The organism is Rouxiella sp. Mn2063, assembly GCF_049319665.1.
GTDB lineage: Bacteria > Pseudomonadota > Gammaproteobacteria > Enterobacterales > Enterobacteriaceae > JBMOUD01.
Window position 1 is genome coordinate 115,343 of sequence record NZ_JBMOUD010000002.1, and the last position, 115,343, is coordinate 230,685.

General features: G+C 50.0%; 97 protein-coding genes, 1 tRNA gene and 3 pseudogenes (2 of these 101 running past the window's edge). 55 read left to right on the forward strand and 46 right to left on the reverse strand.

Annotated elements, in window-relative coordinates:
- The 3 genes from ACL9RG_RS03915 to glyS all read left to right on the forward strand — a co-directional run.
- On the forward strand, positions 1–15 hold the 3' portion of the coding sequence (locus tag ACL9RG_RS03915) for a LuxR C-terminal-related transcriptional regulator (protein WP_422791284.1). 624 nt of this gene lie to the left of the window's left edge; 15 of the gene's 639 nt are visible here — the last part of the coding sequence; its start codon lies beyond the left edge, outside the window; its stop codon occupies positions 13–15.
- A gap of 367 nt (positions 16–382) precedes the next feature.
- Positions 383–1,297, forward strand: a complete 915-nt coding sequence (glyQ, locus tag ACL9RG_RS03920) for a glycine--tRNA ligase subunit alpha (RefSeq protein ID WP_422791285.1) — start codon at positions 383–385, stop codon at positions 1,295–1,297.
- Positions 1,298–1,307: 10 nt separating this feature from the next.
- Positions 1,308–3,377 (forward strand): glycine--tRNA ligase subunit beta, encoded by a 2,070-nt coding sequence (gene glyS, locus ACL9RG_RS03925; RefSeq protein ID WP_422791286.1) that lies wholly within the window; start codon positions 1,308–1,310, stop codon positions 3,375–3,377.
- A 100-nt stretch (positions 3,378–3,477) separates the two neighbouring features.
- Here the strand turns inward: glyS and ACL9RG_RS03930 are convergent, their stop codons facing one another.
- Complete coding sequence (locus tag ACL9RG_RS03930) at positions 3,478–4,377, reverse strand: Kdo hydroxylase family protein (protein ID WP_422791287.1); 900 nt, start codon at positions 4,375–4,377, stop codon at positions 3,478–3,480.
- A 452-nt stretch (positions 4,378–4,829) separates the two neighbouring features.
- Here ACL9RG_RS03930 and ACL9RG_RS03935 point away from each other — a divergent pair, with 452 nt between their 5' ends.
- The 3 genes from ACL9RG_RS03935 (at position 4,830) to ACL9RG_RS03945 (ending at position 6,943) form a co-directional block, all read left to right on the forward strand.
- Positions 4,830–5,543 carry a DUF3053 domain-containing protein gene (locus ACL9RG_RS03935; RefSeq protein ID WP_422791288.1) on the forward strand — a complete coding sequence of 238 codons (714 nt, stop codon included), beginning with the start codon at positions 4,830–4,832 and terminating at the stop codon, positions 5,541–5,543.
- Between the two features lie 287 nt (positions 5,544–5,830).
- Positions 5,831–6,055, forward strand: a complete 225-nt coding sequence (locus ACL9RG_RS03940) for a YdcH family protein (RefSeq protein WP_422791289.1) — start codon at positions 5,831–5,833, stop codon at positions 6,053–6,055.
- Positions 6,056–6,148: 93 nt separating this feature from the next.
- Entirely contained in the window at positions 6,149–6,943 is a 795-nt protein-coding gene (locus ACL9RG_RS03945) for a DsbA family protein (RefSeq protein ID WP_422791290.1), read from the forward strand.
- Between the two features lie 126 nt (positions 6,944–7,069).
- Here ACL9RG_RS03945 and ACL9RG_RS03950 read toward each other — a convergent pair whose 3' ends face one another.
- Positions 7,070–8,563: a UbiD family decarboxylase gene (locus ACL9RG_RS03950; RefSeq protein WP_422791291.1), complete on the reverse strand. Its 1,494-nt coding sequence runs from the start codon at positions 8,561–8,563 to the stop codon at positions 7,070–7,072.
- 339 nt (positions 8,564–8,902) lie between these two features.
- On the opposite strand from ACL9RG_RS03950, the gene ACL9RG_RS03955 reads away from it, so the two are divergent.
- The 4 genes from ACL9RG_RS03955 to ACL9RG_RS03970 all read left to right on the forward strand — a co-directional run bounded on the left by ACL9RG_RS03955 (position 8,903) and on the right by ACL9RG_RS03970 (position 13,096).
- Positions 8,903–9,091 (forward strand): hypothetical protein, encoded by a 189-nt coding sequence (locus tag ACL9RG_RS03955; protein WP_422791292.1) that lies wholly within the window; start codon positions 8,903–8,905, stop codon positions 9,089–9,091.
- Between the two features lie 41 nt (positions 9,092–9,132).
- Positions 9,133–11,055: a PTS mannitol transporter subunit IICBA gene (locus ACL9RG_RS03960; RefSeq protein WP_422791293.1), complete on the forward strand. Its 1,923-nt coding sequence runs from the start codon at positions 9,133–9,135 to the stop codon at positions 11,053–11,055.
- Between the two features lie 193 nt (positions 11,056–11,248).
- Positions 11,249–12,397 carry a mannitol-1-phosphate 5-dehydrogenase gene (locus ACL9RG_RS03965; RefSeq protein ID WP_422791294.1) on the forward strand — a complete coding sequence of 383 codons (1,149 nt, stop codon included), beginning with the start codon at positions 11,249–11,251 and terminating at the stop codon, positions 12,395–12,397.
- A gap of 144 nt (positions 12,398–12,541) precedes the next feature.
- Positions 12,542–13,096, forward strand: coding sequence for an MltR family transcriptional regulator (locus ACL9RG_RS03970; RefSeq protein WP_422791295.1), 555 nt, complete (start codon positions 12,542–12,544; stop codon positions 13,094–13,096).
- Here ACL9RG_RS03970 and ACL9RG_RS03975 read toward each other — a convergent pair.
- Positions 13,080–13,691 carry a LysE family translocator gene (locus ACL9RG_RS03975; RefSeq protein WP_422791296.1) on the reverse strand — a complete coding sequence of 204 codons (612 nt, stop codon included), beginning with the start codon at positions 13,689–13,691 and terminating at the stop codon, positions 13,080–13,082. The genes ACL9RG_RS03970 and ACL9RG_RS03975 overlap by 17 nt on opposite strands.
- A 146-nt stretch (positions 13,692–13,837) precedes the next feature.
- Between ACL9RG_RS03975 and ACL9RG_RS03980 the strand changes: the two genes are divergently transcribed.
- Positions 13,838–15,346, forward strand: coding sequence for a PLP-dependent aminotransferase family protein (locus ACL9RG_RS03980; protein WP_422791297.1), 1,509 nt, complete (start codon positions 13,838–13,840; stop codon positions 15,344–15,346).
- 101 nt (positions 15,347–15,447) lie between these two features.
- A complete protein-coding gene (locus tag ACL9RG_RS03985; protein ID WP_422791298.1) occupies positions 15,448–15,810 on the forward strand; it encodes a YibL family ribosome-associated protein in 363 nt (120 codons plus the stop codon).
- 104 nt (positions 15,811–15,914) lie between these two features.
- Here the strand turns inward: ACL9RG_RS03985 and ACL9RG_RS03990 are convergent, their stop codons facing one another.
- From ACL9RG_RS03990 to fdhD, 3 genes and pseudogenes are all read right to left on the reverse strand, one after another.
- Positions 15,915–17,870, reverse strand: coding sequence for a methyl-accepting chemotaxis protein (locus ACL9RG_RS03990; protein ID WP_422791299.1), 1,956 nt, complete (start codon positions 17,868–17,870; stop codon positions 15,915–15,917).
- A 244-nt stretch (positions 17,871–18,114) separates the two neighbouring features.
- Positions 18,115–18,738 (reverse strand): superoxide dismutase [Mn], encoded by a 624-nt coding sequence (gene sodA, locus ACL9RG_RS03995; protein WP_422791300.1) that lies wholly within the window; start codon positions 18,736–18,738, stop codon positions 18,115–18,117.
- Positions 18,739–19,091: 353 nt separating this feature from the next.
- A pseudogene (gene fdhD / locus ACL9RG_RS04000) lies at positions 19,092–19,856 on the reverse strand (formate dehydrogenase accessory sulfurtransferase FdhD); the annotation flags it as partial.
- Positions 19,857–20,163: 307 nt separating this feature from the next.
- Between fdhD and fdnG the strand changes: the two are divergent.
- The 5 genes from fdnG (at position 20,164) to ACL9RG_RS04025 (ending at position 27,507) form a co-directional block, all read left to right on the forward strand.
- Positions 20,164–23,211 (forward strand): formate dehydrogenase-N subunit alpha, encoded by a 3,048-nt coding sequence (gene fdnG / locus ACL9RG_RS04005; protein WP_422791301.1) that lies wholly within the window; start codon positions 20,164–20,166, stop codon positions 23,209–23,211.
- A 12-nt stretch (positions 23,212–23,223) separates the two neighbouring features.
- Positions 23,224–24,111: a formate dehydrogenase subunit beta gene (gene fdxH / locus ACL9RG_RS04010; protein ID WP_422791302.1), complete on the forward strand. Its 888-nt coding sequence runs from the start codon at positions 23,224–23,226 to the stop codon at positions 24,109–24,111.
- Positions 24,108–24,755, forward strand: a complete 648-nt coding sequence (gene fdoI / locus ACL9RG_RS04015; protein ID WP_422791303.1) for a formate dehydrogenase cytochrome b556 subunit — start codon at positions 24,108–24,110, stop codon at positions 24,753–24,755. Before fdxH ends, fdoI begins: the two co-directional genes overlap by 4 nt.
- Positions 24,752–25,732, forward strand: a complete 981-nt coding sequence (gene fdhE, locus ACL9RG_RS04020; protein ID WP_422791304.1) for a formate dehydrogenase accessory protein FdhE — start codon at positions 24,752–24,754, stop codon at positions 25,730–25,732. Before fdoI ends, fdhE begins: the two co-directional genes overlap by 4 nt.
- A 236-nt stretch (positions 25,733–25,968) precedes the next feature.
- Entirely contained in the window at positions 25,969–27,507 is a 1,539-nt protein-coding gene (locus ACL9RG_RS04025) for an aldehyde dehydrogenase family protein (protein ID WP_422791305.1), read from the forward strand.
- A 51-nt stretch (positions 27,508–27,558) separates the two neighbouring features.
- Here the strand turns inward: ACL9RG_RS04025 and ACL9RG_RS04030 are convergent, their stop codons facing one another.
- A complete protein-coding gene (locus ACL9RG_RS04030) occupies positions 27,559–28,797 on the reverse strand; it encodes an MFS transporter (RefSeq protein ID WP_422791306.1) in 1,239 nt (412 codons plus the stop codon).
- A gap of 245 nt (positions 28,798–29,042) precedes the next feature.
- Here ACL9RG_RS04030 and ACL9RG_RS04035 point away from each other — a divergent pair, with 245 nt between their 5' ends.
- A complete protein-coding gene (locus ACL9RG_RS04035) occupies positions 29,043–30,038 on the forward strand; it encodes an acyltransferase (RefSeq protein ID WP_422791307.1) in 996 nt (331 codons plus the stop codon).
- On the opposite strand, the gene ACL9RG_RS04040 is transcribed toward ACL9RG_RS04035, so the two are convergent.
- The 4 genes from ACL9RG_RS04040 to ACL9RG_RS04055 all read right to left on the reverse strand — a co-directional run bounded on the left by ACL9RG_RS04040 (position 30,035) and on the right by ACL9RG_RS04055 (position 33,462).
- Positions 30,035–30,961, reverse strand: coding sequence for a GlxA family transcriptional regulator (locus ACL9RG_RS04040; RefSeq protein ID WP_422791308.1), 927 nt, complete (start codon positions 30,959–30,961; stop codon positions 30,035–30,037). The two genes, ACL9RG_RS04035 and ACL9RG_RS04040, sit on opposite strands and share 4 nt — an antisense overlap.
- Positions 30,962–31,035: 74 nt before the next feature.
- On the reverse strand, positions 31,036–31,605 hold the full coding sequence (locus tag ACL9RG_RS04045; protein WP_422791309.1) for an isochorismatase family protein: 570 nt from the start codon (positions 31,603–31,605) through the stop codon (positions 31,036–31,038).
- Positions 31,606–31,750: 145 nt separating this feature from the next.
- Positions 31,751–32,782 (reverse strand): L-idonate 5-dehydrogenase, encoded by a 1,032-nt coding sequence (gene idnD / locus ACL9RG_RS04050; protein ID WP_422791310.1) that lies wholly within the window; start codon positions 32,780–32,782, stop codon positions 31,751–31,753.
- Positions 32,783–32,916: 134 nt separating this feature from the next.
- A complete protein-coding gene (locus ACL9RG_RS04055) occupies positions 32,917–33,462 on the reverse strand; it encodes a hypothetical protein (RefSeq protein ID WP_422791311.1) in 546 nt (181 codons plus the stop codon).
- A 380-nt stretch (positions 33,463–33,842) separates the two neighbouring features.
- On the opposite strand from ACL9RG_RS04055, the gene yfcF reads away from it, so the two are divergent.
- The gene (gene yfcF, locus ACL9RG_RS04060; RefSeq protein ID WP_422791312.1) at positions 33,843–34,478 is read left to right on the forward strand and encodes a glutathione transferase; all 636 of its coding nucleotides are present in this window, start codon (positions 33,843–33,845) and stop codon (positions 34,476–34,478) included.
- A 54-nt stretch (positions 34,479–34,532) separates the two neighbouring features.
- On the opposite strand, the gene ACL9RG_RS04065 is transcribed toward yfcF, so the two are convergent.
- Positions 34,533–34,979: a GNAT family N-acetyltransferase gene (locus ACL9RG_RS04065; protein WP_422791314.1), complete on the reverse strand. Its 447-nt coding sequence runs from the start codon at positions 34,977–34,979 to the stop codon at positions 34,533–34,535.
- Between the two features lie 16 nt (positions 34,980–34,995).
- On the reverse strand, positions 34,996–35,628 hold the full coding sequence (locus tag ACL9RG_RS04070; protein ID WP_422791316.1) for a LysE family translocator: 633 nt from the start codon (positions 35,626–35,628) through the stop codon (positions 34,996–34,998).
- A 314-nt stretch (positions 35,629–35,942) separates the two neighbouring features.
- Between ACL9RG_RS04070 and ACL9RG_RS04075 the strand changes: the two genes are divergently transcribed.
- The gene (locus ACL9RG_RS04075; RefSeq protein WP_422791317.1) at positions 35,943–36,191 is read left to right on the forward strand and encodes a GlsB/YeaQ/YmgE family stress response membrane protein; all 249 of its coding nucleotides are present in this window, start codon (positions 35,943–35,945) and stop codon (positions 36,189–36,191) included.
- Positions 36,192–36,286: 95 nt separating this feature from the next.
- Here the strand turns inward: ACL9RG_RS04075 and ACL9RG_RS04080 are convergent, their stop codons facing one another.
- The 4 genes from ACL9RG_RS04080 to ACL9RG_RS04095 form a co-directional block, all read right to left on the reverse strand.
- Positions 36,287–36,706 carry a helix-turn-helix domain-containing protein gene (locus ACL9RG_RS04080; protein ID WP_422791318.1) on the reverse strand — a complete coding sequence of 140 codons (420 nt, stop codon included), beginning with the start codon at positions 36,704–36,706 and terminating at the stop codon, positions 36,287–36,289.
- Positions 36,706–37,014: a type II toxin-antitoxin system HigB family toxin gene (locus ACL9RG_RS04085; RefSeq protein WP_422791319.1), complete on the reverse strand. Its 309-nt coding sequence runs from the start codon at positions 37,012–37,014 to the stop codon at positions 36,706–36,708. The genes ACL9RG_RS04080 and ACL9RG_RS04085 overlap by 1 nt, the downstream gene beginning before the upstream one ends.
- Positions 37,015–37,156: 142 nt before the next feature.
- On the reverse strand, positions 37,157–38,626 hold the full coding sequence (locus ACL9RG_RS04090) for an ATP-binding protein (RefSeq protein WP_422791581.1): 1,470 nt from the start codon (positions 38,624–38,626) through the stop codon (positions 37,157–37,159).
- Positions 38,627–38,635: 9 nt separating this feature from the next.
- Positions 38,636–39,352: a response regulator transcription factor gene (locus tag ACL9RG_RS04095; protein WP_422791320.1), complete on the reverse strand. Its 717-nt coding sequence runs from the start codon at positions 39,350–39,352 to the stop codon at positions 38,636–38,638.
- A 159-nt stretch (positions 39,353–39,511) separates the two neighbouring features.
- Here ACL9RG_RS04095 and ACL9RG_RS04100 point away from each other — a divergent pair, with 159 nt between their 5' ends.
- The 6 genes from ACL9RG_RS04100 to ACL9RG_RS04125 all read left to right on the forward strand — a co-directional run bounded on the left by ACL9RG_RS04100 (position 39,512) and on the right by ACL9RG_RS04125 (position 43,064).
- A complete protein-coding gene (locus ACL9RG_RS04100) occupies positions 39,512–40,159 on the forward strand; it encodes a cytochrome b/b6 domain-containing protein (RefSeq protein ID WP_422791321.1) in 648 nt (215 codons plus the stop codon).
- Positions 40,160–40,168: 9 nt separating this feature from the next.
- Positions 40,169–40,972 (forward strand): molybdopterin-dependent oxidoreductase, encoded by an 804-nt coding sequence (locus ACL9RG_RS04105; RefSeq protein ID WP_422791322.1) that lies wholly within the window; start codon positions 40,169–40,171, stop codon positions 40,970–40,972.
- A 205-nt stretch (positions 40,973–41,177) separates the two neighbouring features.
- Positions 41,178–41,462, forward strand: a complete 285-nt coding sequence (locus ACL9RG_RS04110; RefSeq protein ID WP_422791323.1) for a pentapeptide MXKDX repeat protein — start codon at positions 41,178–41,180, stop codon at positions 41,460–41,462.
- Between the two features lie 113 nt (positions 41,463–41,575).
- Positions 41,576–42,112, forward strand: a complete 537-nt coding sequence (locus ACL9RG_RS04115) for a Crp/Fnr family transcriptional regulator (protein WP_422791324.1) — start codon at positions 41,576–41,578, stop codon at positions 42,110–42,112.
- A 57-nt stretch (positions 42,113–42,169) separates the two neighbouring features.
- Entirely contained in the window at positions 42,170–42,670 is a 501-nt protein-coding gene (locus ACL9RG_RS04120; protein WP_422791325.1) for a YgjV family protein, read from the forward strand.
- Position 42,671: 1 nt separating this feature from the next.
- Positions 42,672–43,064: a RidA family protein gene (locus ACL9RG_RS04125; RefSeq protein ID WP_422791326.1), complete on the forward strand. Its 393-nt coding sequence runs from the start codon at positions 42,672–42,674 to the stop codon at positions 43,062–43,064.
- Positions 43,065–43,135: 71 nt separating this feature from the next.
- On the opposite strand, the gene ACL9RG_RS04130 is transcribed toward ACL9RG_RS04125, so the two are convergent.
- The 11 genes and pseudogenes from ACL9RG_RS04130 to atzF all read right to left on the reverse strand — a co-directional run bounded on the left by ACL9RG_RS04130 (position 43,136) and on the right by atzF (position 56,483).
- Positions 43,136–43,867, reverse strand: coding sequence for a DJ-1/PfpI family protein (locus tag ACL9RG_RS04130; RefSeq protein WP_422791582.1), 732 nt, complete (start codon positions 43,865–43,867; stop codon positions 43,136–43,138).
- Positions 43,868–43,887: 20 nt separating this feature from the next.
- A pseudogene (locus ACL9RG_RS04135) lies at positions 43,888–44,085 on the reverse strand (type II toxin-antitoxin system RelE/ParE family toxin); the annotation flags it as partial.
- Between the two features lie 125 nt (positions 44,086–44,210).
- Positions 44,211–44,363: pseudogene (locus tag ACL9RG_RS04140) on the reverse strand (type II toxin-antitoxin system RelE/ParE family toxin); the annotation flags it as partial.
- A gap of 270 nt (positions 44,364–44,633) precedes the next feature.
- Entirely contained in the window at positions 44,634–45,332 is a 699-nt protein-coding gene (gene urtE, locus ACL9RG_RS04145) for an urea ABC transporter ATP-binding subunit UrtE (protein ID WP_422791327.1), read from the reverse strand.
- A 22-nt stretch (positions 45,333–45,354) separates the two neighbouring features.
- Complete coding sequence (gene urtD, locus ACL9RG_RS04150) at positions 45,355–46,161, reverse strand: urea ABC transporter ATP-binding protein UrtD (RefSeq protein ID WP_422791328.1); 807 nt, start codon at positions 46,159–46,161, stop codon at positions 45,355–45,357.
- Positions 46,158–47,234 (reverse strand): urea ABC transporter permease subunit UrtC, encoded by a 1,077-nt coding sequence (gene urtC / locus ACL9RG_RS04155; RefSeq protein WP_422791329.1) that lies wholly within the window; start codon positions 47,232–47,234, stop codon positions 46,158–46,160. The genes urtD and urtC overlap by 4 nt, the downstream gene beginning before the upstream one ends.
- On the reverse strand, positions 47,234–48,832 hold the full coding sequence (gene urtB, locus ACL9RG_RS04160; protein WP_422791330.1) for an urea ABC transporter permease subunit UrtB: 1,599 nt from the start codon (positions 48,830–48,832) through the stop codon (positions 47,234–47,236). The genes urtC and urtB overlap by 1 nt, the downstream gene beginning before the upstream one ends.
- 106 nt (positions 48,833–48,938) lie before the next feature.
- On the reverse strand, positions 48,939–50,207 hold the full coding sequence (urtA, locus tag ACL9RG_RS04165; protein ID WP_422791331.1) for an urea ABC transporter substrate-binding protein: 1,269 nt from the start codon (positions 50,205–50,207) through the stop codon (positions 48,939–48,941).
- A 69-nt stretch (positions 50,208–50,276) separates the two neighbouring features.
- Positions 50,277–50,993: a GntR family transcriptional regulator gene (locus tag ACL9RG_RS04170; protein WP_422791332.1), complete on the reverse strand. Its 717-nt coding sequence runs from the start codon at positions 50,991–50,993 to the stop codon at positions 50,277–50,279.
- A 12-nt stretch (positions 50,994–51,005) separates the two neighbouring features.
- The gene (uca, locus tag ACL9RG_RS04175; protein WP_422791333.1) at positions 51,006–54,635 is read right to left on the reverse strand and encodes an urea carboxylase; all 3,630 of its coding nucleotides are present in this window, start codon (positions 54,633–54,635) and stop codon (positions 51,006–51,008) included.
- A gap of 9 nt (positions 54,636–54,644) precedes the next feature.
- Complete coding sequence (atzF, locus tag ACL9RG_RS04180; protein ID WP_422791334.1) at positions 54,645–56,483, reverse strand: allophanate hydrolase; 1,839 nt, start codon at positions 56,481–56,483, stop codon at positions 54,645–54,647.
- 320 nt (positions 56,484–56,803) lie between these two features.
- On the opposite strand from atzF, the gene ACL9RG_RS04185 reads away from it, so the two are divergent.
- The 15 genes from ACL9RG_RS04185 to ACL9RG_RS04255 all read left to right on the forward strand — a co-directional run bounded on the left by ACL9RG_RS04185 (position 56,804) and on the right by ACL9RG_RS04255 (position 77,344).
- Positions 56,804–57,892: an ABC transporter substrate-binding protein gene (locus ACL9RG_RS04185; RefSeq protein WP_422791583.1), complete on the forward strand. Its 1,089-nt coding sequence runs from the start codon at positions 56,804–56,806 to the stop codon at positions 57,890–57,892.
- Between the two features lie 82 nt (positions 57,893–57,974).
- Positions 57,975–59,744, forward strand: a complete 1,770-nt coding sequence (locus tag ACL9RG_RS04190) for an ABC transporter permease (protein ID WP_422791335.1) — start codon at positions 57,975–57,977, stop codon at positions 59,742–59,744.
- A complete protein-coding gene (locus ACL9RG_RS04195) occupies positions 59,737–60,807 on the forward strand; it encodes an ABC transporter ATP-binding protein (protein WP_422791336.1) in 1,071 nt (356 codons plus the stop codon). The genes ACL9RG_RS04190 and ACL9RG_RS04195 overlap by 8 nt, the downstream gene beginning before the upstream one ends.
- Positions 60,808–60,929: 122 nt before the next feature.
- Positions 60,930–61,394 (forward strand): MarR family winged helix-turn-helix transcriptional regulator, encoded by a 465-nt coding sequence (locus tag ACL9RG_RS04200; RefSeq protein WP_422791337.1) that lies wholly within the window; start codon positions 60,930–60,932, stop codon positions 61,392–61,394.
- Positions 61,395–61,533: 139 nt separating this feature from the next.
- Positions 61,534–61,959: an organic hydroperoxide resistance protein gene (locus ACL9RG_RS04205; RefSeq protein ID WP_422791338.1), complete on the forward strand. Its 426-nt coding sequence runs from the start codon at positions 61,534–61,536 to the stop codon at positions 61,957–61,959.
- A gap of 230 nt (positions 61,960–62,189) precedes the next feature.
- Positions 62,190–62,266, forward strand: a tRNA-Pro gene (locus tag ACL9RG_RS04210).
- 739 nt (positions 62,267–63,005) lie between these two features.
- On the forward strand, positions 63,006–64,613 hold the full coding sequence (gene dppA, locus ACL9RG_RS04215; RefSeq protein WP_422791339.1) for a dipeptide ABC transporter periplasmic-binding protein DppA: 1,608 nt from the start codon (positions 63,006–63,008) through the stop codon (positions 64,611–64,613).
- A gap of 153 nt (positions 64,614–64,766) precedes the next feature.
- Positions 64,767–65,786: a dipeptide ABC transporter permease DppB gene (gene dppB / locus ACL9RG_RS04220; protein WP_422791340.1), complete on the forward strand. Its 1,020-nt coding sequence runs from the start codon at positions 64,767–64,769 to the stop codon at positions 65,784–65,786.
- Positions 65,787–65,797: 11 nt separating this feature from the next.
- The gene (gene dppC, locus ACL9RG_RS04225) at positions 65,798–66,712 is read left to right on the forward strand and encodes a dipeptide ABC transporter permease DppC (RefSeq protein WP_422791341.1); all 915 of its coding nucleotides are present in this window, start codon (positions 65,798–65,800) and stop codon (positions 66,710–66,712) included.
- Positions 66,713–66,722: 10 nt separating this feature from the next.
- The gene (gene dppD, locus ACL9RG_RS04230) at positions 66,723–67,745 is read left to right on the forward strand and encodes a dipeptide ABC transporter ATP-binding protein (RefSeq protein WP_422791342.1); all 1,023 of its coding nucleotides are present in this window, start codon (positions 66,723–66,725) and stop codon (positions 67,743–67,745) included.
- Positions 67,735–68,745 carry a dipeptide ABC transporter ATP-binding subunit DppF gene (gene dppF, locus ACL9RG_RS04235; protein WP_422791343.1) on the forward strand — a complete coding sequence of 337 codons (1,011 nt, stop codon included), beginning with the start codon at positions 67,735–67,737 and terminating at the stop codon, positions 68,743–68,745. Before dppD ends, dppF begins: the two co-directional genes overlap by 11 nt.
- A gap of 295 nt (positions 68,746–69,040) precedes the next feature.
- Entirely contained in the window at positions 69,041–71,020 is a 1,980-nt protein-coding gene (gene hmsP / locus ACL9RG_RS04240) for a biofilm formation regulator HmsP (protein ID WP_422791584.1), read from the forward strand.
- A gap of 212 nt (positions 71,021–71,232) precedes the next feature.
- Positions 71,233–72,528 (forward strand): dicarboxylate/amino acid:cation symporter, encoded by a 1,296-nt coding sequence (locus ACL9RG_RS04245; RefSeq protein WP_422791344.1) that lies wholly within the window; start codon positions 71,233–71,235, stop codon positions 72,526–72,528.
- A 429-nt stretch (positions 72,529–72,957) separates the two neighbouring features.
- Positions 72,958–74,469 carry a M16 family metallopeptidase gene (locus tag ACL9RG_RS04250; protein ID WP_422791345.1) on the forward strand — a complete coding sequence of 504 codons (1,512 nt, stop codon included), beginning with the start codon at positions 72,958–72,960 and terminating at the stop codon, positions 74,467–74,469.
- Positions 74,470–75,277: 808 nt separating this feature from the next.
- Positions 75,278–77,344 carry an AsmA family protein gene (locus ACL9RG_RS04255; RefSeq protein WP_422791346.1) on the forward strand — a complete coding sequence of 689 codons (2,067 nt, stop codon included), beginning with the start codon at positions 75,278–75,280 and terminating at the stop codon, positions 77,342–77,344.
- Positions 77,345–77,406: 62 nt separating this feature from the next.
- On the opposite strand, the gene ACL9RG_RS04260 is transcribed toward ACL9RG_RS04255, so the two are convergent.
- The 5 genes from ACL9RG_RS04260 to ACL9RG_RS04280 all read right to left on the reverse strand — a co-directional run bounded on the left by ACL9RG_RS04260 (position 77,407) and on the right by ACL9RG_RS04280 (position 83,089).
- A complete protein-coding gene (locus ACL9RG_RS04260; RefSeq protein WP_422791347.1) occupies positions 77,407–78,177 on the reverse strand; it encodes a CDP-diacylglycerol diphosphatase in 771 nt (256 codons plus the stop codon).
- A 94-nt stretch (positions 78,178–78,271) separates the two neighbouring features.
- On the reverse strand, positions 78,272–79,597 hold the full coding sequence (locus ACL9RG_RS04265; protein WP_422791348.1) for an MFS transporter: 1,326 nt from the start codon (positions 79,595–79,597) through the stop codon (positions 78,272–78,274).
- Positions 79,598–80,010: 413 nt separating this feature from the next.
- Complete coding sequence (locus ACL9RG_RS04270) at positions 80,011–80,799, reverse strand: 3-hydroxybutyrate dehydrogenase (protein WP_422791349.1); 789 nt, start codon at positions 80,797–80,799, stop codon at positions 80,011–80,013.
- 157 nt (positions 80,800–80,956) lie between these two features.
- Positions 80,957–81,979, reverse strand: coding sequence for an inner membrane protein YhjD (gene yhjD, locus ACL9RG_RS04275; RefSeq protein ID WP_422791350.1), 1,023 nt, complete (start codon positions 81,977–81,979; stop codon positions 80,957–80,959).
- Between the two features lie 210 nt (positions 81,980–82,189).
- The gene (locus ACL9RG_RS04280; RefSeq protein ID WP_422791351.1) at positions 82,190–83,089 is read right to left on the reverse strand and encodes a LysR family transcriptional regulator; all 900 of its coding nucleotides are present in this window, start codon (positions 83,087–83,089) and stop codon (positions 82,190–82,192) included.
- A gap of 115 nt (positions 83,090–83,204) precedes the next feature.
- Here ACL9RG_RS04280 and ACL9RG_RS04285 point away from each other — a divergent pair, with 115 nt between their 5' ends.
- Positions 83,205–83,963, forward strand: coding sequence for an SDR family NAD(P)-dependent oxidoreductase (locus tag ACL9RG_RS04285; RefSeq protein ID WP_422791352.1), 759 nt, complete (start codon positions 83,205–83,207; stop codon positions 83,961–83,963).
- Positions 83,964–84,506: 543 nt separating this feature from the next.
- Positions 84,507–86,150, forward strand: a complete 1,644-nt coding sequence (locus ACL9RG_RS04290) for a malate:quinone oxidoreductase (RefSeq protein ID WP_422791353.1) — start codon at positions 84,507–84,509, stop codon at positions 86,148–86,150.
- A 137-nt stretch (positions 86,151–86,287) separates the two neighbouring features.
- Here the strand turns inward: ACL9RG_RS04290 and ACL9RG_RS04295 are convergent, their stop codons facing one another.
- Together ACL9RG_RS04295 and ACL9RG_RS04300 are read right to left on the reverse strand one after the other, a co-directional pair.
- Entirely contained in the window at positions 86,288–86,647 is a 360-nt protein-coding gene (locus ACL9RG_RS04295; RefSeq protein WP_422791585.1) for a helix-turn-helix domain-containing protein, read from the reverse strand.
- Positions 86,647–86,958 carry a type II toxin-antitoxin system HigB family toxin gene (locus ACL9RG_RS04300; protein WP_422791355.1) on the reverse strand — a complete coding sequence of 104 codons (312 nt, stop codon included), beginning with the start codon at positions 86,956–86,958 and terminating at the stop codon, positions 86,647–86,649. Before ACL9RG_RS04300 ends, ACL9RG_RS04295 begins: the two co-directional genes overlap by 1 nt.
- A 439-nt stretch (positions 86,959–87,397) precedes the next feature.
- Here ACL9RG_RS04300 and dcp point away from each other — a divergent pair, with 439 nt between their 5' ends.
- Complete coding sequence (dcp, locus tag ACL9RG_RS04305) at positions 87,398–89,458, forward strand: peptidyl-dipeptidase Dcp (RefSeq protein ID WP_422791586.1); 2,061 nt, start codon at positions 87,398–87,400, stop codon at positions 89,456–89,458.
- Between the two features lie 120 nt (positions 89,459–89,578).
- Here the strand turns inward: dcp and ACL9RG_RS04310 are convergent, their stop codons facing one another.
- Positions 89,579–90,247 carry a TetR/AcrR family transcriptional regulator gene (locus tag ACL9RG_RS04310; RefSeq protein WP_422791357.1) on the reverse strand — a complete coding sequence of 223 codons (669 nt, stop codon included), beginning with the start codon at positions 90,245–90,247 and terminating at the stop codon, positions 89,579–89,581.
- Between the two features lie 84 nt (positions 90,248–90,331).
- On the opposite strand from ACL9RG_RS04310, the gene ACL9RG_RS04315 reads away from it, so the two are divergent.
- Complete coding sequence (locus ACL9RG_RS04315) at positions 90,332–91,846, forward strand: MDR family MFS transporter (protein WP_422791358.1); 1,515 nt, start codon at positions 90,332–90,334, stop codon at positions 91,844–91,846.
- A 145-nt stretch (positions 91,847–91,991) separates the two neighbouring features.
- Entirely contained in the window at positions 91,992–93,824 is a 1,833-nt protein-coding gene (locus ACL9RG_RS04320; RefSeq protein WP_422791359.1) for an ABC transporter ATP-binding protein, read from the forward strand.
- Between the two features lie 117 nt (positions 93,825–93,941).
- Here the strand turns inward: ACL9RG_RS04320 and ACL9RG_RS04325 are convergent, their stop codons facing one another.
- The 3 genes from ACL9RG_RS04325 to ACL9RG_RS04335 all read right to left on the reverse strand — a co-directional run bounded on the left by ACL9RG_RS04325 (position 93,942) and on the right by ACL9RG_RS04335 (position 103,511).
- Complete coding sequence (locus tag ACL9RG_RS04325) at positions 93,942–94,898, reverse strand: hypothetical protein (RefSeq protein ID WP_422791360.1); 957 nt, start codon at positions 94,896–94,898, stop codon at positions 93,942–93,944.
- A gap of 62 nt (positions 94,899–94,960) precedes the next feature.
- Positions 94,961–101,950, reverse strand: a complete 6,990-nt coding sequence (locus ACL9RG_RS04330) for a YadA-like family protein (RefSeq protein WP_422791361.1) — start codon at positions 101,948–101,950, stop codon at positions 94,961–94,963.
- Positions 101,951–102,383: 433 nt separating this feature from the next.
- Entirely contained in the window at positions 102,384–103,511 is a 1,128-nt protein-coding gene (locus ACL9RG_RS04335; protein WP_422791362.1) for a GNAT family N-acetyltransferase, read from the reverse strand.
- Positions 103,512–103,701: 190 nt separating this feature from the next.
- On the opposite strand from ACL9RG_RS04335, the gene msrA reads away from it, so the two are divergent.
- The gene (msrA, locus tag ACL9RG_RS04340; RefSeq protein WP_422791363.1) at positions 103,702–104,244 is read left to right on the forward strand and encodes a peptide-methionine (S)-S-oxide reductase MsrA; all 543 of its coding nucleotides are present in this window, start codon (positions 103,702–103,704) and stop codon (positions 104,242–104,244) included.
- 49 nt (positions 104,245–104,293) lie between these two features.
- On the opposite strand, the gene ACL9RG_RS04345 is transcribed toward msrA, so the two are convergent.
- Positions 104,294–104,833 (reverse strand): hypothetical protein, encoded by a 540-nt coding sequence (locus ACL9RG_RS04345; protein WP_422791364.1) that lies wholly within the window; start codon positions 104,831–104,833, stop codon positions 104,294–104,296.
- A 180-nt stretch (positions 104,834–105,013) separates the two neighbouring features.
- Here ACL9RG_RS04345 and ACL9RG_RS04350 point away from each other — a divergent pair, with 180 nt between their 5' ends.
- Complete coding sequence (locus ACL9RG_RS04350; protein ID WP_422791365.1) at positions 105,014–105,631, forward strand: TetR family transcriptional regulator C-terminal domain-containing protein; 618 nt, start codon at positions 105,014–105,016, stop codon at positions 105,629–105,631.
- A gap of 40 nt (positions 105,632–105,671) precedes the next feature.
- Here the strand turns inward: ACL9RG_RS04350 and ACL9RG_RS04355 are convergent, their stop codons facing one another.
- The 3 genes from ACL9RG_RS04355 to ACL9RG_RS04365 all read right to left on the reverse strand — a co-directional run bounded on the left by ACL9RG_RS04355 (position 105,672) and on the right by ACL9RG_RS04365 (position 107,714).
- Complete coding sequence (locus ACL9RG_RS04355) at positions 105,672–106,565, reverse strand: LysR family transcriptional regulator (protein WP_422791587.1); 894 nt, start codon at positions 106,563–106,565, stop codon at positions 105,672–105,674.
- 161 nt (positions 106,566–106,726) lie between these two features.
- Positions 106,727–107,383 (reverse strand): O-methyltransferase, encoded by a 657-nt coding sequence (locus ACL9RG_RS04360; RefSeq protein WP_422791366.1) that lies wholly within the window; start codon positions 107,381–107,383, stop codon positions 106,727–106,729.
- A 58-nt stretch (positions 107,384–107,441) separates the two neighbouring features.
- Positions 107,442–107,714, reverse strand: a complete 273-nt coding sequence (locus tag ACL9RG_RS04365; protein WP_422791367.1) for a DUF1127 domain-containing protein — start codon at positions 107,712–107,714, stop codon at positions 107,442–107,444.
- Positions 107,715–107,882: 168 nt separating this feature from the next.
- Between ACL9RG_RS04365 and ACL9RG_RS04370 the strand changes: the two genes are divergently transcribed.
- The 5 genes from ACL9RG_RS04370 to ACL9RG_RS04390 all read left to right on the forward strand — a co-directional run bounded on the left by ACL9RG_RS04370 (position 107,883) and on the right by ACL9RG_RS04390 (position 112,972).
- Positions 107,883–109,301, forward strand: coding sequence for a PLP-dependent aminotransferase family protein (locus ACL9RG_RS04370; protein ID WP_422791368.1), 1,419 nt, complete (start codon positions 107,883–107,885; stop codon positions 109,299–109,301).
- 236 nt (positions 109,302–109,537) lie between these two features.
- Positions 109,538–110,218, forward strand: coding sequence for a heavy metal response regulator transcription factor (locus ACL9RG_RS04375; RefSeq protein WP_422791588.1), 681 nt, complete (start codon positions 109,538–109,540; stop codon positions 110,216–110,218).
- On the forward strand, positions 110,215–111,609 hold the full coding sequence (locus ACL9RG_RS04380) for a heavy metal sensor histidine kinase (RefSeq protein ID WP_422791369.1): 1,395 nt from the start codon (positions 110,215–110,217) through the stop codon (positions 111,607–111,609). Before ACL9RG_RS04375 ends, ACL9RG_RS04380 begins: the two co-directional genes overlap by 4 nt.
- A gap of 132 nt (positions 111,610–111,741) precedes the next feature.
- Positions 111,742–112,101, forward strand: coding sequence for a MarR family winged helix-turn-helix transcriptional regulator (locus tag ACL9RG_RS04385; RefSeq protein ID WP_422791370.1), 360 nt, complete (start codon positions 111,742–111,744; stop codon positions 112,099–112,101).
- A 79-nt stretch (positions 112,102–112,180) separates the two neighbouring features.
- Complete coding sequence (locus ACL9RG_RS04390; RefSeq protein ID WP_422791371.1) at positions 112,181–112,972, forward strand: SDR family NAD(P)-dependent oxidoreductase; 792 nt, start codon at positions 112,181–112,183, stop codon at positions 112,970–112,972.
- A 200-nt stretch (positions 112,973–113,172) separates the two neighbouring features.
- Here ACL9RG_RS04390 and ACL9RG_RS04395 read toward each other — a convergent pair whose 3' ends face one another.
- The gene (locus tag ACL9RG_RS04395; RefSeq protein ID WP_422791372.1) at positions 113,173–113,577 is read right to left on the reverse strand and encodes a winged helix-turn-helix transcriptional regulator; all 405 of its coding nucleotides are present in this window, start codon (positions 113,575–113,577) and stop codon (positions 113,173–113,175) included.
- A gap of 54 nt (positions 113,578–113,631) precedes the next feature.
- Here ACL9RG_RS04395 and ACL9RG_RS04400 point away from each other — a divergent pair, with 54 nt between their 5' ends.
- Together ACL9RG_RS04400 and ACL9RG_RS04405 are read left to right on the forward strand one after the other, a co-directional pair.
- Positions 113,632–113,958, forward strand: a complete 327-nt coding sequence (locus ACL9RG_RS04400) for a nuclear transport factor 2 family protein (protein ID WP_422791373.1) — start codon at positions 113,632–113,634, stop codon at positions 113,956–113,958.
- Positions 113,955–114,737, forward strand: coding sequence for an SDR family oxidoreductase (locus ACL9RG_RS04405; RefSeq protein WP_422791374.1), 783 nt, complete (start codon positions 113,955–113,957; stop codon positions 114,735–114,737). Before ACL9RG_RS04400 ends, ACL9RG_RS04405 begins: the two co-directional genes overlap by 4 nt.
- Positions 114,738–114,794: 57 nt before the next feature.
- On the opposite strand, the gene ACL9RG_RS04410 is transcribed toward ACL9RG_RS04405, so the two are convergent.
- Positions 114,795–114,956, reverse strand: a complete 162-nt coding sequence (locus ACL9RG_RS04410) for a hypothetical protein (RefSeq protein WP_422791375.1) — start codon at positions 114,954–114,956, stop codon at positions 114,795–114,797.
- 125 nt (positions 114,957–115,081) lie between these two features.
- Positions 115,082–115,343: the 3' portion of a VOC family protein gene (locus tag ACL9RG_RS04415; RefSeq protein ID WP_422791376.1), read on the reverse strand. The gene runs 125 nt beyond the window's last position; the window shows 262 of its 387 coding nt (coding positions 126–387); its start codon lies off the right edge, out of view; its stop codon occupies positions 115,082–115,084.

Below are 115,343 nucleotides of genomic sequence, written 5' to 3' on the forward strand. Positions count from 1 at the left end.
CATAGGATGAATTAAAGCGCGGTAATCTGTTTATTTAATTTTTCACAACGTCTTTAAATATATTTAAATTTCAGTAAGATTAAATTTATTTATTTTTATTTCATCAGTAAAAGCTGGTTTTTTAGAGAATTAATTCAATAAAAAACGTGAAAAATCCGTTTATCCCTTTATCTTTTGTTCATCTCTTTTTCATAAAATGCTTTCGCAGCCATGGCTCATCTTGCGGTGAGCGAGTTGCGCGGTTCGTATCCTTAGTGAGCGATAAATCAACAATTATCGGTTTAAGGGGCAGATGTTACCGGATTCTGGCTGTATATCTTACGGTCAACGGGTATACTGGCGCATCCCTTTTAAACCTACTTGTCTCGCGTGCGAAAACAACATGCAAAAGTTTGATACCAAGACCTTCCAAGGCTTGATCCTGACGCTTCAGGATTACTGGTCGCAGCAAGGCTGCACTATTATACAACCACTCGATATGGAAGTTGGCGCGGGAACATCCCACCCGATGACCAGTATGCGCGCTTTAGGGCCAGAGCCAATTGCTGCGGCTTATGTTCAGCCTTCACGCCGCCCTACCGATGGACGTTACGGCGAGAACCCGAACCGCCTGCAACACTATTACCAATTTCAAGTCATCATTAAGCCTTCTCCAGATAACATTCAGGAGCTTTATCTTGGCTCGCTGAAAGAACTGGGCCTGGACCCAACAATTCACGATATCCGCTTCGTTGAAGATAACTGGGAAAACCCAACGCTGGGTGCCTGGGGACTAGGTTGGGAAGTGTGGCTAAACGGCATGGAAGTGACGCAGTTCACTTACTTCCAGCAAGTTGGCGGCCTGGAGTGCAAACCTGTTACCGGTGAAATCACTTACGGCCTCGAGCGTTTGGCTATGTACATTCAGGGCGTAGACAGCGTTTATGACCTGGTATGGAGCGACGGCCCGTTAGGAAAAACCACTTACGGCGACGTGTTCCACCAAAATGAAGTGGAGCAATCCACTTATAACTTCGAATACGCTGATGTGGACTTCCTGTTCACCTGTTTTGAACAGCACGAGAAAGAAGCGCAAATGCTTCTGGCATTGGAAAAACCTCTGCCGCTGCCTGCTTACGAACGTATTTTGAAAGCCGCGCACTGCTTTAACTTGCTCGATGCGCGTAAAGCTATCTCTGTGACCGAGCGTCAGCGCTATATTCTGCGCATCCGTACCCTGACTAAAGCGGTTGCCGAGGCTTATTATGCCTCCCGCGAAGCGTTAGGTTTCCCGATGTGCAAAAAGAACGAGAAGTGAGAAAACAGCCATGACTGAAAAAACTTTTCTGGTAGAAATCGGTACCGAAGAGCTGCCACCGAAAGCTCTGCGTAATCTGGCCGAATCCTTTGCGGCTAACCTGACCGCAGAACTCGATGCCGCGAATCTCGCGCACGGTGATGTAAAGTGGTTTGCTTCTCCGCGCCGTTTAGCGTTGAAAGTCGCTAACCTCAGCGCTTCCCAACCTGACCGTGAAGTAGAAAAACGCGGCCCGGCAATCGCTCAGGCGTATGACGCCGAAGGCAAACCGACTAAAGCGGCTGAAGGCTGGGCACGCGGCTGTGGGATCACCGTTGATCAAGCCGATCGTCTGACTAGCGACAAAGGTGAGTGGTTGGTGTATCGCGCCAACGTGAAAGGCGAAAGCGTGCAATCGCTGCTGCCAGCCATGATTGCCACATCACTGGCTAAATTGCCGATTCCTAAACTGATGCGTTGGGGTGACTCCGACGTGCAGTTCGTGCGTCCGGTACATACCGTGACCATGCTGCTGGGTGATGAACTGATCCCCGGTACTATTTTGGGCATTGAATCTGCGCGTACTCTGCGCGGTCACCGCTTTATGGGTGAGCCAGAGTTCACTATTGATACCGCTGACCAGTATCCGCAAATTTTGCTTGAGCGTGGTAAAGTCATCGCTGATTACGAGCAACGTAAAGCGACCATCAAGCGCGACGCTGAACAGGCTGCGAAAGAGATTGGCGGTATCGCTGATTTGAGCGAAAGCCTGTTGGAAGAAGTGGCGTCATTGGTGGAATGGCCAGTGGTGCTGACCGCTAAATTCGAAGAGAAATTCCTGGCGGTGCCGGCCGAAGCGCTGGTTTACACCATGAAGGGCGATCAGAAGTATTTCCCTGTGTACGACGCCGCGGGCAAACTGCTGCCTAACTTCATCTTTGTTACCAACATTGAATCGAAAGATCCGCAGCAAATCATTTCCGGCAACGAGAAAGTTGTGCGTCCGCGTTTAGCTGATGCTGAGTTCTTCTTTAATACCGACTTGAAAAAGCGTCTGGAAGATAACCTGCCGCGTCTGGAAACCGTATTGTTCCAGAAAGAGCTGGGTACGCTGCGTGACAAAACCAACCGTATTCAAGAACTGGCCGGTTGGATTGCGGGGAAAATTGGTGCCAACGTTGAGAACGCCAAGCGTGCTGGTTTACTGTCTAAGTGCGACCTGATGACCAACATGGTGTTTGAATTCACCGACACGCAAGGCGTGATGGGAATGCACTATGCGCGTCATGATGGCGAAGCTGAAGAAGTGGCCGTTGCGCTCAATGAGCAATATCAACCGCGTTTCGCCGGTGATGTACTGCCAGAATCTTTAGTGGCTTGTGCGCTGGCGATTGCTGACAAGATGGATACGCTGGCCGGTATTTTCGGGATCGGACAACATCCGAAAGGCGATAAAGACCCGTTTGCGCTACGTCGTGCGGCTTTGGGTGTTCTGCGTATTATCGTAGAGAAAAACCTGCCGCTGGATCTGCAAACGCTGACTGAAGAAGCGGTGCGCCTGTACGGTGATAAGCTGAGCAACGCTAACGTTGTTGATGATGTTGTCGACTTCATGCTGGGCCGTTTCCGTGCCTGGTACCAGGAAGAAGGCCACAGCGTCGATACCATCCAAGCGGTGTTGGCGCGTCGCCCAACCAAACCGGCTGACTTCGATGCGCGTGTGAAAGCGGTGAGCTACTTCCGTACACTGGATGAAGCAGCGACCCTGGCGGCAGCTAACAAGCGTGTGTCTAATATTCTGGCCAAATCTAGCGAAACGCTGTACGACCAGGTAAGTGCTTCTGTGCTAAAAGAGCCTGCTGAGTTGAAACTGGCAACGCACCTGATTGTGCTGCGCGATAAGCTGCAACCGCTGTTTGCGGCCGGTGAATACAAAGAAGCGCTGGTTGAGCTGGCGGCTCTGCGTGAAACCGTCGATGCTTTCTTTGATCAAGTGATGGTCATGGCAGAAGATGAGGCGGTACGTATTAACCGTCTGACGCTGCTGAGTAAACTGCGTGAGCTGTTCTTGCAGGTTGCGGATATCTCCGTACTGCAATAATCATCACAGTTGGCGCGATAAAAAGCGCCAAAATAAAAATACCGGTTTAGGGGTAACCCAAACCGGTATTTTTTTGCCGTAACATCAACGCGATCAGACGTTAAATCAGACGCTGAGAGGTTAAGCTTTCCAGTGTTTTCAACGGCGACGTGGCTGGGTTTTTCATTTTATCGACTTCCAGCAGGAAGGTTTGCTCCAACATAAACTGCCCGGACATGGCCGCATGCGGGGTTTGATCTGAGAAACAGACCCAAGTACTGCCAGGTGGAAATGCCAGCGTCAGTTGGCGACCATTTTGTTGATAATCAGCGTCAGATTTCATCTTATCGTGCATTTGCAGCATCAGATGATCGTAGTGACTACGGCGGCTCTTAGTGATGCCGACTTTATTCTGTATCCAACTGCTAAAAGGCGAGTAAGCGCCAAGTTTCGGCAAGAAACGCTGTGCCAGCTCTGGGAAAGGTTCACCAACGCGCCAAATGCGGTCTTCGTTCTGCGGATTAATATTATTAAAAATGCGCAGAATACGTTGGCCATAATTCGGGCGAGAAGGGAAGGCATCAACGTGGAGGCGGCTATCGTCTTTACGCCATGAACTGTTATTGCGCCACGCGGTGACAGGATGCAAACGCAGGCTATTCGTCGGCGTATGCAGCACATCTTTGTATTCTGGCAGGACGTTGGCGATTAACGACTTACATGCATGGTAATAATTATCCAGCAGCGCCTGTACCTGCGGCTTCTTATCAGCTTGTGCAACGCCATTTAACGCCTTTTGATCGGCCTTATAGCTGATGTTTTTTCTTTTCGGATCAACTAAAGCAGGGTCGAGCAACGCCATCTGTTGCGGGTCAAGAACGAAGGATAGTTGCGGGAAAAATAACACTTTACCTTGTTCCAAGGCCTCAACAGCAGATGTCGTTTCCGAGGGCGGTTGATCCCACTGACGCTGTGAAAGAGTCATTACTGCCTGTTGGTGCGTTAGGTTATTGTCGCTCATCTTGTCCTTGCCAGCTGTCAGCGGAGATCGAATGAAAAATAGGCAGGTTTGGTTACGCTCAAAACCACCAAATTGTTACTAATGGCAAATGATATTACGACATGTTCGCATTTAACATGGCAGATCTTGCTATTTTTATGTGCATGCTTAAAAGATCGGCATGATAGGCCACCTTCTTAGCGCCTGTTTTATCAACTTCTTCCCTGCCGATCGCCCCTCTTTGTAGTATCGGATCGTCAGAGGATGGTCTATTCTATGCAACGTTAGGACAACATACACCCGTCATACTTCAAGCTGCAGGGGTGTTGGCTGCCTTTGCTCGTCCCAGTCACTTAGTTATCTAAGCTCATGGGGACTCTCTCAGTTGCCGCCTACCTGCATCTCGACGTTTATTGGGTATAATCAGCATGGAATCGGCTGGTAAAAGAATTTTGAATCAGGAGTCAGTACAAATGGCTGTAGGGATCAGGAGCAAGGTATTGGTACGCTGGCTAGCGCCTATCATGGCATTGCTCGTCATTTTCCAATTGACGGGATGTGGTGATAAAGAGCCGCAGCAGCGTAAAGCCTTTATCGATTATCTGCAAAATACTGTGATGCGCAGCGGGCAAAACCTGCCGTCGCTTAGTGAAGATCAGAAACAAAAATTTGGCCCTTATGTGAATGATTACACCATCATTCTTAATTTCTCTCGTCAGTTGAAAATGTCTGTTACCAATGGTTTGGTGCCGGCAGTCAATGAGATTGGGCAGATTCGTGTGCCGCAGGACTACATGCAACAGCGTAATGCATTGCAGCAGGCGAGTGGCACGCTAAGTATGTTGCAGCAGCAGATTCAGAGCGCTAAAACGCAAGCTGACACAGCACAGGCGGCATTGAAACAACCGGACGATCTGAAAGCGGTTTACAGCAAAGTTTACGCTCAAGATGTGACCGATCCTGCTAATGCTGTTCTGCCAGCGATCCCTGCTTTTGCTAGCTTTATGCAGGATTTGATTGCTGTCGGCGATTTCCTGAATCAGCAAGGCAATCAGGTGAATTTTGCTAATGGCGGGGTGCAGTTCCCGACTCAGCAGCAGGCGACGCAGTACAATACGATGATGACCGGCTTATTAGGCAAGCAGCAGGCATTACTGACCGCGCAAAAGATTGCGGGCGGGAATTAGTCGCTTCTAGCCGATAGTCGTTTCTAACGATAGTCACGTCGAATCTATCAGCCACGTTGTTCAACACAACGTGGCTTTTTTGTTTTAAATTTTCGTCTGGCGCTACGCAAGATAAGCCACTGTTACTGAGCTCCATCAGTTAAAGATGTGAAAAGATGCTGAGGAATCGTACTTTTATTGAGCAATGTCATGTGAAGAATGGAGATATGAACTACAGTGCGAAGAGGAGCCCTGCTCCGTAGTGGTGTAACAAGGCCACGGTGATTTAACTAAAAAGGAGATAAATTATGTTCCCAGAGTATCGCGAATTAATCTCACATCTTAAGTCTAGCCACCCTCGCTTCCAGTCACTATTTGATAAGCATAACCAACTCGATCACCAGATTGCTCGCTTAGAAGGGCCGACGGGTAATGGTTATAACGATAATGTCGTTCAGCTAAAAAAAGAGAAGCTGCACATCAAAGACTGTCTATACAAAATTTTACTTGAAGAAAGCCCAAAACAGTCGTGAGATAATCGCTTGATTTGTCAGAGCGGAATACCCAAGCAGCTCGCTGAGATTCTACTGATATTAAGAATGCCTTTAACCCACTAAGGAAATTGAATGAAGCGTCACATGTTGACATTACTGGCCTCACTGGTGATTGCACCAGGTATCGCGGCAGCAGCAGATAGCGCGACGGCTGATTTCACGCCAGCTCAGCAGGCTGCTATCGGTAAGATTGCTAGCGATTACCTGGTTGCTCATCCAGAAATTCTGGTACAGGTTAGCCAGAAGTTGCAGGCCCAGCAGCAAGATCAGCAAGCAAAAGATACTCTGACAGCGGTTATTTCTAACGCGCAAGCGTTGGTTAACGACAAAGATACCCCGACATATGGCCCGAAAGACGCCAAAGTAGCTTTTGTCGAGTTCTTTGACTACCAATGCATGTATTGCAGCCGCATGGCGCCATTAGTTGAGCAAACAATTAAAGCCAACCCAAAAGTTCGGTTTGTCTTTAAAGAGTGGCCAATCTTTGGCGATCGCTGGCCGGCTTCTATCAGCGCGGCAGAAACGGCAATCTCTATTTGGCAGAAGAAAGGCGCGCAGGCGTATTTGGACTTCCATAACGCGCTATACGCTACAGGACATGACGAAGGTAAGCTGACCGACGCAGATATCTCTGGTGCGGTTGAAGCGGTCCACGCGTCATTGCCAACGGCTGAACAGCGCAAAGCAACTCATGTTGCCTTGGCTAACAACGATGAGCTGGCGCGTACGCTGGGCTTTGGCGGCACACCTGGTTTTGTGGTGATGCCGGTTTCTGGTGCGACGGCGGATAACACCACCGTATTGCCAGGCGCGGTTTCCGCAGAAGAGTTACAAGCGGCAATTAGCAAGGCACAGGGCGCGAATTAATCCCCCAGCGATGGTTGTTTGACTAAACAATGCTTGTCTGAAAATGGCCTGCCTAAAGGCGACCTTCCGATAACGGAGGTCGCCTTTTTCATTGTTGATTAGCAACAGTGCTAAAGCGGGCGGGTGTTACGGCGTAAAGCCGGGAATAAAGCGGGTGACATCCACCTCTTTAAACTGCGACCGCTGGAACTGGGCTTTGAGTTTAAAAGGCACGGTGCAGTCAAAAATGGTTTTGCAGGAAATCCCAACATCTTGCAGCTGTGGATTAAATGCCGGGCTTTGTGAAGGGTCAAGCGGGTGGCAACGCACACCGGGAATGAATACCGTACTGATATCGCCCTGATAACGGGTTTGCATCGCCCATAGCACATCGTCGGTATCAAAAAGATCGACATCTTCATCGACCAAAATTACATGCTTGAGCTCGCCAAAGGCGGCAAAAGCCAACAGCGCAGCCTGGCGTTGTCGGCCTTCATCCGAGAGTAGCGATTTTTTAAACTGCATTACCGCCAAGTATTTGCCACCGCCGGAGGGATGCGCGTAGACATTTAGCAAGCGCCCGGGCATTGCTCGTTCCACCATATCGAGGATACTGGCTTCAGTAGGTATCCCAGCCATATTGACGTGCTCTTCGCTTGGCCCAATCACGGTTTGCAAAATCGGCTGCTTCCGGTGGGTAATGGCCTTCACCTTGATAACCGGTACCGCTTGTTTTGCCTCGCCGGTATAACCGGGAAATTCGGGCATGGCTTTGCCGGTATTGGTATTTTGATCTTCGCGGACGCGATAATTAGCGATGAGCTCGCCTTCAATCACAATTTCTGCGTTGGCTATCGCCCGCGCGTTGACGCAGACACAGTTCACCAACTCAACCGGTTGATTGCGTAAGCTACCGGCTACCGCCAGTTCATCAAAACCAAGTGGTGTGGTCGGAGGCTCAAAGCAGGCCCCGATTTCAATGGCTGGATCAACCCCGATGCTGATTGAAATCGGCAGAGCATGGCCCGCCGCTTCCGCCTTCATGCGAAACGCGTCCAAGTGGCGTCCTGGTACGAAATACATCGAAATTTCATCGGCGCTTTGCACACACAGGCGATGGATAGTCACATCCGATGCCCCCGTTTCTGGGTCAGAGGCGTAACACATGCCCATGGTGAAATAAGGGCCGGCATCTTCTTCGGTATTGGTGGGAGCGGGTAGCAGCTTACGGATATCGAAGCCGGGAGTGCTGGCGAGATGTACCACTTGTTGGCAACTGGCCTGCTCTGCGGGGATCACAACTGGAGAGATGGGATTATTGACTGAGTCTTTCAGTAAAAAACCTAACTTATCCGCTGCAACACCAAGCAAACGAGCCACGCGCTGACGGGAAGCCAGCAGACCGATTAATACCCGCACATTGGGAAATCCTTTTACGGTATTAAATAACATCGCAGGACCAAGCTTGGTTGGGCGCATCACCGTACCTCTGGCTCCGACATGGCGATAAACACCTGATATTTCTGCATCGGGATCGGCTTCGACATCCGTGCTAATCAATTCGTCAGGATAAGCGGCCAGCAGCGCCAAGGCGGAACGCAAATCGTATACCTCGCCTTGCTTCAATGTGGACTTGATCATGTTTCATCCTTAATGTCGGCGAAATTTAGAACAACTCACCTATTCTTAGACTGAATCAGGCCACTGCTTTTAACTTTTAGCGCTGCCGTTTTTTCTTCTGTTGGCTTCCCCAATGGCTATGCAGAATGTTCTGGTTGTTTTTTTGAGCGTTTTTTTAGGCTTTTACTGAAAATATTTTGTGATCAAAATCACATTTTCATAACAAACAAGAGGGTTGAAAGTGTGATTTTTATCACGTTTTTTTGGCAATGATGTTCAAATTTCATACATAAGACGCCGTTTATCAGGCATTTTTGTGACGTGAATCACCAAAATACGGGGGGAGGCAGGGGGAAAGTCGTGATCTTTATCACGACACAGAGTGGTGCTACGCGTGGTCATAATGGCGTGGTAGAGTCCGCATCGCAGACAGTGGTTATACCCGTCATACTTGAAGTTGCCTCTGCGCTAGCTTGCCGCCTTGATGCAACGCCAATTATTTTGGGCATAGATAGTTATTTCTCACTGTCACCCAATTACAACGTATAACGCGCTCTTATTGTTAGCGCGTACCAATAGGGGTGTGCTCTATGTTTTCACCAGACGTTAAGATCAAAGTTCAAAGCTTTGGTCGTTTCCTCAGCAATATGGTTATGCCCAACATCGGCGCATTTATCGCCTGGGGTATTATCACCGCACTGTTCATTCCGACCGGCTGGATCCCTAACGCGACGTTAGCCAAGCTCGTCGCGCCGATGATCACCTATCTGCTGCCATTGTTGATCGGTTTTACCGGTGGACGTTTGGTTGGTGGCGATCGTGGTGGCGTGGTCGGTGCTATCACCACCATGGGCGTTATCGCTGGCGCAGATATGCCGATGTTCCTCGGTTCAATGATTGCCGGTCCATTGGGCGGCTGGTGTATCAAACGCTTTGACCGTTGGGTTGACGGTAAAATCAAAAGCGGCTTTGAGATGCTGGTTAACAACTTCTCTGCCGGTATCATCGGTATGCTGCTGGCCGTGTTGGCGTTTATGGCTATCGGTCCGCTGGTCGAGTCACTGTCAAAAGTGCTGGAAGCGGGTGTGCAAATCATGGTTAGCCATGACCTGCTGCCACTGACCTCAATCTTTGTTGAACCTGCAAAAATTCTGTTCCTGAACAATGCTATCAACCACGGTATCTTCTCACCGCTGGGCATTCAGCAGGCAACGCAAGCGGGCAAATCAATCTTCTTCCTGATCGAAGCTAACCCAGGCCCAGGTTTGGGCGTGCTGGTCGCTTACATGATCTTCGGTCGCGGTAGTGCCAAGCAATCTGCAGGCGGCGCGGCAATCATCCACTTCCTGGGTGGTATTCACGAAATTTACTTCCCGTATGTACTGATGAACCCACGTCTGCTGCTGGCAGTTATCCTGGGTGGTATGACTGGCGTGTTCACGCTGACTGTACTGCACGGTGGTTTGGTTTCTCCTGCATCACCGGGTTCAATCATTGCTGTGTTAGCAATGACGCCAAAAGGCGCTTACTTTGCTAATATCGCGGCGGTTATCGCAGCCTTTGTTGTTTCCTTCGTCGTTTCTTGTGTGCTGCTGAAAAGCACTAAAGCGAAAGACGGTGACGACCTGGAAGATGCAGCGCGTCGCGTACAAGAGATGAAAGCCGAGTCTAAAGGCGGCAAACCAGCTGCTGCTGGCGTTGCGGGCGACCTGTCTACCGTGCGTAAAATCATCGTGGCTTGTGATGCTGGTATGGGTTCTAGCGCCATGGGTGCCGGTGTACTGCGTAAGAAAGTACAAGATGCTGGCCTGAGCAATATCTCTGTCACCAACATGGCGATTAACAACCTGCCGGATGACGTGGATTTGGTTATTACTCACCGTGACCTGACTGAACGTGCGATGCGCCAGGTGCCTCATGCTCAGCACATCTCACTGACTAACTTCCTCGATAGCGGCCTGTATAACGACCTGACTGCGCGTTTGGTTGATGTGAATAAAGCGGCTGCGCCTAAAGCGCCAGTCGCTGCCGTTCAAGCCGTAGCAAACGAGAGCGTCGCGCCAGAAGTTGAAAGCGATAACCTGTTCCAGATGAGCAAAGACAACATCTTGCTCGGCCTGCAGGCTGCTGACAAAACTGCCGCTATCCGTTTTGCGGGTGAGCAGTTGGTTAAAGGCGGTTATGTTGAACCAGAATATGTAGCGGCGATGCTAGAGCGTGAGCAACTGACTTCAACCTATCTGGGTGAGTCAATTGCGGTGCCACACGGAACCATCGCGGCGAAAGATCGCGTATTGAAAACCGGTATCGTGTTCTGCCAATATCCGGCGGGTATTCAGTGGGGCGATGATGAAGATGACGTTGCTCGTCTGGTTATCGGTATCGCCGCGCGCAATAACGAACACATTAGCGTGATTACTAAGTTAACCAACGCGTTGGATGAAGATGGTGTCATTGACCGCCTGGCAACGGCGACCAATGTTGAAGACGTGTTGAAAATTATCCGCGGCTAAATCCTCATTTAGTGTCCGGAAATATCACAAAGCAGGTCTTTTAAAGACCTGCTTTGTACTTTAAAGACTTGTTTTGTGTTTTAGAGGCTTAGGTTTTGCTTTAAAACACAATTTTATCGTTTTAAGACCGGTTACATAGTTTGAAGCTGAGCAGCTTTTCCTGATTCTTATCAGTCTATATTTGGGAGTTATCATGAAAGCATTACATTTTGGTGCCGGAAATATCGGCCGTGGTTTTATCGGTAAACTTTTAGCCGATGCACATATTGAACTGGTTTTCGCTGACGTTAACCAAGCCGTTCTTGATGCACTCAACAGCCGTAAAAGCTACAACGTTAACGTGGTTGGCGAGCAAGCAAGCGTAGAGCCAGTCACCAACGTCAGTGCGGTTAACAGCACCGGTCAGGATGCGATTAACCTGATTGCCGAAGTTGACCTGATGACTACCGCAGTTGGCCCAACGGTTTTAGAAAAAATCGCGCCAAACGTGGCAAAAGGTCTGGTGCTGCGTCACCAACAGGGCAATACCAAGCCGTTGAACATCATTGCCTGTGAAAACATGGTGCGTGGTACTAGCCAGTTCAAACAGCACGTTTTCAATGCACTGCCAGAAGAAGAAAAAGCCTGGGTTGAAGCCAACGTTGGTTTTGTTGACTCAGCGGTTGACCGCATTGTGCCGCCAGCGGCCGCAGGTAGCACCGATATTCTGGAAGTGACGGTGGAAACCTTCAGCGAGTGGATCGTTGATAAAACTCAGTTTAAAGGGCCGTTGCCGCAAATCGCGGGTATGGAACCGACTGATAACCTGATGGCGTTTGTTGAGCGTAAGCTGTTCACTCTGAACACCGGGCACGCGATCACCGCTTACCTCGGTCAGCAAGGCGGCCACGCGACTATTCGTGATGCTATTCTCGATGAGAAAGTACGTTTAGTGGTGCGCGGCGCGATGAACGAAAGCGGCGATGTGCTGATTAAACGTTACGGTTTTGATGCCAGTAAACACGCGGCTTACATCGAAAAAATCCTGTCACGCTTTGAAAACCCGTACTTGCACGATGACGTTGAGCGTGTAGGCCGTCAGCCACTGCGCAAACTTGGCGCAGGCGACCGTTTGGTTAAGCCTTTGTTGGGTACATTGGAATATAATCTGCCATACGCCAATCTGGTGATCGGTATTGCCGCAGCAATGCGTTATCGCAGCGAGCAAGACCCGCAGGCGCAAGAGTGGGTTGCTCTGCTCGAAGAGTTGGGACCAAAAGCTGCACTGGCTCAGGTCTCTGGCCTGCCTGTTGATGGCGATGTTGTCGCCGAAGCCGTCAGCGTATACGAGAAAATGCACTAATTATCTTGCGTCTGGATATTGAGTGTCATTAATCAGCAGCCTCGATAATCGGGGCTGTTGACCGTCTTACCAGCGCTTACGGTAAGTATTTTTAAGCACAGTTTTGTAGATGTTGTTGAGCGACTCAACGCGTGAATAGTTAAGATGGAAAAAGCACAGGCTTTTGAAAACCGAGTACTGGAAAAACTGAATACAGGTAAAACTGTACGCAGCTTCCTGATGTTTGCCGTCGAGTTGCTGGCGGAAGCATTAGATATGCTGGTCGTTCAGGTCTTTCGTAAAGATGATTATGCGGTGAAGTACGCGGTTGAACCCCTGCTAAGCGGCACAGGCCCGTTGGGCGACTTATCGGTCCGCCTTAAACTGGTTTACGCGCTCGGTGTGATTAGTCGCGACGAGTATGAAGATGCTGAGTTGTTGATGGCACTGTGCGATGCGCTAAATGACGAAAGCCACGAATACCGTTTTACGGATGATGAAATTGTTGGGCCTTTTGGCGAACTGCACTGTGTTGATGTACTGCCGCCGACGCCAACGTTCTTGCGTGCTGATGAAGCGGATGAATCGCTGATTGCCATGCAGCGCCAGCGTTACCAGCAAATTGTCCGCTCCACCATGGTGTTATCCATTACAGGGTTGATTGCGCATATCAGCAACCAACAACCTTCACGTCTTTCTCCGGTTAAACCAGCGCTTTAATGCCCTCATCGACTATTAGCCACAATGCGGTGAGTGCCATCAAGCCGCCCATCACGTAATTAAATGCTCGACGTTTGCCCTCATTTTGTAATGCCAGACGCAATCTGTCGCCGAGCACCACCCACACCAGCACGCAAGGAATGTTGACCAGCGCAAAGCCGATGCACAGCCCTAGCGTTTGCTGCACCGTAAATCCGCTTGGTGGCGTAAAGAGAATCGCCACGTTCATAGCCATGACCCATACTTTAGGATTGACCGCTTGGAACAGCACCCCTTGAGTCCAGCCCATCGCCCGCTGCTGCGATTGACGCTCACCGGGTTTGCCTGAGCGAACTATTTTCCACGACAGCCAAAACAGATAACCACATCCCACAATGGCCAGCGGCAGGCGGATTACCCCCACCCAATTGAGCAGCACCGCTAATAACGAGGTGGTGAGTGCGCATAACGCGGTACCGCCAATCACAATCCCGGTCATCACGGGTAAGGTGCGACGCCAGCCAACATTAACGCCAGATGCGGCCAGCAACAGGTTGTTTGGCCCCGGAGTAATCGACATTACGGCGACATAACTGACAAAAGCGCTATCCAGCATTTTATTTACCCTTGTGTTTATTCTTATTGGCGAGTTGTTAGGATAAAGGAGTTATTAGAGATGGTGACAGAGGCAGAAAATGACTATTGTAATGGATACAGTTTGCTTAATTGGCAACTGTACCCATTCAATTAACGAGAACTGATATGATGGCCGACATAATCTCTGCTGCATTGAGCGATACCGCGCAAGAAACGCGTTATCAGCAACTGGCTGACCATTTAGCCGAGGCGATTCAACGCGGCACTTTGTTACCCGGAACGCGTTTACCTTCAGTACGACGCAGCGCGCAAGACCATCATGTCAGCATCAATACCGTGGTGGCGGCTTACCGTTGTTTGGAGGATCGCGGATTGATTGAGGCGCGTCCTCAGTCTGGATTTTATGTTTGCAGTGCCTTGCCAGTATTGGCGCGCGGCGTGGACGAATACTCGCTGGCGGCAGAGCCTGCCGATGAAGTGCTGGATTTAATCGATTTGGTGTTTGCCGCACAACTTGACCCAAGTTACACCAACATCTCGCTGGCCTGCCCGCAAGCCAGTGATTTTTACCCCGAGGCGAAGCTGGGACGCATCATGGCTTCACTATTACGCCGCCAGCCTCATCTTATTGGGCAATATGCTCTGCCGCCCGGTAGTTTGCGTTTGCGCCAGCAAATCGCGCGGCGTTCGATGTCTCTGGGTATGTTGCTCGAGCCGACGGATATCACGTTGACCCACGGTTGCATGGAAGCATTGCAATTAGCGCTGCGGGTCACGACTAAGCCGGGTGATAGCGTAGGACTGGAAACGCCGACCTATTTTTATCTGTTGCCGCTGCTGGCAAGCCTGGGGCTCAAAGCGGTCGAAATACCGACTGACCCGCAAACTGGGCTTTCTTTGGATGCATTGGAACTGATGTTGAACGAAAAGCGGCTGAATGCGGTGATTGCTATGCCAACGGCGCAGAATCCGATGGGCTTCACCATGCCGTTAGAGGCGAAAAAACGGCTGGCTCGGTTGGTGAACGATCATCAAGTGCCGTTAATCGAAGATGGTCTGTATGCCGAAATTCAATTTGATACGGTGTTGTCACCAGCGGTGAAATCTTTCGATCGCGGTGGCTGGGTACTGTTCTGCACCAGCTTTACCAAAACGTTAGCACCAGATTTTCGTATTGGCTGGATTGCTGGTGGGCGTTATGCCGAGAAACTGCGCAAATTAAAGGCGGTTTCTTCGATGTCTGAATCCACGCTGTTATCGGAAACGCTGGCCTCGTTTCTTGAGTCCGGCGGTTATGATCACCACCTGCGTGCGTTAAGAAGGCGCTATGCCAGCTTGGTTGATGAAGCGAAAGCGCTATTGATGAAGCATTTTCCGTTGGGAACCCGCGCAACGCAGCCGACGGGCGGTTTTGTTTTCTGGGTAGATTTTCCAAGCGGTGTCGATACGGTGTTGCTCTTCGAGCAGCTATTAGAGGATAAAATCTGTATGACGCCGGGCACGCTCTATTCACCGAGCGGGCGTTATCGTAATGCGTTGCGGCTCTCCTGCTGCTACCCCTTCAACGATCGTTACAAGGCGGCATTGGCGCGTATTGGCCAACGCGCCTGTGAAATGAGCGGCTTGCCCGCCGGAGCATTACCACAAGGATTAGAGGCGTCTGCTGCCCAATGAAGCAGTTCCTGATACACTAGATGTTAGTTTCCTTTTAAGCGATGACGTTCCAGCCTGGCTGTAAACGTTGGATGCGCCATGACACGTACGGATTACAGACGATGAAAGAGATTGAAAAAGCCGAGATAAAGCGCCTTAGCGACATGCTGGATGCGTTAAATCATAAAGATGCCGCTATTATCCAACAGGGTAATGCCGAGTTGATTTCCAATCATGAAGAAGAAAAAGAAAAGCTGACCAAGGAAATCGCTCGTCTGAAAGATGTGCGCGTCAGCAAATTAAGCAGTGAAGCGCAGAAACTGGCACAACTGCCTTTCAGCCGTGAAATCACTAAGAAAGAGCAGGCTGATATGGGCTCGCTGAAGAAAGCGGTACGCGGCATTGTGGTGGTTCACCCGATGACCGCGCTGGGTCGTGAAATGGGCCTGAAAGTCGTGACCGGTTACGCTAAAAAAGCCTTCTGATTCAATTAGCTCTTGGTAATAAAAAATAACGCTCCCATTGGGAGCGTTATTTATTTGTCGCTTATGCTGCGGCTATTTCAGGTTGCTGCCGCGAGTGAGAGCAACTAGAAGGTTTCCCAGTTGTTATCACTTTTCGCCGTTACCTGTTGTGAACGCGGGGTAAAGGTTGACGTTTTCACGCTTGGCGGCATCAATTGACCCGATTTATTGCTGGTCTCATTGGCGGAAAGACGGAACGCTTCGACAGCTTGTGTCAAAATCGTTGCCTGATCTTCTAGCGAATCAGCGGCAGCAGCTGATTGCTCAACCAACGCGGCGTTTTGCTGTGTGGTGCTATCCATCTCGACAATCGCCTGAGAAATCTGAGTGATCCCACGGCTTTGTTCATCGGAAGCTGAAGCAATCTCGCCCATAATATCACGCACGTTGGTCACCGATTTCACGATGTCTTGCATGGTATTACCGGTATTCTCTACCAATTTAGCGCCACTCTTCACGCGATCGACTGATTCAGCAATCAGACCTTCAATTTCTTTCGCGGCTTGCGCACTGCGCTGCGCCAGACTGCGTACTTCGCTGGCAACGACCGAGAAGCCACGTCCTTGCTCACCGGCTCGTGCCGCTTCAACCGCCGCATTCAGCGCCAGGATATTGGTCTGGAAAGCGATACCGTTAATTACAGACGTGATTTCAGCAATGCGTTTCGAACTATTAGAAATCTGCTCCATTGTCGCGACGACATCGTTCACCTGCTTGCCACCAACTTGCGCCGTTTGCGAAGCTTCAGAAGCCAGTTTGCTCGCGTGATGGGCGTTATCGGCATTCTGTTTCACCGTTGAGCTGAGCTGTTCCATGCTGGCGGCAGTCTCTTCAACGGCAGCAGCCTGTTGCTCAGTACGTGAGGACAAGTCAGTGTTACCGGCGGAGATTTCAGCGGCAGCGTGGGAAACCTGGCTGACACCCAAACGGATTTCGCCGATCATATTACGCAGATTGTCACTCATATTGGCGACAGCATTCATTAACTGCCCCAGCTCATCGGTACGCGGTGTGGTCTGGATACCGGTCAGATCACCTTTAGCGATGCGCTCTGCGCTGACCAACGTGGTATTCAGTGGGCGAGTAATCTGACGGCTAATCCACCAGGAAATCAGTACGCCAAGCAGCAATACCACCACCGTTGCGATAGCCAGAACCAGCTGACCGCGTTTTACACCTTGGCTCATACCGCTAAGTTGCTGGCTGGCAATATCAATGACGACTTTGCTGGTTACTGCGGCTTTAGAAGAGAGTGACTCGGACGCTTTTTTCTCATCGTCGTAAGCATTCAGATAGCCGACAACGCGGTCTTTATAGGTGGTTAGTGCTGAGATCAGCGGCGCGAGTACAGCTTGTTGCTCAGGCAAGAGTAGCGCATTCAGGTTTTTGGCTTCATCCTGCGTTTCTTGAACGGCTTTTAATAGACTGTCTTCAGAGGCCCGGTCTTTGCTAAGCAAGAGCCCTCTTACGCTATAACGAATATTAATGGTCTTATTGATGACTTCTGCCAACAAGAGGCGAACAGCGGGATCGGCATTATTAACCTTCAGCTGTTGTTGCAGGTTTTCAATCGCCACTTGTGAGTCGCCCAAATTCCAGCTGGCGCGGACGGCATCTTTGGTGGCAACTTTTTCTTTAAATTCTTCGACTGCCTGGTTGTAGCTCGCAACATATTGCGGAATTTTATCAATATTACTGAGCTGATCGCCCCAGTCTACCTGGCTCTTTGAGTTTTCAGCGATAGTCTGCAACTCATTCATTTTTTCTTGGTTCTTCTGCAGGTACTCTGGGTTATAGCTCTGTTGGTAAAGCACGCGGTTTACTCGGGCTTCTTCAAGAGCAACCGACATTTTGTTGGTAATTCTGACTCGGTCTGCTCTCTGGCTGACATCTTTGAATTCCAATAGGCTGGTGATAGCAATAGCGACGAGCATCACTAAAACAAAACCAAATCCTAGCCCCAGCTTTTTACCCACTCTGAGGTTATCGATCCGCTGAGATAGTGTGGTTCCATTACTCATACTTTTTCTCCTTGGGTTATGGATATGGACGCGGGCGTGGGGGGAAATGACAAGCGAGATCTTGACCAGCCAGATATCGGTAAGAAAGGGGGAAAACTTTAGAGATGGGGGAGAATTTATTTGATTTTTGAGAAGAAAATGATGTTTTTAAGACTAGAAACAAGATGATAGAGAAATAAAAAAACCGGCACAGCATGCTGTGCCGGTTGAATAATCAACCCCCGAAACAGGGGTTAATAGATCATTACTTAGCGTCTGCCAGGCGTTTTGCTGCTTCGTCCCAGTTCACAACGTCCCAGAATGCTTTGATGTAGTCAGGGCGTTTGTTCTGGTATTTCAGGTAGTAAGCGTGTTCCCAAACGTCCAGAGCCACCAGCGGGTGACCAGAAACGCCAGACACAGCTTCACCCATCAGCGGGCTATCTTGGTTAGCAGTAGATACAACAGCCAGTTTGCCGTCAGCTTTCAGAACCAGCCAAGCCCAGCCAGAACCGAAACGGGTAGCTGCTGCTTTTTCAAAGGTTTCTTTGAAAGCGTCAACGCTGCCGAAATCGCGCTCGATAGCCGCTTTCAGTTCGCCCTGCAGGGTGGTGCCGGTTTTCAGGCCTTTCCAGAACAGGCTGTGGTTAGCGTGGCCGCCAGCGTTATTACGCAGAGCAACTTTCTTATCAGCCGGTACTTTGTCCAGATTAGCGATCAGTTCTTCAACAGACAGCTTAGCCAGCTCAGGCAGGCTTTCCAACGCAGCATTGGCGTTGTTTACATAAGCTTGGTGGTGTTTGCTGTGATGGATTTCCATCGTTTGCTTATCGAAATGTGGTTCGAGGGCATCGTAAGCGTAAGGCAGGGATGGCAGTGAATAACTCATGTTCATCATCTCCAGTTTAGTAAAGCGGTACAAACTAATGTGAGCACCGCGTAATCAATCGGATCATTATAGTTAATTAAATGATATTGAAAATGTTTATCTATGCTCCACACTTGGTGTGGGTATTGTACGATCCAGTCTATAAGCGGCTTAGCGCAAGACATGCTAACTATGTCTTAAAAAGTTCTATGTCTTAAAAAGTTCTATGTCTTAAAAAGTTCTATACGGTAAAAAGTTCTATGCTCTAAAAGCTCTCAACCACAGTAAAGCGTCTTAAGCGACAGTAAAAGGTTTTACGCCAAGAGTCGGAGGATTCCTGCAATTTATCACCGACGTCAAACTGCGGCGGGCACTCAGCCTCGTAGTCGCTGTGGATGCGTATAAACCGTGGCACGTCCCGGCTTGCTGAATCCCACTAAGGTTAAATTACAACGTTCGGCCACTTCTACCGCCAGCGTTGTTGCCGCTGAGACAGCAAACAGAATTTCTACGCCACACATTGCCGCCTTCTGCACCATTTCATAACTTGCGCGACTGGAGACTAACGCTGCACCGGCTCGCCAATGCGGCTGTTTGCTACGTACACCGAGCAGCTTATCTAGTGCAACGTGACGGCCAACGTCTTCACAGCCGTCTAAAAACTCCCCTTGTGGGCTCAACCAAGCGGCAGCATGAGTACAACCGGTAACCTGGCCGACGGCTTGTATGGTTTTAAGCTGATTAAGCGCGTTGTCCAGATTGGCTAAATTAAAAGTTTGCGTAAAGGGCAAAGGTGTAAGAGGGCGAAACAAATCATCGAGTTGTTCGATGCCACAGACGCCACATCCCGTTCGTCCCGCCATCGCCCGGCGGCGCTCTTTCAAACCAGCAAAGCGGCGGTTCGATAGCTCTATATTGACTTCAATACCATGACAGTTGGATGTCACGTCCATACCGTAAATTTCTTGTGCCGACTCGATAATCCCTTCCGAGAGTGAAAAGCCCAAGGCGAAAGCCTCGAGATCTTTTGGGGAGGCCATCATCACGACATGCGAAATCCCATTGTAGACCAAGGCTACCGGCACTTCTTCAGCGAGCCAATCCTCTTCAGGTTGGCTTAAGTGTCCACGCTGCATCACTGGTTTACGCTGCGCTCCGATGATCTGAATCACTTTTTTGTCATCTTTTTTGCCAAATTCGTTTACTTGATGGACATCCATTCGCAATAACCTTATAAACATTCCGGCTATATTAGCCATACTAATTGTCTGGTAATTGGCACTTATTTTACCGCTTCCTCGTCTGATGGGGAAAGCATCAATTTGATTGCCACATGTCATTAATTGGTCGTCATAGCTTTGTTGTTTGATAACCATGGTTTTGTTGTTTGATAACCATAGCTTTGCTTAGGGCAACACATTAATAAGTGATGGGAAGGAGTCTTTCATGCAGGTCAGCAGAAGGCAGCTATTTAAAGTCTGCGCAGGTGGCTTGGCGGGCACAACCGCGGCCTTATTAGGATTTGCGCCAACATTGGCACTAGCGGAAACCCGCCAATATAAATTACTTCGTTCGCGAGAAATCCGTAATAACTGTACCTATTGCTCAGTTGGCTGCGGGATGCTGCTCTACAGCCAAGGGGATGGCGCCAAAAACGTCACTGAGAATATTTTTCATGTTGAAGGCGATGCGGATCACCCAGTTAGCCGTGGTTCTCTGTGCCCTAAAGGCGCGGGCGTACTGGATTATATTCACAGTAAAGGTCGCCTGACCCATCCAGAATACCGTGCGCCAGGCTCCGATAAATGGCAGAAAATTAGCTGGGATGAGGCAATCTCCCGTATTGCTCGTCTGATGAAAGATGACCGTGATGCCAACTTTATTGAAAAAAACCAAAACAACGTCACGGTAAACCGCTGGCTGACCACCGGCATGCTGTGTTCATCAGCGGCCAGTAATGAAACAGGTCTATTGGATCAGAAATTTACGCGTGCGCTGGGCATGTTGGCTATCGACTGCCAGGCGCGTCTATGTCACGGCCCAACTGTAGCTGCCTTAGCGCCAACCTTCGGGCGTGGTGCGATGACCAACCACTGGGTTGATATTAAAAATGCCAACGTCATCTTAATTATGGGGGGCAATGCGGCAGAAGCGCATCCAGTGGGCTTTAAATGGGTGATTGAAGCCAAAACCCGTAACAATGCCAAAGTCATTGTTGTCGACCCACGCTTTAACCGTAGCGCCGCGGTCGCCGATATTTATGCGCCGATCCGCGCCGGTTCCGATACTGTTTTCCTGCTGGGCATGATCAACTATCTGATCACTCATGACAAAATCCAGCACGACTATGTCCGCGAATATACTAACGCCAGCCTGCTGGTGCGCGATGATTTCACCTTCAACGATGGCCTGTTCAGCGGCTACGACGCCGCTAAAAAAACCTATAACAAAGAGAGCTGGCACTATCAGCTTGATGAAAAAGGTTTCGCCAAACGCGATACGACGTTACAGCACCCGCGCTGTGTATGGAACTTACTGAAACAGCACGTTTCCCGCTATACGCCGGAAATGGTCGAGCGGCTGTGCGGCACCTCAAAAGAAGATTTCCTGCTAATAAGCGCTACCCTGGCTGACACCTCGGTGCCGGACAGAACCTCGACAATTTTGTATGCGCTGGGCTGGACCCATCACACCGGTGGCGCGCAAATGATCCGCTGTGCGGCGATGATTCAACTGTTGCTCGGAAACATCGGTATGCCGGGTGGCGGCGTTAACGCCCTGCGCGGTCACTCGAATATTCAGGGATATACCGACCTTGGCCTGTTGTCGCTGAACTTACCGGGCTATATCGGTTTACCTTCGGAGAAACAAACCAATCTGACCGATTATCTGCAACAAATTACCCCGGCTCCGCTGGTAGAAGGTCAGGTGAACTTCTGGAAAAACACGCCGAATTTCTTTGTCAGCATGATGAAAAGTTTCTGGGGCGAGCATGCACAAGCCAGCAACGACTGGGGCTTCGATTGGTTGCCGAAATGGGATAAAAGCTACGATCTGCTGCAACAAGTTGAGTTAATGGTGGCAGGCAAGCTAAACGGCTATATCGTGCAAGGCTTCAACCCATTGGCGGCTTTTCCAGATAAAAACAAAGCCTCACGCGCCTTTTCTAACCTGAAGTACATGGTGGTTATCGACCCGTTGGTCACCGAGTCTTCCAACTTTTGGCAGAATCATGGTGAGATGAATGACGTTAACACCTCGGAGATTCAAACCGAAGTCTTCCGCCTGCCGTCATCCTGTTTTGCCGAAGAAAATGGCTCAATCGTTAACTCTGGCCGCTGGCTGCAATGGCATTTCCAGGCTGCGGAGCCGCCGGGGGAAGCTTTGCATGACGGTAAAATTATCGCCCGTTTATTTATGAAACTTCGCGAGCTTTACCGCCAGGAAGGCGGGGCGAATCCTTTACCGGTGCTGAATATGGCGTGGGATTATCATGACCCACTCGATCCGCTACCAGAGGAGATCGCCCGGGAAGCTAACGGCAAAGCCTTGGCAGATATCCATGATGAGCAAGGCAACCTGCTGGCGAAAAAAGGCCAGCAACTCTCGACCTTCGCCCATCTTAAAAATGACGGTTCGACCGCCAGCTTCTGCTGGATTTACGCCGGAAGCTGGACCGAAGCGGGCAACCAGATGGCGCGCCGTGATAACGCCGATCCCTCCGGCCTTGGTTGCACCTCCGGCTGGGCCTGGTCGTGGCCGCTTAATCGCCGCATCTTATATAACCGCGCTTCGGTTGATCCGCAGGGCAAACCCTGGGATGCAAAACGCGAAATCATTCGCTGGGATGGCGAAAAGTGGGCGGGTTTTGACGTTGCTGATTATAGTCAGGCAGCGCCCGGCACTGGCGTTGGTCCGTTTATCATGCAGCAGGAAGGCGTTGGCCGCCTGTTTGCGATAGATAAAATGGCCGAAGGCCCTTTCCCCGAGCATTACGAACCGATTGAATCGCCGATTGGTACTAACCCGTTGCATCCGAATGTGGTGCATAACCCGGTGGCGCGTATTTTTGCCCGCGACTTACCCAATATGGGGACAGCACAAGAGTTCCCGCATGTTGCCACTACCTATGCGATCACCGAACTATTCCGCCACTGGACGAAACATGCGTTGCTTAATGCCATTGCGCAGCCAGAGCAATTTGTCGAGATCGGCGAAGCGCTGGCCGCCGCAAAAAATATCGCACAGGGCGACAGCGTCAGAGTCTCCTCCAAACGTGGATTTATTCTGGCGAAAGCGGTGGTCACTAAACGTATTCGTTCGCTGACTATTGACGGCAAACGGGTGGAAACCATCGGTATTCCTTGTCACTGGGGCTTTGAGGGCGCAACGCGTAAAGGCTTCTTAGCCAATACATTGACGCCATCGGTCGGTGATGCAAACTCACAAACGCCAGAGTTCAAAGCGTTTTTGGTTAACGTGGAAAAGGTGTAACGGAGACGAATTATGGCAATGCAATCTCAGGACATACTTCGTAAGTCCGCCACTAACGGATTCACGCCCGCGCCACGCGCTCGGGATCATCAGCAGGAAGTCGCCAAGCTCATTGATGTTACTACCTGCATCGGCTGTAAAGGCTGCCAGGTCGCCTGCTCCGAATGGAATGACCTGCGTGATGAAGTCGGATATAACACTGGCGTTTACGACAACCCGATGGATCTAAGCGCTAAGTCTTGGACGGTAATGCGTTTTTCGGAAGTTGAAGAAAACGGCAAGCTGGAATGGCTGATCCGCAAAGACGGCTGCATGCACTGCGCTGACCCGGGCTGCTTAAAAGCCTGCCCATCGGAAGGTGCCATCCTTCAATACGCCAACGGCATTGTCGATTTCCAGTCGGAACACTGCATCGGCTGTGGTTACTGTATTGCCGGTTGCCCATTCAACGTGCCGCGGATTAATAAACAGGATAATCGTGCCTACAAATGCACACTCTGTGTCGATCGCGTTAGCGTTGGACAGGAGCCGGCCTGCGTCAAAACCTGCCCGACGGGGGCGATTCATTTTGGCTCGAAACAGGCGATGAAAGATTTAGCGGCTGAACGCGTAAGCGAGTTGCAAAGCCGAGGTTTTGAGCAAGCCGGATTATATGACCCGCAAGGCGTTGGCGGCACGCACGTGATGTACGTGCTGCACCACGCGGATAAACCTGCGTTGTACCACGGTTTACCCGCTGATCCCGCCATCAGCGCCGGGGTGACGTTCTGGAAGGGCGTGTGGAAACCGTTGGCGGCCGTTGGCTTTGCGGCCAGTTTTGCCGCCATGCTGTTCCACTATGTGGGCGTCGGGCCAAATCGGGTAGAAGAAGAGGAACATGATGAGGAGAAGCAGCCATGAAAAAGGACAAGCGTATTCAGCGCTATAGCGCGCCAGAACGGCTTAACCACTGGGTGGTGGCATTCTGCTTTGTGACGGTGGCGATTAGCGGACTGGGATTCTTTTTCCCCTCTTTCAACTGGCTGATGAATATTTTCGGTACGCCGCAGATGGCGCGCATTCTGCACCCGTTTTTCGGCGTGGTGATGTTTGTCTCCTTTATCGGCATGTTCTTACGCTATTGGCATCACAATTTGCTGAATAAAGACGATATGTTGTGGGCGAAAAATATTCATAAAATCGCCATGAATCATGAAGTTGGTGATACAGGTCGTTATAACTTCGGCCAAAAATTTGTCTTCTGGGCGGCGATCGTCAGCCTGCTGCTGTTGCTGGCTAGCGGCGTCGTTATCTGGCGCCCGTGGTTTGCCGACTACTTCTCTATTCCATTGATTCGTTTAGCTTTGGTCGTCCACTCGGTCTCGGCAGTGGCACTGATTTTGGTGATTATGGTGCATGTCTATGCCGCACTGTGGGTGAAAGGCACGATAACAGCCATGGTTGAGGGGTGGGTCACCACCGCCTGGGCGAAAAAACACCATCCGCGCTGGTATCGTGCAGTACGTGATGAGCAGTTGAAAAAAGAACAAAGGAAAGCCGGATGAGTATTCAGATTGTTCCGCAAGAAGCCTTAGCCGACGGCAAGAAATCGGCGAGCCACATTGCGCCGCTACTGTTCGCTAACCTGAAAACACTCTATCAACATCGTGCTGCACGTTTGCGTAAGCTGGCAGAAGACAGTCCTTTGGATGGCTATTTAAATTTTGCTGCCTCGCTATGTGACGCACAGCAACGAGTAGTAGACGCGCAGCCGCTGAGTGTGGATCTTAGTGCGGAGTTGGCAGATGCCGCGGGTAACCCTCCGCTCGATTGTCGCTTGATGCCGCGTAGTACTTATTGGTTAAGCCTGCTTGATGCATTGATCGCCGAATTGAAACCGACGGCATCACCCACAGTAGCTTTGGTACTAGAACGCCTCGCACATGCGCCGAATTTACAACGAGAAATGATGGCGACCCGGCTGCTTAATCAGAATTTTAAACAAGTTCCTGCCGATCAAGCCCCGTTTATTTGGGCGGCGCTGTCGATGTATTGGGCGCAGATGGCAGCACAATTACGCGGCGTGGGGCGTGCCGATTACGGCAATAACCGCCAGTTTTGTCCGGTTTGCGGCAGCGTCCCGGTCGCAGGCGTGATAACGCTAGGGACTATTAACGGTCTGCGTTATTTGCACTGCAATTTGTGTGAGAGTCAGTGGCACGTGGTACGCGCCAAATGTAGCAATTGTGAGTCCATGGATAACCTGCACTATTGGTCATTACATGAAGAGTTGGCCGCCGATGAGGAACAAAGCAGTGAGCAGGCGTTAGCCAGTGAACAAGGCCTGGTCGGTAGACAAACTGTTGTCAAAGCTGAAACCTGTGATGATTGTGGCGGCTATCTGAAAATGATCTACCAAGATAAAGATCCGCAGGCAGAGTGCGTGGCCGACGATTTGGCGACGCTCTTGCTTGACGATCGGGTGGAAGACAAGGGTTTTTCCCGCAGCAGTATCAACCCGTTTTTGTTCCCTTCTTCTTGATGTTGAAATCTGGCAGCCCGTGGATAAATATCGCGTGGCTGCCAGCCATTTGTCTCTTTCTCCCTCCCTATATTTAGTTAGCTCGTCCCTAAAGTCGAAAAGCTGTGAAGCTGCTCGAAGAGTTGGCTTAACATTCCGCTGTTTGTTTTTTCATCACGTATTCTTTAAGCAATGAGGTTTTTACCTCGATGCTGCCTAATGGCTGCGTCATCTATCAGCAGTTAAGGAGAGAATTTATGGCCTATGACAAGCTGTCCCCCGCCGTTAAACCAGAAGAATATGGTTTCCCACTTAAACTGAAAAAACGTTATGACAACTTTATTGGCGGCGAGTGGGTAGCGCCGGTCAATCATGCTTATTACACCAATTTAACGCCAGTGACGGGCGAAGCGCTCTGTGAAGTCGCCAGTTCCAGCACCGCCGATATCGACCTCGCGTTGGATGCCGCTCATAAAGCCAAAGGCGAATGGGGCAAAATGTCGGTACAGCAGCGCGCTAATCTGCTTAATAAAGTCGCTGACCGCATGGAGCAAAACCTTGAGCTATTAGCGAATGCCGAAACCTGGGATAACGGTAAACCTATCCGCGAAACCAGCGGTGCAGACGTGCCGCTGGCGATTGACCATTTTCGCTATTTCGCTTCTTGTGCGCGTGCGCAGGAAGGGGGGATTAGCCAAATTGATAATGAAACCGTTGCCTATCATTTCCACGAGCCGCTTGGCGTAGTGGCACAGATAATCCCTTGGAATTTCCCGTTGCTGATGGCGTGTTGGAAAATGGCACCGGCCTTGGCAGCAGGCAACTGCATTGTACTCAAACCCGCTAAATTGACGCCGCTGTCGATACTGCTGTTGATGGAGCTGACGCAAGATATTCTGCCGCCGGGTGTCATTAACGTAGTAAACGGGGCTGGCAGTGAAATTGGTGAATATCTCGCCACCTCAAAACGTATCGCTAAAGTAGCCTTTACCGGGTCGACCGAGGTCGGTCAGCGTATTGCTGGCTATGCGGCGCAGAATCTTATTCCGGCAACGTTAGAACTCGGTGGCAAATCGCCGAATATTTTCTTCGCCGATGTGATGGATAAGGATGATGACTTCCTGGATAAAGCACTGGAAGGCTTCGCGTTGTTTGCTTTCAACAAAGGTGAAGTGTGTACCTGTCCAAGTCGGGCGTTGGTACAGGAATCTATTTTTGAGCGCTTTATGGAGCGGGCGGTTAAACGCGTTGAATCTATTCGCGCCGGTAATCCGTTGGATGCCGATACGCAAATGGGACCGCAAGTTTCTGCCGGCCAGCTGAAAACGATTATGGATTACATCGAGATAGGCAAGAAGGAAGGGGCTAAGGTATTAACCGGCGGTGAACGGAAACGTCTGGAAGGCGGGCTGAACGAAGGCTATTACCTGCAACCGACTATCTTGCAAGGTAAGAACAATATGCGCGTGTTCCAGGAGGAAATCTTTGGGCCAGTATTAGCCGTGACGACTTTCAAAGATATGGATGAGGCGCTGGCTATCGCTAATGATACGTCTTATGGCTTGGGTGCAGGCGTATGGAGCCGAAACGGGAATATTGCTTACCATATGGGGCGCAATATCCAAGCGGGTCGCGTGTGGACAAACTGCTATCACGCTTATCCTGCTCATGCCGCATTCGGTGGTTATAAACAATCGGGAATAGGGCGAGAGACTCACAAGATGATGCTTGATCACTATCAACAGACGAAATGCTTGTTGGTGAGTTATTCAGAGAAACCGATAGGTTTGTTCTAAATGAGTTGGCCCCAATAATCGCAGGAAGATTATTGGGGCTTGTGCCATGACTTATACGGCGTCAGCCACCGGAGTCACGCTGTTACGGCGTCGAATAAATACCACAACCAGTGTTAGCCAAAGCAGTCCGCTAATCAGATTGAACAGGCTAAATGTCCCGCTGCCTCCAGCCACATAGGCCACTTTTGCCAATTCAATACCCAGGGTAAAGACAATCATACTGATCATCCCCATTGCGGCGGATACGGTGCCTTTACTCATATCGCTGGAGAACAGCGTCAGGCGATACAGTCCGGCATTGGCGATGCCAATGCCGAAGGCATATAAGCTCAGCCCGGCGGTCATCCATAAATAAGTGTGCGCTGAGAGCAACGTGGCAATCGCAGCGATGAACAGCCCTATTACCATAGGCACGGCACCTAGTTTTATCAACTGTTCAACGCTGCGTTTGCCGGTCAGGCGCGCCAGTACCAGATTGCCGATAATCAACGCGCCAAATACCGGCACCTGTAGCAAACCATAGTCAAAATTGCTCAGTCCTTCACCACTAATCAGGATAACCGGTGATTGGGCGATCCACGCCAGTAAAGGCAGGCTGGCAAAACCAATCGCTAGTGCACCGCTGAGGAATTGGCGGTTTCTCAACACTTCTTTGTAATCACTGAGCAGGCTTTTCACCGACAGCGTTTCACCTAAGCGGGAAGAGGTTTCCGGCATCGCTTTCCACAATCCCCAGAACGAGATAGCGGCCAGTGCGGCAAAAATCACAAACATTACCTGCCATGGGGCAACATGAATCAGCGCTGCGCCCGCAAGTGGTCCAAGCAAAGGTGCAATCAACGCCACGTTAGCCATCAACGCGGTGATTTTGATACACACGGCTTCTTCAAACGATTCCTGAATCGTGGCGTAACCTACCGCACCGATAAAGCACAGGCTGATCCCCTGTAGGAAACGCATCACCATAAATTGCTCAATATTCTGAACAAACACGATGGCCAGACAAGTCAGAATAAAGAAGCCAACGCCCGCTAACATCACTGGTCGGCGTCCGCGACGGTCTGACAACGGGCCTAATAGCCATTGTAGAAACATGCCGCCTGCAAGATAGGCGGTCATTGACGTTGGCACCCACTCTTCGCTCGCGTTAAAACTGGCGACAACGGCCAACATACCGGGTTGGATCATGTCATTGCCAATATAAGTGGCAAATTCAAAGAGTACTAAACACAGAGGGAACAGCAGCGCCTGCCGACCTAATAAGGCCGCAGTTTTAGTTGTTGTATGCATAATCGTTTCACAAAGAAATGCCAATTAGTTGATAATTAGCAAAAAATAGGGGACTTACCGGGCGGGTAACGCAAGCGGAGTCACTAATAATGAGTATTCTGCCTATAATTTGAACGCGTGGCAATCTTCTTTACTGCGTTCAGCACAATCTGATAATAGAGTTTTTGGCTTGTTAGTCAATACAATGCCGCCTACAGTGTTTATCAGGCCCAAAAATACGAGAATAAAGACAGGAAAGTAGGGAAATGGGTCAAAAAATTTATTGGCTAGATAACCTGCGTGGTATGGCTTGCATCATGGTGGTGATGATCCATGCGAGTACTTCTTATGTTATCGATTATTCAGCGATAGCGACGGCTAGCTGGAATATAGCGAACGTCCTCAATGCCGCATCACGCGTGAGCGTACCGCTATTTTTTATGATTTCTGGCGCACTGTTCTTTGGTGAAAAAAACGCCCAACCTCGCCACTTTTTGCGTATCGGCCTGTGCTTTATTTTTTATAGCCTGTTATCGTTGATCTATATAGCGAGTTTGACAAAGATCGGCTTTTGGCCGTCCTTTAAGCATATGCTGCAAAAGCCGGTGTTTTACCATCTTTGGTTTTTCTATGCGATTGGTATTATTTATCTCCTTTCTCCACTCATTCAGGTTAAAGCGACCTCCGGGCGCTATCTGCTGATGCTGTGTATTGTGGTGGGCGTATTGGCGAACCCGCAGCTCCCGAAGCTCAACTGGCAAGGCGTGCCATTGTTGCCTTTGAACCTCTATATCAGCGGCGATACCTTCTATTATGTGCTTTATGCTTTGTTAGGCCGGGCAATTAGTACGCTCAAAACCGAACGACCGGCGGTGAGCTGGGCAACGGCGCTGTTATTTATTATCGCGACGCTGGGCGTCGCTATCGGCACGCGCGTGCAATCGCACATTAATCAAAATTTTGCGGCGACCTTTTATGCGTACTGTAGCCCGTTAGTCTTTATTGCCGCTCTAGCCCTATTTGTCTGGGCAAAAAATTGTCTCGCCTCGCGAACCTTACCTGGACTGTCGGCGATTTCCCGCCATTCGCTAGCGATTTATGGTTTTCATGCGTTCATTATCATCGGCCTGCGCAGTTTGCATCTGCCTCTCCCCGGCGGCCCGCTGGTTAGCATCGCCTTGTTCTTTATTTGTGGTTTATTTGGCGGCCTGCTGCTGGCTATCTTGCTCAGCAAAATCGATCGACGGCATTGGGTTAGCTAGGACGACTGCGCTTGTTTGCGCTGTTGAGCGCGTCGCAGCTGGCGACCTGAAGTGAATCCTGCGGTGAGTGCGGCTTTCTCGATACCAAACCCTTGCTGTAAGCGCTGCTCTGCCACCGCCAGACGTAATTGCTCGTGATAGTCACGAATGCTAATCCCCAAGTGTTGGCGGAATAGCCTTGCCAGATGTCGTCCGCTGATATGTGCTTTGGCCGCGAGGGCATCGATTTGCCAGACAGACTCTGGCTCGGCAGAGAGTAAATTCTGTGCCCGGTGTAAGGCTGGATGAAGGTGATTACGGTATTGCAACCAAGGTGATAGCTGCGGATCGTCTCCCGCTCGACGAAAATATACCACCATCTCGCGTGCGACCTTAATGGCGGCTTGCGTACCTTGATAGCGAGCGATCAGATGCAGGGCCAGGTCAATACCGGCACTGATGCCTGCGCTGGTTAATACATGGCGGTCTTCAACAAAAATGCGGTTATCTTTCACCAAGGCTAAAGGCACCTGCTCACGCAATCTGGTAATGAGGTCGTGATGCGTGGTGCATTGGTAGCCATCGAGTAACCCTGCACAACCGGCCAGCACACTACCTGAACAGATGCAGACCAACGTGAGCTGCCCGGTGTCGATTAGCGTTTTTTGCTGATGGAGCCAGTCGCGAATACGCAAGGCGGCAGGGGTAAAAAATGCCGCTGCCGAGTTATTCACTCCCGGTATAACAATAATACTGCCAGTAGGCAGGCTGTCTGGGAGTGGTTGAATGTGGCTCACCATCAACCCGGTGGAGAGCTCGACTTCTGGCAACGGCCCAACATAGTGCAGCTTGAAGTCACCGGCAATCCGCATAGCTTCTGCCGGGCCGGTGAGATCAAGAGACATCACGCCAGGTAAGACGAGAAAATAGACGTTATGCTGCATGTTATCTGCTTTCCTTAGACCAATGTCGTCTGGCTGCCAGCATTCTTCAGCGCTTGGCTAAAATGAATATCGATTCAAGCCGCTGCTGTTTCTTTGGCCAATTTATCCAGTTCAGCCAATGCGCCGTCTACATCAGCGATCCGCGCAAAACGATCGGCCAGTACCAATTCGGTTCGCTGGATAATCTCTGCGGCACTAAAGACACGGCCATTCGCGTGCGTCATCGGGAAGGTCAACGTCGCTTCGCTAACGAAGGTTACCCGATACCCCAGATCGGAGGCTACACGAGCGGTAGTTTCACAGCACTGCTCGGTGCGCATTCCACTAATAATTAAATGTGTGATGGATTGTTCTCGCAACCACGCGTCTAGTCCAGATTCAGTTAATGAATTATGGACGTGTTTATAAAACGTGGCCTGCGGCTGGTGGCTCAGAAACGCCATCGGCACAACAAAGCCGGAATCCAGAGCAAATGGCCCTTGGCTAACATGGAAGATATCCACCAAGGGTATGTTGCGTATGGCGCAGCCATCAATTAATCGACTAAGGGAATGCTGAAAATCCGGTAAGACTTCCGGTTGCCAGAAGTCCTTTTGTTCGAATGAACGTTGTACATCAATAATTAACAGGGCGCTATGTGTCATTTTCAGACCTCAATGATTTACGGTAAAACCATGTTGCGCCTGAAACGAAGAACGAAGAAGGTCAAAAACGGACATCATTATGACAGGGGAGGACGAAGAGAGGCTATGTAGCGTGCTACATAGCCTGGTTGTTATGAACCGTCGTTTAAAACACTAACTGCACCTTGGAGGCCTTACTTTTATCCAAGGCGAAATCCAGCGCGGTGGTAAATTGGTCTTGTGGATATTCGGCGGAGAGCAGCGGCATTGGGTCGATGACTTTATTTGCCAACCATTCAACGGCGGTGGCAAATTCTTCGGTAAAGCGGAAGCTGCCCACCCAGCTTATCTCTTTGGCAATAAGCATCATCATCGGGAAATCAGGCACCGCGCCACCCATACCGACTTGCACCAACGTACCGCGTGCTCGGGTCACTTCCAGACAGCGGCGAATTGAGGTGTGATGGCCGGAGGCATCAAAAGAGACGTCAAAATATCCCTTTTGCTCCTGATATGATGAAAAATCGCCGTTGGCGGCATCAATGGTTGTGTCGGCTCCCATACTTTTCGCCAGCGACAGACAGCGCTCACTTAAATCGGCGCAGACAATTTCCGCCGCCCCTTTGGCTTTAGCTGCTGCAACAATCAGGCTGCCAATGGGGCCCACGCCCGAGACAAACACCTTTTTGCCGTTGATGTCTCCGGCCTGATTGACCGCGTGAATTGCTACTGCCAGCGGCTCGGCAAACACCATTAATTGATCGCTCACCTGATTGTCATAAGCAATACATTGGTCGCTATCAACAATTTTATAGCCGGTAAATGCGCCGTTAATGTGCGGGAAGTACATCGCACTGCCGAAGAATTTCATGGTGGTGCACTGATTTTCATCACCAGAAAGGCAGTATTTGCAGGTTTTGCACGGCTTGCTAGGGTTCAGGGCGACTTTTTGGCCCGGCTTGAGCCGAGGAGTGTCGGATTGCTCGACCACCCCAACCACTTCGTGACCCAGAATCATTGCCTCGCGGACTTTAAAATCACCCACCTGGCCATGTTCGTAATAGTGCAGATCAGAGCCGCAGATACCCCCGCGGGTGATTTTTACCAAGGTGCCTTGTCCTTGATAATCGATTTGCTGGTTGATGACCGCCACATCTTTTTTCCCGGTAACTACGCAGGATTTTGTCTCGATTTTCATTGTATTGACTCGTCGCTTAACGGAGATTATTGCGCTAGTTAAGCGAGTTTTTATCTCGACAAATGTGATGGCGGTCACTTTAAACGCTGTTACTAAATGCTGTTACCTAGAACATGAAGTGACGCGGCTTTACATCACTTAGCATCGGCCTTCGCTGGGGTGATGTAACACTTGCTGTTGACCTGACTGTCTTTGTTTATTTCGTTCATATTATAACCTTTTTCCGTCAGGCTGATGACGCTGTAAGGCACCGGTTCTTGTTGTTGCGTTAACGATTGTTCATAGCTATTAATAAGACGCGATTTCATCTCGGCTTGTGCAGGATTATCCATGCCAGACACTTCGACATAGGATTGTTTAAATTCGTTATGGATGGATTCTTTTTCAAATTTGCTTTCAACCAGCGATTTTATATTCACCGTGACATCATTGCCTAACAGGTAAATGATCACCGTTTTATATAGCAGGGCATCCTTACTTTTTTGCACCACAAAGCCATTTTCGATGACTTTTATACCCACATTGCTGCCATAAAAAATATCGCTCAGGCACAAGGTACGATCGCCAGTACGTAATTGATTAAACCGAGATTTAATTTGCGCTGTGGTAGAAGCCAAGGCCTGGATCGGCACGGCTAAAGTCGCCATTATTGCGATGGCTAACGTCAATTTTTTCATCATTTTCTTCCTGAACATGAACAACCCAACCAATCTATCAATATCGTCGTTTGGGGGGAGGAAACGGCTAAACGTGGCGAGAATAAATAATATGTATTATCAAAACGCCTATATTTAACACTGGTTATATACCCAATAGACTTCGAGATGCAGGTAGGCGGCAATTGAGGGAATTCCCAAGAGCTTAGATAACTAAGTGACTGGGGGACCGAGAGCAGCCAACAACCCTGCAACTTGAAGTATGACGGGTATAAGTCATAAAGCACACAAAAAGTGCCTCCGGCAGAATAACTTAAGGTAAATTTTCATTTATTCTCGTATGACTTACTCTACTTTCTACGTTATGTTTTTTCTCCGCTATTTTTATCTTTCCAGGAGCCACAATGAGCCATTCATCGCTGGTGCTTTATTCCGATGCTCAGTATTACAGTCCTTATGTTATGTCTGTTTTTGTCGCGTTAACGGAGAAAGGTATTCCTTTTGAGATAAAAACGGTCGATCTGGGGCAGGATGAGAATCTACAGGCAAACTATTCCGCTATTTCTTTAACTCGTCGGGTGCCAACGTTAATGAACGGCAGCTTCCTGCTGTCGGAATCATCCGCCATCACCGAATATATTGAAGAGTTATTCCCTGCGCCGATCTTCTCATCGCTGTATCCAACGAATCTGGAAAAACGTGCCAAAGCGAGAGAAGTTCAGGCTTGGTTGCGCAGTGATTTGATGCCTATTCGCGCTCAGCGTTCAACAGAAGTGGTCTTTGGCGGTAAAAAATGCCCGCCGTTCAATGCTGAGGGTCAGGTAGCCGCAGATAAACTGATCAATGCAGCCTTAACTCTGTTAGAAGATCGCAGCCATTTATTCGGTGAGTGGAGTATTGCGGATGCAGATTTAGCATTGATGCTTAATCGTCTACGCTTGAATGGTGATGTGTTGCCGGAAAAACTGGTCGCCTATGCGAATGCACAATGGCAACGAGAGTCGGTTAAAGCCTGGATAGCGCTGTCGGATACAAAATAGCCCCAAGGCATTGATGAAAAGGCGCGGCGTCATATTCGCCGCGCGTAGGCACGATTATGCGAGTTTCTTGGTCAGATAAAAGCGGCTGTGAGTCGCTGGTGCATCGGAGGGTGCACGAATATCTTCAATGTAATCATCCAACGACATCTGACAAGTGAAGCCTTGACGCTCATAGAAAGGCCGTGCCTGGAAACTAAAAGTATCCACCAGCGCATAGTGGCATCCGCGGGCAATCGCTTCTTGTTCGGCTTGCTGAATCAAATGGGTGCCAACATCCTGCCCACGCAGAGATTCATCTACCCATAAATATTTAATATTCAGCCAATTACCGACGGTTTCAGCCACAATGCCGGCTTGTTTTTTACCCGATTCATCTTCGATAAAAAGACAAAGATCTTTAAATGAATAAGCATCGATGAAGTTTTTGTTGTAACCACGCAAACCATCGCGAATTGCTTCGATATCATCTTCCGTTGGTGTTGCAGTCAAACGGGTTTTCATTACATTACTCCCTGTATTAACGTTTAGTGGTGGCCAGGCGAACGGCAAAAGCGACAAAGACCAAACCCGTGAGGCGGTCCAAAGTACGAACAACCTGCGGGCGACGCAGCCAGCGAGAAAGTGGACGAGTAGCAATAATCAGTGTGCTTAGCCAGGCAATACCCACGATGACGTGGATAAACGCCAGCCCAAAGGTATAAGCCGCGACCGGATAGCCCGTCGCAACAAATTGCGGCAGCAACGAGACATAAAATACTCCAACCTTTGGATTGAGCACGTTACCGAGCAATCCTTTCATAAACCAGCCACCCAGAATTGGTGATTTTTTTGCTGGCTCGCTGCTCTGTGCTGTCATTTGATCGCGTGGTTTGAGCAACATATTTATGCCCAGCCAACACAGATATGCTGCGCCTGCCCATTTTAGCAGGGTAAAGGCCATTTCAGAGGCCATGAGTACTGCGCCAAGGCCCAGTGCCACAACAGCCCCCCACACTAAACATCCAACATTAATACCTAATGCGGCAAGAAAGGCTTTTTTGCTGCCTTCATTAGCGGCGGTTCTTAGTACTAAAGCGGTGTCTAATCCGGGCGTCAGGGTCAGTAAGGTTACGGCGAAAGTGAAGGAAACGAGGGATTCAGTCAGCGTCATTACAATATCCTGGTCGTTGAAAGAATCATGATATTGATGCAAACGGCGACAGGCAACCCCTCACACTTATAATAATATCTATGCCTACCACACTTACCGCTGCATCTATTTCGGCTTCTCCGAATCAATAGTGCTCAGCTTTCATGCTGATTTCTGGCGGCTTTATGCATCCCTGCTACACTTTTATCAGTAGTGGATGGTCACAAAGCAGTGCTTTGGCCCGAAAACATAGCGCTTAATGGTGTTATGTCCTTGTTTGGCCGCGTTGGTTGAACAAATTTTATGGTAACGGAAATCTATTTGGAGGAGTCAACATGGGCATTTTATCCTGGATTATCTTTGGTCTGATTGCAGGGATTCTGGCTAAGTGGATCATGCCAGGCAAAGATGGCGGCGGCTTTATTCTGACCGTGGTGCTGGGTATTGTGGGTGCCGTTGTTGGTGGCTATATCAGTACATTCTTTGGTTTTGGCCGCGTAGACGGATTCAACTTTGGTAGCTTTATCGTCGCGGTAATTGGTGCGCTGGTGGTGCTGTTTATTTATCGTAAGATTCGTTCTTAGCCAAGCATGTGAGTTCAGTTATTTTCCCAAAAGCCCCTTGCTAATCAGCGTGGGGCTTCCTCATCATTTCCCTGCATCTTGACGCCAATTGAGTATTATTTTTCGTCAACAAACATGGATACTGGAATATTGAATCGTTTTGCGAGCGCTCGCATGTGCTCAATGGTGAGATTCCGGTCACCTTTTAAGATACGACTGACCAAAGAACGTTGGCCTATCTCGTTTGCAAAATCGCTTTGATTTAAACCATGTTGATCCATGAGTAAACGTAACATAGATAACCCCGGAGGCGTTGCCGCAAGCATGGCATTAAACTGCGCAAATTCTGGTGCGGTATTCTCATAGCGATCAATCTTAGCCAGCAATATATCGAGTAGCGGGTTTTTAGGATCGAATTCGACAAGATATTCAGCTAACTCCACAGCTTCTTTGTAATCTACCTGTGAAGCACTACCTCCCAGGAAGGGAACAATATTGACGAGCTCTTGTGAGACTTTAATGGCTTCGGCAATCATTAAGTATTCTCCCGATATTTTTTGATGAGCTTATCGTATTCAGCGTGGGTTGAAATTTCTTTGATAAACAACTTTCCATTCTCAAAGTCAGCGTAAAACATCACCCTGAGATTATTCCCACCTAGGTCGATGACCCACCACTTATCTTTGTATTTCATCCTATCTAAGCTAGGAAAAATGGCTTTCATGTCACCTGGATTTGTAAAGCTTCCTTGTTTGAAAGCTCTATAAGTATCGAGTAGAGCCTTGGCATCGTTGGGAAACTTCCTTGCTGCTTCATCAAATGGTCCTTTTGATACAACGTGCATATTCCTCTCCCTATTACGGCTAGTAAGCAGTATAGCGCACCCTCCACATGTTTCCAAATTGGAAACTTGTGGAGGGTGTTATGGATCATTGCTTGGTTTCACTAGGCTAGAGCTATGCTCTTCCAACCAGATCCGTATGAGTTTACATCGGGATCGCAAACCGGAAACACGCGCCGCTGCGTGCTTGTTCAATCAGTTGAATGTCACTGCCGTGTAATTGCAAAATACGCCGGACAATCATCAAACCTAAGCCGCCAGCGCGGTGCTTATTGCTGCTCAGGATTGACGGTCGCTCAAATAAATTCACCTTCAATTCCGGCGCAATCCCCGGTCCGCTATCGTTGACTATCACCATCACCTGCTGATTTTCTTGCCATAAACGTACTTCGACAGTGCCGCCATCTGGCGTATGGCGTAGCGCATTGTCGAGCAAATTGGTCAGTACTCGTTCAATCATGCCTAAGTCGGCATTCACCAACGGAATGCCGGGGGCAATATCGGCGGTAAGTTTTTGCAGGCGAGCCTCGGCGGCCAGCTCAAATTTTTGGAAGACATCTTGCACCAGCTCGCACAGTGAAAAAGGTTCCTTCTGTGGTTTTACTACGCCATATTCCAAGCGGGCTAACTCGAATAACTCCTGAGCTAAACGCCCGACTTTGCTGCTTTGAGTCAAGGCGATATTCAAATAACGTTGCTGATCTTCGGCGCTGAGATGATCAGCTTTCATCGACAGCGTTTCCAGATAGCCGTGCAACGAGGTCAGCGGAGTGCGCAAATCGTGGGAAATATTGGCAACAAACTCGCGGCGTTGCTGATCTTGCGTCATCAGGCTTTGCCATTGCTGGTCAATACGCTTAGCTAAGCCAACGAATGCTAACTGTAGCTGCGCGACTTCATCGCGTGGCTGGCCAGCGGGCATCTGGCTTTTCGCCAAGGTTTGGATAGCTTCCATGCCGCCATTATCTAGCGTCGCGATTTGAGCTTTGAGTTTACGTACCGGGCGTGTGACCCAACGGAAAGCAAATGCCCCGGCTAATAACCCAAATAGCAGAACCATGCCCATGGAACGCAGGGCATTATAAATCGTCGCCTGTTCTTGCGCTTTGCGGGCCAGCGCGTTGTAGTTATCGCCAAGCAGGACGATATACACGTAGCCTTTGACTACGCCATTTTCCATGAGCGGTGCGGCGCTAAATACCTGACGGGAATCCGGTGCAGCCCTCGGATTATCGCCATATACCGGCATATGAGCGCCGTTGAGTAAATCGGCGATCGGTTTTAAATCGACCTGCTGGCGTAATAGTTTTCCGGCGGGGGCGGCATTCCCGACAATATTGCCGTCCTTGTCGAGCAAATAAACCTCAACGCTGGGGTTAACTGCCATCAACTGGTTAAACAAATTATGCACCGCGTTGGGATCTAGACCATTTTCGCTGAGCAGCGGATTATTTGTCGCGATTTGCTCGGCCAAATTAGCCGACAATCGTTGGATCACCGCCTGGTCATTCTGTTTGCTCGCCTCTACTTGCATATAGCCTGAAAGCAGATTGCAGGTTATCAGCAGTAAAACAAAGACCAGTGTCAGGCGTTGTGAAAGCGTCAGTTTTTTCATCATTTACCCCTACGCGTCTTCCCCTGACGACATAAATTTATAACCCATTCCCCAAACGGTCAGAATGCGTTCCGGCTCGGCCGGATTGCTCTCTATTTTGATGCGCAGCCGGTTGATATGCGTATTGACGGTATGTTCATAGCCTTCGTGCTGATAGCCCCAAACCTGATTGAGTAAGGTCAGCCTTGAAAACACTTTGCCGGGGTTTTTAGCGAAGAAATACAATAAATCAAATTCGCGCGGCGTTAACTCTACCGGCTGTTGATTAAGCATGACTTCACGGGCAATCGGGTCGATAGCCAGGCCGGAAAAACGCAAACTACCCGCATCCATCTTCATATTGCGACTCATCGCCTCTTGGCGACGGAACAAGGCTTTGACCCGGGCGACTAATTCCAACATCGAGAAAGGCTTCGCCAGATAGTCATCGGCACCCAATTCCAATCCGAGTACGCGATGCACTTCGCTGGAACGGGCACTAATAATAATGATCGGTGTGTAGCGCGTCATGTTGCGCGCGCGCCGACAAATCTCCAGCCCATCAATACCTGGCAGCATCAAATCGAGGATCAATGCATCCCAACCGCCTTTTTCTAACTGCGCAACGCCTAAATTGCCGTCGCTAGCATGAGTTATTTCAAAGCCTTCATCGCGCAGATGTAGGCTCAGCAGTTCGGCGATATTGCTATCGTCTTCGACGATCAAAATCTTCTTTGGTTTATCCATCAGCTTTCTGACATTGCCTCGTAGGGAAGGGCGTTGCTTGCAGTTTACACAAGCACCTGAACCAGAGTTATCACATTTTATTTAACTTTACGTGAGGTCTTGGGGAACAAATCTGCTCAATACTGGCTCCATCGACAGGGCGAGATTCGGGACATCATCATGACGCTACACACAGAGTTTTCAGCGCCAATTGAGCAGCAGCCGCAACCAAGTAAAAGCAAACCAGAGGTGGTGCACCCGCTATGGTTGCGATTGACTCACTGGCTGAATGCACTGGCGGTACTGATTATGGTGACCAGCGGCTGGCAGATTTATAACGCATCACCGCTGTTTGATTTTGAATTCTCCCGCAGCCTGACATTAGGTGGCTGGCTGGGTGGTGGCATCCAGTGGCACTTCGCCGGCATGTGGTTATTTGGCTTCAACGGCGCGTTTTATCTGCTGATGAATATAGTCAGTGGTCGGATAAAAAGAAAATTCTGGCCGCTCACACCAAGAGGCATCTTGCGAGATTTAGGCGCTGCCTTGCGTGGCAAGTTAACCCACGCCGATCCCCGCCATTACAACATGGTGCAACGTGCGGCTTACGTCTTTGTCATGTTCGACGGCATCGTGCTGGTGTTGTCCGGGCTGGTGGTATGGAAATCGGTGCAATTTTCGCTACTGCGTGAGTTGTTAGGGGGTTACGACACCGCTCGCTATGTGCACTTTTTAGCGATGGCCTCATTAGTAGGATTTGTGGCTCTGCATCTGGTTATGGTCGCGCTGGTTCCTAAAACTTTGCTGTCTATGCTGCGTGGACGCTAAGGGATTCACATGAAGAACGTGATTAAAAACAAAATTAGCCAGATTTTCAGCACAGCGGACAGCGAGGCAATCGTACAAGAGGCACAAAAGCAAATTGTGCGTCACCTGGATGAGCCATCACGTCGTCGATTTTTACGGCAAGGTTTGACCTTGGGCGGTGTGGCGATGCTTAGCGGTTGCGATATCAGCGATAACGAAAGCGTAGATAAAGCACTAATGAAGGTCTCCAGTTTTAACGACCGCATGCAGGGCTGGTTATTTGGTTCTACCCGATTGGCACCGGTCTATGCCGAATCGATGATTACCCGACCTTTCCCGTTTAACGCGTTTTACGCCGAAGACGAAGCGCCGGTGGTAGATGGCAGCAGCTATCGTCTACAGATCGCCGGGTTGGCATTGGATAAACGCGATTGGTCATTGGCGACACTGCATAAGATGGCGCAAACCAGCCAGGTAACCCGCCATATTTGCGTGGAAGGCTGGAGCGCAATCGGCAAATGGGGCGGCGTACCTTTTGGTGATTTTCTGCGGCTGATTGGTGCGGATTTGACGGCTGAATATGTCAGTTTCAAATGTGCTGACAACTATTACACCAGTATTGATATGGCGTCAGCGCTGCATCCGCAAACGCTGCTGGCGCTGACGTACGACGGACAGATATTGCCGAGAAAATACGGCTTCCCGATGAAGCTACGGATACCGACCAAGCTTGGTTATAAAAACCCGAAACATATCGAAGTAATTGAAATTACTAATAAGTTCACCGGTGGCTATTGGGAGGATCAAGGTTACAACTGGTTTGGCGGTAGTTAACCGGCTGAGCAATAAGTGATTTTGAATTGATTCGTTTGCATTCGGGGCGTTTGCAAACGGGTTGCAACTATATCAGTTGTAACAGCAATACCGGTTGTAACAACAATACCGGTTGCAGCAACAAGGCCGATTGGCCTGTGAAATCGTGATTTACCGTACAGCGTTGTACTTTAATTTTATACCCTACTTTACTTAAGGAATTACCATGAAAAAGCTGATGGCAGTAATGATGTTCTCCACCATGATGATGGGTTTTGCTGGCGCAACTCAAGCGGCAGATTCGATGAGCAAAGACGGAATGAGCATGGGCAAGATGTCTCATGACTGTATGAAAAAAGACAGCATGGGCAAAGATCACATGGGTAAAGACTGTATGTCTAAAGACGGCATGAAAAAAGATACCATGTCCAAAGACTCAATGAGCAAAGATGGTATGAGCAAAGACAGCATGTCGAAAGATGCGATGAAAAAGAGCGCAATGAGCCAGTAAGTCGGTTTTCTCCTGTGTCGGAATAAAACCCTCGTCACCTCCTCCTCTATGGGAGGAGGTTGCATTCGAATTTATGCTAGACTGCCAGCCCTTGGTTGACCTGTATAAACTCAATGAGCTCCACGTTAACGCCAAATGCTTATCTTCATTCACTGCTCGCCCAGCGCCGACCGCGGATACTGGCCGCAAATGAATGCCTTCTACAGCAGGGTGACACCCAGCGCACGCTGTTCTATCTTGCACAAGGCATTATTCGGGCGGTAAATATTTCTCCTACCGGTACTGAGCGCGTTAAAGAATTCTATTTCCCAGGTGAATGCTGCTTTTTGTATCTCAGTTGGCTCAGTGGTCATCCCGCAGGTTATCGTCTGGAAACCGTGACGGACTGCGTCTGTTATGACATCCCACTTGCTTATTTAGATACGCCTGAAGGTGGAGTGTTGGCAGGGCAATTGCTGCGCCAACAGCTGATTTATAAAGAGAAGAAAGAAGAAATGTTGCTGCTCAATAATCCAGAACAGCGCTATCACTACGTTCTCACTCATTTCCCTGAATGGTCGTCACATCTCACCCTGCGCGATCTTGCCAGTTATATTGGCATCACACCGGTCAGCCTTTCACGTATCCGTGCCCGAATTAACAAAGGTTAATGCACGCTATTCTGCGCTAGGGCAGTCTCTTCGCACCTTTTATGGAGCGAAATACTGATGAGCCCCTTTGTCCTTTCTCAATGCATTGCCAGCCTCTCCTTTGCGTTAGATCTGACGGCATTTCATTTTCGCCAACGTAATACTTCCTTGCGCCTTTTGGCGCTATCTACCGGGCTATTAGCGCTGCATTTTCTGTTGTTGGAACAATCGACAGCCGCTGGATTGATGTTGCTTGCTGCGGTGCGTTTTCTGACGGCAACCTGGAGTACTCGTCGCGAGTGGTGCGGGTTGTTCTGCGCACTGGCCGTGATATTTAGCCTCGTGACCTGGCAGATGCCACGCGATGTCTTCCCATTAGCCGGTAGCCTGTTACTGACGCTGGCGGCATTTCAACCTCATCAAACAACGTTAAGGCTATTCACCGCTCTGGGCAGTTTATGCTGGCTAATCAACAATATTCTGGCGGGTTCCCCGGTTGCGGTGCTGATGGAGCTGGCTTTTATGGCCAGCACACTGATTTCTTATTTTCGGTTGTACAAAATCACGGATAAAATTTGATATGAAAAAAGTCGCAATTGTCCCTAAATCTATGGAAAACATCGTTGAACGTGCAGGATATCTGCCCGCTATTCGCGTGGACAACCTATTAGTGATGTCAGGCCAGGTTGGAAGAGACGCGCAGTTAGCAATTCCAGCCGACCCGGAACAGCAGTTCAGGCTGTGCTGGGACAACTTAGCTTTGGTGCTGGCTGAAGCAGGTTGTACCTTCGAAGATGTGATCGATATGACGACTTATCATGTGAACATGTCAACGCATATGCCGGTGTTTCGGCAGGTCAAAAACGAGCGCTTTCCGTTAGCAACCTGCTGCTGGACCTGTATTGGCGTAAGCGAACTGGCGCACCCGGGATTGCTGGTCGAGATAAAATGTACGGCATTGATTGCATCATAAAGGGCTAATAGCACCAAGCAGCGGGCATTCCACAGAACCTGCTGCATTTGCTCAGTCACTATATGACTTCATTATTCCTTGGGGTTTTGCTGCAAATTTATCGCTGCTCGTTGCGTTGCTTGCCGTCTTTTTTCAATAAAAGAGGAGAGCTGTTTTCTCGTTGCGGTGACGAGTTCGGGTGATGCGCTACGTGGCGAGCCTGATGAAAATGGCGGTTCAGGATCATATTCCATATGCAATTGGATGCTTTTCGCCGCTTCTTCGCCGTAAATATCTGTCACTACATTCAGCGCAAAATCAATACCCGATGTCACGCCAGCTCCGGTGATCCTGTTGCCATCGCGGACGACGCGTTCAGCTACCGGTTCCGCGCCAAGTAACGTTAGTTGTTCTAACGATCCCCAGTGTGTTGTTGCTTTATAGCCTTGCAACAGACCGGCGGCACCGAGTACCAAAGAACCGGTGCACACTGAGGTAACTAAGGCCGTTTCCTTGGCTTTCATTCGTAGGAAATTCAAGGTCTCTTCATCTTCCATGAGCTCGATTTGTCCAGGGCCACCGGGGATACAAATGATGTCTAGCTTAGGGCAGGTTGTAAATGTCGCGTTAGGCAACATCGCTAATCCGCGATCGGACACTACCGGTTCCATGGTTTTCCAGATCAAGTGCACCTGTGACTGCGGCACACGTGTAAACACCTCGTAAGGCCCGGTCAAATCCAACTGTGTCAGATTGGGGAAAAGTAGAAATCCAATCGAGATTGATTTGCCATTGCGAAATTCATCGAACAATGTTTTAACCATTGGGCTAGGTGAGAATGTACTCATTTTTCTTCCTCAATTAAGGACAAATACAGGGTAAATTCTTCATCCGCCAAGCGAATCATGGAGTCATAGAATCGCTTGCGGTTACTCTTTTCACCCGCGCATAACACAATGGCTTGGCGTGAAGGGTCGAAAGCAAAAAATGCACGTATCGGACGGCCTAAATACTGGATGCGCAGCTCTTTCATGTTGTTATACTCTTCATACTTGAAGTTGCTTCTGCGTTGGCTACGCTCACTCACCCGAATCACTTACCAGAGTAAGCTCATCGGGATTCGTTCCCTTACCGCCTTGATGCAACTCCAATTATTTTGGGTATATATTTAGAGCCTTTCACGGTATCTGCATAAGGTCGCGGCAGTTTCGGGCCATATGTTGCAAGATTAGCGAGGTTTGACAACACTTTTTCCTGCATCTTTTCTTCTTGTGCATGTAACCAGGTATCAAATCTTGAGGTCAAAATGACTGTCCACAAAGCGTCATCTCTATAAGCCGTAGATTATATTTTCAATGACTTTGTCGTTTCCTCTATTCTGAGAGAACAGCTGAAGACCTGCCAATAACCAAACCGATAACTTGAGAGACAGCTTCCGGTAAATATTAAGTATTACAGTGTCTTACATAATAAATATTGGACGCTTATATCAGAGGGTATTTTGCGAGATGAAGGGATGCATGGCGCACTTGGAGGTTGGCAATACCCACCCACAGTGGGTATTGATGTATTCATTAATTCACCGACTCTTTAAATCGCGACCAACCCACGCACGCCGTCTTCCTCCATCTGATTTCCGCTGCCGCGTTTGATGATATTGCCGCGTGACATCACCAGATAGCTGTCGGCTAAGTCAGCGGCGAAGTCGTAGAACTGTTCGACTAACAAAATCGCCATATCGCCTTTGGTGGCCAGCTGTTTGATCACCGCAGCGATCTCTTTAATCACCGACGGCTGAATACCTTCGGTGGGTTCATCGAGGATCAGGAGGTTAGGGCGGCACGCCAGCGCGCGACCAATGGCCAATTGCTGCTGCTGACCGCCAGACAGGTCGCCGCCGCGTCGGTGTTTCATCTCCAGCAACACGGGGAACAAATGATAAATATCATCGGGAACCTGCTTGGCCTGACTACCGGGGAAGCGTGATAGTCCCATCAGCAAATTTTCTTCTACCGTCAGGCGTGGGAAAATTTCGCGCCCTTGTGGCACATAGGCAATGCCCGCCTGTACTCGCTGATGTGGTTTGGCATTGTTGATGGTCTTACCCTGCCACGTGATAGTGCCAGATTTGGCTGGGATCTGGCCCATCAGGCATTTCAACAGCGTGGTTTTCCCTACGCCATTACGTCCTAACAGGCAGGTCACTTCGCCTATTTTGGCCTCGAAAGAGACACCGCGCAGAATATGGCTGCCGCCGTAAAACTGATTCAGTTCATTTACTTGCAACATAATTGCTCCTTATCTGCGTGGATTAACGGCCAAGATAGACTTCGATGACCTGCTCATTGTTCTGCACCTCTTGCAGCGAGCCTTCGGCCAGCACCTGGCCTTGGTGCAGCACGGTGACGTGATCGGCGATGGTTTCAACAAAGCCCATGTCGTGCTCGACTACCATTAGCGAGTGCTTACCGGCCAACTGTTTAAACAGTTCGGCGGTATATTCGGTTTCGGCATCGGTCATCCCGGCGGCGGGTTCATCGAGCAGCAGCAAATGCGGTTCCTGCACCAGCAACATGCCGATCTCCAAAAACTGTTTTTGCCCGTGTGAAAGCAATCCCGCCAGCCGCTGCCGCTCACCTTGCAAACGCAGGGTTATCAGCATTTCATCGATGCGGTCTCGCTGTTCGCTGCTCAGTTTGGCGCGTAAACAGGCCCACACCGATTTATGGGTTTTCTGCGCGATTTCCAGGTTTTCAAAGACGGTTAGCGCTTCAAATACCGTCGGTTTTTGGAATTTACGACCAATGCCGCTTTGCGCGATGCGCACTGGGTCTAGCTGGGTCAGATCGGTGGTCTGGTCGTAAAAAATACGCCCGCTCTGCGGTCGGGTTTTGCCGGTTATCACATCCATCAGCGTGGTTTTGCCTGCGCCGTTGGGGCCAATGATGCAGCGCAGTTCGCCCACACCGATATTCAACGACAGGTCGGTCAGCGCACGAAAGCCGTCGAAGCTGACGTTAATCTTTTCCAGCGACAAAATCGGGTCGGTTTGCTGGCGATGGCGATCTGCTCGCTGTAGCTGTGTAAAGAGTTCGTCGCTTGGATGAGTTGCGTTCATTTGGATTTCCTTTTACGCAGCAGGCCAATGACGCCTTCGGGCAGGAACAGCGTGACGCCGACAAACAGCCCGCCGAGAATAAACTGCCAATATTCTGGTATCGCGACGGTAAACCAGCTTTTCGCTCCGTTGACGATACCCGCGCCGAGCACCGGGCCAATCAAGGTGCCGCGCCCGCCGAGTGCCACCCACACGGCCGCTTCAATTGAGTTAGTCGGCGACATTTCGCTAGGGTTAATAATCCCCACCTGCGGCACATACAGCGCACCTGCCAGCCCGCACAACATGGCGGAAAGCGTCCACACAAACAGCTTGAAGCCTTTTGGATCATAGCCGCAGAAGATCAGGCGGTTTTCGGCGTCGCGTACTGCCGTTAGCACCCGGCCATATTTGCTACGCGCTAGTAGCAGTCCAACGGCCAGACTGGCAACGAGCAACAGCACGGTGGCTAAAAACAGTCCAATACGGGTTGAGGTGGCGGTGACCTGGAAGCCCAACAGTGTAGTAAAGCCAGTGAAACCGTTGTTACCGCCAAAGCCGGTTTCATTCCGAAAGAACAGCAGCATTCCGGCGTAGGTCAACGCCTGAGTCATGATCGAGAAATAGACCCCTTTGATTTTTGAGCGGAAAGCGAAATAACCGAACACAAATGCCAACACGCCGGGCACGAGTACGATTAAACACAATGCCCAGACAAAGTGCTGCGTCCCCACCCAGAACCACGGCAATTCATTCCACGACAGGAACGACATAAAATCGGGCAGTCCGCTTCCTGCTGCCTGGCGGATCAGATACATGCCCATCGCGTAACCGCCGAGCGCAAAAAACAGCCCGTGGCCGAGCGACAGCAATCCGGCGTAGCCCCAAACCAGATCCAAGGCGATCGCCACGATCGCATAACAGAGGATCTTACCGACCAATGTCAGCGTATAGGTAGATACCGCCAGCGGGTTGGTCGCCGGCAGCAGTGCTAAGAAAGGCATGACGATGAGCGCGAACAGCACCACAATGCCGATAGCTAATGCCGCGCGCGGGGCTTTTTGTACCCCAGTTACTGTTAATGGCTGATTCATTAGTCAATCACCCTGCCTTTGACGGCGAAGAGTCCCTGCGGACGTTTCTGAATAAACAGGATAATCAGACCCAGTATCAGGATCTTACCCAGCACCGCGCCGATTTCCGGCTCCAGAATTTTATTGACGATCCCCAGACCAAACGCCGCGGCAACGGTGCCCGCTAATTGGCCGACGCCGCCGAGTACGACCACCAGGAAGGAGTCGATGATATAACCCTGACCCAGTTCCGGGCCGACGTTGCCCAACTGCGATAACGCTACGCCGCCAAGCCCTGCAATACCTGAACCTAAGCCGAAGGCCAGCATATCGACGCGACCGGTTGGTACGCCGCAGCAGGCGGCCATGGCACGGTTTTGTGTCACGGCACGCACGTTCATGCCTAAACGGGTTTTATTGAGCAGCAGCCAGGTTAATGCCAGCACCAGCAGGACAAAAATGATCACCGCAATGCGGTTATACGGCAGCACCAGGTTTGGCAGCAGTTGAATGCCGCCGGACAGCCAGCCCGGGTTAGCCACTTCGACGTTCTGCGCGCCAAACAGCACGCGCACGCCCTGAATCAAAATCAGGCTAATGCCCCAAGTGGCGAGTAAGGTTTCCAGCGGACGGCCATACAAATGACGGATCACCGCCCGCTCTAAAATCATGCCAATGCCCGCGGTGATAAAGAACGCCACCGGAAGTGCTACCACTGGATAAAGTGCGAGCAGGCCCGGCGCATAGTGTTGAAATAGCGATTGCACCATGTAGGTAGAATAAGCGCCGATCATCAGCATTTCGCCGTGGGCCATATTAATCACCCCCAGCAAGCCGTAAGTGATCGCCAGCCCCAGTGCAGCCAACAATAAAATTGACCCAAGCGACAGACCGGTAAAGGCTTGACCGAGCAAATCACCAATCAGTAAGCGATGTTGTACGGCTTTCAGGCTTTCTAAGGCGGCGTGACGCACCTGGGCATCAGGCTCGTTTTTAGCATCGGTCAAGGGTTGCAGGCGGCCTTGGGTATCTGGATCGGCTGAGGTGCCCAGCAGTTTGATGGCGTTCAGGCGCACTTGTGGGTTGCCGTCGGTGAGCTGTAAGTTCGCCAGCGCAATACTTAGCGCATCATGCACCGTGGCGTCTTTCTCCAGTGATAAACGGGCGGTGAGCAATGGCAACTGGTCGGCCTGAGCTTCACGTTGCAATGCTTTAGCCGCCTGCAAGCGTACCTTGGCGTCCGGGCTGACTAAGCGATGTGCTGACAACGCATTGGCGATTAAAATACGCAGCCGGTTGTTTAACCACACCGGTTTCGTTTCACCCTGTACTTTGACACTGCCTTCCAGCGGCGTTAATTGGTTGCCCTGCTGGATAAAGGCGTGATGGGCTTCATCAATCACCACATCTTCTTGCTTCAAGCCTTCTAACAGCGGCAGGCGTTCTGGCTGCGGGTCAGCGGCCCATTGCTGTAATAGCGTCACCTGCTGACTGCGGTTGGCGGCAGCAAAATCGTCCGCTGGCCCAGCCCATGCCAGCCAAGGCAGGCATCCAAGCAGTAGCATCAGCGCTCGACCTTTTAGGCCAAATAAACCGTTTAACAACATAAATTTGCTCATAAAATCTCGCCGCAATGTATTGGGTGAGGGAAATCCGGCCAACACCCCGCCGCTTCTTGCTCAAAATGAGAAGAAGAAAAGGGACGACGGGGCGCGGTGGTGCGGATTACTGGGTACTTTTCACCGGATAATCAGGTTTCTTGTCATTACCGGCGATATATGGGCTCCACGGCTGGGCGCGGATGGGTTTATCTGTCTGCCAGACCACGTTGAACTGACCGTTGGACTGAATTTCACCGATCATCACCGGTTTGTGCAGGTGATGGTTGGTGGCATCCATAGTCAGCGTATAACCATCCGGTGCCTGGAAGGTTTGTCCGGCCATCGCTGCCCGCACTTTATCGACATCGGTGGTACCGGCTTTTTCCACCGCCTGTGCCCACATATGAATACCTACATAGGTGGCTTCCATCGGGTCGTTGGTGACGGCATTGTCGGCATTCGGCAAGTTATGTGCCTTGGCGTAGGCTTTCCATTCGGCGACAAATTTCTTGTTGGTTGGGTTATCTAACGACTGGAAGTAGTTCCAGGAAGCCAAATCACCGACCAGTGGTTTAGTGTCGATGCCGCGCAACTCTTCTTCGCCCACAGAGAAGGCAACTACCGGCACATCGGTGGCTTTCACGCCCTGATTGGCCAACTCTTTGTAGAACGGCACGTTAGAATCGCCGTTGATGGTGGAGATCACTGCGGTTTTACCGCCCGCGGCGAATTTTTTAATATTAGAAACAATGGTTTGATAATCGCTATAGCCAAATGGCGTATAGACTTCTTCGATATCTTTATCCTGTACGCCTTTCGAATGCAGATAGGCGCGCAGGATCTTGTTGGTGGTGCGTGGATAGACGTAATCGGTGCCCAGCAGGAAGAAACGTTTGGCATCGCCGCCGTCGTCACTCATCAAATATTGCACCGCAGGAATGGCCTGCTGATTAGGCGCTGCACCGGTATAGAAGACGTTTGGTGACATCTCTTCACCTTCGTATTGCACCGGATAGAACAGCAAGCCATTTAATTCTTCAAATACCGGCAAGACCGATTTACGTGATACCGAGGTCCAACAACCAAAGACCACCGCCACTTTATCTTGGGTTAACAACTGGCGGGCTTTTTCAGCAAACAGCGGCCAGTTAGAGGCGGGGTCGACCACCACCGGTTCGAGTTTTTTGCCCAGTACGCCGCCGTGGGCGTTGATATCGTCAATGGTCATCAGCGCCACGTCTTTCAACGGCGTTTCTGAGATAGCCATCGTGCCAGAGAGTGAGTGCATAATCCCCACTTTAATGGTGTCTGCGGCCTGCGCGGTAAAGGCTAATCCCATGCTGAGCACGGTCGCAGAGAGGGCGAAAGCTTTAATCAAACGTCGACGTTGCATAGATGTCACTCCTGTTATGAAAATTGCTGTAATGGGCGAAAATTCTAAAAACAGTGGAAAAAATCATCATCAAGTACGGGATTCGCTGTCAGGTCGCGCCTGATGCAGCATGTGTAAGGTAATTTTGCGTACTTCCGCTTTACTGACCGCGATGTGATCGTGGAGCTGGCGCTGTGCCTCCTGGGTTTGTTGTTGCATGATGGCGTGTAAAATATTGGCGTGCTCTTGATAAGTGGCGTTAACACGCGCGTCTTTGGTGAAGTCTAATCGGCGAATAATGCGGATTTTTTCCGTCAGATCGGCATGAATTCGCGCCATTTCCGGGTTGCCTGCGGCGGCAACCAACGCCATATGAAAGGCCTCGTCATAGCGCGATACCGCTTGCCCGTCTTCGAGCTGCGGTTGGTCAATCCAGAAGGCTTTTAGCTCGCCAAAAGCGGGCGGCAACTCGCCGAGCGGCAGGGCGCACAGGCGTTTCACCGCCTCGAGTTCTAGCACGATGCGCAGATCATAAAGCTGCTCGAAGTAATCGAAATCGAACGGGCGTACTTGCCAGCCGCTGCGGAAAAACACATCGACATAGCCTTCGCGCTCGAGCCGGAACAGCGCCTGGCGTACCGGCGTGCGGCTGACATCCATGCGTTCAGCGATATCGTTCTCGCTAAAGCGATCGCCTGGCAGCAGGCGAAAGTTGAAGATGTCGTCCTTCAATTGCAGATAAATTTTTTCCGCCAGCCCTTCGGGCCGGCTTTTATTACGTCGAGTGCGGGTACCAGTGAGTTGCATGTTTGATTCTCCTTAGGCGATATCTAGCCATAATAAGGCATCGCCGGGGCCGACTGGTCGGCCCTGCTGGCAACTGATACGGCTGACGGTACCGGCACAAGGCGCATTAACCGATAGCTCCATTTTCATGGCTTCGACGACGACCAGCGGCTGCCCGGCTTGCACCTTCTGGCCCGGTTCGACCAAAATCTTCCAGATGTTGCCGTTGAGATCGGCGCTGACCAGTTGACCATCTTGTGAGCCAGTTTCTTCGACCGGCGGTGTCGCATTGACAGCGGCGTCGACCGCTGCACTTTCCTGCGCCTGCCAGTGGGCGACTTCGCTTTTAAACGCCTGCTGCTGGTGGCGGCGGAAATCTGCGATATCGTCGGCATTGTCGGCTAAAAATTGCTGATATTCGGCGAAATCAAACTCGCTATGTTCGATACGTACTTGGGCGCGGCCTTCGCGGAAAGCATCGCGCTGCGCGTCCAGTTCCGCTTCGCTGACCTCGTAGAAACGTACCTGATCGAAGAAGTGCAGCAACCAAGGCTCACCCTGCTGGAATTGCTCGTTTTTCAGGAATTTGTTCCAGATAGGCAAGGTGCGCCCCACCAACTGATAACCACCCGGTGAATCCATGCCGTAGATGCACATGTACATGCCGCCAATGCCCACGGTTCCCTCGGCGGTGTAAGTACGTGCCGGGTTGTATTTAGAGCTAAGCAGACGATGGCGCGGATCGAGCGGCACCGCGCAAGGTGCGCCGAGGTACACATCGCCCAAACCGAGGATCAGGTAGCTGGCGTCGAAAATAATGTTTTTGACGTCTTCGCGGCTGGATAAGCCATTGGTACGCTGAATAAAATCAACGTTATTTGGCAGCCAAGGAGCCTCGGCGCGTACCGTTTGTTGATAGCGTTCAACGGCACTAAGTGTGGCGCTGTCTTCAAAGGCCATCGGTAAATGTACGATACGGGTTGGGATTTTCAGCGTGCTGACATCAGCCAGCCCTTGTTCCAGCATCAGCAAATGCGTCAGCAGATCGCTTTGTTGTAACTCGCGCCCGTCATAGCGCACTTGCAGCGAACGCACGCCCGGCGACAGTTCTTCAATACCGGCGAGTCCTGCCTCACGGATGGCTTTCATCAACAGGTAAATACGCAGACGCAGCGCTAAATCCAGCACGTTATCGCCATATTCGATCAGCACATAGCTATCGCCAGCCTGGCGATAAACCACCGCAGGACGCTGATTATCGGCCGGTAGCTCGGCCAAAATGGTGGCCGACGCGGTATTGCCCGGCAGCAATGAAGGCGTTGGCATCTCCATCGCCTCGATAGGCATCAGCGAGTCAATGGTGCCTTGTTGGGCCATATCTAGCGCCTGTGCCTGCTCAACACTAATCGGGTGGAAGCGAATTCGGTCGCCCGGTTTTACCTGACCGACTTTCCACAGCTCGGCTTTGGCAATGGTTACCGGGCAGACAAATCCGCCGAGGCTTGGCCCATCGCGGGTTAGAATCACCGGGAAGTCGCCGGTAAAGTTAATTGCGCCGATGGCATATTCGCAGTCATGCACATTCGACGGATGCAGCCCGGCTTCGCCGCCGTCAAGTCTGGCCCACTGTGGTTTCGGACCGCTCAGGCGCACGCCCAGACGGTTGGAGTTGTAATGTACCTGCCATTCGGCGGCAAAAAACGCGTCGATAGAGTCTTTGCTAAAGAAATCCGGCGCGCCGTGCGGGCCATATAACACACCGATATTCCACACGTCACCGTAAGCAGGCAGGATCTGCCCGGCGGCGGCTTGTGGTGCATCGACCGGAGCTGGCGTCGTGCAAGCCGCCAGCTCCGGTTGAGAGATATTGAGCACATCGGCGATGCGTAATGTACGTCCGGCATGGCCGCCAAACTGGCCGAGAGCGAAGGTGGAACGGCTGCCGAGATACACGGGTACGTCGAAGCCATTACGCACGGCCAAATAGGTGCGGCAGCCTTGGGTGGCGCGGCCCAGCGTTAAAATTTGCCCGGCTTTCACCTTGATTGGCTGCCAGTAATCGACGGCTTCGCCATCGATTTCCGCCGGGCACTGTGCGCCGGTCAGGGCAATAATGGCATCACAATGGAAGCGCAACGTTGGCCCTTGCAGCGTGAATTCCAGCCCGGCGGCATCCAGATGGTTACCGACAATGCGGTTCGCCAGTCGGAAGGCGTAATCATCCATCGGACCAGATGGCGGCACGCCAATATCCCAGTAGCCGAGGCGGCCCGGATAATCTTGGATGCTGCTGTAAGTGCCGGGTGCTATCACCTCGATGGCCTGCGGCGCATACTCGAAACTATCGAGCATTCGCGTCCACATTTTCCCCTGCTGGAATAGCGGGGTGGCGACAACCTGGCGCAGATAATCAATGTTGCTGGCGATGCCGTGCAGACGAGTTGCCGCTAAGGCTTGCGCCATTTTTGCCAGTGCGTCCTGACGGTCGCTGCCGTGCACAATCAGCTTGGCGATCATTGGGTCGTAGAAGCTGGAGACTTCGCTGCCGGTTGATACCCAACCATCAACACGCACATCGTCCGGGAAAAACACATCGGTCAATACGCCAGGGCTGGGCTGGAAGTTTTTCAGCGGGTCTTCGGCGTAAATACGCACTTCAATTGCAGCACCCTGCGGTGCTTGTTGCATGCGAGGCCAATCGAGCGGCAGGTCGGCAGCGACGCGCAACATGCACTCGATTAAATCTAACCCGGTGACCATTTCGGTGATCGGATGCTCGACTTGCAGGCGGGTATTGACCTCAAGGAAGTAAAACTCATCGCGAGCGGCATCGTAAATAAATTCCACGGTGCCCGCGCTGCGGTAATTAACCGATTCACCCAGTTGCACGGCGGCCAGATGTAAGGCTTCACGCGTTGCCTGTGGCAGATGTGGTGCGGGGGTCTCTTCCACGACTTTTTGGTTGCGGCGTTGCAATGAACAATCACGTTCGCCGAGTGCTACAACCTTGCCTTTTCCGTCGCCGAAGATTTGTACTTCGACGTGACGAGCGCGGTCAACAAAGCGCTCCAAAAATACGCCGGCATCGCGGAAAAACTGCTCGCCGAGGCGCTTTACGCTGTCCCAGGCATCGATCAGCGCTTGTTTATCATCGCAGCGCGTCAAACCGATGCCACCGCCACCGGCGGTGCTTTTTAGCATAATCGGGTAACCGATATGTTCGGCAGCGACGATGGCCTCATCCAGACTATCTAGCAGCGCTGTACCCGGCGTCATCGGCACATTGGCCGCACCGGCTAGTTCGCGGGCGCGATGTTTTAAGCCGAACTCGCGGATTTGGTGGGCGGAAGGACCGATAAAGGCGATGCCGGCCGCTTCACAAGCATCGGCGAATTCTGCGCTCTCGGATAGAAAGCCATAGCCCGGATAAATGGCTTGCGCGCCGGTTTGCGTGGCGGCCGCCAGAATTTTATCAATCAGCAGATAGCTGTCGCTGGCCTTTTCGCCACCCAACGCCACGGCGATATCGGCTTCGCGTACATGCGGTGCATTACGGTCAGCATCGGAATAGACCGCCACGCTGGTGACGCCAAGGCGTTTTAAAGTGCGGATTGCACGGCAGGCAATTTCACCACGGTTGGCAATTAATACGGTAGTAAACATGGTGGCCCCTTAAGCGTTGTTTTGGCTGGCGAGATGCTGGATATAGTTTTTCCAGCCACCAAATGAGGTGACGTCGGTTGCACCTTCCAGCGCCCAAGGCTCGCAGATAAAGCCTTTCACCTGACGGCCATCCGCCAATTGCAGCGTGCCGATGCCGAGCGGCGGGGCGATTTCGGCGACAAATTCGCCAAAACGGGCCAGCGGGATATCCCACAGTTCGACGATAATCGCGCTGCCGCCGGTGGTTTTAAGCAGGCCCGGTTTCAACGGTTGCGTATTTGCCAGTGCGTACAGGCGATAGTCGGCAGAAGTGACGGTTTGTTCGACGCGCACTGCCTGGCGTTGGGTTAGTTGGAAATTCAGCGGCATTCCGCTCAAATGTGCGCCAACTACCGCGACACGGACATGGTGAGCACTTACTGGGGCGTGAGAATCGCGTGCGAGATTTGCGCTAAAGGCTTTGTTGGTGGCGCCCAAAGGCAGCGCCAGTGCGCGTTGCCATTTTTGCCCAAAGCTTGCTAGTGCCGCATCGTGCCAGGCGGGGGCGATAAGGGTAATTCCGAAGGGCAAGCCGTCGGCACGCAGGCTGGCGGGGAGTGCTAATGCACTCAGATCGGCCAGATTGGTGAAGTTGGTATAGGTGCCAAACTGCGAGTTATAGACCACCGGCTCCTGTGCCATTTCTTGCAAAGTGCGAATGGTCGGTGAAGTGGGTACTAACAATGCGTCGAAGTCTTTAAGCACCAGATTAATTTTACGCGATAGCTCAGCGCGTAAATATTCTGCGCGCCAGGCATCGCAGGCGTTGTAGTTCAGACCATTGGCAACGATGCCACGCACTACAGGATTCATCTCTTGTGGGCTATCGGTAAACATTTTGCCCACCGCGACGGTGCGTTCCGCTACCCATGCGCCGTAGTACAGCTGCTCGGCCAGTGCCTGGAAGGGCGCGTAATCAATTTCTACCAACTCGACGCCCATCTGTTGCAGACGTTCTAGCGCTTGTTTGAATTCGTACTCATATTGGCTATCGCCAAAGAATTCCAGCTCATTCGGGATAGCAAAACGTGGCTGGGCCGACATGGTTGCTGGAGCGGTACGCGGGTTAGCGCGTGAATACGCATCGGCGCTGTCGTAACCCCCGGCAAGTTCGGCAACCTGTAGCGCATCGTCGACGTTGAGTGCAAACACCGATACGCAGTCGTTGAGCTTACAAGCCGGTACTACGCCGCGATTCGATAGCCAGCCTTTGGTCGGTTTTAGCCCGATAATATTATTAAAACCCGCTGGGACGCGGCCCGAACCGGCGGTATCGGTGCCTAATGAGAATGGTACTAAGCCACGAGCCACGACCGAGGCGGAACCGGAGCTGGAGCCGCCGCTAACATAGTCAGGGTTGAAGCTGTTTTTAACTGGGCCAAAAGGTGAGCGAGTACCAACTAATCCAGTGGCAAACTGGTCGAGGTTGGTCTTGCCGATCACTACCGCGCCTTTGGCTTTCAGATTGGCGACAACGGTCGCATCGGCGGCGGCAGTATAGGTAAAGGCCGGACAAGCCGCTGACGTTGGCCAATCGCCAACGTCGATATTGTCTTTTACTGCAAAAGGGATACCAAACAGTGGCAACGTGTTCAGTGCACCTTGTGCTTGTTCGCGTCGCGCTTCCAACTGAACAATTTGCTGTTCTAGTTGTTCGGGTGTCGCAAGATACAACCATGCATTATCTTCGGTGCTCAAACTGGCAAGCAGCGTGCTGAGCGAACTGCGCAAACTATCTGGAGAATGTCGGTAATGCTGTTGCCAGTCACACAGTTGAAAGGCAGAAAAGGCAGTAGAGGTCGCAGGCATAATTAGAATTCCATCTAGTACACAAGATTGATTTCACTTAAGCAAAGCCTGTGCCAAGATGTTATTTGCTGATTTTAAAGGACTTACTTCCTATTCTCGCGTTTACTCCCATTATCTTGCCTCCCCGTTATTGCACGATTGTGCAAAAACAGGGCAGCGCCTTTGCTTGCGTAAACGGCCCCAATCTCTCATCTGTTATTGCCTAAAAATCGCCCAGCCTCACAAAACTGAAAGATAAAAATTCGCCGCCATTGCTTAAGTCATTGCATCAACTATATGTTTATTTTTAATTTACAAAATGTAACTGGGAGTTAGAAATGATGTTAAAAAAATTCAGCATGACAACAATGGCGATGGCCGTACTGATTTCTGCCCCGGCTTTTGCTCAGTTCCCTGAGGGCTATCCCGCCGATTATCAGAAGGTTGTCGATGGCGCGAAAAAAGAGGGGAAAGTCGTGGTCTATTCGACCACCGATCTGAAAGCGGCCGCCCCGCTGATCCAAGGGTTTGAAACGCTGTATCCGGGCATCAAGGTCGAATACAACGACATGAACAGTACCGAATTGTACAACCGTTACATCAGTGAACAGGCATCCGGTAGCAGTAGCGGGGATGTGGTGTGGAGTTCATCGATGGATACGGCGCTGAAACTGGCGACAGATTATGCTCAGGAATATGCCTCGCCTGAGCTGGGTAAATTACCGAAATGGGCAGTATGGAAAGAAAAGGCTTATGGCACTAGCTATGAACCACTGGTGTTTATCTATAACAAACGGTTGATCACGGCCGGTGAAGTGCCCGACTCACATACTGCGCTGGCTAAACTGGTTTCCGGCGATCCACAGAGATTTAAAAAGAAGGTGACGACCTACGATATTGAAAAATCGGGCGTCGGATTTATGTTGTCGGTGATGGATTCGAAGGATGACCCCAACTACTTCGCGACGTTGGCCGATATCGCTAAGGGCGGGCTGGTGGTGCAATCGTCTACCGGCACCATGATGGAACGGGTGTCATCCGGTGAAAATTTGATTGGTTTCAATATCATTGGTTCTTATGCCGAAACCCGTGCCAAAACGGATACCTCGCTTGGCATCGTTTATCCAACCGATTACACCTTGGTGTTATCTCGAGTGAGTTTTATTAGCCATCAAGCCGCACATAGCCACGCTGCTAAGTTATGGCTGGATTATATCTTGTCAGAAAAAGGCCAGAATATTTTGGCTAATCAAGTCGATATTCCGTCTATTCGCCAGGATATCGAGGGAAATAACGATGTCGATGGCTTGACTAAAAAATTGGGCAATGCGCTTAAGCCTATCCCAGTAGATGAAAGCCTGCTTGAGTACTTAGAACCGACCAAACGTTTGGAATACATCAAAAAATGGCGCGCTGCTGCCGCAAAATAAGGCAATGACCCGAGTGCGTACCAACGCTTTTGGTACGCCTCCTTTTGTATCGTCAATTGATCGTTAACCGATGGGATTCTCTATGACAGCATTGCGCAGAAAATGGCAAAGCCTGCCGCGTGGCTTAGTGGTGTTGATAACCGCTTTAGTTATCTACATTCCGTTGTCCTTTATTGTGATCCAAAGCTTCCTCTCCGCGCCTTTCTTCTCACCGGCCAAAGTACCAAGCCTTGGCGCGTTCGAATTTATTTTTAGCGATCCTGATTTTTACAAGGCGCTAAAAACCGGCTTTATTCTGGCTTTTGGTTTGGTGATTATTGCCATTCCACTGGGTGGAATTCTGGCCTTTTTGATGATCAGAACCGATTTGCCGGGCCGACGTTTTATTGAACCACTGATTCTGGTACCGATTTTTGTCTCCCCGATGGTGCTGGGTTTTGGTTATGTGGTGGCGGTTGGGCCGGTGGGTTTCTTCTCGCTATGGGCCGAATCGTGGTTCGGTTTTATTCCGTGGAATATCTATTCGATGACCAGCATCGTGATCATCGCTGGATTGACCCATGTTCCTCACGCTTATCTCTATATTTCTTCGGCGTTGCGTAGTTTAGGCTCGGATGTAGAAGAGGCGGCGCGCACGGCCGGTGCCACGCCGTTGCAGGTCATGACCGCCGTCAGTCTGCCGATGGTGCGGCCTGCGGTACTTTACGCTGGCGTGTTGCTGTTCTTCCTCGGATTGGAAGTGTTTGGTCTGATGCTGGTGCTAGGGGATTCGGAAGGCAACCTGGTGCTGGCGACCTATCTTTATCAGCTCACGAACAAACTGGGTACGCCGTCTTATCATTTGATGGCGGCGGTGGCGGTGGTACTGATTTGTATTACTGTACCTTTGGTGATGTTGCAGCGGCGTCTAATGCGCACTGCGCATCGTTTTGTCACCGTCAAAGGTAAAGCGTCGCAGGCGCGCGCGTTACCGCTGGGTAAATGGCGCTGGGTGGCCGGGGCGTTGGTGGCGTTTTGGCTGACAGTGACTATCGGTATACCGTTGATTGGTGTGGTACTGCGAGCCTTTATCTCCAACTGGGGCGTCGGCGTATCGATTTGGGATGAGCTGTCGCTTGGGACCTTCCGCACTATCTGGGAGCAGCCCAACCTGCTGCGTGCGATCGTCAACTCAATGGCTATCGGCGTTATCGGCGGGGCGTTGGCAGTAGTGTTCTACCTATTTATAGGTATCGCTATGCATCGTAAACCCGACGGCGTCACGCGCTTTCTCGATTACAGCGTATTAGTACCACGCGCGGTACCGGGATTGCTGGCGGGGTTGGCGTTCTTGTGGGTATTCCTATTCTTGCCAATGTGGCTGGATAACTCGCTGAAAGAAGGCTGGATGTCGTCACTACCGATGGCGGAATGGCTACGCGAGAACCTGGTAGTGTGGCTGCGCTCGTTACGTAGCACGATTTTCAGCGTCTGGCTGGCCTATACCGTGGTGTGGATGGCTTACGGTCTGCGTTTGATCTCGTCTACGTTGTTGCAAGTGGGGCCGGAGCTGGAGGAAGCCGCGCGCAGCACTGGCGCAACGCGTGGGCAGATAACGCGCCATGTCACCATTCCTTTATCACGTTACGGCCTGATTGGTTCGTGGTTGCTGATGTTCCTGATTTTTGAACGTGAATACTCGACCGGTGTTTATCTGCTTTCGCCGGGAACCGAAACCATCGGTTCCATGCTGGTGTCGCTATGGGCGGCTGGGGCGATTGATATTGTTGCCGCGCTCTCCTTTATTAATATCCTGCTGGTGGTATTAGGCCTGGGTATTGCCCTTCGTTTTGGAGTCAAATTACATGATTGAGCTTTCAGTAGAGAATCTGCATTTAACCTATGGCGACAATCCGGTATTAAAGGGCGTATCGATGGAGCTCAAAAAAGGCGAAGTTGTCTCGCTTTTGGGGCCATCGGGTAGTGGCAAAACCACCTTATTGCGAGCGGTTGCCGGGCTGGAAAAACCAACGCAAGGCCGGATCATTATCGGTAAGAATACGGTGTATGACGGCACATCGCGCAGTGAGATCCCGGCAGAAGAACGCAATTTGGGGTTGGTGTTCCAGTCTTACGCATTATGGCCGCATAAAACGGTGTTTGAGAACGTGGCTTACCCGCTGAAGCTACGCAAAATTGCCGCTAGCGAAATTACCCAGCGCGTACAGGCGGTGTTAGATCAGCTCGGTTTGGGACATTTAGGGCAGCGCCATCCGCATCAGTTATCCGGTGGTCAGCAACAGCGCGTAGCTATTGGCCGGGCGCTGGTCTACAACCCACCGGTTATCCTGCTTGATGAGCCGCTATCTAACCTCGATGCCAAGCTGCGCGAAGAGGCGCGAGTCTTCCTACGAGAATTGATTATCAAGCTCGGCTTATCAGCGTTGATGGTGACGCATGACCAGAACGAGGCAATGGCGATTTCTGACCGTATCTTATTGCTCAACAACGGGAAAATTGAACAACAGGGCACGCCGCAGGAAATGTACGGTTCGCCGACCAGCCTGTTTACCGCCGGTTTTATGGGTAGCAATAACAGCTTGCATGGCAAGGTGACGGAACTACGCGACGGGAAAGCCAAGATAGAGGGCAAAGATTGGGCATTGTGGGGCATCGCGCTACAGGGAGTGAGCGTTGGGCAAGAAGCAACGGCGGTGATCCGTGTCGAACGTGTGCGTATAGGTGACAATCATGACGGTAATCAGCTGGAACTACCGTTATTGACCAGTATGTACCTTGGCGATCGCTGGGAGTATTTATTCCGCACTGCCGCCGAAGATTTCGTGATCCGTGCCTATGGCCACGAACTCCGTGGACAAGATCATTGTCGTCTTTCATTGCCAGTCGATCAGCTATGGATTTTCCCGAAGGCTTAAGGTACATGATAAGGCCTATTGTGGGCCTTATTTTTATGTAGCCCGGGAAAGCATCAGTGGCAGAAGTGCAAAATATGTAAAACTGCTTGCGATAATATCGCGTGCTATATATATTCTTGCTCATGAACAAGAAAACTGATGCCGTATCTCAATCTACTAACGCACTGCATCTTGACCAGCAGATGTGTTTTGCACTTTATTCTGCCAATCTGGCGCTGAATAAAGTTTATCGTAAGCTGTTAAGTCAGTTGGATCTGACGTACCCACAATATCTGGTGATGCTGGTGTTGTGGCAGCAAGATGAGTTGATTGTGTCAGATATTGGCGAGAAGCTATTTCTCGATTCCGCGACGTTAACGCCGCTGCTTAAGCGCCTGGAAACTGCCGGTTTATTAGTGCGCCGTCGCGCGCAGTCTGATGAGCGCCAGGTGGTGATTTCGTTGACCGAGCAAGGCCGTGCGCTGCAAGAAAATGCACGTAGCATTCCAGAAGCTATTGCCTGTGCTGCCGAGTGCAGCATTGAAGAAGTCACTGCTATCAAGCAGCAGTTACAGATTCTGCGCGGCAAGTTGCACCAGCATATCTGAGGCTGTTTAGCGGCCTCAGTTCGCAAAATTAAATAATCAGGTATGCAATTATTCGTATGCCTGCTACAGTTAAATATATCGCAGGCGATTTAATCGCGTGATTTATTTGCTAACCCCTAGAGCTTAAAAGGAACACATTATGTCTATTGAACAAGTTGTTTACCGCGCCCATGCAACTGCTACCGGTGGTCGTGATGGCCGTGCGACTTCATCTGATGGCGTACTGGATGTGAAACTGGGCCTGCCGAAAGAGATGGGCGGCGCTGGCGGTGAAGTTTCTAACCCAGAGCAACTGTTTGCTGCGGGTTATTCGGCATGCTTCCTTGGCGCTCTGAAGCACGTTGCTTCACTGGAAAAAGTTCGCATTCCTGCCGATGCTAAAATTGACGGCGCTGTTGGTATCGGTGCAATCCCCGGTGGTTTCGGAATTGAAGTGCAACTGGACATCACCCTGCCAGGCATCGAGCGCAGCGTAGCAGAAGACTTGGTTGCCAAAGCGCACCAGGTTTGCCCGTACTCCAACGCAACCCGTGGCAACATCGACGTCACCTTGAACGTTAAATAATAACTTGAACGTTAAATAATAAAGAGTAGCTGTGTCTGCACTACCCTTGTTAACAAGACCGCTGCGGCGGTCTTTTTTGTTTTTATTATTCGTTATGTACTAAAAGCGCTGCACATTTGGGCAACGACCGGGCATTTTGCCCGCAAAAGGCGTTTTTATAGACAATCAGTATGTTTGCGATAATAAAGGCATTGACGCCCAGATAGCTCAGCAGTAAGATGCGCCCCACTCGGCGAGTAGCGCAGCTTGGTAGCGCAACTGGTTTGGGACCAGTGGGTCGGAGGTTCGAATCCTCTCTCGCCGACCACATTCCCAAGTTTCAGATAAAATTATTTATTTGAGACTGATAAAAAACCCGCAGGTTTCTGACCTGCGGGTTTTTTATTGCCTGTTATTTACCCTTTCGTGATGCACATAACCCCAATTGCCGATCGGCTTCGCCATCATTATTGAGGCGAATAATGTGCGGCTATCCATGATAAATATGCTGAGCAATTTGATCTTTTCCGCTGCGAACATAGTGATGTTCATTCCTTTATTTTTGCGTACTCGGCAGCATTTTCAGCTGGATTTTACGGTATCACTACGTTAACTGTTTAGATAATCGTCATTTCGCCATAAATTTTATCGTCTTTTTTTCAAGGGTTATAGTCTGGCCTTCCGCAGTTTATTTGGCATTAAATATGGTTTTTATTGCTAGTCGTATAATTTTCATCCTGCAAATGTAATGAAGGTGTTTTTTTATGTTTGTTTGCTGTGACTCACACTCTTTGTAAATGCCTGATGGTTATATTGACGACACCGATCAGAGTTGCCAAATTGATACCACAGGTTTATCCAGATGGTTCTTCCGGTAATTATTTGTATCTCTATTTGAGTATCTATTTTGTCGGAATATCTCTGCAACGTGTGCCCAACGTTTAAGACAATGCCTGCTTTCAGCTAATCGGGCCAACAGCGCTATCCGTAAATAAAAAATAAAGGATTGCGCGAAGCTGAAAACCAACACACACATCCACATCACCATGATAAATGGAGCACAAGCGATGACAATTTCCTTGGGAAAAACCGGGATGCTGAAGTTCGGTATCGGTTTGGTTGCCCTGACTATAGCTGCCAGCGTTCAAGCCAAAACATTAGTTTATTGTTCTGAAGCCTCGCCTGAAGGGTTTAACCCGCAGCTGTTTACTACTGGCACCACTTATGATGCTAGCTCCGTACCTATCTATAACCGTCTGGTTGAGTTCAAAGTCGGTACTACCGAAGTTATCCCTGGTCTGGCTGAGAAATGGGAAGTTAGCCCAGATGGTAAAACGTATACCTTCCATTTACGCCATGGCGTGAAGTGGCAATCGAACAAAGATTTTAAGCCAACGCGTGATTTTAACGCTGATGACGTGGTGTTCTCTTTTGAACGTCAAAAAGATAAAGCTAATCCATACAACAAAGTGTCTGGCGGCAGCTATGAATACTTTGATGGCATGGGAATGGGCGATTTGATCGGTAAAATCGTTAAGGTTGATGATTACACCGTCCAGTTCGAATTAACCAAACCTTCAGCACCATTCCTGGCTGATTTGGCGATGGACTTCGCTTCCATCTTGTCGGGCGAATATGCCGACAACATGCTTAAAGCCGGTACGCCACAGAAAGTTGACCTGAACCCAATCGGCACCGGTCCGTTTGAACTGGTGCAGTACCAGAAAGACTCGCGCATTCTGTATAAAGCCTTTGATGGTTTCTGGGGTACCAAGCCGAAAATCGATCGTCTGGTCTTCTCCATCACGCCTGATGCGTCAATCCGTTATGCCAAGCTGCAGAAAAACGAATGTCAGGTGATGGCGTTCCCTAACCCGGCAGATTTAGCGGCAATGAAGCAAGATAAGTCCATCAACTTGATGCAAGAACCAGGTCTGAACGTTGGCTATCTGGCATTCAATACTGAGAAAAAACCGTTAGATAACGTGAAAGTGCGTCAAGCACTGACTTTGGCTGTTAATAAGAAAGCCATTATCGATGCGGTTTATCAAGGTGCAGGCCAAGCGGCGAAAAACCTGATCCCACCGACTATGTGGAGCTACAACAAGGATGTGGTTGATTATCCATATGACCCAGCGAAGGCTAAAGAACTGCTGAAAGAAGCGGGCTTGCCAAACGGTTTCACCACCGATATCTGGGCAATGCCAGTACAGCGTCCTTACAACCCGAACGCACGCCGTATGGCAGAGATGATTCAGGCCGACTGGGCGAAAATTGGCGTGAAAGCCAATATCGTCACTTACGAGTGGGGCGAATACCTCAAGCGTGCTAAGAACGGCGAACATCAGACGGTCATGATGGGTTGGACTGGCGACAATGGGGACCCGGATAACTTCTTCGCGACCCTGTTTAGCTGCCAGGCCGCTAAAGATGGCTCGAACTACTCACGCTGGTGTGACAAGTCGTTTGATAACCTGATCGGTCCAGCAAGTGAAGAATCAGATCACGCCAAACGTGTTGCGCTGTACCAGCAGGCTCAAGTTGTGATGCACGATCAGGCGCCTGCTTTGATCGTTGCTCACTCCACTGTGTATGAGCCAGTGCGTAAAGAAGTGAAAGGCTACGTGGTTGATCCACTTGGCAAACATAACTTTGCGAACGTTTCTCTGGACTAACCGTCCCTGAAAGCTCGTGAGCGAATAGGTGTTTTCAACGTTCACGAGTCTTTCTCTACAGCCTCAGATTTCTGCGTTTATTAAGCAATGTGAGCTAACAATAAGCCCGGTGAGCTACGGTTCCCCGGGCATTTTATACAGAGAGTACGGGATATGTTTCAATTCATACTCCGACGTTTGGGGTTAGTGATCCCAACGTTTATCGGCATTACTTTGCTGACTTTTGCCTTCGTGCACATGATTCCAGGCGACCCAGTAACCATTATGGCCGGCGAGCGCGGTGTTTCTCCCGAGCGTCACGCCCAGCTAATGGCACAAATGGGCCTCGATAAGCCGCTTTACCAACAATACTTCGTCTATGTGAAAGGGGTATTACACGGCGATTTAGGGATCTCGTTAAGTAGCCGCACCCCGGTCTGGAGCGAGTTCGTTCCCCGCTTTAAAGCGACGCTGGAATTGGGGATCTGCGCGATGATCTTTGCCATGCTGGTCGGTATTCCCGTTGGGGTGCTGGCAGCGGTAAAACGCGGTTCCATCTTTGATCACACCGCCGTTGGCATTTCTCTGACCGGTTATTCCATGCCGATATTCTGGTGGGGGATCATGCTGGTTATGCTGGTGTCGGTGCACCTTAACCTCACTCCTGTCTCAGGAAGGCTGAGCGACGCAGTCTTTTTAGATGACAGTAAACCGCTGACAGGCTTTGTACTCATTGACTCGCTGCTATGGGGTGAACCCGGCGATTTCAAAGACGCTGTTATGCATATGATTTTGCCTGCCATTGTGCTGGGGACTATTCCGCTGGCGGTGATTGTGCGTATGACCCGCTCTTCCATGTTGGAAGTGCTGGGCGAGGATTATATCCGTACCGCTCGTGCCAAGGGGCTGAGCCGTATGCGAGTCATCGTCGTTCACGCGTTGCGTAATGCCATGCTACCGGTAGTGACGGTGATTGGGTTGCAGGTGGGAACGTTACTCGGTGGTGCCATTTTAACCGAAACCATCTTCTCGTGGCCGGGCGTTGGACGCTGGCTGATCGAGGCATTGCAGCGCCGTGACTACCCGGTGGTGCAAGGTGGCGTATTGTTGATCGCCTCGCTGATTATTCTGGTTAACCTGCTGGTAGATGTGCTGTACGGCATCGTTAACCCGCGTATTCGTCATCATAAATAAGGGAGCGCAACATGTCTCAAGTTACTGAACCTGTGAGCGCTGAAGTCGTGACGGGTGCGCCAACGCCAATGCCTCCAATGCAGGAATTTTGGCACTATTTTAAACGCAACAAGGGTGCGGTGATCGGGCTGGTTTATATCATCATCATGTTGGTGATGGCGATTGGTGCCAATTTACTCGCACCACACGGCCCGGCAGAGCAGTTCCGTGATGCGTTACTTAAACCACCGGCTTGGATGGAAGGCGGCAGTTGGAAGTTTGTCCTGGGTACTGACGATGTCGGTCGCGATATCCTCAGTCGCTTGATGTACGGCGCCCGTCTGTCGCTGTTGGTTGGTTGTTTAGTGGTGGTGCTGTCGTTGATTCTTGGCGTGGTACTTGGCTTATTAGCCGGTTATTACGGTGGGGTGATCGACGCCGCTATTATGCGTGTCGTGGATATCATGCTGGCCTTGCCAAGCCTACTGTTGGCGTTGGTGTTGGTGGCTATTTTTGGACCATCGATTGTCAATGCGTCGTTAGCGCTGACGTTCGTTGCCTTACCACACTATGTTCGGTTGACTCGTGCTGCGGTATTAGTTGAGGTGAATCGCGATTACGTGACGGCTTCTCGTGTCGCAGGGGCCAGCGCAACGCGTCAGATGTTTATCAATATTTTGCCCAACTGTCTGGCACCGCTGATTGTTCAAGCGTCTCTTGGTTTCTCTAACGCCATTCTTGATATGGCGGCTCTCGGCTTCCTCGGCATGGGCGCCCAGCCGCCAACGCCTGAGTGGGGCACAATGCTGTCCGATGTATTGCAGTTTGCACAAAGCGCGTGGTGGGTTGTGACCTTCCCGGGTGTGATCATTCTGCTGACGGTACTGGCATTTAACCTAATGGGTGATGGCTTGCGTGATGCCCTCGACCCGAAACTCAAGCAGTAAGGGGCGAGAGATGGAAACCACGTTAATCAATGAAGTACCGGTCGGCAAAACCTTGCTGACTGTTGACCAGCTTTCGGTTCACTTTGGTGATGAAAAAGCGCCTTTCCGCGCCGTTGATCGCATTAGTTATAGCGTCAAGCAGGGCGAAGTTGTTGGCATTGTTGGTGAGTCTGGTTCAGGCAAATCGGTTAGCTCGTTGGCCTTGATGGGGCTTATCGACTTTCCCGGCAAAGTGATGGCCGAACAGCTAGAGTTTGGCGGTCGCGACTTGCAAAAAATGGGTGAAAAAGAGCGTCGGCAGATTGTGGGTGCCGAAGTCGCGATGATCTTCCAAGACCCAATGACCAGCCTTAACCCTTGCTACACCGTTGGTTTCCAGATTATGGAAGCCATCAAGGTACACCAGGGTGGCAACAAGAAAACTCGTCGTCAGCGCACCATCGATTTGCTGACCCAGGTCGGTATTCCTGACCCAGCATCGCGTCTGGATGTTTATCCGCACCAGCTTTCCGGTGGTATGAGTCAGCGCATCATGATTGCGATGGCGATTGCCTGCCGTCCTAAGCTGCTGATTGCTGATGAACCTACCACGGCGTTGGATGTGACCATTCAGGCACAGATCATCGAGCTGTTACTGGATTTGCAGCAAAAAGAGAACATGGCACTGATGCTGATCACGCACGATTTAGCGCTGGTTGCCGAAGCGGCACAGCACATTATCGTGATGTACGCCGGACAGGTGGTTGAGACCGGTGAAGCCGCTGAGATTTTCCGCGCACCGCGTCATCCTTATACCCAGGCGTTGCTGCGTTCGTTGCCGGAATTTGCTGCTGATAAAGCGCGTTTGCAATCTTTGCCGGGCGTTGTGCCGGGCAAATACGACCGTCCGAACGGTTGTTTGCTCAACCCACGCTGTCCGTATGCGAACGATCGCTGCCGTAAAGAAGAGCCGACGCTACGGGGTAACCCTGGGCGTCAGTCCAAGTGCCATTATCCGTTGGATGATGCCGGGAGACCTACTTATGAGTCTTAATCAAACCTCTGCGTCGCAGCCGCTGTTGCAGGCTATCGATCTGAAAAAACATTATCCGGTGAAGAAGGGGTTATTTGCCCCAGAACGCACGGTTAAAGCACTGGACGGCGTCTCTTTTGAACTGGATCGCGGTAAAACGCTGGCGGTGGTTGGTGAGTCGGGCTGCGGCAAATCGACCTTAGGGCGCTTGCTGACCATGATCGAGACGCCAAGCCACGGTGAGCTTTATTATCAGGGGCAAGACCTGCTTAAGCCGGATGCAACCGCTGAGAAACTGCGTCGCCAGAAGATTCAGATTGTGTTCCAGAACCCTTATGGTTCTTTGAATCCACGTAAAAAAGTTGGCCAGATCCTCGAAGAACCGTTGCTGATTAACACTAAGTTGAGCAGCAAAGAGCGCCGTGATAAAGCATTAGAAATGATGGCGAAAGTGGGGCTGAAAACCGAGCATTATGACCGCTATCCGCATATGTTCTCCGGCGGCCAGCGTCAGCGTATCGCTATCGCTCGCGGGTTGATGCTAGACCCTGATGTGGTGATCGCCGATGAGCCAGTATCAGCGCTCGACGTGTCGGTCCGCGCTCAGGTATTGAACCTGATGATGGATTTACAGCGCGATATGGGCTTGTCTTACGTGTTTATTTCACACGACCTGTCAGTGGTGGAACATATTGCCGATGAAGTGATGGTGATGTATCTCGGGCGCTGTGTGGAGAAGGGGTCGAAAGATGCCATCTTCAACAACCCGCGTCATCCTTACACTCAGGCGCTGCTTTCTGCGACGCCGCGTCTCAATCCAGGAGAACGCCGCGAACGTATCAAGTTAACAGGCGAACTGCCAAGCCCACTGAATCCACCGCCAGGCTGTGCATTCAGCGCACGCTGTAGTCGGGCATTTGGACAGTGTAAGCAGTTCCAGCCGCAGCTAAAACAGCATGGCGATCAACTTGTTGCCTGCTTTGCTGTTGAGCAGGACGATATCGCGACAGCCCCAGTCTAAACCTAAAGCGCCGCCTTTATCCTGGGCGGCGCTTTCTCCTGCCTATTCATTTTCTTCGGATTGTTCCTTTTTTTACACGATCATCGCGATAAGTGAATCGTTCATTTTTTGCTGTTTACACATAGGCATCGTGTTGTTTTGTGAGATAAAGAATGGCCTTTTACTAGGTAAAGTATTGAGAAGTACCGCTTCGAACTGATTGGTATCAGGTATACTCCGCCAAGATTCTCTTAACCTGAGCGTACTGGTAAGGTATAGAGCTGTCATCGGGAGCAGTAATGATAGGAGACATATGTTGCGGGTCAGGCGTTCTTTAACGATTAAACAGATGGCTATGGTATCCGGCGTAGCGGTTGTCACCCTCTGTATTTTTATCGCCATCCAGTTGTTTCACTTTGTGCAACAACGTAAGGAGGATTACGCCCAACAATTGGAAACTATCGCCAGTTCGGTAAAAAAACCGCTTGGCCAGTCAATACTCGATGCAGATTGGGTCAGAACCCAGCACGTGCTTAATACGCTGCAATCGGTCGGGATTCTTGAACGTGCCAGCGTGATACTGCCGAATGAATTGCCAACCTTATATACCCATTTACCGTCAGGCAAGCCGGTTCCGCAATGGGTGCTCACCGGTTTTAATCTACCGCTTAAAATATCGATACCGATCTACTCGTCGACAGCCAACCAGCAATCTCCAAAGCCGCTGGCCTATCTGGTGTTGCAGGCCGATCCTTATCGTATGTACCAATTTATTATCAGCGCGCTGTCTACCATGCTGACAACCTATCTTCTGTTAGCGCTGATTCTCTCGATTAGTATTAGCTGGTGTATTAATCGTCTGATTGTTCATCCGTTGCGCGCGATTGCCCGCGAGTTGGAAGCATTACCAGAAAATGAGCTGAATTATCATCAGTTGCCGGTGCTCGCGCGTCACGAAGACGATGAATTAGGAATGTTAATCCGCAGTTATAACCGCAACCAACAATGGTTTGAGAAAAAACAGGCGCAGTTACAAGACTCGAACTTTGTTTATAGCTCTATTCCTAATGAGGAACTGTTTCTTGCAAGCCTCACCCAGCGTTTGAGCCAAGAGAAACCTTTCCATGTGATGTTGATTGGCATAGAAAGCCTGGGTGACAGCGCTAATGTGACTTGTCCGCTGATAGAAGCCATTCGCAGTGTGTTACCCGCCCATTGTCTATTGGCCCGCTTGAGTTATAACGAGTTTGCATTGCTGGCAAGTGATATTGAACGCCCGTTTATGGCAATGAAACTGGCACGGGAAATTATGGCGCAAATCAATGCGCCCAAGCTCGTAGACCAGCCATTAACGCTGCTACACCCTGCCGGCAGCATTGGTATGGTGCGATGTGATGCTCAGAGTGATTTGACGGCAATCGCGCTTGTCTCACAAGCCCGTGCGGCAAAACTTTCTGCTTATCAGCAAGGAAAAAATCAAATCCTTCTCTTTGAGCCAGATATGACGGAGATAATTCAACGTCGTCTAAGGCAAGAGAATGATGTGCTCCACATCATTATGGAAAATGACTTTGCCCTGTTTCTCCAGCCACAACTCCATCTGGAAAGTGGTCAGGTCGTGGGGGTTGAGGCTTTGCTACGCCATAAAATGCCTGATGGTAGCTTTGGTTTGGAGCGTGACTTTATTGTGCTCGCCGAACAAATGGGCGTGATGGTTCAACTAGGGTATAAAGTTCTGGAGCTGGGCTGCCGTATTCTGGCTGGTTGGCAAGCGCAGGGGATCTCCTTGCCGCTATCTGTGAATGTTTCCGGTATGCAGCTACAACAAAGCAACTTTCTGCCGGAGTTACGCAATTTGCTCAGCAGATATAAAATAGATTTAGGGCAGTTGGTGTTGGAAATCACTGAAACAGCCAAAATAACCGATTTAGATTATGCATTTAGCCTGCTGACAGAACTTCGCACGTTGGGTATCTCGATAGAGCTTGATGACTTCGGTTTAGGATTCTCTGGGTTGGAATATCTGAATCGTTTGCGAAACTTGCCGATTGATGTGATCAAAATTGGTCGGCCTTTTGTCGCCGTACTGCCGCAGGATGAGATGATGGTAAACATTATCACGTCTATTGCACATACCATGAATATCCAACTAGTCGCTGAAGGTATTGAGACACCGGAACAGCGTGATTGGCTCGTCAATCATGGTGTGATTTATGGTCAAGGCTATCTGTTTTCCCCGCCATTGCCAGTAGAAGAATTTGAAAATAAGTATCTTGCTGACATTGTCATGCAATAGGGGCATTTTCTTCGCTAGACCATCATTTGTAACATCTACTTACCTTGAATTCCTGCGTGCAGAATGCTTTCAGCTCTAGTTTTTAAACATCTGTAATTACAACCCGAAACAATTCATTTTCATCTTGTTATGTCGGTGTTACCTTCTGCTGGTCGCTTTCCTCATACGTGTTTATCACGCATAAGCGATGCCTTCATAACAGGATGACTAAAATGACAAAAAAACCTTTTTATAAGAGTCTCTACTTTCAGGTGCTGCTTGCTATCACCTTAGGTGTTCTACTTGGACACTTCTACCCAGATATAAGCGTACAGATGAAACCGTTAGGCGACGGTTTTGTGAAGTTGATTAAAATGATTATTGCCCCAGTTATTTTCTGTACGGTGGTGACGGGTATCGCCGGTATGGAAAGCATGAAAGCTGTTGGGCGCACAGGGGCGATTGCTCTGCTGTATTTCGAGGTTGTCAGTACTATTGCACTGATTATCGGCCTGGTTATTGTCAACATCGTTCAGCCGGGCGCTGGCATGAACGTTGATCCCGCAGCGCTGGATGCCAAAGCCGTGGCAATGTATGCCGAACAAGCGCAGAGCCAAGGCATTATTCCTTTCCTGTTAGATATCATCCCAGCTAGCGTGATTGGCGCGTTTGCTAGCGGTAATATCCTGCAAGTCCTGATGTTTGCCGTGCTATTTGGCTTCGCGTTGCATCGTCTGGGCGATAAAGGTCAGTTGGTTTTCAATTTTATCGATAGCTTCTCGAAAGTTATCTTCGGCATCATCAATATGATCATGCGCCTTGCGCCGTTAGGGGCTTTCGGTGCGATGGCCTTTACCATCGGCAAATATGGCGTAGGTTCATTGGTGCAGCTTGGCCAGTTGATTCTGTGCTTCTATCTGACCTGTGTATTGTTTGTGGTGGTGGTTCTGGGGCTGATTGCTCGCTTCACCGGCTTTAGCATCTTCAAGTTTATTAACCATATCAAAGAAGAGTTGCTGATTGTTCTGGGTACTTCTTCTTCTGAATCGGTCTTGCCGCGTATGCTCGACAAAATGGAGAAGCTGGGCTGCAAGAAATCAGTGGTGGGTTTAGTCATCCCAACAGGTTATTCATTTAACCTCGATGGCACCTCTATTTATTTAACCATGGCGGCAGTGTTTATCGCTCAGGCGACCAATACGCACATGGATGTTTGGCATCAGGTGACCTTGTTGGTTGTGCTGCTGCTTTCTTCCAAAGGTGCAGCTGGCGTGACTGGCAGTGGCTTTATCGTTCTGGCGGCAACGCTGTCAGCGGTTGGTCATTTACCTGTTGCCGGATTGGCATTAATCCTTGGTATTGACCGCTTCATGTCTGAAGCTCGTGCGTTGACCAACCTGGTCGGCAACGGCGTGGCAACGATTGTTGTTGCTAAATGGTGTGGCCAATTAGACGAGAAACAACTGCAAGCTAGCCTGTCTGGTAAGCAAACTCTGTCTGCGGCAGAAAAAAGCGCATCACACTCCTAATCTGCAGTAATCTTTTACCGCCAGACAGAACAATGAGAGTCTGTCTGGCGGTAATCGTCCGGCCGTTTCCATCTGAATCATCGTGTTTATCGTCGTCACACTGCAAGTTGCAGAGTTGTAAGCCGATTTGTCTCTCAATTACCGCCTATCGGTACCGCGGCGTTTTTTGAGCATAGATGCGATATTTCATAACTTTCTTGATGTAACCTACGGATTATCTTAATAATATGTTGGTTTCGTTCCTGTCGACGTCATTTATTCAAGATTATTTTTATTGGCAGCGGTGACATTGGTAAAGGTTCGCTGTCTAACACAGTGCTAAACTCGCCATACTTTGCTTTCGCATTAAGACCCGATTCAATGCCATCATGGCAAACGGGCAGGATAAGCATGTTTAAATTGGAAAGAAATCTTAAGTAGGGGTTCAACATGCAGGGTACCAGAATTCGTTTACTCGTCGGTGGGGCACTATTGGCCTGCTCCGCGGTTAACGTGCAGGCTGAAGCGCTACAACCTGATCCAGCCTGGCAGCAAGGCTCATTGGATAATGGATTCAGTTGGCAATTATTGACCACGCCGCAACGCCCAAGCGATCGTACTGAGTTACGTCTAGTCGTGCGTACTGGCTCTTTAGCAGAGACCGCTCAACAGCAAGGATTTGCTCATTTTCTGCCGCGTATCTCGTTGATTCGCAGCCAAGGTTTCACTACCGCGCAATTACACTCCTTTTGGCAGCAAAGTATGGATAGTCATCGGCCTCTTACACCCGTTGTGAGCTCCTATGACTACACCTCTTATAACCTCAGCTTGCCTAATAACCGACCGGATCTGTTAAAAGAAGCCTTAACCTGGCTGGTAAACGCTGCAGGTAAAATGAATATTGATTCGGCGAATGTACAGGCCGCTTTGCAAGCGCCTCAAGACCCGATTGATGCAATGCCTGGCGATACCGCAGATGCCTGGTGGCGCTACCGCATAACCGGCTCGACGCTGGCCGGACACGATCCTTCGTTGGTACCAGCGAACCCAATTCAAGCAGACTTGCTCAGCAAATTTTATCACCAGTGGTATACGCCTGATGCGATGACGCTTTATGTGGTTGGTAATGTTGATGGTCGCAATATGGCTGAGCAGATCAACCGTACATTCTCCGTATTAAAAGGCCGCCGTGAAGCGCCGCAGACAATGCCAACGCTCGCTGATATGCAGCCGAAAGCGATGACGGTTATGGACGCGTCTGCCACACAGGATCGACTGTCTCTGATATGGAGCATGCCGTGGAAGCCGATTCAGGAATCGACGGCTTTAAATGCGTATTGGCGCAGTGATCTGGCGCGAGAAGCCTTGTTCTGGCATTTGCAGCAGTCGATGAAGAGCACCGCTGTTGCTGGGCAAGAAGCAAAGACTGACGGTATTGCGGTGCCTAACTTGAGCTTTGATTGTAGTGTGCAGTATCAAATTGCCCAATGTGCGATTCGCTTGGACAATCCACAGGAAAAAGTGCAGGAGTCGCTTAAGCAGCTAGGAACAGAGCTACTTAAAGTACGTGATAAAGGTATCACTCAGGCTGAGTTTGATACATTGATTGCGCAGAAACAGGACCAGCTCAATAAGCTGTTTGCTACTTATGCGCGTACTGATACCGGCGTATTAATGGCCCAGCGCTTACGTTCGCAACAGAACTCAGTGGTTGATATCGCCCCAGAGCAATATCAGAAGCTGCGCCAGAAGTTCTTGTCATCACTGACGCTAGAAGCACTGAATCAGGAATTGAAACAGCAATTATCACGCGAGCCTTCAATGCTGCTGACTCAACCTAAAGGCGAACCAGAAATGGACGTCCAGGGATTACAGGGAATTTACGATGCGATTATGGCACCTGCGGTGGAGGCTGCACCAGTAGCAGCACCGGCTGATGGAGCGACTACTGCGGCACAGTAAAATGATGAAGCAATGAACGTGGTTTGGGCGGTTTTGCAAAACCGGGAACGGTGTAATTTTCGGTTCTTCAAATGCGGTTATCAATGCTGCATCGTAGCCCGAACCGAGCAAAGGAACGAAGGCGCGTTCCTTTGCGATCCTGCGCCTTTTGATACTTCAACTCGGTATCCAGCGGAGGCCATGTTTCAGAAATTTCCGTTATAGCGCAAATTTCATCCCTCTGGGATACCCGGTTGCGGGGTCGAGCCAACGATAATGCTGTTGTCTCTCACCACTTGCCGGTGAAATTTTGAGTGCGCTGAGCGGCTTTTAAATCAACAGCAACAGCACAAACAGAAAAGCAGAGGCAGTTTTAGCCTTTGAATTTAAAAAAGCTTGGTGGCGCACTCAAAATTTCACTGACGAGTGATGGAGAGATAGCGAAGCAGGCTCGAATCCGAGGAAGGGATGGCGGAGCCATGAAATTTGCGCCTATCACTGTGGCAACTGAAACATAGCCTAGTTGTAATCTGATATAACACACTGAAAAAGCGCGGGATTGTAAAGGGATGCGCTTTCATCCCTTTACTCGGTTTAGGCTACTGAGCCATATTGAACTCCGTGCTTCGGAAACCGAAAACTCACCGTATTAATAGTATTCCCGACATCTTTTTATTCGTTTCGCAACTACCGTTCCCAGTTTTACAAAACCGCCCAAAGCAACGGTCATTGCTTCAATCCCCACTCATTGCTTTAAAAAAGCGCTCTACGTCCGCCGACGCATCCTACACTATGTATAAACAATGAACATATGAGAGGGATAGTGCTAATGACGCGCACAGGAAAGGTGGTGAGTTGGATCGCGGCGGCGGTGGTTATTGTATTGATTGTACTTATTATCTTTATTACGACCTTCGACTGGAACCGCTTAAAACCGACCATTAATAGCAAAGTATCTGCTGAGTTGAACCGGACTTTCGCCATCCGTGGTGATCTCGGTGTCGATTGGTCGCGGCAGAAGGAAGAGGGCGGCTGGCGCGCATGGGTGCCTTGGCCACATATTCATGCTGAAGATATTGTGTTGGGAAATCCGCAGGATATTCCTGGCAGTGAACAGATGGTGACGCTACAGCGAGTGGATGCCAGCATCGCGCCGTTGGCTCTGCTAGGCAAAAAAGTACTGATCCCGCGACTGTGGTTGAAGCAGCCGGATGCGTCGCTGGTACGTCTGGCGGATGGTAAAAATAACTGGACCTTTACGCTGGCAAATAGTCAGGACAAGGATAGTGGGCAGTCACAGCAATCGTCAGATTGGTCATTTCAGCTTAACGACATTGTCTTTGACCGTGGGCAGATTAATTTCAAAGACGCCACCTTGAAGGCGGATTTTCGCGCCACTATTGACCCGTTGGGCAAGCCATTACCTTTTGCTGAAGTCGTGGGCGATAAAGGGCAAAAAGAAGATAAAAAACAGGCCAATGTAGTCACTCCCGATTATGTTTTTGGCTGGAAAATCGAGGGTAAATATCGCGGTGAGCCGTTATCTGGTAGCGGCAAAATCGGCGGCATGATTGCCTTGCAAGATGCCAACGCTCGTTTCCCGCTCCAGGCCGATGTCCGTTCCGGCAAGACGCGAGTTGTGGTGGCAGGGACCTTAACCGACCCGCTTAATCTCGGTGCGCTGGACCTACGCTTAAAATTCTCCGGTCAGACCCTCTCTGACCTCTATGGCCTAACCGGTGTGTTATTGCCGCAAACGCCGCCTTATTCTACCGATGGACATCTGAGCGCGCAGTTGCAGCAACCTGCAGGAGCGAAATATCAGTACCAGGACTTTAATGGACAGATTGGGGATAGCGATATCCACGGTTCATTGATTTATCTGGCCAGTAAGCCTCGCCCTAAATTAAGCGGTGATATCACTTCTAATCAGTTGCGCTTTGCTGATTTGGCTCCGCTTATTGGCGCCGATTCTAATACAGACAAAGCTAAACGTGGTGAAGCGACACGTCAGCCTGCGGATAAAGCGCTACCGGTGGAGCAATTTGATACCAAAAGTTGGCGGGCGATGGATGCAGATGTGAAATTCAGTGCTAAACGTATCGAACATGGAAAATCGCTACCACTTAGCGATCTTAGCACCCATTTAAAGCTTGATAACGGCACAATTTTGATGGACCCGCTGCGCTTTGGTGTTGCCGGAGGTAACTTGAATTCTACGGTGCGGCTGGAAGGCGACAAATCACCGATGCGTGGTCGTGTGGACTTGCATGTCCGCAAGTTACAACTCAAAGCCTTGTTACCCAACGTGGAGTCTATGAAAAAAAGCCTGGGACAGCTTAATGGCGATGCCACCTTAAGCGGCACAGGTAATTCGGTGGCGGCGTTGCTGGGTACCGGTAATGGTGAGTTGAAGTTGTTAATTAACGACGGGGTAATTAGCCGTAGTTTAATGGAAATTGCCGGATTGAACGTAGGTAATTATTTGGTATCACGCTTATTTGGTGATGACGAGGTGAAAATTAACTGTGCGGCAGCGGACGTCAATATCAAGAATGGTTTGGCCAAGCCTGATTTGTTGGTATTTGATACCGAGAACGCACTTATTAACGTCACCGGAACGAGTAACTTTGCCAATGAGCGTCTCGATCTCACCATTGACCCAGACAGCAAAGGGATGCGGGTGCTGACTTTGCGTTCACCATTGTATGTGCGCGGTACTTTTAAGCATCCTGATGCAGGGGTGAAACCCGGGCCGTTAATTGCGCGTGGCGCAGCGGCGGTGGCATTAGGCGTGGTACTCACACCGGCTGCTGGCTTGCTGGCATTAGTTTCGCCTAGCGATAATGAGACAAACCAGTGCGGGGCAATTTTGCGGAAGATGAAGCAGAAGTAATCTCGTATTTGGGTAATGCTCCCTGCGCGACTAAAAGGCTCGCGCAGGGAGTCATAATCGAGTTAGCTAGCAGGGTTATTTAATACCGCGCAATCATGGTCCTGAATCTCTTCTGCGGACGCCTTATTAAACGTCCACAAATTGCGCTCAATAGCCAACAGCAGGAAATCGCCCCCTTTCAGACTGACCATTGCCATACCAAAGTGCCCCATATTCTTTCTGGCTGCGGGCACGCCGTCTGCCAGCATGCGGAACGCACCTTTCTCACCTAATTGCGCGGCAGTAATACGGCGCGCCAGATAGGTATGGCCGACCAGAGTATCGGGCAGGGCTTGCCATTGTTCGTTTATGGCGCCGGCATCTTTATCCAACGTCTTTCTCACTTCGGGTAGCAGACATGAAATATGAATATGTAGCTGATTCTGGGTACGACCAGACTGTGAGTTGATGGCCAGCGAGACATGACTGTCATCAATCGGTTTACCATATTTATCCGACATAAAATGTCGGGCTTGCCAGGCCTCGGCGAAGAAGTTCGGTGTCTTGTCTTCCAGTAACACCGGGCTTTCCATTCCACTAATTTTCGCCGTTGGCATCAACAGGAATTGCAGTGGGCCATTCATGTCTTTCATGACCACGAAACCCTCTTTCTCATCAACCTGAGAGCAAGGGGCGGGTTGGCCATTGTTACGCTGATCTGGCACGCATTTTTGACTAATGATATTCCACAGAGCGTCAGGGTTTGCACTGGCTGGTTGTACATAGCAACCCACTCCGGCAAGCATCATGCTCAGTGATAATAAAGGAAGTTGCAGGTGACGTTTAAAGGACATGTAGGGTTCTTCTGGTTAAAAGTATGCTGAATATAAAAGATGTTATGAATATAAAAATGCCGGGCTTTGTGCCCGGCATACTTGGAAGACTGTATTACAGTGACTGATCGCGAGTCTCTTTGGACAACAGCAGCGCTATCAGGGTCAGCGTTGCCATCGATGCCAAATAGACACCTACGTAGAACAAACCGTAATGGGTAGTCAGCCAGGTCGCAATATAAGGTGCCACGGATGCGCCTAATATTGAAGCGACATTATAAGAGAATGATGCACCGGTATAGCGAACCTCGGTTGGGAACAATTCTGGCAACAGCGCCCCCATTGGGCCAAAGGTCATCCCCATCACAATAAAGCCACACAGCAGGCACAGCATCACCATGGAGATGGATCCTGCGCTGAGCATAGCCGGGAAATTCAAGGCGAAGACGATCATCAGCAAGGTGATGCCAATCATAGTTTTGCGGCGGCCAAAGCTATCAGCCATTTGACCGGCAATAGGCACCAAGACACCAAAGCCAACCACACCAATCATCAACATCAACAGAAAATCATTACGAGCAATGCCCAAACCGACTGGTTTTGGCGTCGTGCCGTAGGTCAGGGTGTAAACGGTCATAATGTAAAACAGCGTGTAAGTGGCGACCATAATAAAGGTCCCCAGCAAGGTAGCTTTCAGATGCTTGCTGAATAAACGGGCGATAGGCACTTTGACCTGTTTACCTGCTTTAGCAATTTTGGCAAATACGGGGGTTTCATGTAGAGAAACACGGACATACAAGCCGATCAATACCAGCGCAGCAGAAAGGACAAACGGCACGCGCCAGCCCCATTCGATAAATTGCTGGTCGGTCAGCAGCCATGACAGTAGCAAGAACATGCCGTTGGCGAAGAAGAAACCAATAGGTGCGCCGAGCTGCGGGAAGGAACCATAAAGCGCACGTTTTTTTGCCGGAGCGTTTTCGGTTGCCAGCAGTGCCGCGCCCCCCCATTCGCCCCCGAGTCCTAGCCCTTGACCAAAGCGAGCCAGCGCCAGCAGCAGCGGCGCGAATACACCAATGCTGTTATAGGTTGGCAGCAAACCGATGACCACGGTGGAGATCCCCATGGTGAGCAAGGAAGCAACCAACGTGACTTTACGACCGACACGATCGCCGAAATGACCGAATAGTGCAGAACCAATCGGACGAGCGATAAAGGCAATCGCAAAGGTGGCTAACGATTGCAGTGTTGCCGCAGTAGGATCGCCTTGCGGGAAGAAAATATGCGGAAAGACGATAACCGCGGCAGTGGCGTAAATATAAAAATCAAAAAACTCAATAGCGGTACCAATTAATGAGGCAACGATAACTTTACCGCGCGAGTTTTGGCTGACCAAATAAGCGTCAGCTTCAAGTTCTGGAGTGATTGGAGTGGCTTGCATGATTGTTTCTTATTGGTTTTTAATGTAAATGAAATTGACAATAGCTTGCATCTTAAGCACAGCCCCAAGCGTTTTCAACGTGGCAAAATCTCACAATGTGACATTTCCGCATGATTTTGCGCAATCATTCTGCGAGGTTGTTTTTTGTTAGTCATAAGTTTTTTAGATGATGAAATTTCAGAGTAAGTCACTGTAAAAAAGCCGAAGGTTAGCGGCTTCTGTAGTGAGTTATTCTGGTTATTGCGAGTTGATTCCGCATTTATCAGTTTAATAGACTGCTTTTATGGCTGATTGTTGGAATTAAATGCCAGTTCATTTTAGTGAGCTGGCACGAAGGCAAGGTAAGAAGGGATTCTACGAGTCCTCGGGGAGTTGACCGCCGATAGCCGCGTTAGCAATGCGGCGGATAATAATCAGTGCATAGCCATGCCGTGACTGACAATTAATGATTGCCCAGTTAATGCTGCGCTAGGGAAGCAGGCCAGGAACGCGATCATATCGGCGATATCCTGTTGATCGGTAAATTGTCCATCCACCGTGCCTGCCAGCATGATTTTGGCAACCACCTCTTCCTCACTAATCCCCAATTCCTTAGCTTGCTGCGGGATCTGTTTTTGCACCAGTGGTGTTGCGACATAGCCAGGACAAACAACATGGCTGCGTACGTTATGTTCAGCACCTTCTTTCGCTAAAGTACGGCTCAATCCAAGCAGACCGTGTTTTGCCGTCACATACGCAGATTTCAGTTTAGATGCTTCATGAGAGTGAACGGATCCCAGATAAATCACCGTTCCTCCTCGATCGTTTGGGTACATTGAACGCAGGGCAGCTTTGGTCGTTAGAAACGCCCCGTCTAAATGTACAGCCAGCATCTTTTTCCAATCAGCAAAGGCAAAATCCTCAATACTATTGATGATTTGAATACCGGCATTAGACACCAGGATATCTACCGGGCCTAACTCTCGCACAACATGCTCAAAAGCTTGATCAACTTGCTGCTCATTGGTGATATCAACCAATAACCCAACGGCTTTACCGCCTGCGAGCACAATCTCTTGAGCCACTTTCTCTGCCGCTGGACCATTGAGGTCGACGACAGCGACACTGGCACCCAGTGCGGAGAGCGTCAGTGCCGTACAGCGGCCAATACCGCTGCCTGCGCCAGTGATAACGGCGACTTTTCCTTTTAATGATAGTTGCATAAAAATCCCTCATCAGAGCAAGAATAGTTAGAACAAGAATGGTCAGCCGTTTCTAGCAAAGAAACGGCACTCACTGAGCAACTGACTCTTCCTTGAACCATCAGGTAACAGCAGGCTAACACCAATAGCGACTGGCACTATTGGCGAAAAAGGGGAATTACTCGCTAGCTGGCTGTGCCGCAGGTTCGGACTCTTCTCTTGGTGGGTCATCGCTATAACGTGCAGTGGCGATCCACGCGGCGCAAAACAGTGTCAGGCGCGCAAAAAAATAGAAAAATGCCATCAGCCCAAGTACTGAGCCAAAAGCGGCACCAGAAGGTGAGCGAGCCAGACTTGGTAGCATCATCGTCATAATGTACTTAATGACTTCAAAGCCAATCGCCGCAATTAGGGTGCCACGCAGCAAGGCTTTCTTACGTGGCTTATGTCGTGGCAATACCCAGAAGATCCACAAAAAGAGCAGATAGTTTGCGGCAATCGAAATACTGGTGGCGATAATCGTTAGCGCGGGGCGCAGCCACTCAATGTGACTAAGTCCTAAGGCATCGACAATAGTTTTCTGAGCAGAACCGGCAATTGAGGTCAGTGATAAGGTGATAATGAGTGCCAGGACCAGTCCGGTTAGAGAAAGGAAGTCGCGCAGATAGCGAGTGTGGATTTTTTCCTGATCTTGTGGATTTCGCTCCCACACGTCACGTGACTGTGCTCGGATAGCTTCTCGCAGGTTGCCCATCCAGCTGATACCAGAGTAAAGCGCCAATAATAAGCCGGACAGGCCGACAGTGGTACGCTGTTCAATAGCAGTATTCACCGTGTTTTTTAAGGTGTTAGCTAATGTCGGGTCGCTGATACTGTTGACTATCTTATTGATAAGTTCGGTCAGCAGGTCTTGATTGGAGGCCAGTACAAAACCAACGGTGGCGAAAGACACCATCAGAATCGGGATCAGAGATAAGAAAGAGAAGTAGGTGATCGCAGCACCGAACTGACTACCTAATCGATCGTTAAAGCGTTCCACTGTACGGATCAAATGGGCAACCCAACCCCAATTTTGTACTCGCGTGACTAAGCATGAAAAGCGACTAATGTTCTTATCAACGGCGGCGTTACCCGTTTTAATATTAATCAGCGGGCTATCGTTGTTGTCGGTCGTGGATTCGGATTTTGATGTTCCTGTCATATAAAGTGATAACTCCTTGGCGCTTATTTGGCATCAATGCCTATCCGATTGCTTCCACGGCTAATCGTGAGCGCAGACTTCGAATAGGGTCGATGATATGCCATCCCCATTATTGAGTGTAAAAATAGCTTCCCCAAGTATAGCCGCCATCGGTTGAACTGTGCCGAAAGCTGGGCTGTATGGTGAGTATTTATCCTGTGACGATTTTATTTAGCCGACGTGTTCTTGCATGATCTCGGTTAGCCAATCCATAAATACCTTGACGCGTCGGGATAAATTTAGCCGGTGAGGGTAGACCAATGAGATAGGCAACGGCGGTGCGCAAAACTGTGGCAAGATACTCACGAGTTGACCGCTATTTAAATAGGGTTCCATCCCACTTTTAGGAGCCTGGATAATCCCTAAACCAGCCAGACAGGCGCTGCTATATGTTTCTGTACTATTAACAGTGACGGCCCCACCGATGGGAACAATTTTGAGTTGGTTGCCATCAAGATAGCTAAATCCTTCTTTTTGCCCGCCGAAGATCTGCTGATAGTGCACCATGGCGTGTTGTATCAACTCATTGGGATGTATTGGTGTGCCGTAACGGCGTAAATAGTCCGGGCTGGCGCAGTTAATCATACTGAGTTGACCGATCGAGCGAGCGATAAGCGCGGAGTCTTTCAACGTACCAACGCGTAGCACACAATCAAACCCCTCACGAATAACATCAACCTGATGATCGGTACTGCTCAGCTCGATTTCCAGCCCAGGATGACGGTTTAAAAACTCTGCAAGCTTCGGCAACACCAAATGCTGTGCAGTGCTCATCGGCATATCGACTCTTATCCGTCCGCTAATCGCTGCCGGGTTATGCTGGAACATTGACCCTAATTCATCGATATTCGCCAGCAGTTCTTTGCAACGCGTATAACAGACCTTGCCGTCTTGTGTCAGCTGCACCCGGCGGGTGGAACGGTGAAGCAATTGAACGCCAAGACTGGTTTCAAATTGCTGCACTAAACGCGAGGCGCTGGCCTTAGGGATACCCAAACTTTCTGCCGCCTGAGTAAAGCTATTAAGCTCGGCAACACGGACAAAAATCTGCATTGACTGAATTTTATCCACATTTTCCTCTATTGTTGTTCAATATGGGATAGTGAAACTCATTATGGTGTATTTATCCCTTAATCACTATTCAATAGTCTGTTTATTAGACAATAAACAATGATGGAGAAGCAAAGTGTCTAATAAAATCGCAATTATTACCGGTGGTAGCCGTGGATTAGGTAAAAATGCTGCGTTAAAGCTGGCTGAGCAGGGGATTGATAGCATTTTGACTTATCACAGCAAGCATGAAGAAGCGCAAGCCGTGGTGAGTGAGATACAGGAAAAAGGCGCCAAAGCAGCGGCATTACAACTTGATGTTGGTGATACTCAGACATTCCCGGCGTTTGTTGCACGGCTCGAAAAAGTTTTAGCAGAACACTGGCAGCGTGACCGCATTGATTTTTTGGTCAATAACGCAGGTGTGGGTTTGCACTTGCCATATGTGCAAACTCGCGAGGCAGAATTTGATTTATTAATGAATATTCATCTCAAAGGGCCATTTTTCCTGACGCAAACATTACTACCGTTAATTAATGATGGCGGAAGTATCCTCAATATATCCACGGGTCTGGCCCGATTTACCTTACCTGGACATTCAGCCTATGCGGCAATGAAAGGGGCAATGGAAGTACTGACGCGTTACCAAGCCAAAGAACTCGGTGCTCGGGGTATTCGGGTGAATATTCTCGCACCGGGTGCAATTGAAACTGATTTTGGCAACGGCACCGTGCGTGATAACCCGGAGGCTAATCAATATATTGCTGCCAATACGGCACTTGGTCGTGTTGGTCTGCCTGATGATATTGGCGGGATGGTTGCAATGTTACTTAGCGACGACAGTCGGTGGGTGAATGCACAGCGTATTGAAGCATCTGGTGGAATGTTCCTCTAGCGTAGTTTTCCTCTCTATCTTTTTAAAGAGACGAGGTAATAGCCTCGTCTCTGCGTATTGGTTTAGCCGTCACTGCGGTATTTCTTATCACTTATCTGATGTTAATAAACCACATTAAATATCAGGGTAATCGGGATTAATGAAAATTATCCCATTCGCCATTTGTTAAATTTTATTAATTTTTCCTTGAAACCCTTCGGTATTATGATAGCCCGCCCGTTCCCAGCCAGCCCACGTAATGCCTATATTCCTGTATTTCCATGGGTTATTAATAACAAATAGTTACTATACTGTTACTTAATTTTAATAATTAAATTTATTTTTAGACTACGTAACAATAATGTTATATTAATTACGAAAGGTTGCTATTTAGTAAACTCAGTGGCGAATGCCTGGAGTAATTTGGTTAACCAAATCTTTCATTCTTAATTGGGTTACTCATTATCCCATTAAGAATACAAGGTTATAGTTTTGCTCATCCAAAGGGACCGGATCTGTTTCGCCTGTAATCGACAATAATCAACATATTAGAGATGTAATTACATGAAAAAGCTATTTGTCGCCGTTCTGTGCTTCAACTTGCTAGGACTATCCAAGCAAGCTGCGGCCGAAGAGCAGAAGCCCGTTGACGTGTTGTTGATCGGCGGTGGGATTATGAGTGCCACTTTGGGGACTTATCTGCAAGAACTGCAACCAGACTGGTCTATCGATATGGTTGAGCGTCTGGACGGTGTGGCTGAAGAAAGCTCTAACGGCTGGAACAATGCCGGTACTGGTCACTCTGCACTGGCAGAAATGAACTACACCCCAGAAAGAGCCGATGGTTCAATTGATATCTCTAAAGCGGTGGAAGTGAACGAATCCTTCCAGATTTCACGCCAGTTCTGGAGCTATCAAATTGAGCAGGGCGTAATGCACGACCCACGTTCATTTATTAATAGTGTGCCGCACATGAGCTTCGTATGGGGTGACGACAACGTTAACTTCCTGCGTAAGCGTTATGCAGCGTTGCAAAAAAGCACCTTGTTCCGCGGTATGGAATACTCTGAAGACCATGACCAGATCCAGAAGTGGATCCCACTGGTGATGGAAGGCCGTGACCCGAAACAAAAAGTTGCTGCGACCCGTATTCCAATCGGTACTGACGTTAACTTTGGTGTGATTACCCACCAATTAGTTGATTCATTACAGAAAAGTAAAAACTTCTCTCTTAATCTGAGCACTGAAGTTCGTGACATCAAACGTAACGCTGATAACACTTGGAATGTGACCGTTGCAGACCTGAAAGATGGTGGCAAAGAGCGTACGATTAATGCCAAATTCGTGTTTATCGGTGCAGGCGGCGCATCTATCAAGCTGCTGCAAAAATCTGGTATTCCTGAAGCTAAAAACTACGGCGGCTTCCCGGTTGGCGGCGAGTTCCTGGTAACTGACAACCCAGAAGTGGTTCAACGCCACTTGGCTAAAGTTTACGGTAAAGCTTCTGTTGGTGCGCCACCGATGTCGGTTCCACACCTCGATACCCGTATGCTTGATGGCAAACAAGTATTGCTGTTCGGACCGTTCGCAACCTTCTCTAGCAAGTTCCTGAAAAATGGCTCGCTGTGGGATCTGTTCGGTAGCATCAACTTCTCTAACATCATGCCAATGACCCACGTTGGTCTGGATAACTTCGACTTGATCAAATACCTGATCAGCCAAGTTATGCTTAATGATGATGACCGTTTTGCTGCGCTGAAAGAGTACTTCCCAGACGCGAAACAATCTGACTGGAGACTGGTTGTTGCAGGTCAACGTGTACAGATCATCAAGAAAGATGCTAAAGAAGGCGGCGTACTGCGCTTAGGTACTGAAGTTGTTAGCGCACAAGATGGCAGCATCGCTGCGCTGTTGGGAGCATCTCCGGGCGCGTCTACTGCAGCACCAATCATGCTGCACCTGATGGAAACCGTCTTTAAAGATAAAGTCGCAACGCCAGAATGGCAGGCTAAGCTGAAAACCATCATCCCTTCTTATGGTCAGAATCTGGATGGTAATGTGGAAGCAACTGAGAAAGAACTGGGCGACACAAGCCGCGTTCTGTTGCTCGACAACCCACAGGTAAACAAGCAAGCCGCACCTGCGCCAGCGCCAGAAGCCACAGCACCGAAAGCTGAACAGAAGAAAGTTGCTGATATCGCTCTGTAAGATGACGATATAGAACAAAGCAAGTAATAGATTGAAGGCCGGAGATTATTCTCCGGCTTTTTTTTGCGTAGAGTAAAGCTGTTGCGGATGCGCAATGCTGCGCTAATGCACTCAATATTACAGGTTCGACAATAGGACTATTCAGCAAGCAGTGATTCGGCTGGAATACCATATTGATGGTGTAATTTTCTGATCATCGCCAGCGTTAGATTTCGCTTACGATTGACCACTTCATAGAAACGACTTTCGGTACCAAAGACGGCTTTCATATCTGAAGCTTTGAGTCCTTCCTGTTCCATCCTGAATCTGATTGCTTCAATTGGGTCTGGGGGATAAATGGGGTAATGTTTATTTTCGTAATTCTCGATAAGTGTTGCCAATACATCGAGGAGATCGCCATCATCAGTTCCGGCCTGCGGATCTTGTTCAATAAGTGGAGAAATTCTCTTTAAAGCAAGCCGGTAATCTTCATGGGTACGAATGGGTTTAATGTTCATCATGACTCCAGCTCAATAGTATTGGCGTCGATGGCATCATATTGCTGATGAGTACCAATAAATTTCACGTATACAATGCCTAGCTGATACGCAATAGCGACAACGATGCGGTATTCATTACCTTTAATATTAAAGACGACGCGTCGATTTTTCAGGATGCTGGCGTTGCGGTACTTTTCCTTTATATCTGCCGGATTCTGCCAATTGGCGGTTCTCACTTCATCAACCCAAGCTTTTAATGATTGCTCTGCATTATAATGTTGCGGGTTTTCCCAAAACTCCCTGATGACAGATAACGCAATTAATCTCATCCCATCTCCGTGCGGATAGTCCCGTTTGGGACTGTTTGTTAGCCTAGTCCCAAATTGGGACTTTAACAAGCGTGTTTATTTTATATCGCTGCTAATTCGTCGTACGAAGAGAGTCTCTATTGTCTTTTCGGTATTACCTAGGTGTGTTTTTATTCTCTGTGAGACATCCCGCAGTTGTCCTAATAATATTGCCGTTATTATTCGGGGTTTAGGTAGATTGATAACTTGCGCTATTTGCTCAATCAAGCCGTTATTACTATCATTAATTGGTTACTACCATTATTAATTTGTTATTACCATCAAAAGCTTAAAGGACACTTTACCTCACTAGCCAAGGAACTTTCTGATGCGATTATCCCCTCTTTTCTTAGCAACCAGTCTGATTTTTAGTCACTATGCGGTTTCCGCCGAAAGCCCTGCACCGGGACAGGTCACTACGATGAATAGTCAGCAGCAAGCCGAAAACCCATTCTTCAAACCGAGCCCGTTGCTTTATCAGGCACCGGAATTCAATCGTTATAAAGAAAGTGATTACCAGCCGGCCATTACTGAAGGTATTCGTCAGATGCTGGCCGAAGTCGATACGATTGCGAATAATCCCGCGCCTGCAACCTTTGAAAACACCTATGTGGCGTTGGAAAAATCGGGTGAGTTGTTAAACCGCGTGTTGAGCGTCTTTAACGCCATGACCTCCGCAAATACTAGCGATACGCTGCAAAAAATTGACGAAGAACAGTCGCCGAAACTGGCTGCAATGAATGACAGCATCAAACTTAATGACAAGCTGTTTGCACGCTTGAAAACGGTCTACGAGCAGCGTCACTCGCTAAAGCTTGATGCCGAGTCACAGCGTTTGATTGAGGTCACTTTTAAAAGCTTTGAACTGGCAGGGGCGAATCTATCCGATGCTGATAAGCAAAAACTCAAAGCGCTTAATCAGCAGGCAGCAACGCTGAGCACGCAATTTACCAATAAGTTGCTGGCAGCCAGTAAAGCCGGTGGATTGGTCGTCAAAGACAAAGCGCTATTAGCAGGATTAAGTGATGACGAGTTAGCTGCCGCTGCGCAGGCGGCGAAAGATCGCAAGCTCGATAGCGCATGGCTGCTGGTGTTGCAAAACACCACCCAACAGCCGCAACTGCAAAATCTACAAAATCGTGATACCCGCAAAGCATTGTATGAAGCCTCTATTAATCGTGCGGAAAAGAACGATGCTAACGACACGCGGCAGATAATTGCTAAGTTGGCGAAGATCCGCGCGGAGCAGGCACAGATTTTAGGCTTCCCAAGCTATGCGGCGTGGAAACTACAAAACCAGATGGCAAAAACGCCACAGGCTGCGTTGGATTTCATGCATAAAATTGTGCCGGCAGCGACTGCCCGCGCCAAACGTGAAGCGCAAGATATTCAGGCGAAAATCGACCAGCAGCAGGGGAATTTCAAGCTGGCGGCCTGGGATTGGCAGCATTACGCTGAGCAAGTGCGTAAAGATAAATACGACCTCGATGACGCGCAGATCAAGCCTTACTTTGAGCTGAACAACGTACTGGAAAACGGTGTGTTTTATGCCGCTAATCAGCTTTACGGTATCACTTTCAAAGAGCGTAAAGATCTGCCGGTGTATAACCCAGATGTGCGGGTGTTTGAGGTGTTTGATAAGGATGGCAAATCCATGGCGCTGTTCTATGCCGATTATTATCAGCGTGATAATAAAGGCGGTGGCGCGTGGATGAGTAACTTCGTCGATCAATCCAAGTTATTAGGTACGCATCCGGTAATTTACAACGTGGCGAACTTCCAGAAGCCCGCCGCCGGGCAACCGGCGTTGCTGTCTTGGGATGATGTGATCACCATGTTCCACGAATTTGGTCACGCGCTGCACGGTATGTTTGCCGATCAACAATACGCCAGTTTGTCGGGTACCTCGACGCCGCGTGACTTCGTTGAATTCCCATCACAGTTCAATGAGCACTGGGCCAGCGACCCGAAAGTGTTCGCCCATTACGCCAAAAACTACAAAACCGGGGAGGCAATGCCGCAGGCGCTTAAAGATAAAATCGACAAGGCCAGCAAGTTTAATAAAGGTTATGACATGACCGAAATATTGGCGGCGGCGTTGTTAGATATGCATTGGCATAGCCTGAGTGCTAATGCACCGCAACAGGATGTCGATAAGTTCGAAGCCGAGTCGCTGGCGAAAGACCATATTGATCTCAGCTATGTGCCACCGCGCTATCGTTCCAGCTATTTCCAGCATATTTGGGGGAACGGCTATGCGGCGGGTTACTACGCCTATTTGTGGACCGAAATGTTGGCCGATGATGCCTTTGCCGGTATTACGGCACAAGGCGGTCTGACCGCCGCTAACGGGCAGCGTTTCCGCGATATGATCTTGTCGCGTGGCAATAGCGAAGATCTCGAAAAACTCTATCGTGCATGGCGCGGACAAGAGCCATCGATTGAGCCGATGCTAATTAACCGTGGCTTGAAAGAAGAATAAATCTTGCGGGAAATATAGCTCGGTTTTACTTTTGTCAGCCCGATACGACACCAAGTCGTGTCGGGTTTTTTGTATTCGAGTGGTACGACTTTGCTTGCTATATTTTCTGCCAGATTAGCGCTATTTCACTCCCAGGCCGTTAATCAGCAAAGACATAACATGTTGTTTTAGTACCGGGCCGTCTATCTGCACGACTCTTTTCGCTGAGGCGATAGGCAGCAGAGTTAATCCGCATAACGAGATAATCACTAATGTTGGATCGATATCCGCATTCAAACGGCCCTGTGCTTGCCAATCAGCAATGCGCTGCTGTGCAATGAGCTTATAGTGCGAACCTCGTCGCTCATCGAGTCGTTGTTTCAGCACTCCGTTAGCACTCAAAAATTCGCGAACCCACATTGGCGCAAACCAAGGGTTTTCAAGTGAAATATCAATCAACTTCTCCGCGAGTTGAGTGATGGCCGCGATCGGATCATTGGCATTATCTTCAAAGATGTTTTCCACCGAGCTGGAGACCGGGATGAAATGCTCATCAATCAGTACATCCAGCAGGTGCTCACGAGTACGGAAGTAGTAATGCAACATTGCCGATGTCACGCCAGCTTGATGGGCGATGGCGGTGAGCGACGTCTCTTGAATACCTTGGCTGGCAAATAAATTCAGGGCCGTCATCAGTAAATGTTCGCGACGCTCTGCGCCGTTAGTTACGCCGCTTGGTCTTCCCGGTCGGCGAGGAGCTTCAGGCTGACCTTTCTCAGCATCATGCTTATCAGTTTTTTGTTTCATCATTGTTTACTCATTTCCATTGACCAGTCTTCAGCGTCTTCATTATATTAATTGCTAAGTTAATTAATATAAAGTCAGACCCTATATATGACTCAGCATAACGAATCCAATGTTTCTACATCTATAACGCATCCAATAAAAACACCGTCGATTCGCCTGTTGTTTTCCACGTTATTGCTGGTCATGCTGTTGGCAGCACTTGACCAAACCATTGTTTCTACAGCATTACCAACGATCGTCAGTGAACTTGGTGGGATGACGCAGCTGTCTTGGGTGGTGACTGCGTATATGTTGACCTCCGCTATCGTCGTGCCGTTGTACGGCAAGTTTGGCGATCTTTTTGGTCGTAAAATCGTCCTGCAAATCGCGATAGTGATTTTTCTGCTTGGTTCGGCACTCTGCGGCTTAGCACAAAACATGACCGAACTTATCCTGATGCGCGCCTTACAAGGATTGGGCGGCGGTGGATTATTAGTCGTTAGCATGGCAGCCGTTGCGGACGTTATTCCTCCGGCTGAACGCGGTCGCTATCAGGGGCTATTTGGTGGTGTATTCGGACTGGCTACGGTTGTTGGCCCACTGATTGGCGGTTTTCTAGTACAGCATTTCTCATGGCGTTGGATATTCTATATTAACTTACCGCTGGGACTTTTTGCTTTGCTGGTGATCGGCGCTGTCTTTCAGACGGGTCTGAATAGAATTAAGCGCCAGATCGATTATCTGGGCGCTATCTACCTCACGCTGGCGTTGAGTTGCATCATTCTTTTTACCAGCGAAGGCGGCACCGTAATGCCTTGGGCATCGCTGGAACTGTGGTTGATTTTAGCCTTTGGATTGTTTTCGCTGGGCGGGTTTATCTATCAGCAGCGCCGGGCGGTGGAACCTATTATTCCTCTGCACCTTTTCCGCCAGCGTACCTTTGTGTTGAGTTGTCTGGTGAGTTTTATTGTTGGGATGTCGTTGTTCGGTGCAATGACCTTCCTGCCGCTTTATCTGCAAATTGTCAAAAATTCAACGCCTGCTCAGGCGGGAATACAACTCACGCCTCTGATGGGATTTCTGCTGGTCAGCTCTATTATTAGCGGCCGTATTATCAGTAAAACTGGCAAATACCGGCTTTTCCCCATCGTAGGAACCTTGCTCGCTTTTATGGCAATAGGGCTGCTTACGACGTTAAAAATTTCTACGCCAATGCATTGGTTGTACCTATATTTGGGTGTTTTAGGTTTTGGGTTAGGCATGGTGATTCAAGTGTTGGTATTGGCGGCACAAAACAGTGTTGAATCAGGGCTTATCGGGGTATCGACATCCAGCGTGACGTTATTTCGCTCCATCGGCGGTTCAATGGGCGTCGCGGTCTTTGGTGCCATCTTTAGTTACGGTTTGCAGCGTGAGTTAATGATGCGATTACCGGCAGGCACCCTATTACCGCGCTCACTAGGTTCACAAGGCGTACATCAGTTACCTGTGATACTACGCGAAGACTATTTGCTGTCTTTTAGCCAGGCACTGCATTTGGTGTATTTAGTGGCTGCTGGAGTAACGTTAATGGGCTTTATCTTGACGTGGTTCCTTAAAAATCAGCCGTTACGTAAGACGTAATCGCTTTATAAACCATGGTTATTCGCGGCAATAACCATGGTTTATCCTCTTTTAGGCCTATGCTTAAAGCTGTCACTTATCTGAGTAAAATGCTTTAAGCTGCATGGCTCTGGCAACAATGGCAGCATGCACCAAGAGGATCGATATGCTTTATCGCCGTTTCGAATCACTGATCAATATTTTCCAGCCTGCGCCTGAAGGCACACCGCCAAATACGGTTTTTTCTTTCTATGCCTATTACTTGCGTCAGGTATGGCGAACTTTCGCGCTGCTCATGGTGGTGGGGCTCATTGCCTCATTGATTGAAGTTTCCTTATTTAGCTACCTGAGTAAAATTATCGACCTGATGACCAATACTCCCGCTGCCCATTTCTTCAGTGAACACGGGGGCCAACTGCTATGGATGGCCGTAGTGGCGATGGTCTTACGTCCGATATTTATTGGCTTGCATGATTTGCTGGTACACCAGACCATCAATCCCAGCATGACGAGCATGATCCGCTGGCAGAACCATAATTACGTACTGAAACAGAGCCTGGGGTTCTTCCAAAACGATTTTGCCGGACGTATTGCCCAACGCATTATGCAAACGGGCAACTCCCTGCGCGACTCTGCGGTACAAACGGTGGATGCATTATGGTACGTGCTGATTTATTCGGTCAGTGCATTGGTGCTATTTGCGCAGTCCGACTGGCGTTTAATGTTGCCGCTGATTGTGTGGATTTTTTGTTTTATCGGCTGCATGTATTACTTTGTTCCACGAGTAAAATCGCGCTCGGTAGCGTCTTCTGAATCTCGTTCCCGCTTGATGGGCTGTATCGTTGACGGCTACACCAATATTGCGACCTTGAAACTCTTCGCCCATACCTCTCTTGAGCAGCAATACGCGCGTGAAGCCATTAACGATCAAACTGAAAAAACGCAGTTGGCGGGACGTGTGGTGACCAGCATGGATGTGAGTCTGACTATCTTAAACGGCATGCTTATCGTCGGTACCACCGGACTTGCACTGTGGCTGTGGACACAATCGTTGATTAGCGTGGGTGCCATTGCGTTGGCGACTGGGCTAGTGATCCGTATTGTGAATATGTCTGGTTGGATCATGTGGGTGGTAAACGGCATTTTTGAAAACATCGGGATGGTGCAAGACGGCTTGCAGACTATTTCCCAGCCTATCAAGGTAAAAGACCAGCCGCAGGCTAAATCGCTGCAAGTGAGTCAGGGTGAGATTCGCTTTAATAATATCGATTTCAATTATGACAGCGGTAAACCGGTGATCGCTGGGTTGGAGCTAACAATTAAACCAGGTGAGAAAATTGGCCTGATTGGCCCATCTGGGGCGGGTAAATCCACTCTGGTAAATCTGTTATTACGCTTGTATGACCTTAGCGGTGGCAGTATCGCTATCGACCAGCAGAACATTGCCCAGGTCAATCAGGAAAGCCTGCGCGCGCAAATCGGGATGATTACTCAAGACACTTCGCTGCTGCATCGCTCCATCCGCGATAACCTGTTATATGGCATGCCCGGTGCCAGCGATGAACAACTCTGGCAAGCCCTGCATCGCGCTAAAGCCGATGAATTTATTCCGCTACTTTCTGATCTAGAAGGGCGCACTGGCCTTGATGCTCACGTAGGCGAACGCGGCGTTAAACTCTCCGGCGGCCAGCGCCAGCGTATTGCTATTGCCCGAGTGCTCTTAAAAAATGCGCCGATCCTTATCATGGATGAAGCCACCTCCGCGCTAGATTCCGAAGTTGAAGCGGCAATTCAAGAAAGCCTCAACAACTTAATGGGTGACAAAACCGTTATCGCCATTGCCCACCGGCTTTCTACCATTGCCAAAATGGACCGATTGGTGGTGTTGGAGAAGGGGAAAATTGTCGAACTGGGGAGTCATCAGGAGTTGCTGGCGCAAGGCGGTCTCTATGCGAGATTATGGCAGCATCAAACGGGTGGATTTGTCGGTCTTGATTAGTCTAGTAAAACCGGTACGGTGAATATTTCAAAACCCTACTAGTCGCCATGCCACGCACTAAAGCGCAGTGTGTGGCATGGCGACATTCGTCTAATATCACGAAATCAGTATTTGATTTTATTGGACCTTGGTTGCAACAGGGGTATTTTTGCTTTGCTCGCTTTCAATAGCCTTTATTAATACAGGATCAAAATAGGCTACATCCAATAAATAAGTTTTCCCCAACAACATACCTGCGCTGTACCAAGGGATGCGATCATAGCTGAGACTCAGGCCATCATACCCATAGCTGAATAAGTAGCCGTTGTTGCTGGTGAATTGGAACTCGCTATCAGAGTATGCAAGTAGTTTGAACTGAATATCCTGCTCGCTAGAATAGAGTTCCTTAACCCGCTGTAGATAGGTTGGGGCAATTATAATAAATAATTTTTGTGCATTCTGTTTATATTGCGCGAGGGTCAAACCGGGGGATTTCTCCAACTCGGTGGCAATTAACGCAAAGATATCAGCATCGGCTTTGGCAATAGTCAGCTGTAAGCGAAGAAAATGCTCGAGTTTTGCCGGGTCAATATCGAGTGTATTGGCTTTTTTAGTCTTAGATATATTGGTTTCAGTCATCACCATAAATTCGCTGGTTTTAGGTAATGTCATGACCGATGTGGCGATATAAGCAGCGCAGGCAGTAATACGTTGAGATGGGTCAGAATTTACCAGCAATGAAAGTGGATGACCTTGATTAGGAATGTTTCTTAGATCGATACCTTGCTGTTGCAGCACTTGATTGACTTGTTCTTGGGTGCTTTCACCACGAGCCAGAGCACATACCTGGCTCATCATCAGATCGTTTCGTTGGCCATTGACCGTCGGCATTAAAGCGGCTACCGCACCTTGAATGACTGGCAGAGCTGGTAAGGCGATTCCGTGTGAAACTGTTTTTGCAGGTGTTTTTTCAGGCGTCTTTTGATATGCACCATCACAACCGGCCAGAAAAATAACGGGCAACAACCAGCCGATGGTTTTAAGTAATGACATTATACTTACCTTAATTACATTGCTTGTAAAAGCAGGCTGCACTAAGGCAACCTGCCTGTTAGTTTTTTAAAAATCTGCCGGGATTAACCGCAAATTGTGCTCAATTACCACTGGTAGCCAACACCTGCACCAACCCCTGCGTCGTGTTGGGTATTGGTGGAAGCCTGTATTTTGGTAACCCAATGGCCGTTCTCAGATATCCTTGACGCACCAATCGACATCGCCGACTGACCTCTATAGCTAGCTGCACCAATCGACATCATGCCCGCGCCGGGTGAATATGGTTGCGGCATGCTGGCCATAGCCATTGCTCCGGCAATACCTGCACTCAATACGTTGTTCTGTTTATTCAGGTCGTCCTTAAGCTCGCTGTAACGTTGGTCGGTATACGCGTAGGCATTGTCACTGATATTAGACACACTCTTGTTGAGCTGGTCTAAGTTCACGGCATCTGTTCCCTGAGTTGCTGCTGCCACATTGGTTATCTGTCGTTCACTTCCCACAGCACCTACCGAGACGCTATTGTCGCGATCGGCAAGAGAGTTGGCACCCAGCGCTGCGCTATTTTTTCCACTCGCGCGAGCACCGTTACCCATTGCGACCGAGTTTTCACCCGTCGCCTTCGCATTAGTCCCTACCGCCGCGCTGTTGTTGCCTGATGCCACTGAGCCAGCACCACCTGCCATTGCATCGGTTCCGGTCGCAGAAGGTTTAGCTGCACCACTCGTATTGTTCACCTGGAACATACCGTCAGTACCATTTTGTATATTGGACACATTGTTTGCGACCTGAGTGACGCGATTGTCTACATCGGTGATTGCACCGCCAATATTCGTGATGGAGTTGTTGATGTTCTTCAGTGAATCATCCGTGTACTGTTTGGACTCAGCGACCGCTCCGTCAAGTTGTCGCATGTTGACCGCATCAGTCGCTTCAACACCATCAGCTACATTGCTGATGGTGCGAGTTTCACCGGTTGCTGCATTACCCACTGACACCGTTCCCAAGCTGACATTGTTGGTATTGGAGTATTTACCTATGTAGCTTTCTGCACCACGGCCGTTATCGGCAGAACCTTTGCCAAGCGCGACACTGCCGTCAGCACTCGCCTTGGCTCCATTACCCATTGCTACCGAGCCAGCACCAGATGCTTGAGCGCCATTACCCGAAGCGATCGCGGCGTTACCTGATGCTACGGCCCCACCGCCTATGGCAACGGCATCAGCGCCGCTGGCCACCGAGTCGGCTATCGTGGTATTAGCATGGAAGTACTTCGCATTAACGCCTTTGATTATGCTGCTCTCAATGGTAGTGACTCGGCCGTCCAGATTGGTGATGTTGGTCGTATTTTGATCTACTTGGTTACCGATTACTTGTAGTTGCGCTACATTGACTGCATCGTTAGGCGCGGAGCCTGCCGCTAATCCAGTGATCTTACGATTACCCGCAGCTGTACCAATCCCTAGTTCACCCACAGAAGTCTGCGGCGTCGCTAAGGCGTAAGCGATATAGCCGTTTTGCGCACCGACCGTCGTGATGGAACCAGAGCCCAGAGCAATACTTGCCGCCTGGTTGGCGGTAGCACCTGCACCGAGGGCCAGAGACTGAGCCGCACTGGCTGTAGATTGTGGACCTACCGCGATGCTGTCTGCGCCGGTCGCCGTGCTGTCGGCCAGGGTTGAGTTCGCATGGAAATATTTGATCCCCAACCCATTGTTGATATTGGTGATATCCCCTTCAACGGTGGTCACCCGGCCATCAAGATTAGTAATGTCAGTGGTGTTTTGCTGTACCTGATTATTCACGGTGGTCAGCTGGGCCACATTGACTGCATCGTTAGGCGCGGAGCCTGCCGCTAATCCGGTGATCTTACGATTACCCGCAGCTGTACCAATCCCCAGCTCACCCACAGAAGTTTGCGGTGCGGTCAGGGCGTAAGCGATGTAGCCGTTTTGCGCACCGACCGTCGTGATGGAACCAGAGCCCAGAGCAATACTTGCCGCCTGGTTGGCGGTAGCACCTGCACCGAGGGCCAGGGACTGCTCTCCCAGGGCCTGCGCTTCTGAACCGATGGCGATGGCAGAGGCCAGCTGTACTTGGCTATTGCGACCAATCGCAATCCCTCCGGCTGCCGCCTGGCCGACCGTCGCTTGATTGCCAAGACCGATACCGTTATCACCGTTAACCACGGTTGCCGGCCCCATCGCGATAGACTCTTGACCCGCGGCCAGTGAATCTTGCGCATTGGTTGAATTCGCGTGGAAGTACTTGGTACCGCTGGCACTGATGGAGCCGATTGCGCCGGTTAATTGGCGTAACGTCACGGCATCATTTGCCTCGGTAGCATCGGCAACATTGGTAATCTGCCGATACTCGCCATTCTTCCCAAGGGAGACCGCGCCAAGCAATGTTGCATCCGAAGTATCGTAGTGAATGGATCCGTTGCCGACAGCGATCTGGCCGGTAGCAGGAGCAAGCGCCCGGTCAGAAACGGAGCCTTGGCCCAGCGCTACGCCGCCCAGTACTTGCACACTGCTATTATTGCCTAAAGCCAGGCTACCGTTGGTCGTTGCCGCCGCATTGGCACCGAGAGCCAGAGACTGTGCACCGCTGGCCACAGACTGCGGGCCGACGGCGATGCTGTCTACGCCGGTAGCAGAACTGTCGGCCAGGGTTGAGTTAGCGTGGAAGTATTTGATCCCCAATCCATTGTTAATATTGGTGATATCCCCTTCAACGGTGGTCACCCGGCCATCAAGGTTAGTAATGTCAGTGGTGTTTTGCTGTACCTGATCATTTACGGTGGTCAGCTGCGCGACGTTTACGGCATCGTTAGGTGCTGAACCTGCGGCTAATCCAGTGATTTTACGGTTGCCGGCCGCGGTACCAATCCCCAGCTCACCCACGGAGGTTTGCGGTGCGGTCAGAGCGTAAGCGGTATAGCCGTTTTGCGCGCCGACGGTGGTGACCGAACCAGAGCCCAGAGCAATGCTTGCCGCCTGGCTAGCGTTGGCACCTGTGCCAAGAGCCAGAGACTGTGCACCGCTGGCCACAGACTGCGGGCCTACCGCGATGCTGTCTGCGCCAGTTGCCGTGCTGTCGGCCAGGGTTGAGTTCGCATGGAAATATTTGATCCCCAACCCATTGTTGATATTGGTGATATCCCCTTCAACGGTGGTCACCCGGCCACCCAGGTTGGTGATGTCAGTGGTGTTTTGCTGCACCTGATTATTCACAGTGGTCAGCTGCGCGACGTTTACGGCATCGTTAGGTGCCGAGCCTGCGGCTAATCCAGTGATTTTACGGTTGCCGGCCGCGGTACCAATCCCCAGCTCACCCACGGAGGTTTGCGGTGCGGTCAGAGCGTAAGCGGTATAGCCGTTTTGCGCGCCGACGGTGGTGACCGAACCAGAGCCCAGAGCAATGCTTGCCGCCTGGCTAGCGTTGGCACCTGCGCCAAGAGCCAGAGACTGTGCACCGCTGGCTGTAGATTGCGGGCCTACCGCGATGCTGTCTACGCCGGTCGCCGTGCTGTCGGCCAGGGTTGAGTTCGCATGGAAATATTTGATCCCCAACCCATTGTTGATATTGGTGATATCCCCTTCAACGGTGGTCACCCGGCCACCCAGGTTGGTGATGTCAGTGGTGTTTTGTTGTACCTGATTATTCACGGTGGTCAGCTGGGCCACGTTTACGGCATCGTTAGGTGCCGAGCCTGCGGCTAATCCAGTGATCGTACGGTTGCCAGCAGCAGTACCAATCCCCAGTTCACCCACGGAGGTTTGCGGTGCGGTCAGTGCGTAAGCGGTATAACCGTTTTGCGCGCCGACGGTGGTGACCGAACCAGAACCCAGAGCAATGCTAGCCGCCTGGCTAGCGGTAGCGCCAGCGCCGAGAGCCAGGGACTGCTCTCCCAGGGCCTGCGCTTCGGAACCGATGGCGATGGCAGAGGCCAGCTGTACTTGGCTATTGCGACCAATCGCAATCCCTCCGGCTGCCGCCTGGCCGACCGTCGCTTGATTGCCAAGACCGATACCGTTATCACCGTTAACCACGGTTGCCGGCCCCATCGCGATAGACTCTTGACCCGCGGCCAGTGAATCTTGCGCATTGGTTGAGTTCGCGTGGAAGTACTTGGTACCGCTGGCACTGATGGAGCCAATTGCGCCGGTTAATTGGCGTAACGTCACGGCATCATTCGCCTCGGTAGCATCGGCAACATTGGTAATCTGCCGATACTCGCCATTCTTCCCAAGGGAGACCGCGCCAAGCAATGTTGCATCCGAGGTATCGTAATGAATAGAGCCGTTGCCCGCAGCGATCTGGCCGGTAGCAGGAGCAAGCGCCCGGTCAGAAACGGAGCCTTGTCCCAGCGCTACGCCGCCCAGTACTTGCACACTGCTATTATTACCTAAAGCCAGGCTACCGTTGGTCGTTGCCGCCGCATTGGCACCGAGAGCCAGAGACTGAGCACCGCTGGCCACAGACTGCGGGCCGACGGCGATGCTGTCTACGCCGGTAGCAGAACTGTCGGCCAGGGTTGAGTTGGCGTGGAAGTATTTGATCCCTGCGCCATTGTTAATATTGGTGATAGCGCCTTCAACGGTGGTCGCCCGGCCATCAAGATTAGTAATGTCAGTGGTGTTTTGCTGTACCTGATTATTAACAGTGGTCAGCTGCGCGACGTTTACGGCATCGTTAGGTGCCGAGCCTGCGGCTAATCCAGTGATTTTACGGCTGCCGGCCGCAGTACCAATCCCCAGCTCACCCACGGAGGTTTGCGGTGCGGTCAGAGCGTAAGCGGTATAGCCGTTTTGCGCGCCGACGGTGGTAACCGAACCAGAGCCCAGAGCAATACTTGCCGCCTGGCTGGCATTGGCACCTGCGCCAAGAGCCAGAGACTGAGCGGCGCTGGCCACAGACTGCGGGCCGACGGCAACGCTGTCTGTACCGGTGGCAGAACTGTCGGCCAGGGTTGAGTTCGCGTGGAAATACTTGATCCCCGCGCCGTTATTGATATTGGTGATATCCCCTTCAACGGTGGTCACCCGGCCACCCAGGTTGGTGATGTCAGTGGTATTTTGTTGTACCTGATCATTAACGGTGGTCACCCGGCCACCCAGGTTGGTGATGTCAGTGGTGTTTTGCTGTACCTGATTATTCACGGTGGTCAGCTGCGCGACGTTTACGGCATCGTTAGGTGCTGAACCTGCGGCTAATCCAGTGATTTTACGGTTGCCGGCCGCGGTACCAATCCCCAGCTCACCCACGGAGGTTTGCGGTGCGGTCAGTGCGTAAGCGGTATAACCGTTTTGCGTGCCGACGGTGGTGACCGAACCAGAACCCAGGGCAATACTCGCGGCCTGGTTGGCGGTGGCCCCAGCGCCAAGAGCCAGAGACTGAGCCGCGCTGGCCACAGACTGTGGGCCGACGGCAACGCTGTCTGTACCGGTGGCAGAACTGTCGGCCAGGGTTGAGTTCGCGTGGAAATATTTAATGCCCGCGCCGTTATTGATATTGGTGATATCGCCTTCGACGGTGGTCACCCGGCCATCAAGATTAGTGATATCAGTGGTGTTTTGCTGTACCTGATTATTGACGGTGGTCAGCTGCGCGACGTTTACGGCATCGTTAGGCGCTGAGCCTGCCGCTAATCCGGTGATCTTACGATTACCGTTGGCGGTGCCAATACCCAACTCTCCCACAGAATTTTGTGATGCGGTCAGGGCGTAACCGGTATAACCAGTTTGTGCACCGACGGTAGTGACAGAATTAGCCCCTAAAGCAATACTTGCCGCCTGGTTGGCGGTTGCCCCAGCACCAAGGGAGAGAGACTGAGCCGCGCTGGCCACAGACTGCGGGCCAATAGCGATGCTATCTACGCCGGTAGCTGAACTGCCAGCTAAGGTTGAATTTGCACGATAATATTTGGTTCCAAGGGTATCTATACCTAGCAATGCGGAATTTACATTAGAGGTAGTGCCGCTAGATAAGGTAAAATTAGGCGCGGTCCAGGCTCCCGTTGTAGCATTGTAATTGGCGCCGCCTCCCAGTGCTGTCGCGGTGTCAGCACCTAATACATTAGTATTGCTGTTGAGGCCATTGGCTATTTGCCATAGTTGAGAACCATTTATGGCATCTGTTGAGGTTGCTGTTAAAGCGCCATCGGCGACGCCTTGAATTTGTCTATTCCCTTTGACTGCATCCCCAACGGAAACGACACCGAGCGCTGGTCCTTTGGCTATCGTTAAGGTTTTCCCGCTGACGATAGCATTCGCTTGAGTATTATTTGTTGTTGCAGAAACGGCGGTAGCCGTTGAACCATCACCAAGGGCAACACTGCTCGCCAGCGTAACATTCGTAAAACGACCTAATGCCGTACTGAAATCACCGCTTGCTGTGCTCCCGGTGCCTAAAGCAATTGCACTATTACCACCGGCAACACTTGACCCGCCTATGGCGATCGAGCCGGTGTTGGTAGCTCGGGCACCTTGCTGACCGTTAGTACCAATAGCAATCGCTCCAAAGCCTGAAGCGGTAGGGGCTTTGGTGACATCGTTGCTATCGCTTCCGGCTACATCGCCAACGGAACCAATAGATACCGAGTTAATCCCGGTTGCCTGTGTGCCAAAGCCTAAAGCGGTACTACCATTGGCACTCGCCGTCGCATTGGTACCAAAGGCCGAGCCGTATTGTGTTGCAGAACTAAATAACCCTACTGCTGTCGCCCCCGCGCCGGTAGACGATGCAAATGAACCATATACTGTTTGGCCCCCGAAGTTTCCTGTGGTTGCGCCACATCCTGCCAGTGCGATAAAGACACCAGAAAACGTGGAGTTATTGGCGGCATTAACCCCGGTTCCTGCCTGGATTTGGGTGAGCCCTAATTTCCCAGCACCGTAACCCGTCGTACATGAATCGCTAGGCGTATATGTTGCGGCCTGGGCCATTGGCGGCGACAAAAATACTAGTGCGGGCACTACACAGCTTGCAATTCGTAAAGATTTGCTTTTTTTCTTGCCCGTAGCTAACTCTGATACGACAACAGAACAGCGTCGAGAAGTATTGAATATAACGGAATAAACACGATTCATAGTATTAGCAGGTCCCTGCCCCGATATAATTAAAGAATGGCTTTGAGTTAAAACTATCTAAAAATTAATAGGTTGGGGTGATTCTGCCCTGTACCGTAAAACAATAAACCTTGACGTGTTAGCCACTGTCAAAGCCTTCCCTGTAATACCCTGTCACCTTATTAGGAATTATCTTACGATATATTTTCGAATCTTAACACTGCATTAGTTGAAATAATCAGATTATGTGCTAATGATATATTTGGGTAAGTTTATATGCTCTGTATTTTGATAAATATCCCCATCATACTTGAGGCTGCTTCTGTGTTAGTGACCCGATATTGCGTATTGCTACGCAATATCGACCGATATCTTCTTACTCAATTCCGAGAAGCTGGCACAACCAAAAGTGGATATCTACTGTGTACTGTCGATCGTTAGTCGTTGAGGATAATTAGATTTCCCTTTCCCTAAATGGTAAAGCGTCACGGGCCTCAACAGCCCAGTCGCTAACTGCTTCGCTTTCCCGTTGCAAAAACTCAGCCACAACTTCCCTTAGGCCAGGATGGCGCAGATAGTGCCATGAATGGGTGATCACCGGCTCGAAGCCGCGGATAAGTTTGTGCTCACCCTGCGCGCCTGCATCAAAGCGAGATAATCCTTGGCTAATCATGTAATCCATTCCCTGATAAAAACAGGTTTCAAAGTGCAGGCGATCGAATTCGGCCAGGCATCCCCAGTAGCGGCCAAAGAAGGTGTCGCCGCTGACCAGACTGAACGCCATGGCGACCGGCTGGCCTTGCTGTTTGGCGATGACCAGACGAATTGCCTCTGGCATTCTTTCGGCCAACAGGCTGAAAAAGGCTCGGGTCAGGTAAGGCGCCCGGCGGCGGATGGTGTAAGTATTGGCGTAGCAGGCGTACACAAAATCCCACTGTGTTTCGCTGACATTTCTGGCGTCGAGCCATTCGAATTCGATGCCTTGCGCGGCGACCTGTTCGCGCTCTTTACGCATCTGTTTGCGTTTACGCGAGGTAAGAGTATCGAGAAAGTCCTGAAAATCTCGATAGCCGCGATTGTGCCAGTGGTATTGGCAACCTAAGCGCGATAGCCAATGCGGGTCACGGGTAAATAACCCGTTGTCGCGTTCGTCGGTGAAATTGATATGTGCACTGGAAAGCTGATGTTGTGCCAGATAGTCCGGCAGCTGTTGCAGCAGTTTGGCTGCTGCTGCGGCATCACCGAGTAAGCGCGGGCCTGTCACTGGGCTCAAAGGTACGGCGCCTAGCCACTTAGGATAATAATCAATCCCGGCACGGTGACAGGCATCGGCCCAGCTGTGATCGAAAACGTATTCACCGTAAGAGTGTTGTTTACGATAGCCGGGGATCGCCGCCAAGTACTGACCGTTCTCCGCCCATAATAGGTGATCAGCTTGCCAACCAGAACGTGGCCCCAAGCTCCCGCTCTCTTCTAAACTGCTTAAAAAGGCGTGGCGCAAAAAAGGGTAATCGGTCGCAGCCAGCGTATCCCACTGATGGGCAGGGATGTCGGCTAACGATGCCAGCGACACTAAGGACATTGGGGTTCTCCTGTTGATGAGCCCCTCAGTTAAAACCAAAGTTTATATATTGTCGATCACCTTTCTTCGCCCAAAGGATTATTGCTGATTATTATCTAAGCATGGCACAAGAGGAGACTAGTGCTATGTGGCACAAACGAGTAGTCTTATCCGATTATAATTGACGTCATCTGCAAGTTAAGGAGTCATCATGACTATTGAATACGCCATTTTTGGTAACGGCTGCTTCTGGTGCAGCGAAGCAGTGTTCAAAGATGTAATCGGTGTGGAATCCGTTGAGAGTGTTTATACCGGCGGTCACGTTGCTAACCCGACGTACGAACAAGTCTGTAGCGGTGAAACCGGCCATGCAGAAGGCATTCGTATTGGATTTGACCCAGAAAAAATCAGCTACGGTGAACTGCTGGATATCAATTTTGTTACCCATGATCCTACCCAGTTAAACCGTCAGGGTAATGACATCGGTACGCAATACCGTTCAGTCATCTTCCCATTGAATGCTGAGCAAGAAGCCGAAGCAAAAGCCGCTATCCAACGTGCGCAGGCGGATAATCAGCAGCCAGTAGTGACTGCCATTGAGCCTCTGGGCGAGGTCTTCGTGGCAGAGAATTACCACCAGAACTACTGGGCGGGCGCTGGACAAGAAAACCGTTACTGCCTGGCAGTGATCCCGCCGAAACTGCAAAAGCTGCGTAAGAGCTTTGCCAACCGCAGCAAGGCGTTGAATTCTTAATTAGCCATTATCAGCCAACCCATTCTGATGAGTGGGTTGGCTGAGTCAGTTAACTTGACTGTTTAACGGGTGCTGATGGCGGCACAGGCAGAAGGACTTCCGCTGCGACCTTCCAATCTTGGGCTATTTTTACCCAGTTAATGATCAGTAAAAACGGTTTTGGTGTCCCGCTTTGTCCAGCGTATGACACGGTAATATTCAGTGGCGCATAGGATTGGGCAACCTCTTTGGTCACGCCGACCACCTTCAGTTTTGCATAATCGGGCGTCAGAACTACCGGACCTGAATTGGCGATATCATGCAGTTTTTTATCAATTGCCTCATTGCCCCAGTAACCCGCCCAATTCCCTTCTGCAGGAACTGCACTTTTGGCAACTAACAGTGTTGATGGTGATTGCCAGAACATATTATGTATTGCCTTGATATCGTGGTTATTAGCCAGTGTAATCAGTTCACTAAACTGCGTTTTAATGGTGGTTAGCGTTTGTGCGTCAAGAGGATCGCGATAGGCTGAGGGTTGGGCTGCTGATGCTGTTGACAGCAACGTGTTTAGAGTAAAAAAACTTGCCGCTATCAGTACTTTTTTCATGGCCGATTCCTGGAAGTGTTGAGTGGTAAAAATATTGAATAACAAAGAGTTGCCGCTGTTTTACAACGTGGGCAGCTTGCTATTTCTCTAGCGAATGTCGGATTGACAGTGCGGCATCAACTCGCTATAAATAAAATATGACCAGTCGTCTTAAGTTGTCAAGTAAGTTGGAGAACCAGAATGAAAACGTCTTCTGCCCCTCGTCGGGGACCAAAGCCTGACCAAAACACCCGTGTTAATTTGGTTCAAGCCGGTCTTAGTGCATTTCATAGCGATGGCTATGCGGCAACGGGCATTCAAGGAATCGTGGCTTTGGCAAATGTCCCTAAGGGCTCGTTTTATAATCATTTTCCGAGCAAAGAAATATTTGGCTCATCGATCGTTGATGCTTATTTCGAGCGCGCTAAAGTTCGGTTGGATAAGGTTTTCGGCAATACTCGACTGTCGCCTTTAGCGCGCCTTGCCGCTTACTTTGATGAATTGATCGCGCAATTTAGCGAGTCAGGATTTGAAAAAGGGTGCTTGTTGGGAAACCTCAGTGCCGAAATTGCCGATCACAGTGAGGCGATTCGTCTGCGCCTTATCGAGCACTTTGATGCATGGAGCAAAATACTTGAAGACTGCTTAGCCCAGGCACAAACGCAGGGTGAACTCGATACTTCATTGACGGCAGCATCGTTGAGCCGATTTATTTTAAGTGCGTGGGAAGGGGCGCTATTACGAATGCGGGTCGAGAAAAACGACAGGGCGCTGGTCGAGTTTAAATTATATATTTTTGGCAAATTGCTATCGCGATAGAAAGTCTGCTCTGTCGCGATAGCCAGAAAGCCGTTGGCGATTACAATCCAGCCATGAGCATCGATAAAAACTCGGCGGTTGGCCGGTCGGGAACAGTCTCGTCGTAGCGGCCATTGCTTAGCCAGGCAATAACCAACTCCCAACATAGCTCGGCATCCGATATTTCTCGCCAACACAGCAGATCGCTGCGTTGGTTGACGACGGCTTTAGGTATCAGCGCAATACCCAAATTCTCGCCCACTAAATTGAGCAAAGTATCCAAATCGCTGACCTCGAAAGCGATACGTCGCGTCAGGTTTTGCGCGCTAAACCCGCGATCGTTAAGTTTGCGCGTGCCGTGGCCAGATTCAAAATCGATAAAGGGATAATCACTCAGCTGCGCCAGCGTAACTTGCTCGTGGGCGCTTAGCGGATGGGTATTGAAAAATGCCACCACGATTGAATCACAGGCCACAATCCGATTTGCCAGATGTGGGGCGACTTCTTCGAGCGGCATCAGCGCCAGATCTATTTGCTGATTGAGCAGCTGTTCGTTAAGCGATGCCGAGCTGCCCTGACTGAGTTTCACTTCAAAATCAGGATGACCTTTAAGAAAAGTTGAGAGCGCTGCTGGCAGGTTAATAAACGGCGGCAGGCTTTGTACGCTGCCGATGGACAGTGTGCCGCGTTTTAGCGAGGTAATCGCTTTGACTTCTTCCAGACCCTTATCCAAATGATGCATTGCCAGCTCAGCACTTCTCATCAACGTTCGGCCTGCGGCGGTCAGCTTAACCTGACGAGTTGTGCGGATAAAAAGCGCGGTATCTAGCTCTTCTTCCAGCGTTTTGATTGAGGTAGAGAGGGCAGATTGCACGATATGACAACGCTGTGCCGCGCGGGTGAAATTCTCTTCTTCGGCAACCGCCAAAAAATGTCTGATTTGTCTGAGTTCCATCATTAATCTCTATGAGAGATAGATGCTAAGCATAATAGGCGGTTGGTAGATTTATGCTAGGGATGACGTTAGTCTTTCTGTCATCAATTTCATGGAAGTGATGCAAACCAACAGGTTATCCGCCGTAGCTCGACAGATAACCTAAGTAAAAAGAGGAAGGATTATTTCTGTACGCGGAACAGAGCGAATCCATCCCAGCCTTTGCTACCAACCGTTTGCAGTGCAGTACCGGTCAGGGTTTCGAATCCTTTCACTGCGCTGAGTGCCTGATGAATACCGTTAGCACTTACATCGCGTTGTGCTTCAACAATTGCGCCACCGCGTATCACATTATCCATGATGATCACGCTGCCGGTATGGCTAAGCTCGATAGCCCACTCCAGATAAAGCAGGCTGTTCTGTTTATCGGCATCGATGAAGATAAGATCAAATGGTGGCTGTGTCTGTAAGGTCGGCAGGGTTTGTGCTGCTGCACCGACGATAATGGTCGTTTTATCCAGTAAACCGGCGCGCTGCAGATTCTCGTGTGCAATCGCCGCATTGGTTGCCTCTTTCTCCAACGTAACCAATTTACCGTCCGTTGGCAGTGCTCGCGCCATGTACTGTGTGCTAAAGCCACCCAATGTTCCGATTTCCAGAATCCTGCGCGCGTCACTAATCTGCACCATCAGCATCAGAAACTGCCCCTGCAAAGGGGAAACGTCGTGAGCAGGTAAACCCTGCTTGGCATTGAGTGCTAAGGTTTGTGCCAGATTTTCGTCTGGCACAAGTAAGCTGTGTTCGAGGAATTCATCGACTTCTTGCCATTGTTGTTGCATACCGCCTCTCCCGTGAATGAACCTAGAAGCAGTATAGTGCGTGAGCCATGATTGCCGATCATTTCGGCCAATGCGGCCAGACCTTGCGCTCATATTCCTCATGAATATCCTGGCGTGTTAAGCCAATGTCCTTTAGCTGAGTATCAGAAAGCCGTCTTAGCAAGCGACGAGTGGTACGCAGCTCATTCCATGCGCCGATCCAGAGTATGATTTTGCTTCTCCAGCTCATGGGTACCGGCTTTATGGTGGCCGTTTGATTTACCGGTGAGAAACCACTGCTGACAACCTTTTCATCTGCACAAAATTGACGTTCTTTGATGGTGTTTTTCATCTTGCTTGCTCCTGTTTCCCCTGTAGCAACAGAATGCAATGAGACAGAAAAACATTACAGATTCAGAAATTGAGTATTTTAAGCATACAGATCTAGTGTAAATGACAGTTACTGCGCTAAATTGAAAGGATCTGTACTGGTTTGAAATTTGAATGGTGGAGAATACGCATGAATCGATATGAAAATCTGGCTCAAGTATTGAGTGAACGCATCGAGCAGGGGCTCTATCCGGCGGGAGACCGCCTGCCCTCTGTGCGTATTCTCAGCAGTGAACACGGCGTGAGTATCAGCACCGTACAGCAGGCGTATCGCGTGTTGGAAGAAAAACAGTTGGTCGAAGCACGCCCCAAATCCGGCTATTTCGTTACCTCGACTCGCCTACAGGCGGCACTTCCTTCGGGTTGTCGTTCGGCACAACGCCCGGTCGATATCACTCAGTGGGATCAGGTTTTAGATCTGCTTACCGCCCCAGAATTACCGGGTTTTGTGCAATTAGGGCGCGGTTCTCCTGATATTACGGCCCCCACTCTCAAGCCGCTCAATCGGGCGATGGTACGCGCCAGTCAGCATCAGAACTTATTGGCGCTGAAATATGACAGCATTTATGGTTCGTTGGAATTACGTGAACAGATAGCACGGTTGATGATCGATAGCGGCAGCCATATGGATGCCAATAATATTATGATTACCACCGGTTGCCACGAAGCCTTGGCGATTGCCATCCGTTCGGTGTGCGAGGTTGGCGATATTGTGGCGGTCGACTCCCCGAGTTTTCATGGCGCGATGCAAACCCTCAAAGGTTATGGCATGAAAGCGCTGGAAATTCCGACCGATCCCATCACCGGCATTAGCATTGAAGCACTGGAGTTAGCGCTCGAACAGTGGCCAATCAAAGCCATTCAATTGACGCCAAACTGCAATAACCCTCTCGGTTACAACATGCCAGATGAGCGCAAAAAAGCGTTGCTACGTCTGGCTCAGCGCTATGATATTGCCATTATTGAAGACGATGTGTATGGCGACCTGGCTTATCAGTACCCGCGCCCGGCAACGATCACCTCATTCGATGAAGATAGCCGCGTTTTACTGTGCAGCTCTTTCTCTAAAACGTTAGCGCCGGGCCTGCGGGTGGGCTGGATTGCGCCGGGGCGCTACCACAATCGTGCGTTGCATATGAAATACATCAGTACCGGGGCCACGTCCACACTGCCGCAAATCGCGCTGACCGATTTTATTAAACAGGGGCATTACCTTCAGCACTTGCGGCGTATGCGTAACCAATACCAGCGTCATCTGTGTACGGTAACCTCTTGGGTGAATAAGTATTTACCTTGTGGTGTAGGGGTTAGCCGCCCGCAAGGCGGATTTTTATTGTGGATTGAGCTTGATGAACGCATAGATACCCAGCGCCTTAATCGTCTGTTGGAAGAGCATAAAATCCATATTGCGGTTGGCTCGATATTCTCGGCGGCAGGCAAATATCGCAACTGCTTACGTATCAATTTTGCTCACCCACTCAATGATATTTATGAGCAGGCGATTAAACAGATTGGGCTGACGGTACAGCAGTTGATGGCCGAAGAATAAGATGTTTTATGGATAGATTAGCCGGTGAGGTTAACGCTGAAATAATCCTGGCCTTGGGCCTGAGAAGAGGCGGACATGCCTATAGCCCGTTTTCCCCCTGTCATACTTTTGTCATAACTAACTCATGTTGATGTCAGTTATGCACCGGTAAACTTAGTGCCTGTGGTTATACTGTAGACATTACAGTTAATAGCCATTGTGTGTAGCAGTCGCATCCTGACTTTGTGGAGATAATGATGAAAATTTTGGTCATTGATGATGAACCCAAAGCTCGGGAGTATATGCGAAGTGGTTTGACCGAATCAGGATACGTTGTTGATGTGGCGGAAAACGGTCGCGATGGCTTGTTTATGGCGCAAGAGTATCATTATGACCTGATCTTATTGGACGTAATGATGCCTGAGCTTGATGGCTGGTCAGTCATGAAAACACTCGATAAACAGATTAATGCCCCGGTTATTTTTCTCACCGCCAAAGGTACGGTCGAAGACCGTATTAAAGGGTTAGAGCTGGGAGCGGATGATTATCTGGTTAAACCGTTTTCCTTTGCCGAATTGTTGGCACGTATTCGTACTGCGCTACGCCGGGGAAGTCATGCTAAACGCGACGAGCTGCTTGTCGTCGCTGATTTACAATTGGATATGGCAAAACGTCGTGTTGAACGTGCTGGTATCCGTATTGATCTTACGAATAAAGAGTTCAATTTATTGCAGTTGTTCATGCTCAATATCGGTCAGGTATTGAGCCGCACGCTAATCGCATCACGCGTGTGGGATATGAATTTTGATAGTGACACCAACGTAGTCGATGTTGCAGTACGTCGTTTGCGCCAGAAGGTTGATGAGCCTTTTGGCGCACCGATTATTCATACGGTACACGGCGTGGGTTACCGTTGTGAAGCTGAGGACGGGCAATGAAATCCTTGTCACTGACCGCACGTCTCTCACTGTTGGTTTCTGCCACCGTGCTGCTGATTATGGTTATTGTTGGCATGGCACTGTATCAGTCGTTGGCAAAACAAATCAGCGTGCGCGATGATGGCGAACTCGTCACCCGCATGGACCAAATTCGTACCTTGCTGCTTAATGAAGATGCGTTGCAACTGATCCACGATAAACCCCGTTTGTTTGGCAATATGCTCGGTAATACCGAGTCACTGCTGGTGCTAAAATTCCCCGGTCAACCGCCGCTGATTGAGGTCAATCCTGGTAATACCGCTATCCCTAATATAGCCCCCGTCCCTGCAGATAAACCCTTAACACTGGCTAGCGTTCATCATCAGCAAAGTCTTGATGGTATTCCGTTTATTTCTGCCTCGGCATTAGCCAAGACCCACGATGGCCCCGGTCAGTTAGAGATTATCACCGGACGTTTGATGACCTCCCGAACGGCAACCTTGAACAGTTATCGCCAACAAATCTTGTTGTGGATTAGTCTGGCGACAATAACCGCTGCGCTAGTTGTCTGGTTGCTAACGCGTCGTGGTCTGCAACCGTTACATCGTTTGGTAAAAGAAACCAGCACGATAGATGTGCGTCATCTGTCGCGCCGCATCACGCTCGATAACGCCCCGCGTGAGCTGTGGCCGCTGGTGGACGCTTTTAATCAAATGTTGGACAGGCTAGAAACCAGCTTTGGGCAGCTCAGTCAGGTCTCGGCAGATATGGCGCATGATTTGCGTACACCAATTAGTAACTTGCTGGGGCAAACCGAAGTCGCGTTAACTCAACATCGGAGTAATGACTATTATTTGTCGCTACTTGGCTCCAATTTTGAGGAGTTACTCCGTTTATCGAAGATGATCGACAATATGTTGTTCTTGGCGCGGGCGGAAGATGCCAGCCAGGCGATTCATCGTGATACTTTACAGTTGGCACAAGTTTTACAGCCATTGGCCGATTATTTCGAGGGGCCGGCAGAAGAGCGTCAATTGACATTACAATTGCCTCAGCAGGGCAGCGTGTGGGCTGATGCCGATCTGTTGCGTCGCGCAATGGCGAATCTATTGGCCAATGCGATTCGCTATGCTGATAGCGGTAGTACGGTGGTGATCAGTGCCGATTCGCAAGATGACGAGATGATTCTTTCGGTGGAGAACCAAGGTGTGCCAATTGATGCACAGCAACAAGCACGTATTTTTGACCGTTTCTACCGCGCTGATACTTCAAGACAAAATTCGTCCAGCGGCAGCGGTCTTGGCCTCTCCATCGTACGTAGTATTATGCGATTACATCAAGGGCAATGCCGGGTTGAAAGCCAAGGTAATCGGACGTGTTTTTCACTGCATTTTCCACGTCACGAGCGTTGATTCGCATACCCTCGATTTATTTTTTTTGTTCACTTGACATGTGTGTATCTACACATCATTATTCTTGTCATGAACAGCACCGAACTTCTTACATTATGCAGTTGTTTCTCTTCGCGGATGATCTCCAGGGCGGTGACGCCTCTGTACGAGCGTCATCTGGCAAACGAGGGGATTACTATTGTCCAATTCTCACTGTTGGTCATGCTGGCTAATGAGTCAGGTGCAACGATGAGTGAAATGTCAGATACCCTGACAATGGAACGGACCACGCTGCTCAGAACAATAAAGCCGCTGTTAAACGAGGGTTTGGTGACGATAGATACCAGCCCGAAGCAACATATCTACGCTATTTCGCCCAGTGGTCGAGAAACACTGGCTCGTGCGATGCCGTTATGGCAACAGGCGCAAGCAAGCTTTATTGAACTGCTCGGTGAAGATGACGTGAATCATTTGCAGAGAATCGCCAGAAAGCTCAGAACATTGCCGTTATAAACTCACCCGCCGCGGCGGGAGTTAAAAAACGACAATGTGTGTATATACACTTATTAAATATCCTACAGAGAGAAAAATCATGACAACACTTGGGACTGCGGTAATTACCGGGGCTTCATCGGGTATCGGCGCTATTTATGCCGATCGCTTGGCAAAACGTGGTTACGACTTACTGCTGGTTGCCCGCAGCCAGGACAAAATGGACATCATCGCCAACAAAATTCGTCAAGAGACGGGGCGTCAGGTAACGACAATACGCGCTGATTTGACCAATAGCGCAGACCTGGCGCAGCTGACTGATACCATCAAGCAAGACGGCAATATTACCCTGCTGGTTAACAATGCTGGTTTTGGTAAAGCCCAGCCGTTATTAGAATCTGACATCGCACAAATGCGCGAAATGGTGACATTAAACATCAGCTCCCTGATGGAGCTAAGTTATGCTGCAGCACCACAAATGGCTGCTCGCGGGCAGGGCGCTATCATTAATATTTCCTCTGTTGTGGCGATTTCACCTGAATTACTCAACGGTGTGTACGGCGGTAGCAAAGCATTCGTACTGGCATTTTCCCAGTCTCTGCATCATGAATTAGCGGATAAAGGTGTTCGTGTTCAGGTGGTATTGCCTGGCGCAACGGCGACAGATTTCTGGAATGTCGCGGGGGTTCCGGCTGGGCATTTGCCGCAAGAGATTATCATGTCAGCCGAAGATATGGTGGATGCGTCGCTGTCTGGTTTCGACCAGGGCGAGCTAGTGACTATTCCTGCGTTGCCGGATATCAAGGACTGGCAGGCGATGGAAAATGCCCGCCAAGCGTTGAAGCCTAATCTTTCTCACAATAAGTCAGCCGCACGTTATAACCTGAAGTAACACAGTAATCGCGGGGTATTTACCCCGCGATTGAGTTTGATGACAAAGTTGTCTGGTATACCGAGATACACGGGCTTAGTAATCCTAGGGGCGCTCCGGCGAGCAAGCTCGCTACGACCCCAACGGTTTACTTTCCCTAATAACGGACTTTGTCAGCAGTCTGAACCGCGGGGTATTTACCCCGCGATTAGCATTAGCTATCAATCTGATGGCGAAGAATCTGCATGTTTGTCTGAGATATCCTCACGCAATGCCGCCCAGGTTAATAATGCATCTAGCGCAGGACACAGCGCCTGTCCCCACTCAGTAAGACAGTATTCAACCTTAGGGGGAACTTGATGGTGCACAATCCTTTGGACGATGCCATCTTGCTCTAATTGCCGTAATTGCTGGATCAGCATTTTTTGCGATATGGCAGGAATAGCGCGTTCAAGATCTGAAAAGCGTAAAATTTGGCCGCCAAAGAGGTGGAACAAAATCACCAACTTCCAGCGTCCCTCTAGCAGTTTTATAATTTTTTCGACGCCAGCCGCAGCAGTTTCTCTTGTGTAATCATGATGCTTACTTTTTGGTAAGTACCCTACTTTTTTGTCTGTACTTGTCATTTTTTCGTGTGAAGGAGATGATTTGTTGAGACAAAGTTAATCAGGAGAGCTGCCATGTCAATTATTTTACCCTCGGCTATTGCGGGCTATTTTGCCGCAGACAAACAAGATGCTGCCACTGTAGCTCAGTATTTTACTGAGAATGCGCTGGTAGTGGATGAGCAAAAAACACATAGAGGCAGAGCCGCTATTTATCAGTGGAAAGCGGAGACCAGCAGTAAATATAGCTATATCAGCGAGCCGATCTCTATCGCGCACAACGGGGAGATTATTACCGTTATCAGCCGTCTGACCGGCAACTTCCCCGGCAGTCCTATTGATCTCAGTTACGCATTTATCCTTGAAAATAATACGATCGCGCGTTTGGAGATAGGCGTATGAATTTCGATCTTGGTTTAAAAGGGGTACGCACTTTAGTCACCGGCGGGACGAAAGGCGTCGGCGCTGCCGTGGTTAAAACGCTGGTCGAACTTGGCGCTCGGGTAATAACGACAGCACGCACGATACCTGATAATACCTTGGAAGGCGTTCATTATCTTGCCGCAGATATTAGTACGGCTGAGGGCTGTGTAAAGGTGGCAACACAAGTGTGTGAGCGGCTCGGTGGGGTAGATATTTTGATTAACGTGGTCGGCGGCTCTTCTACACCTGGCGGTGGTTTCGCTGTTCTGAATGATGAGCTGTGGCTGGAGGAACTTAATCTGAATCTGATGTCAGCCGTTCGTCTTGATCGCGCGTTATTACCGAAGATGATCGAGCAAGGCACCGGTGTGATTGTTCATGTCACCTCTATTCAACATCAACTCCCGCTACCCGAATCCACGACGGCGTATGCTGCTGCCAAGGCTGCATTGTCGACATACAGTAAAAGCTTATCGAAGGAAGTCACGCCTAAGGGCATACGAGTCGTACGAGTTTCGCCTGGCTGGGTAGAAACGGAAGCTGCGGTTGCTTTGGCGCAACGATTAGCAGAACAGGCTTCAACGGATTATGAAGGTGGAAAGCAGATCATCATGGATGCATTAGGCGGTATTCCTCTTGGTCGACCGGCGAAACCAAAGGAAGTTGCTGACCTCATTGCTTTTGTTGTGTCACCGCGGGCGGCAGCGATAACCGGGACCGAATTTGTCATTGACGGTGGAACGGTACCAACGGCGTAACCTCAATCTGCAAGTACTGATATACCTGGTATTAAGGCAAAAATAACAGGTATTAATTTACATTATCATCGCCAAAAATGAGGCGAAAATTGCCAATAATCTGGCAAATATAGCATTAATGCCTTGTAGTGATGAGGCAAACAGCGCGATGCCAATGGCGGCAACGGAGAAAAATACTCGCGATGGATTTTCAATAATATATCCGACAAACCCTTCCATGTTTTATCATCCCGGAGAAGCATCCGCTAAAGGTGGCAAGAGAGTAGCATGGGGTGGCAACAGGTTGTTTTGTTGTTTACAGGACATTACCTTTCACCCGCTGCTACCCTTATTTTTTGCCTCATCTACGACGTTAGCCGGTTTGCAATCTCAAGCAGATTATTATCCGGGTCACGAATATAAACTGACATAATTGGCCCTTCTGCACCGGTGCGTTCCACCGGTCCTTCCTCAATAGCAATGCTTAGTGCGCGGAGTTCATCAATGACTTCCGCCAGCGGTGTGCTGCAAATAAAGCATAAATCAGCTGAGCCTGGCGTTGGGTGCTGCGCTTTGGGCTCAAATTCTGCTCCGCGTTGATGTAAATTGATTTTTTGCTGACCAAAC

What these genes read in the sequence shown, in the direction of transcription:
- glyQ (WP_422791285.1), top strand. Translation starts at nt 383, where the DNA reads ATGCAAAAGTTTGATACCAAGACCTTCCAAGGCTTGATCCTGACGCTT.
- glyS (WP_422791286.1), top strand. Translation starts at nt 1,308, where the DNA reads ATGACTGAAAAAACTTTTCTGGTAGAAATCGGTACCGAAGAGCTGCCA.
- ACL9RG_RS03930 (WP_422791287.1), bottom strand. Translation starts at nt 4,377, where the DNA reads ATGAGCGACAATAACCTAACGCACCAACAGGCAGTAATGACTCTTTCA.
- ACL9RG_RS03935 (WP_422791288.1), top strand. Translation starts at nt 4,830, where the DNA reads ATGGCTGTAGGGATCAGGAGCAAGGTATTGGTACGCTGGCTAGCGCCT.
- ACL9RG_RS03940 (WP_422791289.1), top strand. Translation starts at nt 5,831, where the DNA reads ATGTTCCCAGAGTATCGCGAATTAATCTCACATCTTAAGTCTAGCCAC.
- ACL9RG_RS03945 (WP_422791290.1), top strand. Translation starts at nt 6,149, where the DNA reads ATGAAGCGTCACATGTTGACATTACTGGCCTCACTGGTGATTGCACCA.
- ACL9RG_RS03950 (WP_422791291.1), bottom strand. Translation starts at nt 8,563, where the DNA reads ATGATCAAGTCCACATTGAAGCAAGGCGAGGTATACGATTTGCGTTCC.
- ACL9RG_RS03960 (WP_422791293.1), top strand. Translation starts at nt 9,133, where the DNA reads ATGTTTTCACCAGACGTTAAGATCAAAGTTCAAAGCTTTGGTCGTTTC.
- ACL9RG_RS03965 (WP_422791294.1), top strand. Translation starts at nt 11,249, where the DNA reads ATGAAAGCATTACATTTTGGTGCCGGAAATATCGGCCGTGGTTTTATC.
- ACL9RG_RS03970 (WP_422791295.1), top strand. Translation starts at nt 12,542, where the DNA reads ATGGAAAAAGCACAGGCTTTTGAAAACCGAGTACTGGAAAAACTGAAT.
- ACL9RG_RS03975 (WP_422791296.1), bottom strand. Translation starts at nt 13,691, where the DNA reads ATGCTGGATAGCGCTTTTGTCAGTTATGTCGCCGTAATGTCGATTACT.
- ACL9RG_RS03980 (WP_422791297.1), top strand. Translation starts at nt 13,838, where the DNA reads ATGATGGCCGACATAATCTCTGCTGCATTGAGCGATACCGCGCAAGAA.
- ACL9RG_RS03985 (WP_422791298.1), top strand. Translation starts at nt 15,448, where the DNA reads ATGAAAGAGATTGAAAAAGCCGAGATAAAGCGCCTTAGCGACATGCTG.
- ACL9RG_RS03990 (WP_422791299.1), bottom strand. Translation starts at nt 17,870, where the DNA reads ATGAGTAATGGAACCACACTATCTCAGCGGATCGATAACCTCAGAGTG.
- sodA (WP_422791300.1), bottom strand. Translation starts at nt 18,738, where the DNA reads ATGAGTTATTCACTGCCATCCCTGCCTTACGCTTACGATGCCCTCGAA.
- fdnG (WP_422791301.1), top strand. Translation starts at nt 20,164, where the DNA reads ATGCAGGTCAGCAGAAGGCAGCTATTTAAAGTCTGCGCAGGTGGCTTG.
- fdxH (WP_422791302.1), top strand. Translation starts at nt 23,224, where the DNA reads ATGGCAATGCAATCTCAGGACATACTTCGTAAGTCCGCCACTAACGGA.
- fdoI (WP_422791303.1), top strand. Translation starts at nt 24,108, where the DNA reads ATGAAAAAGGACAAGCGTATTCAGCGCTATAGCGCGCCAGAACGGCTT.
- fdhE (WP_422791304.1), top strand. Translation starts at nt 24,752, where the DNA reads ATGAGTATTCAGATTGTTCCGCAAGAAGCCTTAGCCGACGGCAAGAAA.
- ACL9RG_RS04025 (WP_422791305.1), top strand. Translation starts at nt 25,969, where the DNA reads ATGGCCTATGACAAGCTGTCCCCCGCCGTTAAACCAGAAGAATATGGT.
- ACL9RG_RS04030 (WP_422791306.1), bottom strand. Translation starts at nt 28,797, where the DNA reads ATGCATACAACAACTAAAACTGCGGCCTTATTAGGTCGGCAGGCGCTG.
- ACL9RG_RS04035 (WP_422791307.1), top strand. Translation starts at nt 29,043, where the DNA reads ATGGGTCAAAAAATTTATTGGCTAGATAACCTGCGTGGTATGGCTTGC.
- ACL9RG_RS04040 (WP_422791308.1), bottom strand. Translation starts at nt 30,961, where the DNA reads ATGCAGCATAACGTCTATTTTCTCGTCTTACCTGGCGTGATGTCTCTT.
- ACL9RG_RS04045 (WP_422791309.1), bottom strand. Translation starts at nt 31,605, where the DNA reads ATGACACATAGCGCCCTGTTAATTATTGATGTACAACGTTCATTCGAA.
- idnD (WP_422791310.1), bottom strand. Translation starts at nt 32,782, where the DNA reads ATGAAAATCGAGACAAAATCCTGCGTAGTTACCGGGAAAAAAGATGTG.
- ACL9RG_RS04055 (WP_422791311.1), bottom strand. Translation starts at nt 33,462, where the DNA reads ATGATGAAAAAATTGACGTTAGCCATCGCAATAATGGCGACTTTAGCC.
- yfcF (WP_422791312.1), top strand. Translation starts at nt 33,843, where the DNA reads ATGAGCCATTCATCGCTGGTGCTTTATTCCGATGCTCAGTATTACAGT.
- ACL9RG_RS04065 (WP_422791314.1), bottom strand. Translation starts at nt 34,979, where the DNA reads ATGAAAACCCGTTTGACTGCAACACCAACGGAAGATGATATCGAAGCA.
- ACL9RG_RS04070 (WP_422791316.1), bottom strand. Translation starts at nt 35,628, where the DNA reads ATGACGCTGACTGAATCCCTCGTTTCCTTCACTTTCGCCGTAACCTTA.
- ACL9RG_RS04075 (WP_422791317.1), top strand. Translation starts at nt 35,943, where the DNA reads ATGGGCATTTTATCCTGGATTATCTTTGGTCTGATTGCAGGGATTCTG.
- ACL9RG_RS04080 (WP_422791318.1), bottom strand. Translation starts at nt 36,706, where the DNA reads ATGATTGCCGAAGCCATTAAAGTCTCACAAGAGCTCGTCAATATTGTT.
- ACL9RG_RS04085 (WP_422791319.1), bottom strand. Translation starts at nt 37,014, where the DNA reads ATGCACGTTGTATCAAAAGGACCATTTGATGAAGCAGCAAGGAAGTTT.
- ACL9RG_RS04090 (WP_422791581.1), bottom strand. Translation starts at nt 38,626, where the DNA reads ATGAAAAAACTGACGCTTTCACAACGCCTGACACTGGTCTTTGTTTTA.
- ACL9RG_RS04095 (WP_422791320.1), bottom strand. Translation starts at nt 39,352, where the DNA reads ATGGATAAACCAAAGAAGATTTTGATCGTCGAAGACGATAGCAATATC.
- ACL9RG_RS04100 (WP_422791321.1), top strand. Translation starts at nt 39,512, where the DNA reads ATGACGCTACACACAGAGTTTTCAGCGCCAATTGAGCAGCAGCCGCAA.
- ACL9RG_RS04105 (WP_422791322.1), top strand. Translation starts at nt 40,169, where the DNA reads ATGAAGAACGTGATTAAAAACAAAATTAGCCAGATTTTCAGCACAGCG.
- ACL9RG_RS04110 (WP_422791323.1), top strand. Translation starts at nt 41,178, where the DNA reads ATGAAAAAGCTGATGGCAGTAATGATGTTCTCCACCATGATGATGGGT.
- ACL9RG_RS04115 (WP_422791324.1), top strand. Translation starts at nt 41,576, where the DNA reads ATGAGCTCCACGTTAACGCCAAATGCTTATCTTCATTCACTGCTCGCC.
- ACL9RG_RS04120 (WP_422791325.1), top strand. Translation starts at nt 42,170, where the DNA reads ATGAGCCCCTTTGTCCTTTCTCAATGCATTGCCAGCCTCTCCTTTGCG.
- ACL9RG_RS04125 (WP_422791326.1), top strand. Translation starts at nt 42,672, where the DNA reads ATGAAAAAAGTCGCAATTGTCCCTAAATCTATGGAAAACATCGTTGAA.
- ACL9RG_RS04130 (WP_422791582.1), bottom strand. Translation starts at nt 43,867, where the DNA reads ATGGTTAAAACATTGTTCGATGAATTTCGCAATGGCAAATCAATCTCG.
- urtE (WP_422791327.1), bottom strand. Translation starts at nt 45,332, where the DNA reads ATGTTGCAAGTAAATGAACTGAATCAGTTTTACGGCGGCAGCCATATT.
- urtD (WP_422791328.1), bottom strand. Translation starts at nt 46,161, where the DNA reads ATGAACGCAACTCATCCAAGCGACGAACTCTTTACACAGCTACAGCGA.
- urtC (WP_422791329.1), bottom strand. Translation starts at nt 47,234, where the DNA reads ATGAATCAGCCATTAACAGTAACTGGGGTACAAAAAGCCCCGCGCGCG.
- urtB (WP_422791330.1), bottom strand. Translation starts at nt 48,832, where the DNA reads ATGAGCAAATTTATGTTGTTAAACGGTTTATTTGGCCTAAAAGGTCGA.
- urtA (WP_422791331.1), bottom strand. Translation starts at nt 50,207, where the DNA reads ATGCAACGTCGACGTTTGATTAAAGCTTTCGCCCTCTCTGCGACCGTG.
- ACL9RG_RS04170 (WP_422791332.1), bottom strand. Translation starts at nt 50,993, where the DNA reads ATGCAACTCACTGGTACCCGCACTCGACGTAATAAAAGCCGGCCCGAA.
- uca (WP_422791333.1), bottom strand. Translation starts at nt 54,635, where the DNA reads ATGTTTACTACCGTATTAATTGCCAACCGTGGTGAAATTGCCTGCCGT.
- atzF (WP_422791334.1), bottom strand. Translation starts at nt 56,483, where the DNA reads ATGCCTGCGACCTCTACTGCCTTTTCTGCCTTTCAACTGTGTGACTGG.
- ACL9RG_RS04185 (WP_422791583.1), top strand. Translation starts at nt 56,804, where the DNA reads ATGTTAAAAAAATTCAGCATGACAACAATGGCGATGGCCGTACTGATT.
- ACL9RG_RS04190 (WP_422791335.1), top strand. Translation starts at nt 57,975, where the DNA reads ATGACAGCATTGCGCAGAAAATGGCAAAGCCTGCCGCGTGGCTTAGTG.
- ACL9RG_RS04195 (WP_422791336.1), top strand. Translation starts at nt 59,737, where the DNA reads ATGATTGAGCTTTCAGTAGAGAATCTGCATTTAACCTATGGCGACAAT.
- ACL9RG_RS04200 (WP_422791337.1), top strand. Translation starts at nt 60,930, where the DNA reads ATGAACAAGAAAACTGATGCCGTATCTCAATCTACTAACGCACTGCAT.
- ACL9RG_RS04205 (WP_422791338.1), top strand. Translation starts at nt 61,534, where the DNA reads ATGTCTATTGAACAAGTTGTTTACCGCGCCCATGCAACTGCTACCGGT.
- dppA (WP_422791339.1), top strand. Translation starts at nt 63,006, where the DNA reads ATGACAATTTCCTTGGGAAAAACCGGGATGCTGAAGTTCGGTATCGGT.
- dppB (WP_422791340.1), top strand. Translation starts at nt 64,767, where the DNA reads ATGTTTCAATTCATACTCCGACGTTTGGGGTTAGTGATCCCAACGTTT.
- dppC (WP_422791341.1), top strand. Translation starts at nt 65,798, where the DNA reads ATGTCTCAAGTTACTGAACCTGTGAGCGCTGAAGTCGTGACGGGTGCG.
- dppD (WP_422791342.1), top strand. Translation starts at nt 66,723, where the DNA reads ATGGAAACCACGTTAATCAATGAAGTACCGGTCGGCAAAACCTTGCTG.
- dppF (WP_422791343.1), top strand. Translation starts at nt 67,735, where the DNA reads ATGAGTCTTAATCAAACCTCTGCGTCGCAGCCGCTGTTGCAGGCTATC.
- ACL9RG_RS04245 (WP_422791344.1), top strand. Translation starts at nt 71,233, where the DNA reads ATGACAAAAAAACCTTTTTATAAGAGTCTCTACTTTCAGGTGCTGCTT.
- ACL9RG_RS04250 (WP_422791345.1), top strand. Translation starts at nt 72,958, where the DNA reads ATGCAGGGTACCAGAATTCGTTTACTCGTCGGTGGGGCACTATTGGCC.
- ACL9RG_RS04255 (WP_422791346.1), top strand. Translation starts at nt 75,278, where the DNA reads ATGACGCGCACAGGAAAGGTGGTGAGTTGGATCGCGGCGGCGGTGGTT.
- ACL9RG_RS04260 (WP_422791347.1), bottom strand. Translation starts at nt 78,177, where the DNA reads ATGTCCTTTAAACGTCACCTGCAACTTCCTTTATTATCACTGAGCATG.
- ACL9RG_RS04265 (WP_422791348.1), bottom strand. Translation starts at nt 79,597, where the DNA reads ATGCAAGCCACTCCAATCACTCCAGAACTTGAAGCTGACGCTTATTTG.
- ACL9RG_RS04270 (WP_422791349.1), bottom strand. Translation starts at nt 80,799, where the DNA reads ATGCAACTATCATTAAAAGGAAAAGTCGCCGTTATCACTGGCGCAGGC.
- yhjD (WP_422791350.1), bottom strand. Translation starts at nt 81,979, where the DNA reads ATGACAGGAACATCAAAATCCGAATCCACGACCGACAACAACGATAGC.
- ACL9RG_RS04290 (WP_422791353.1), top strand. Translation starts at nt 84,507, where the DNA reads ATGAAAAAGCTATTTGTCGCCGTTCTGTGCTTCAACTTGCTAGGACTA.
- ACL9RG_RS04295 (WP_422791585.1), bottom strand. Translation starts at nt 86,647, where the DNA reads ATGAACATTAAACCCATTCGTACCCATGAAGATTACCGGCTTGCTTTA.
- ACL9RG_RS04300 (WP_422791355.1), bottom strand. Translation starts at nt 86,958, where the DNA reads ATGAGATTAATTGCGTTATCTGTCATCAGGGAGTTTTGGGAAAACCCG.
- dcp (WP_422791586.1), top strand. Translation starts at nt 87,398, where the DNA reads ATGAATAGTCAGCAGCAAGCCGAAAACCCATTCTTCAAACCGAGCCCG.
- ACL9RG_RS04310 (WP_422791357.1), bottom strand. Translation starts at nt 90,247, where the DNA reads ATGATGAAACAAAAAACTGATAAGCATGATGCTGAGAAAGGTCAGCCT.
- ACL9RG_RS04315 (WP_422791358.1), top strand. Translation starts at nt 90,332, where the DNA reads ATGACTCAGCATAACGAATCCAATGTTTCTACATCTATAACGCATCCA.
- ACL9RG_RS04320 (WP_422791359.1), top strand. Translation starts at nt 91,992, where the DNA reads ATGCTTTATCGCCGTTTCGAATCACTGATCAATATTTTCCAGCCTGCG.
- ACL9RG_RS04330 (WP_422791361.1), bottom strand. Translation starts at nt 101,950, where the DNA reads ATGAATCGTGTTTATTCCGTTATATTCAATACTTCTCGACGCTGTTCT.
- ACL9RG_RS04335 (WP_422791362.1), bottom strand. Translation starts at nt 103,511, where the DNA reads ATGTCCTTAGTGTCGCTGGCATCGTTAGCCGACATCCCTGCCCATCAG.
- msrA (WP_422791363.1), top strand. Translation starts at nt 103,702, where the DNA reads ATGACTATTGAATACGCCATTTTTGGTAACGGCTGCTTCTGGTGCAGC.
- ACL9RG_RS04345 (WP_422791364.1), bottom strand. Translation starts at nt 104,833, where the DNA reads ATGAAAAAAGTACTGATAGCGGCAAGTTTTTTTACTCTAAACACGTTG.
- ACL9RG_RS04350 (WP_422791365.1), top strand. Translation starts at nt 105,014, where the DNA reads ATGAAAACGTCTTCTGCCCCTCGTCGGGGACCAAAGCCTGACCAAAAC.
- ACL9RG_RS04355 (WP_422791587.1), bottom strand. Translation starts at nt 106,565, where the DNA reads ATGGAACTCAGACAAATCAGACATTTTTTGGCGGTTGCCGAAGAAGAG.
- ACL9RG_RS04360 (WP_422791366.1), bottom strand. Translation starts at nt 107,383, where the DNA reads ATGCAACAACAATGGCAAGAAGTCGATGAATTCCTCGAACACAGCTTA.
- ACL9RG_RS04365 (WP_422791367.1), bottom strand. Translation starts at nt 107,714, where the DNA reads ATGAAAAACACCATCAAAGAACGTCAATTTTGTGCAGATGAAAAGGTT.
- ACL9RG_RS04370 (WP_422791368.1), top strand. Translation starts at nt 107,883, where the DNA reads ATGAATCGATATGAAAATCTGGCTCAAGTATTGAGTGAACGCATCGAG.
- ACL9RG_RS04375 (WP_422791588.1), top strand. Translation starts at nt 109,538, where the DNA reads ATGAAAATTTTGGTCATTGATGATGAACCCAAAGCTCGGGAGTATATG.
- ACL9RG_RS04380 (WP_422791369.1), top strand. Translation starts at nt 110,215, where the DNA reads ATGAAATCCTTGTCACTGACCGCACGTCTCTCACTGTTGGTTTCTGCC.
- ACL9RG_RS04390 (WP_422791371.1), top strand. Translation starts at nt 112,181, where the DNA reads ATGACAACACTTGGGACTGCGGTAATTACCGGGGCTTCATCGGGTATC.
- ACL9RG_RS04395 (WP_422791372.1), bottom strand. Translation starts at nt 113,577, where the DNA reads ATGACAAGTACAGACAAAAAAGTAGGGTACTTACCAAAAAGTAAGCAT.
- ACL9RG_RS04400 (WP_422791373.1), top strand. Translation starts at nt 113,632, where the DNA reads ATGTCAATTATTTTACCCTCGGCTATTGCGGGCTATTTTGCCGCAGAC.
- ACL9RG_RS04405 (WP_422791374.1), top strand. Translation starts at nt 113,955, where the DNA reads ATGAATTTCGATCTTGGTTTAAAAGGGGTACGCACTTTAGTCACCGGC.
- ACL9RG_RS04410 (WP_422791375.1), bottom strand. Translation starts at nt 114,956, where the DNA reads ATGGAAGGGTTTGTCGGATATATTATTGAAAATCCATCGCGAGTATTT.